Origin of the sequence: Tepidibacter thalassicus DSM 15285 (assembly GCF_900129915.1) — a bacterium.
Classification (GTDB): domain Bacteria; phylum Bacillota; class Clostridia; order Peptostreptococcales; family Peptostreptococcaceae; genus Tepidibacter; species Tepidibacter thalassicus.
Genome location: NZ_FQXH01000008.1, coordinates 1 through 115,343, shown reverse-complemented (window position 1 = coordinate 115,343; position 115,343 = coordinate 1). Strand labels below are relative to the sequence as shown.

The window sequence follows — 115,343 nt, the reverse complement described above, 5'->3', positions numbered from 1 at the left end:
ATATAGATGCATTTTATGTGTTTTTTTTTGCATTTCATGTAAAATATAATTTATTTATTATAAGGTTTAATTATAATTTTAAGTAATATAGTAATTAAAAGTGAAGGAGGTAACGATATGATAACGTTTATTTCAGCTATTATAATTTTAATATTAGGTTATTTTATATATGGTAAGTTTGTTGAAAGTGTATTTGGAATTGATGATTCTAAACCAACACCAGCAGTTGAAATGGAAGATGGCGTTGATTATATACCAATGAGTTGGCCGAGAATTTTTTTGATTCAGTTTTTAAATATCGCAGGACTTGGACCTATATTTGGGGCTGTAGCAGGTGCTTTATGGGGACCAGCTGCATTTTTATGGATTGTGTTTGGGTGTATTTTTGCAGGAGCGACACATGATTTTTTATCAGGATATTTGTCAATGAAGCATAAAGGTACTAGTGCATCTGAAATAGTCGGTATTTATTTAGGAGATTCTATAAAGAAAGTAATGAGAGTATTTACTGTTGTATTATTAATATTAGTTGGGGTTGTATTTGTTACAGGACCAGCGGGATTATTAGCTAATTTAACTAAACCAGATAAAAGTTTTTGGGTTGTAGCAATTATAGTATATTATATATTAGCAACTATATTACCTGTGGATAAACTAATAGGAAAAATATATCCTTTATTTGGAGCGTCATTACTTATAATGGCATTTGGTATAGCTGGAGGATTAGTTGTAAAAGGATATAATATTCCAGAAATTACTTTAAGTAATTTGAATCCAAAAGGAACACCTATATTTCCATTTTTATTTATAACTATTGCATGTGGTGCTATATCAGGGTTTCATGCTACTCAATCACCACTTATGGCAAGATGTGTTAGAAAAGAAAGTGAAGCTAGAAGAATATTTTATGGCTCAATGATTGCAGAAGGCATAATAGCTTTAATATGGGCAGCTGCTGCTATGAGTTTCTTTGGAGGAACAGAAGGACTAGCTACAGAACTTGCTAAAGGTGGACCTGCAGTAGTAGTTAATACTATATCAAGTTCATTACTTGGAAAAGTAGGAGGTTTTTTAGCACTTCTTGGAGTTGTTGCATGTCCTATAACATCAGGAGATACTGCGTTTAGAAGTGCAAGACTTACAATTGCAGATTCTATAAATTATAGACAAGATACTTTGATGAAGAGATTTTCTATAGCAATACCTTTATTTGCAGTAGGTATAGCTCTTACATTTATAAATTTCACTGTAATTTGGAGATATTTTTCTTGGGCTAATCAGACATTGGCAATGATGGTTCTTTGGGCAGGTGCAAGTTATTTAGCTAAGGAAGGAAAATTACATTGGATAGCAACAATACCAGCTACATTTATGACTGTGGTTACAACAGCTTATATATTGCAAGCAAAAGAAGGACTTAAATTAGCTTCTAGTATTTCAAATGTAGTAGGGATAGTAGTTGGTATAGCTATATTAGGGTTGTTTTTGTTTAAAGTAAATAAGAATAATAAGAATAAAATAGCTGCTTAGTTAAATTGATAAAAAGCCTATGCAGATGCTGCATAGGCTTTTTGTTGTAAAAATGAATATTAATACAAAATATATGTATATGTTATATATTACAAATTGAATAAAAATATAATTATTTACTTTAAAAAATATATATGTTATAATTCAATTGAGTGCTTTTATGATTTTTTCCTTTCTGTTAAAATCTTGCTCATTCTCAAAAAAACACATTCTAAGTTCAATATTCACAATGATAAATTAAAAATAATAATATATAATTGGTTAATAAACTAAATTTTTATTTTTTACTTAAATCATAAATCGATAGTAATTTTGTTAAAAATATAAATTGAAAATTCTGAACAAAATACAATATATAAAATACAACAAGGAGGTAATATATGGAAAATAAGAAAAAGCAGATTTCTTTACAAAGAGCGAAAGAGTTAAAAAGTAGAATTGAGGATTATATTGAAGCTAGAAAGCACATACCTAAGGGTTTAGAAAAAAAATCTGAATTAGAAGAAAGAAAAAAGAAAATTTTAAGTATATTAGGTGGAACTGAAGAAGATTGGAAAGACTATAAGTGGCAATTAAAAAATAGAGTTACTGATGTAGAAACTTTATCTAAGATAATAAATTTAAGTCAAAAGGAAATAGAACAAATTAAAGAAGTAGGAGAAAAGTTTAGATGGGCTGTATCTCCTTACTATTTAAGTTTAATAGATCCTGATGATAAGTTTGATCCAATAAAGCTTATGTCTATTCCTGCATATGTAGAACTAAAAGATTCGGTAGATGATTTAGATCCTATGGGAGAAGAGTATACTAATCCAGCTGGTAGTATAACTAGAAGATATCCTGATAGACTTATAATAAATGTTACGAATGAATGTGCTATGTATTGTAGACATTGTCAAAGAAGAAGAAATATAGGACAATGTGATGAGGCAAAACCTAGAGCAGTTATTCAAGAGTCTATAGATTATGTAAGAGATAATGAAGAAATAAGAGATGTTTTAATAACAGGTGGAGATCCATTAACTTTACCAGATGATTATTTAGAGTGGATTATAAGTGAGTTGAGAAAAATTCCTCATGTTGACTACATTAGAATAGGTAGTAGAACGTTAGTTACAATGCCTCAGAGAATAACAGATAAACTTTGTAATATGCTTAAGAAATATCATCCTATATTTATAAATACTCATTTTAATCATCCTATGGAGATTACAGAAGAATCAAAAGAAGCTTGTGAAAGACTTGCAAATGCAGGTATACCATTAGGAAATCAAGCTGTTCTTTTAAATGGTATAAATAATGATAAATTTGTTATGAGATGTTTAAATCATGAGCTTTTAAAATGTAGAGTAAGACCTTATTATATTTTCCATGCTAAACATGTTAAAGGAACTACTCATTTTAATACTTCTATTGATGATGGAATTGAAATTATGGAGTATTTAAGAGGCTATACATCAGGGCTTGCTATTCCAACGTATATAGTTAATGCACCTAAAGGAAAAGGAAAGACTCCTATACTTCCGCAGTATTTAATTTCAAGAGGAAAAGATTTTGTAATGATAAGAACTTGGGAAGGTGAAGTTATAAAATATGAAAATCATCCTTCTGTAGATATTAAAAAACTTATAGATGATGAAAGTTGTTTTTAGTAAAATATTTACACTTTGACAAGACTAATATTTTATGATATTATAAAGTTCGTTATTGATACAACTAAATAACGAGTAAGTCGGATAGTCGCGGATACCTTTTTAGGTAGACGAGGAAAGTCCGAGCTCCGTAGAGCAGGGTGCTGGGTAATACCCAGTGGAGGCGACTCCAAGGAAAGTGCAACAGAGATATACCGCCACAATTTATTTGTGGTAAGGGTGGAAAGGTGAGGTAAGAGCTCACCAGCAACTAGGCGACTAGTTGGCTATGTAAACCCCACCTGGAGCAAGACCAAGTAGGGACGTGAAAAGGGGGTTGCTCGCTCCCGTCCCGTTGGTAGGTCGCTTGAGCCTACTGGCAACAGTAGGCCTAGATAGATGACTATCTAAGACAGAACTCGGCTTACAGACTTGCTCGTTTAAACCTGATAAACACTAGCTTAAAGGCTGGTGTTTTTCTAGTTATAGACTGTTTTTGCAATATCTATAGCCGAGTTTATCAATTTCACATGTACTTTGGACAAGCATATTTAATTATAATTTAATGATACTACAAAATATATTTATAGGTCAATGAAAAAAGGACATGATATTCATGCCCTTTAATTAATATTCTACATTGCAGCTAGTAAATCAGAAAGGTGAGAAGTATTCATTTTTGAATAGATAGATAAGGTATCAGCACTTTTATGACCAGTAAACTCCATAATTTTCTGTGATGCAATATTTTTCTTTGCTGCAATAGTACAGAAGGTATGTCTAAAGGTTCTAGCAGTAATTTTAAAATCCTTATTTATACTTGCAAGATTTACATATTTATTAATTACGCTATTAAAGGCAGTCTTCGATAATTGGTTTCCTTGTCTAGATATAAATACATATTCTTTTGTTTTATCAAATGTAGCATTATATAGCTGTAATAATGCATCTACTAATTTAGGATGCATAGGGAGCATGGAATAAGTATTTGTTTTTTCCCTATATATTTTTATCTGTTGGGTTGTAAAATGGATATCACTCCATTTTAGATTTGTAACTTCTGTTCTTCTTGCTCCTAAGTAGCGTAAACATGCAAAAATAGCTATGTCTCTGTATTTATTTCTATCATTTGTGTTTTCAATTACCTTAAATAAATGGTCAAGTTCATGCTCTTCTAAATAATTTGGAACAGATTTATTTTGAGATTTTTTATATTTTAGTTTGCTTGCTGGATTATAGTCAAGAAGTCTATCGTCGTATAAGAAGGAGTAAAAGGAGCGAAGAGAAAACACTCTTCTATCCATTGTGGCAGCTTGTATTTCCTTATGCTCAACTTGCTTTCTCAAGTGAGCTAAATATTGATTCAGGTCGCTTAGACGAAGTTGTTGAATGTATCTTACTCCAGTAAAATTTGATTTTACAAAATTTTTAAATATATTTAAATCAGTTGTATAGCAAACAATAGTTTGTTTTGAATTATTGTTTGCGTATAGATAATTCATAAAGAAGTTAATAGCTTGATTTATAGTAGTTTTTATATTAATGTTATTATTTATCACGATAATTCCTCCAATCTGTTAATAATGTCTTTTATTTTATTTGTTTTTATGGTATAATTTTGTTAATATATTATTATTTGATATTTTTAAAATTACATATTTTGTATATAAGTAAGATATTTACTGGCCAGCCCCTTACAATTTTAGTATAACACCTAAAATTTCATGTAGTGGAGAGTGGGTCTTTTTTTATACAAAAATTGATGAAAACCTTGATTTTATGGGAATAAAAATTTTTATAATTTTCTACTTGACTTTCAATAGTGTAAATATATATATTTGTCTTTTTTTCAATTCATTGATGATTTTATATTATTTATAATTTCTCCAACATTTTGGCATATAGCTTTAGTGAAATTTCTAGAGCTATATGCTTTTTTATTTTAAATACTTGAAGTCAATATAGATAAATTTATATAAAAAGAGTATGTAAATATAATTTATTAATTGACTATGTTAACCATAGTATTAGGGAGGTATTTTATATGGTTTTTATATCAGGCATGAAGATAGTGGCAGCATTTTTGATTATACATTGTGTAGTTTCCCTATTACCACAATATCAAGATAAACATTTAAAAGTGGCCAGAAGAATTTACTATTTAATTTGGATAGGGACTTATATTACTCAAGTTTTTGAATTGTGGGGATATCATGATTCTGTAATGAAAAATATAATAATGTATATTATTATTGCAGTAATCTTTTTTATAATAGCAATAATAATAGATTTCTTTGCAGTAAGAGCTAAGAATATTTGGGATATAATAGATAAAATTAGTGGGATAAAAAGAAAATAAACTTGACATTAACTAGAAAGATTGATTTTAATAATGAAGGATAAATTGGTTTCATAACTTTAAAAATGGTATCTAAAATTTTTATAAACTCATAGTAATTCTCCTTAAAGGCACTCACTAATAAAGTGAGTGTTTTTTTCAAAAAAGACTTGAAATAAAAATAAATAATTCTGTTTAATGTTAGTACCTTAAAGGAACTTAGAAATTAAAGATTATAGAGGGAGGTAGTTGCAATGGAAACAACAATAATTAGCATTGACCATGGTAACAAACAAATCAAAAGTGAATATGGTATTAAATATGACACAGGTTATACAGTTATGGAAAAAGAACCTGTTACAAATAAGAATGTTCTTAAATATAACGGAGAATATTATGTGATAGGAGAAGGTAGGTTTTCAGTGATGAACGATAAGACGATAGATGATAAATTCTTTATACTATCATTGAAGGCGATAGCACTAAATTTGAAAAAATGGAATAAGCAACATGCAGATATTATTTTAAGTGTTGGTTTACCACTAATACATTATGGAGAATTAAAAGAAAAGTACAAAAAATATTTTATGAGGAAAGATATAGAATTTGAATATGAAAATGTGCATTATAAAATAGATATTACAGATGTTTTTGTATGGGCTCAAGGATATGCAGCGATGATATCAAAATTTCACGATTATAAGAATACTCAACTGACAATTATAGATTTAGGGGGATATACAACTGACCTATGCAGAACAACAAGTAAAGGATTGCTGATAAATTCATCATGTAACTCAATTCCATTTGGCATTATTCATCTAATCAATGATATAAAGAAAGAATTTTTTCAAAAAGGAATAAATTTAACAGAAGAACAAATAGAAGAAATAATCAAAGGGGAAGCAGATACATTATTTATTAGTAAAGAACTTTATGCTTTAGTTAATAAAAAGGTGGATACTTTTGTTGTTAACTTATTATCTAAAGTTAATGAATTAGGATATGTTACAACAATAAATCCTGTCCTTTTTGTTGGTGGGGGAAGTCAACTGCTAAAAAAACACATTGAGCAGAAAACAGATAATATTGGATATGCAGAATTCATGGACGAATTTTCAAATATATATGGATATTCTATTCTAGGAAGACAAGCACTACGAAGGGTGATTTAAATGAGTATACAAAGGATAAATTTAGCTTTCAATTTAGATGATAAAGACTCTGAAAAAGCATATAAAATAATAAAGGCTAACAAAGGAAATATGACTAATTTCGTTGTAAATATAGTACTTGCCGAAGATACTAGATTAAATGAAAAGAGAATAATTAAAGAAGCAGTTAGAGAGGTTTTGGAAGAGGTTAATTGGCAAATTAAAAGTGATAACAGTATAGAAGAAAACTTAGAAGAAAGCAACCTGCCTGACGATGTTCTTGATATTTTTAATAATTTATAAAATTTAGGAGTAGTGAGGTAAATCACTGCTCCTTTATATTTTTTAGAAATTATTGTTTTCCCCTATACACTAAAATAATCATGGTAACATTTTGACGCTTAAAAAATGTCCTGAATCACATAAAATAAAGGGATTTAGAGATTTGACTAATATACATATTATATATTAACACATACTTAAACATTATGTAGATGCAGATAGGATTTTTTAGCTATTAAAAAAGATAGCCAATATGGCCATCTTAACTTAAATTATTTCAGGATTATTCATATATATTTGCCTTTTGATAAGTGTGTAGAGGTATTGTAAGCATAAATTGTGCTCTTTTTGAAGTTTCAGCCAAGTGGCTTCTCTGGAAATTCTTAGCAATGATTGCGTTAAGATAAATAATAATTGTTCTTGTTTGTCAGGAATATTTTGTGATTTTGTTATAATTGCCTTTGTTTTATTATATATAAGTTGGTCCAGCTTATGAAGTACTGGTGTGCAGTTAAGGCAATTCTCTATTGTTATTATATTAAATAATTGTAAATCTATTTTTAGTTTCTCCATATGCAACACATCCTTTCTTTTGTTATTGAGGCATTATAGAAATTCATTAAAAATAAAGTCAAGTAAAAAACTAATAAAGTTCCTATTATGAACCTAATGTTTTTGTTAGGAACGTTATATGAACGTTAAATAAGGTTACAAATGATTTTAAACGAAAAATATATGGAAAAGTGATTTTAGAAATGGTTTCCTTATATAGAAAAGGGGGAATGGAATAATTCTAAAATCACTTTTTGATTTTAGAATTGAAAATAGAAGAAAATTATATATCATAAAAAATTTTATTTAGCCATTGTTTATATAGTGATTTTATGCTAATATTTAAGCTTTATAGATTGTGTGTTATAATCTTAGGTGTTAAAATAATTGGGAACAAAACACATGATATAGATATATTAATTTAGGGGGATAAAATTGAATTATACAGAATATCATACAAAATATTATGCAAATGAATTAATTAGAAAGAACTCATGTAACACCATAGAGAAATTATCAATGTCATTGTTTGATGCTACCGTTGACTTAAATCCACATCAAGTTGAAGCAGCTTTATTTGCTTTTCGCTCTCCTATATCCAAGGGAGTAATATTGGCAGATGAAGTTGGTTTAGGAAAAACCATTGAGGCAGGACTTGTGATGTGTCAATATTGGGCTGAAAGAAAAAGAAAAATATTAGTAATTTGTCCGTCTTCTTTGCGTAAACAGTGGAGTATTGAATTAAAAGAAAAATTTAATTTGCCTAGTACTATATTAGAAACAAAAACATATAACGAGAAAAAGAAAAATGGTATTATTAATCCTTTTGAACAAAATGAAGTAATAATAGTATCAACACATTTTGCTAATAGAAAAAAAGAGGATATAAGACTTGTAAACTGGGATTTAGTAGTGATAGATGAAGCACACAAGCTAAGAAATGTTTATAAAAAGAATAATAAGATGGGAAATGGAATTAGGTGGGCTGTTGAAGATAAGAAAAAAATTCTTTTAACGGCTACCCCATTACAAAATTCATTGTTGGAATTATATGGGTTATCTATATTGATTGACGAACATATTTTTGGTGATATAAAATCATTTCGTTCACAATTTATAAATCAGGGTGAAATAGCAGAGTTAAAAGAAAGATTAAAAACATTTACTCATAGAACTTTAAGAAAAGATGTTCTTGAATACATAAAATATACAGAGAGGCATCTACTTACACAAAAATTCAGCGCAACAGATGAGGAATATGAATTATATGAAAAAATATCGGAGTTTTTACAAAGAGAAGATACATATGCCATACCCAAAAGTCAAAGAACATTAACAACTTTGATTCTTAGGAAATTGTTAGCTTCTTCAACTGAAGCTATTATTGGTACATTAAAGACTATAAAAGATAGGCTTATTAAAATTAAAGATGGATTTGAGACAGAGAGTAACTTATTTGAAGATTATATAGATGATGTAGATATTTTATGTCAAGTACATGAGGATAATGAAGATATTGAAGATGATGATAATATTGGTTTACAACAAAAGGTAATAAATATAGAAAAAATAGAAAATGAAATCAAAGAAATTGAAAAGTTTATTAGTTTAGCAAGAAAGATAAAAATAGATACAAAATCAAATGCATTGCTTAAAGCTATTGAAATAGGTTTTAATAAACTTGATTATATTGAATGGCTTGAAAATAATAAAAATACAGGAAAAATTAGTGGCTCAAAATCGGCTGATAAAAGGGCATCTTTGATTGAATATTTTAGAGATAAAGCCGAAATCATGATAGCTACAGAATCAGCAGCTGAAGGGGTTAACTTACAGTTTTGTTCACTAATCATCAACTATGATTTACCTTGGAATCCACAACGAATAGAACAGAGAATAGGAAGATGTCATAGATATGGACAAAAACATGATGTCGTCGTAGTTAATTTTTTGAATGAAAGAAATGCTGCTGATAGAAGAGTTTATGAGCTTTTAGAGAATAAATTTAACTTATTTAAAGGTGTGCTTGGTTCATCAGATGAGGTTCTTGGTAGTTTAGAATCAGGAGTAGATTTTGAAAGAAGAATTTTAAATATATATCAAAACTGTCGAAATCCAGAAGATATAGAGAGAGAATTTAACATATTACAAAAAGAAATGGAACAAACAATTAATTCAAAAATGGAAGAAACTAAGAAAAATCTACTTGATAATTTTGATGAAGATGTTCATTTAAGATTAAAAGTGCAGCTAGATAAAGCAAAATTGTTTCTAGATAGATATGAAAAATTATTTTGGAGATTAACAAAATATGAATTAAAAAACTTTGCGGAATTTGAAGATGAAAAATTAACTTTTAATCTTTACAAGAACATTAATGGAGCATTTGTAAAAGGTAATTATAAATTAATTTCTAAAGATAAAAATAAGAAAAATATTGATGGTAATTACTTATATAGAATATCTCATCCAATTGGAGAATATGTAATCAATAATGCATTAAAAAGAGACTTAAAAAAATCAAAATTAATATTTGATATTACAAATCATAGAACAAAAATATTGGTTATTGAACAGCTAAAAGGTAAAAGTGGTTCTTTAATTTTAAGTAAATTTACTATAGATTCTTTTGAAAGAGAAGAATATTTATTATTTAATGGATATTTAACTTCAGGAGAAATACTTCCCCCTGAAGTATGTAAAAAGTTGTTTGAATGTGGCGCAAGTGTTGATAAATCAAATTTTACAAATAGTTATGAAGAGAGATTGTTAAATGATTTTAAGCAACATGCAAGAGCAATATTAAATGAAGTTATGGAGTGTTGGAAAGACAAGCTAGAAGAGCTATATCATTAGAAGAACAAAATGATTTAAATAAAAAGATAAAAGAACTAGAAAGGTTAAAACGAAAGCAGAGAAGAGATATTTTTGATATTGAAGATGAAGTTAAACAAAAAAGAGAAGAATTAATTGAAGCTCTTGAAAAAAGAATGGAACATAAGACCAATTTAGAAACATTATTTATTATAGATTTTGAAGTAAAATAGAAAGTGAGGAATACTTATGAGTGATAAACTAAATAAGTTTAAAGAATTGCTTAGAACAATATTTGAAATGGATAAGGCTGATTTAGATTTTGGTATTTATAGAATTATGAATCAGAAAAGAGATGAGATTAACAAATTCTTAGATGAAGACTTATTACCCCAAGTAAAAGATGAGTTGTCTAAGTTGGGAAGTAAAGATGTAGAAGATAAAAAGAAAGAATTAGAAAAATTAAAAATAACTTTAGAAGATGCGGGGGTAATTGCAGAAGAAACTCCAAAATATCAAACGCTTAAAAATGAAATAGAAAGTAGTATTGATATAGCTTCTTTAGAAAATGAAATATTCTCTAGTTTAACTAATTTCTTTAGCAGATACTATAAAGAAGGAGATTTTATATCAAAAAGAAGATATAAAGAAGGAGTTTATGCTATTCCTTATGAAGGTGAGGAAGTTAAACTTCATTGGGCTAATGCTGACCAATACTATGTTAAATCTAGTGAAAATTTTAGGGATTATGCATTCAAATTAGATGATGGTAAAATTGTACATTTTAAAGTGGTAGAAGCATCTACTGAAAAAGATAATAACAAAACTCAAGATGGTGAAAGAAGATTTGTTCTAAATGAAGAAAAGTTTATTGATATTATTAACGGTGAATTAGTAATTTATTTTAATTTTGTAATAAGACCTAAAGGTGAGAAGAGAGAAAAAATTAATGAACAAACATTGAAAAAATTATTAGAAAGCATAACAGCTAATTCACCATATAAAGAATTTATTGGTTTATTTGTTAATAGACCTACTGAAAAAAATAAAAAAAGAACTTTACTTGAAAAACATTTAAATGATTATACAGCTAAAAATACTTTTGATTATTTTATTCATAAAGATTTAGGTGGATTTTTAAGAAGAGAATTAGATTTTTATATCAAAAATGAAGTAATGTTTATTGATGATATAGAAGAAGATGAACAGAAGGTAATAAAATCTATATCAAAAGTGAAAGTAATAAAGAAAATAGGGAATAAAATAATTAAATTTTTAGAGCAATTAGAAAACTTTGAGAAAAAGTTATGGGAAAAGAAAAAGTTTGTTATAGAGACTAATTATTGTATTACATTGGATAAGATTGATGAAAAACTTTATCCTGAAATTATTAATAATAAAGAGCAGATAAAAGAATGGAAAGAGCTATTTGCAATTGATGAGTTAGATGGATATAGTGAAGAATTAAATATTGATTTTCTTAAAAAGAATCCATATCTAGTTTTAGATACAAAATTTTTTGATGGAGGTTTTAATGAAAAACTATTATGTGATTTTGAAAATTTAGATGAAGAGATTGATGGTTTACTAATCCATAGTGATAACTTTCATGCATTAAATCTGTTAAAAGAAAAGTACGAGCAACAAGTGAAGTGTGTTTATATTGACCCACCATATAATACTAATGCGAGTAAAATAGCTTACAAAAATGGATATGAACATTCAAGTTGGATATCTTTAATGGAAAGCAGATTAAATTTAGCTAAGGAATTCATGGCTCAAAATGGAATAATTCAGGTTGCAATTGATGATTATGAATTTAGATATTTAAATTTGTTAATGGAATCTGTTTTTGGTCGCAATAATATGATTTCTAATATTGGGATTTTTACAAATCCTAAAGGACGTGACCAAGAATTCATTGCTCAAGCTCATGATTATACTATTATGTATGGTAAAGACAAGAGATATTCAGAGACATACAACTTTGAACTTTCAGAAGAAGAGATGAAGGCTAAATACTCTAAAGGAGAAGGTCAAGAATCCTATAGAGAATTACCTTTGAAACGAACTGGTAGTGGGAAATGGCGTGAAGATAGACCATATATGTTTTTTCCATTTCTTTATGATGAAAAAAAAGATGTAACATTAATTATTCCAAAAGAAGAATATGATAAGATTTATGACAAAGATACAGACTCTTTTGATGATGTTTTTCTAATGGAATTAAAGAATAAATATGAAATGAAAGGTTTTATATTTATATTACCAACGGACTCAAATGGTTCATATTTGAGATGGAGATGGGGATATGAGAGTTGCGTTAAAGGTATTGAAAATGGCTCTTTATTTACGAAAAAGACAAATGCTGGAAAGTATAATATTTATGAAAAAAATATGGGAGATGCTTATTATACGCCTAAGTCATTATGGATAGGTGAAAAATATGATGCATCAAGTAAAGGAACAAATTTATTAAATTCAATAATACCTAATAATCCATTTGATTATCCTAAGAGTTTATATACAGTTGAAGATAATTTAATAATAGGAAGTAATGATAATTCATTAGTTCTAGATTTCTTTGCAGGTTCTGGAACTACAGGGCATGCTGTAATTAATTTAAATCGTGAAGGTAAAGGGAAAAGAAAATATATTCTAGTGGAAATGGGAGAATATTTCAATACTGTTACAAAACCTAGAATACAAAAAGTAATATATTCAAAAGACTGGAAAAATGGAAAACCTGTTTCGAGGGAAGGTTCTTCTCATATATTCAAATATATAAAATTAGAATCTTATGAAGATACATTAAATAACTTACTTTTAAGAAATGATATAGATAGATTATTGTTAGAATCAAATAAAGATTTTAAAGAAGATTATATGCTTTCATATATGCTTGATGTAGAAACAAAAGGAAGTAACTCTCTTCTTAATGTTGATAAATTTAATAATCCGTTTAGATATACATTAAATATAGAAAGAAATCTTGAAACAAAGAAAGTGAATGTGGATTTAGTTGAAACATTTAATTATTTGATTGGACTTAAAGTAAATAGAATAGAAAAAACTCAAAAGTTTAATGCTATATCAAGTAATGAAGGTGAGGGAGCAAATAGCGTAAAGTTAGAGCAAAGTAAAGAAGGGAATTATCTATTCAAAGAGGTGGAAGGATATTTGCCATCAGGTGAAAAAGCATTAATAATTTGGAGAACATTAACAGGAGATTCTGTTAAAGATAATGCAGCACTAGATGCATATTTCTTAAAGAAAAGATACAGTACATTAGATATGGAGTTTGATTATATTTATGTAAACGGAGATAATAATTTACCTAATTTAAAAGTAAATGAAGACAAGTGGAAGGTTATTTTAATAGAAGATGAATTCCATAAAAGAATGTTTGAAGAAAAAGGACTTTAGGGGGTGAGCATCTTGTTAGAAGTAAAGTTTTATAATCAGTTAGTTCTCTATAAATATTTTTTAAAACTCTTTAATGTAGATGATTTTTCAAAATTAAAAGATGCTCTTAAAGCCCCTTCATTAGAAGAATTAGATGAAAATAATATAAGTGAGATTTACAGTCAAATAATATTTAAAAAATTATTTAGTTCTGAATTAAATAAGGATATATTGCTACAATATGACCAAAATATTGTAAAACATACTTTTAGAATAAGTAGAAAAAGAGAAGAGAAAATTAAGTGGAAATATTTTCAATACTTATCATTACTTTTTACAGAGATTTATTTAGATAGATATTTTAGTGATAAGTCTGCATTATTAAAGAGTTTAAATGAATTTGTAGATGAATTTAATAATGATTTGCCTAAAAAACAACATATAGAGAAATACACTGAACAAGATTTATCAAAATTAGCATTTTGGAATGCAACAGGGTCAGGAAAAACATTATTGATGCATATTAACATATTGCAATTTATGCATTATGCACGTAAATATGGTAAGTCAAAAGATATAAATAAAATAATATTATTAACTCCAAATGAAGGATTATCAAATCAGCATAAAAATGAATTTGAACTATCAGATTTAAAAGCCGAATTATTCAGTCAAGATTTATTTGGTTTTAGTATAAAGGAAGAAATTGATAAAATTCAAATTATTGATATTCATAAGATAAAAGATGAAAAAGGTGTAAAAACTTTTTCTGTTGAAGCATTTGAAGGGAATAATCTAGTCCTTGTAGATGAAGGTCATAGAGGTTCAAGTGGAGACGATTGGAAAGAAAAGAGAGATAAACTATGCGAAGAAGGTTTCTCATTTGAATATTCCGCAACCTTTGGTCAGGCAATAGGTGCAGCAACAGGCAAGAAAAAAGAAATTCTTAGACAAGAGTATGCAAAATGTATTTTATTTGATTACTCATATAAGTTCTTTTATGAAGATGGTTATGGAAAAGATTACAAAATATTTAATATGCAAGATGATAATATAGAAGAGCAGCGAAATTTATATCTTACAGCATGTGTATTGTCATATTATCAACAATTAAAATTGTTTAAAGACAAAAGACAGGAGTTTATTTCATACCGTATAGAAAAGCCACTATGTATTTTTGTAGGAGGCAAAGTTAAAGCAGTTAGGACAGAACGAGGAAAAAAAGTATCGGATGTAGTAGATGTGTTATTGTTCTTGTCAGAGTTTATTAAAGAAAAAAGAAGAAGTATAGAGTATATTGAGCGATTATTAAATGGTAGGTCAGGTTTATTAAGTAGCGATAAGAAAGATTTGTTTGAAAATAATTTTGATTATTTAATTAACAAAGAAGTGACTGCTCAAAAGACCTATGACGAGATTTTAAAGGAAGTATTCCTTACCACAAGTGCAGATGTTAATCTTCATATAGATAATTTAAAAGGTGCAGATGGTGAAATTGGGCTTCGTGCAGGTGATAATGATTATTTTGGAGTAATAAATGTTGGTGATGTAAATAATCTGCTTAAATTATGTGAAGAAAATGAATTATCTACAGATACTAGGGACTTTTCTGATTCGTTATTTAAAAATATTAATGATAAAGATTCTAAGATTAACATATTGATAGGCTCTAAAAAATTCTCTGAAGGATGGAGTAGTTGGAGAGTTAGCACAATGGGGCTTATGAATATTGGTAAAAAGGAAGGTTCTGAAATAATACAATTATTTGGTAGAGGGGTTAGATTAAAAGGTTATAAATTTAGTTTAAAGAGAAGTAGCGAGATTGATGAAATAAAAGGGAAAAGGCCAAAGTTTATAGATTATATAGAAACTCTAAATATTTTTGGGATACGTTCTGATTATATGGCGCAATTTAAAGAATATTTAGATGATGAGGGGGTACCTACAGAAGAACCTGTTAAAATTGTAATACCTACAATATCTACTTTTGATAAAAATAAAAAATTGAAAACTTTACAAGTGAAAAAAGGATTGAATTTCAAGAAGAATGGACCAAAGCCTGTTTTAGATATGCCTACTGCGTATATGCAAAATAACAAAGTTGTTCTTGACTGGTATCCACGAATACAAGCTATACAGAGTAGACAATTAAAACAACAATCTATTGCTAATATGGAGATGTATTATTTAGAGGATAAGAACTTAGCGTTTTTAGATTATGATAAAATATATTTTGAGATACAGAATTTTAAGAATGAACGTTCATGGTACAATCTTATTATTCATAAGGACAAAATAAAAGAAATATTAAAAGATAAGTCATGGTATAAACTTTTTATACCAAAAGAAGAACTTGAATTTTCAAGTAGAGGATTTAAAGATGTAGAAAAATGGCAAGAGATTGCAACTATATTAATGAAAAAGTATATAGATAAATTTTACAAAACTAAGAAAAAGGAATGGGAATTACCACATCTTGAATATGTTGAAGTAAATGAAAGTGATAAGAAATTGATTGAGGATGAATATAGGTTCGAAATTAATAGAGATGAGACAGCTTTAATTACTAAAATAAATCAATTAAAAGAAGCTATAGAACAAGGTAAGTTAAAAGACTTAGATTTTAAGAATTTCAATCAAGGAAGGTTTTATCCTTTTGCTTTTGAGAAACATTTATTTAATCCTTTAATCCATATAACTAAAGGAACTACAACTATTAAAGTAAAGCCAGTGCATTTAAATGAAGGTGAAAGAGATATAGTTTTACTATTAAAAGATTATTTTGAGAAAAATAATGACTTCTTCAAAGATAAAGAATTGTATCTTTTAAGGAACAAAGCTGGAAAAGATGGTGTAGGTTTCTTTGAAGCAGATAATTTTTATTCTGACTTTATTTTATGGATACTTCATGATAAGAGACAATATGTAACATTTATTGACCCAAAAGGACTAAGAAATCTAAAAGGTGAGACAGATGTAAAGATTGAATTTAATAAAACTATTAAAGATATACAAGAAAGATTAAAAGACCAAGATTCAAATATTACTTTAAATTCATTTATTATGTCTGTAACACCATATGAAGATATTAGTTGGTGGGGAAAGGGTATGACCAAAGCTGATTTTGCGAAGAAGAACGTATTATTCATAGCTGATAAAGAGAAGGCTATAGAGCAAATGCTAAGAAAAATAATTTCATAATTATACAATCTGCTAGAGAAATATCTTTAGCAGATTTTTCATTTTTTGGACCTGACAAGTTATAAAATGTGCGCTATTATTTATAATGTAAAGAATAATAAAGAAGGTGGTTTGTTGAATCAAGGAAAATTTATATCAAAATTTAAAATAGATTTAGAGAAAGAATTTGATGCTGTAAAAATAAAGGATAACAATATCTTTTTAAAGATAAAGAATACAGAGGTATGTTGCAGTTTGCAAGATGTATATAGGGATTATATTATATCGGGTGATTATAATAATGTAAAAGATTGGTATATAGAACTAATATGGGATGTAATATCTAAACAACATTATAAAATAAACCTAGATGTAATTTTTCCAGTTTTACGTCCTTGTACATTTGGTGGAGATAATGCTGAAAAATTTTACAGAGAGAAATTTGTAGAAGATATAATGGTATATTTTGTAGAAGATAAAGATGAATTATGGAAGTATTTAACTTTGAAAGAAATAGAGGATGGTGGATATAGCGTTGAGGAGATAAAAAATAAAGCGTTTCAAAATATAAATAAGATTACCAATTCATTAAATGTCTTAGATGAAAATATTAGAATTTATTCGTTAGCATTTGATAATCAATGGGGTTCATCTATTATATTATCAGAAAAGTTTAGGAAACAATTAGATAAAATCGGTAAAGATTTGCTAGTTGCCATTCCAGCACAGGATGTTCTTTTGGTCAGCAAATATAATCATGAAAATCGTTATATAATGAAAAATCTAGTGAAAGTTGAAATTGAAGAGACGTATAGGATATCAAATAAATTATATAGATATAAAAATAATAAAATAATGTTAGTTAAGGATAAAAATGTTAATTTACAATTGGTCAAATAATAATATATTACATTTATGCTGCAATTACATAAAATATGCTTACAATGCTTGTGTAAAGCGATATTATATAAATAAAAGAAGAGGTGATTTCAAATGAAATATACATTAAAAAATAAAATGATGGATATTGTTTTAACCCTTGTAACTGGGGTGATTACGTTTTGGGTTCTTGTGCATATATCTTCCAGCTACATACCAGAGATTAGCGCATACTGGAAACCTGCAGCTATGGTAGTTACTATATTTGGATTAAAAGAAGTTATTGAAATTTTAAGAGAAAAAGATATTTCCTTAGAAGCATAGTCACAGCTAAACTGTGGCTATTTTAAAAATAAGGAGAGTTTTTAGTACATGAGTGAACAAATCTATTTAATAAATGCAATGCTATCTATAGTATTGATTGTAACTTGTGCAATAATAGATAATAAATACATTAGTTCAAGAAATAGTAAAGATGCTAAAATTCAATTAGAAATTGATTTATCAAATCCATTCCAGTTACTATTACTGATTATAAGTTTGATGATAATTTTGTATATTAAGTATTTAACTATTATAATTACGTTTCTGTACGCAGGATGGATAATAATACAAATAATAAAATTCAAAAACCAAAACTAATAGCTTGAAACTAGATAATTAAAATAACTATAATCCATATATCACAGAATATGGAGGGATATTATGAATTATACTAAAGATTATAAAGAAGAAGTTACTTTATCTATTGGAATGGTGAAGTTTTTAAATAAGCTCATTAAATATCATATAAATATTTTGAAACAAGTATATAATATAACAAAAGAAGATTATTGTATAAATCAAATTGAAATATGTGAAATATTATTACTAAAGTTATTTTTATATACACTAAATCATAAAAAAGAAATCTCATTAACACTAAATGCTAAGGAAGCAAAACTTTTAAATGATATTTGTTTTAATTATTTTCAAATTAATTACACAATAGTTAAAACTGATGAAGTTATGTTGGACGAATTAAGAAAATTTTATAAAGTTATAATCAATTAAGTGGAGGAGCTTAGATGCTTCTCCTTTTATATTTTAAGAACAAAGATTATGTGAACATATTATACAAATAATAACTATGTACGTCTTATATGTAAGTATATAAATATCTATAATGCTTATTCAGTTCATTTATGTACATTATATAAAATTATTGATTATTAGCAGAGGCTCTGATGAAAATTCAGAGTTTTTTATTTTACAAAAAAAGACAACGTAATAATTGGAAAATGAAAATGAAAGTTCTTATAATGCATGCACTTTACCAAAAAGGGGTGTATGCATATGTTAGAGTTTTTAAATTTAATAAAATATAAAAAAATACAAGATTTATTTCCAGGAAATATAAATGAAAATTCAGAATTCAAATGCCAAATATGTGGTAAGGAAATGAGCACATTTCATTCTAATCATCTAAAAACACATAATATAACAAAAAATGATTATATAAAGAAATATGGATTTCCAAATAGATATCATGAGCAAAAATATATACTAGATATGATAATATATAAAATTTATTCACTATATATATCCAATACAAAAAAATGGATATATTTAGATAGTATGAGTCGTAGTTATATTACTGTTCAAGAAAGAAAATTTCACAAAGGAGATGTTTTTAGGCATTTAAAAGGAGATAATACATTGGGGATATTTCCTTTTGAAAAGTATGTTAAATGGATGATATTTGATATAGATGCGTATTATTCTATATTAGATGCACAAGAAGTAGCATTTAGTATAAAACATTTTTTACAAGGATATATTCCACCAGAACAAATTCATATAACTTATTCTGGAAATAAAGGATATCATATAGAATTATTTTTTAATAAATTTGTTGCAATATCTGATTTGATAGAGGTATTTTCAATAGTTCTAAATGAAATATGTATAGAGCAATTTGAAGGGGTAAATGTAGAGTTAAGACCAGAAGAAAAAGGTGTTAATGGAAAGGGTATAAAACTACCATGTGGCATCAATCATGCAAATGAAGATGAATCGAAAAATTATTGTGCTTTTATGAACGGTTTATTTGAAGAAGTAGAAAATGAAGTGGAGTATATATTAAATATTGAAAAAACGGACCATAAAATAATTGACCAAATCATTGAGGATTATAAGTTCATTGATAAAATTCAGTATGGAGATAAATATTTATACAATACAAAAAAAGTAAAGCATAAAGATAATAATGGAGATGGAAATACTTCTTTAAAATCTGAAGAAATGTTTATAAACAAAGATATTTGTGTTGAAAATTATAATCATATTACCATTCAAAAATATTTAAAAGAAGGTCTTTCACAACTAGGAACAAGGCATGATATTAGTTTTTTAATTGCTATATATCTTAAAGATAAAGGGTATTCTAGAGAAGAAAATGAAAAGAAATTATTGGAATGGAGTATTAAACAAGTAGAAAAAGGTATGTCTAAATCTTCTAATGTAGAGATAATGAGAGAAATAAAAAACATATCTAATTATGTATATAATCCTAAGAATAATTGTCATTTATCAAGATTAAAAAAAGACGTTTGCATAACAAAATCTGATTTATTGCTGTTTGAACAGTTAAATAAAAATTCTTTGGGAACAGGAAAGCGTGTAATTAATCATCAAAAAATATTATATGCACTTATTGTTCATAGTAAACGATATAAAGAAGATAATGGACAGTTTTATATGACATACACTCAAATACAGGAGTCAACGGGTATAGGGAGTAGAAATACTATTTGCAAATGCATTACAGATTTACATGAATGGGGATATATTACAATTATCTCACGAAATAAAAAAAGTAGTGAAAATACTAAAAGAAATAAAGCAAATGTCTACTGCATTAATCAAAAGAATGTTGAATTAGATAGCAATATTTTTAAGTTATGCAATAATAAAGATTTATGTGATAATTGTTTTCTATGTATGCTAAAGAAATGTTATAATACAGAGGATTTAAATAAAGTTGTTACAAGGCGTATAAAGGATAAAATAAAAAAACTTAATGATGATAATTGTATTCTTAATAATGAAAGTATAGATTAGTATAACATATATTAATGCTTATTCAGTTCACTTATGTACATTTTTTTTAGAGTAGATTGAAAGAACATTAAATTTCATACCTAATATAATAAGAGGAACTACATAACATAGTTCCTTTTGTATTTAGAGATTTTCTAAAGAGTTTATAGCTGCAATTATATCTTCTTTTTCTGTACTTAAATATTTTTGAGTAGTTGTAATACTGCTATGACCAAGTAAGTTTTGGGCAACATTAATAGGATTAGATTTTACAATTTGTGTAGCAAAAAAACTTCTGAATCGATGAGGATGGATTTTTATACATGTTAAGTATTGGTATTTCAAAAATCTTTTATATAGACCAGACCTTGTAAATTGCTTTGCTCGTTCACTTATAAGTAAATATGGTGAGTTTTTGAATTTGTGTTTATTTCTCCATGGTAGATAAGATTCTAATGCTTTTCTAATATCTAGGTGTAAAGGAATGAGGCGTTCTTTTCTATTTTTACCAATTACTCTTAAATTTGAACCTCCTATACGCTCTGTGATAGTTAAATCAGAAACTTTTATATTTATAGCTTCTGTAATTCTGACACCTGATTTGGAAAAAAGTTCAAAAATAAAAATATCTAGCACATTTCCTTCCTTATATATAGCTCTTTTTATTCTTTTAAATTCCTTTAATGTGAATGTCTTTTTCTGAATTGAATTATTAAGTTTTATTTTCTTTAAAGCTACAGCAGGATTTGTTTTAATAATGTTTTTGTTCTGTAAAAAAGTAAAATATTCCTTTATTGCAGCAATGCGATTGTTTATAGTATTTGCTTTTAATCCCCTAGTTACCATGTAAGTTCGCCAGTCTTGCAAATCCATAAGAATAATATTGCTAGCAATGAATTCTTCATCAAATGTCTCCTTATAATAATTAATAAAATTCATAACATTAAGGTTGTAAGTTTTTAATGTACCATTTGATTTATCGTGGGCCTTTAAATATTCCATAAAATCATTCATATAAAATCCCTTTTCATTCATAAAAAGTCCTCCTTCAAATAATTATAAAGAATTTTATCGAATTTATAGAGGGATTTTCAAGTAGTATTGGAGTATATGTTATTAGTGCAATATTCATAAAAAATAGCATTAAAATATTTTGTTCCGAATTTTTTTGTACTTAATTTAAATTTCAGAGGTTTCTAGAGCTGATAGTTTCGTTTCTAAAAAATATTAATTCGGAGACAAACATCTATTTGTTACTAAGGTTTTGTGGAGAGTTTTAAGAAAAAGTATTATAATGAGTATATGGAAAAAAATACATTTCAATAATGGAGGTAGAAAATGTATATTTATAAAATTAAAATAAGAAACTTTAGAAATTTAAAAAAGTTTGATTGGAAGCCTAATAAGGGAAAAAATATAATTTTAGGTCCAAATGGTTCAGGTAAGTCAACATTGGCAATAGCATTAAATTATTTATTAAACCCGTATATACAATGGTATAATAAAACACTATCAGAAATGGATTATTATGATAGAAATGTTAATAATCAAGTTCTAATTGAAGTTTGGTTCAAAGGGGTAGATAATTTTATTGATGATGATGGTGAATTGTTTTTAGAGCATGTAGATGAGAATGATATAATTAGTGAAAAAGGCAAAGAACTTGTTCTAATTACAAGATTTAAAGCAGATTCAGATAGAAAAGTGTCACATAGTATTTTTACAAATGGTAAAGAAATTCCGTTTAGACAATCTCACAAAGGTATAATTAATTATAAATATATTGAAGCTAATAGAGACCCTTTAAAAGAATTATCTTTTGTAAGTAATTCTACTCTTTCTAAGATTATTCAAGGAGAGGAATTAAGTGATTTAATGCAGAATATTATTGACGAATTCAATAATACATCTAGTGCTTCCTTATTAAGCAATAATTATTTTAAAAGCACTTTAAATAAATTAGGAAGTAATTTTGCTGAATTTAATTTAATAGCAAATGATGAATTTGCTATAGGTATTGAAGCTACTGAATTAACTGAAAGAAAAACTTTACAGGCATTTAGTTTAGTATGTAAGGACAAAGTTACATCTAATTATATTCCGTTAAAATATCAATCTAGAGGTATAAAGAACTTGATGCTATTATTAGTATTACAAGAGACATTAAAAGATAATGGAATATTATTTCTTGAAGAACCTGAACAAAATCTTGAACCTTTTATGCAAAGAAAAATTATTAAAAAATTAAGTTCAGAAAATAATGGACAAGTATTTTTCACTACTCACTCAATAGAAGTTGCAAAATTATATGATTTCAATAATATTTTTCTAATGAGAAATGGAAGAATTAAAAGTTTACCACAAGCTAAAGAAGTTGATGATAAGTTCGAAAGTAGAATAGAAAAATTTGCAAAAAGAGAATTATTATCAGGTTTATTCTCTAAAGGGATTCTTTTAGTGGAAGGTGATTCAGAACTATCAGGATTTCCTTTATTTTCACAGGCAATCCCTAATGGACTAGAGGACAGTGGTGTTGAAATAATTAAGGGTGATGGAAAAGATGGAGTTTATAAATATGCACTGTTTTATAATATGTGTGATATTCCGTGTATTTCTTTAGTGGATAATGATACAGATATTGATGGATTATTAAATAAATTTAAGAAAAAAGATATTAAATGCTTAGTATTAAATCAGCCAAAAGATTATGAATGTTCATTAATTAGCATGCAAATTTTTCAACAATTCTGGAAGGAATTATTTGAAGAAATATATCCATTTAGTAGATATAAGGACAATTACTTAAAACCTTTTGTTTCTAAGTATTCTAAAAGTGACGTTTTAAAGAGAAAATATGAAAAGAATGAAGATAGTATTAGGAAAGTAAAAGCACTTAGTGAATTAATAGAATTTTTAGATGAAGATGAAATAAAAGATTACCAGAAGGAGTTTTTGCATATAAATCTTGCAGGTATTGTTAATTCAAAATACGTAGCATCATATTTGATTGAAAAAGCATTGGATACTCAAGTGAGTGATTTTTTACCAGTTTCCTTTATGAATATTTTCAGAATTATAAGTGCATATATGAAAAATAATGTAGTGTGTCAGGCGATTGATAGATGTATTGTTAATAAGGTCATAGATGAGTCATTTGAATGTGAATGTATGTGTGAAAAATGTGCAAGTCTAAAATCAGGATATACAAATGTTTTACAGATTAAGGGTGAATAATATATGGAAGCAAATAAAGAACAGCAATCAATAATTGAATATTATACTAAAAATCATTCTGAAAAGAGAATATTGTTAGTTGAAGCTCCGCCGGGAACGGGAAAAACATTTACTGCTGTTGCTACTGCAATAGAATATACAAAAAAACAATTAGAAATAAACACTAAATATAATAAAAAAGTACTAATACTTACATTTTCAAAAAATGCTAGAGCTCAAATTGAAAAGCAGTTAGAGCAATTTAGTGATAACAACATAAATTTCCAAAAATTTATTGAAATAAGTAATTTTCATTCTTTTTTTCAAAAGTATGTATGGGCGTATAGCAAATATCTAGGATTGAAGGAGGATTTAAATATATTGTCACCTAAGCAAAGAAAATTTATGTTAAGCAATGAATTTATAAAAATACAAGCGTATGATGGTGATGATAAGCAGTATGAATGGGCTGAATCTTTGTTAGAAGGAGAATTTTACCCGCTAACATATAAAGGGAATATTAAACCTTCCATTAAAAAATTAATTCCTTATAAAGAAGAATTAAAAGATATTATAAAAAATATTAATAAGGATGGTTATATTGGGTTTTCAGATATAGGTTATTATATGAATGAACTATTGAATAAATCAGAGTTGTTATTAAAAACTATTCAAAATAAATATAACTTAATAATATTAGATGAATATCAAGATGCTTCTGATTTGCAAGATAAGATTGTCAAGAAATTAATAGGGAAACAAAATAAAGCAATATTTTTTGCTGATTCTAAGCAAATGATATACGGATGGAGAGGAGCTGATTCTAATAGACTTTTAGATTTACTGAAGTATTATGACTTAGAAATTGAACAGAAATCTTTAAAAAAATCTATGAGATTTAAGAATCATAAAGATATTGAAAATGTTCTTAATCTTGCAAGAGAAGGGAAATATAATATATATGATTTTAATTCATCTTCTAACATTAAATATATAAAGGTTGAAGTAAATGATAAAAATTTATATTCTAGGCAGAGTAAAAATCAAATGTATGCTGCTTTGAAGTATAAAATTAAAAATGCGTTACCCAAATATGAGGATATACAGGGAAAATCAGTAGGTATACTATGTAGAAGTAATGAATTAGTAAGGTATATTAAGAAAAGTTTAAGAGAAGAATTTAAGATAACTACATATGAACTTAATAACAATGAAGAAGAACATAATATAATGGGTGACTTAGTAAAGTTTTTTTCAAAGACTGATTTAAATATAGATGAATTAACTAGAGAAATGTTGAAGTATATATTTGCTGTTATATACGATGAAAAGATTGGAAGTATCAAGAAGAATAAATTGAATACTATTATGTATAATAATTTGAAAAGAGCAAGAACACCTATATTAAAGGAATTTGCAAATTTGATAGAGCAAGCTGAAAATACAAAAGAATATAAAGAGACTCTTATTAAATGTATAGAAATAGTAAAAGATAATGATTTAAAAGTTAATTATGATATGTATAGTTTATTAAAAAGAGTTTTGCTTTGTAGTAGTAATAAAGCAGATAATATAAATAATTTATTTTTGCAACATCAATATTTAAAAGCATATAAAGAGTTAAAAGGAATATATGTTTTGAATGTACACCAGTCAAAAGGGCGTGAATTTGACTATACATATGTAATTGATAGAGAAAATATTATCAAAGAAGATAATTTACTATATGTTGCATTAAGTAGAGTAAAAGATAAATTGGTAATTTTTGATTGGATAATGAAAAAATAACTGAAATACTTTGTAAAAATTTTTTTTACAAAGTATCATTTTTTGCAATTGTGGTATATAATAATAGTAAGAAAATAGATTTGTTTCAATGAAAGGAAGTGAAACTGATGAATATAGTAAAGAAATATAACATGGAGCTGCTTTTTCAAAAGAGAGATAAAGTAGGTGAAAATATACTAAATTTTATTAAAGATAATGGTTATACCAAATCTGGTTTTGCTAAAATTACAAATATTTCAAGACCTACACTAGATAAATTAATTAATGGTGAAATAGACAGTATAACAACATTTACTACTCATATACAAAAAATTACAGATAGCCAAAATATCAGTGAAATGGACTTATTAGAAGATAAACCTAAATCTGATAATACTCCTATAAATGCATTTTCTGATAATTCTCCTGAAAATCATAAAAGAAAGCCAGAAGCAAAAGAAATGTTCATGATACTAGACGATATAATAAGTCTTTATGAAATGTACTATAATAAGTAGGTGAATAATATGTCAGATATTATAACAAGTAAAAATTTGGATGATATTATAGAAAGCAATAAAAAAATAAGAGATGATGTTATTCGTTTGGTAAATGAAACTAAGGTCAGATTTAATACTTCAGTAGTAACCAGTGCAGATAGATTTGCATTTAAGATTTTAAAAGAAAATAATTTGATTCAAATGCCTGTTGAAGATAAATATTTTGGTGGAGCAATTATAGTAAAAGGTAATTTAAGAATTCCTATAATAAATACAGCACAACCAAGAGTTTATCAATATTTTGTAGCTTGGCATGAAATATACCATTTATTTTATGATAATAATATACAAAATGAAACTCATGAAGTAAAAATAGATATGGAAATAAATGAAAGAATGGCTGATTATTTTGCTGCTAACATGATATTAGGAAATGTATACGATTATTATTATTCTTTAGAAGATGAAAATTTTATTGATAGAATAATAAAATGTATGGATGTTTATAAGGCTCCATATAAAGCTGTTCTTATTCAATTATACGAAGATGCACTTTTAAAATATAATGACAGTAATTTGAAAAAGAGCATATTGAATAATTTTGATAATCAACCAGAAAACTTAATAGGAAAATTTGAAGAACTAGGATTAGATTCTGAATTAGTTAAGCCATCTTATCTTTTCGATACAGGGGATTTAGAAAAGAGGATAGTCAAAAATATAAAAGGAAATCCTGAAGTTACTTATCATGAAGATAATTATAAGCACTTTCTAAATATAAAGAGAACTGTAAAGAAGTTAGTGGAGGACTTGTCCTATGACAATAGATAGTATCAGTAATTTAAAAGAATTATTAATGGGCAAGTCTCTTAAAATTTGTATATTGGATAATAATTCTTTAGAGTTTTTAAATAGAATAAAAGAGTATGTAAGTGCTAAAGATGTTTTTGGTGGTTATGATTTGATTTTGGTGCCAGAATGGATAAGGACAGAAATTGAAGATAGTGAGTATAGAAAAGCATATGTAAACAGACTATTAGAAATAGATAATATTTATTTTTATTATGTTGATGAATTAGAATATTTAGAGCTAATAAATTATAAAGATGCAGATTTGTTTAATTTATTTTTATATTCTTGTGGTAGTGTTAAGCCCCTTGAAAGTTTTATAAAAAGATATATATTGAAAAATAAGCCCCTTGAAGAGCTAGATGATTACGAAACTTGGCTTAATATTTTATATATAGATGGTTTCAAAGGTGAAATCCTTTCAAGGGGAAGAGAACGAAAGAAAAATGCAGGAGAAATATCAATATGTGTTCTTTCATTGATTTTAGCATATTTTTATATAGATAGCGTAGAGAATATTACTATATTTACAAATGATAGAGATGCTTATGATTTCAATAAGTATGCAGTAAATAAGCTGCATAGTCATAAAGATTATAAAAATATAGAACATAAACCAATTACATTTAAATCAAATGACTTTTTAATTTATGAATTATTTAATAAAGGATTATTGACCATAGAATATGAAGAGGACATGAGTAAATTTAGGAACGAAAGATGGATAAATTATGCAAGGAAAAAACATGATAATTCTATAGAAGAAGGGTATAAACTAGTTAAAAATGCAGAGTTTATGGAAATGATAAAAGATAATACGTTATACATAGTTTTTTAATACATAATAAATTAGGTTGGCTTTTGAGTCAACCTAATTTATTATGAAAGTTATTTTGATGCAAATGGTAGTTTCTGCACCTCTGTTCTAAGGTGATTTGTGTTCACATGAGCATAAACTTGGGAACTATTTAAATCAGAGTGACCTAGTAGCTTTTGAATACTTAATATAGAAACTCCATTTAAAGCAAGGTGAGAGGCATAAGTGTGCCTAAGGGTATGTATGGTATATCCTTTCTTATCCAATCCCAAATACTTCATATAACGTCTAATAGTTTGAGATAGAGGGGTTGCACTTAAACGATTACCATATTGTGATATAAATACTGCATGATTTGTAATAGGAAGCCTAGTTTGTAAGTATTTCCAAAGTTCAGATAATAGCGGCTCTGTAATAGGTATTACTCGTTGTTTTTTTCCTTTAGCGTGTTTAACTGTAATCATTTTTTCACCAAAATCAATATCTTCCCAATCTAAAGCTAAAAGCTCCTGACGGCGCATGCCAGTCATAAGGAACATCATAAGAATAACTCGATTCCTAAGTGCATTTTCTGGTGAAAGTTTTTCAGGCATTTTAAGTAATTGCTCTATTTCGGTTTCAGATAGAAATTTGGGTATTACATCAGGTGCTTTAGGTGCATGAATAGGTAACATAGGATTTTGAGTGAGATATCCTTGTTCTATTAAAAATTTATAGTAAGAAGATAGAGAATGAATTCTACGTCTTATAGTATATGTGGCATAGTTCTTTTCTGTTTTTAGATGGGCAACGTATCTACGTAAAATTGGTGTAGTTACAGTATGCAAGCTAGGTTTTATACCTTTTGCTTTTAAAAAAGAAACAAATTGTTTAAAATCAGTACTGTAATTTTTTATGGTATGCTTTGATACATCTTTTTCTCCTTTTAAGTAGTCTAAAAATTCATCATAGTAATAGGTTATATCCATATGTACTCCTCCTTCTAAAATGATATCATTAAATTAACTATATATTTTTAGTGGATACAAGCAGTACATAACTAGGTTATAGTACTACTATTTTCAGCCCTGTTTTTGTAATGAGGCTTGAAAGTCAGTAACCACGCCAAATAGTACATATGGCAATTGAAGGGATGTTACCTCGGCTTACAGACTTACTCGTATATGAAAAGAAAAACACTGCCTTTTAAGGTGGTGTTTTTTAGTTTATATAATTATTTGTATTAATATAATTTGAAAATTATATAAAATAAAATTTTTTCATATAAAAAAAGGAATTTTAATAATATTTGTTTAATATTAATATATTAAAGATTTGGTTGATAATAAATTTGTCTAAGGGAGTTTTTAAAATTGACAGTTAAGAAGGGATGACCTATGGTGAGTCTGAGAGAAGATGTTAAACAAAAATTGTCAAGAGAATTGTTTTTAGAAATTGAATTTGATTGTACAATTAAAGATGTAACTTCTAATTGTTATAATATTTTAGGATATACTAAAGAAGAGATGATTGGACAAAATATTAAAGAGATTTTTAAAAATAGTGAGCTTAATAAACTATTAAATAAAAATGATAATTCAAAAATTGCAGAGATAATTATTAAAGATAAAAATAATGATGATATATATATGAGTGTAAAAAAAGGTTTTGTTAAAGAAGATAATAAAAACATTATGTTTTTATCTATGATTGATATAACTAAATATAAAGAGAAACTTAATATGGCAAAAAGGTTAATGAGAATATTTGAGAAGTCTAATGATATAATTTTTTCTGCAAGAATTAAACCTGAAATAAAATTTGAATATTTAAGTCCTGCTGTGTATACTAATTTAGGTGTAACTGTAGAAGAATGTAAAAAAAATCCTTTAATACCTTTAGAAATAGTTCATCCAGATGAATATGAAGAGCATAAAAAGAAGTTTGATGGTATCATAGAAGATTATTCCAATAAATTTTATACTAGGTTTATGAATAAAGAAGGAGAATATATTTGGTTTGAAGAATATATAGTGCCAGTATATGATGACAATGGGGATGTAGTGATAGTAGAAGGAATTTCAAGAAATATTCATGAAAGAAAACAATTAGAAGAAAAATTAAGGTATTTAAGTTATCATGATGCTTTAACTGGTCTTTATAATAGGGCATATTTTGATAAGGAAAAGGAAAGATTGGACAAAGAAATTAATACTTCAATAGGTATTATTATTTGTGATCTTGATAATTTGAAAAGCATTAATGATAATCTAGGACATGGAGAAGGAGATGAATTAATAAAATTAGCATCAAAATTAATTAAGAAAAATGTTAATGAAAATGCTGTTGTAGCAAGAATTGGTGGGGATGAATTTGCTATTTTGTTAAAGGGTGTTGACTATAAAGAGGTTGAAAATATAGTAACAAAGTTAAAGAAAACAATTAAAATTTATAATTCAGTTAATCCGGAGATATTGATAGAATTGTCTATTGGATTTGCGTATAGTAAAAATTCTATTGGTTGTGTTAAAGAATTATTTAGAAATGCTGATAAAAATATGTATATAGATAAAAGAAAGAATAAATTTGCTGATATTTAATAAGTTTGGGATTTAGTTAAATGATGTTGAATAAAAGCCATTTAAAACCGAATAGGTTTTAGATGGCTTTTACTTTTATCAATAATATGTTTATATGCATAGTATATATTAAAATTATTGTTAAAAATCGGGGGAGATATTATGACAAAGTATAGGATTATGACATTTGATGGAGGGGGAGTTAGAGGGGCTTTGAGTGCAACTTTATTGAAAAGATTAGATGAACAATTACCTGATTTAATAAAAAAAACAGATCTTTTTGCAGGGACATCTACGGGTTCTTTTATTGCATTAGGACTAGCTTTTGGATTGACACCTAAGGAACTTGTAGAATTATATTCTGTTCGCAATTGTAGATTTATTTTTAATTCTAAGTATCCTGAGTTGTTTAGACCTAGATATAATAATAAAAATTTAAAAAGAGTACTATCAAAAATATTTCCTAAAAATCTTAAATTAAAAGATTTAAAGCGTAAAGTGGTAATACCGTCATTTCAGTTGGTAGGAGATAATGGGGAGGAGTGGGGGCCTAAATTTTATAGTAATTTTTTAGATTCTGATACTAAAAATGCTTATGTTATAGATGTGGCTCTTTGTAGTAGTGCTGCACCTATATATTTTCCTTCTTATAAAAATCATATTGATGGAGGTATTATAGCTAATAATCCTAGTCTTGCGGCAATAGCTATTGCTAGAGATAAAAAGGGAGCAAATCAAAAACTTGATAATATTTATATGTTATCTATTGGAACAGGATTTAATTCATCGAAAATAATGTCAGATACTACTACGTGGGGAGTTTTTGAATGGACTTTGCAACAAGATCCTCCTTATCCATTATTAAATATATTTTTTGATGGAAATATGGAAACTGATAGTTATTATAGTTATCAGCTTTTAAGGAATAAATATTTTAGATTGAATCCTAAAATTTCAAAAATAGTTGATTTAGATGATTGGAGTAAAATACCATATCTTACATCTTTGGCAGAAGAATATAATATTATAAGTGTAGTTGATTGGGTTAAAAAGAATTGGAAATGATAAACTGATGGCGAGATTGCCATTAGTTTATTTTTGGTTATAATTGCGAATTTTGCAAAATATGAAAAATAAATAGAAAGAAATTTGTGAAAATATTGACATCTAATGTATTTAAAGTATATAATAAACTTGTAATATATAAAATAAAAATTATATTAGGGGGATCGGGAATGGAACAAAAAGAATTAAAACGTATTAAATGGAATAGTTGGATGTTTATAGTAAGTTATGCTTTCATGGGAATTTTAAGTGGAGTTGCTTTTGATGTACTTGTAACATTTTTACAAGAAGTATCTCCATCTACTGCGACTTCTTTTTCTACTTGGATGGGGTTAAGTACATTTATTGGTGCAGGGATGCTTTTAATTGCACCTAAATTAGGTTACAAAAAGACTATATTTATAGCACCAATTATATGTATAGTTTCATTATTTGGAATATCTTATAGTAATGTAGATTTAATATTTCCAATTGCTACTCTTGCATTTATAACAGGTTTTGGTTTTTATGATGTAATGCTTGCACCTATGTTAAATGCTTATACAACTAAAGAGAATAGACATAAAACTTTTTCAAGGGCATTATATATTAATGTTTCTGGTATGGTTATTGCGAGTTGGGCTGGAGGACCTTTTATAGTTTACAGATTTGCTTCGAAAATAGGAAAAACTTATGAGAAAGCTAAAGAATTGACTGCTACATTTGAAACTTTAAAAGCTTCAAGTAGTTTGTATAATGCTTATATAGCTGCTCATAGAGATGTATTTTTAGTATCTATTATTCTTTGTATACTTTCTTTAATACCATTATTATTTATAAAAGAACTTCCTATAGATTATAGAGAAGAAAATAAAGATACTGAAAAGAAAAAATTTGATTGGAGTATTTTTAAAAACAAGTATGTTGTTTCATTTGTAATTTATTATGCATTAATAAGATTTGGAGCTTCGCTTATTGTACCATACTTCTCAGTTTATTTAACTAAGTTTATAGGAATAGATAGAGCTACTACATCAACTTTAGTAGGTGCTACTAATTTAGCCATGGTAATATTTATGGTTGTTTCTCCTTGGTTTGTTAAAAAATTTGGTCAAGTTGTTGCTCTTGGAGGTTTATCTTTAGTTTCAATACCATTTATGATGATTATAGCTAATGGGAAAATATTTGGAAGTTCAGCTGTTATAGTAGTTGGTTTAGCATTGTTTTTAAGATCTGGATTTATGAATGCTGCAAATCCAATAATGATGTCGTTACCTATGGAATTTGTTTCAAAAGAATTAAGACCAGCATACAATTCTGTGATATTTGCTGCTGGAGGTATTACAAGTATTTTAGCAGGGCAATTTACTAGAAATATTTTATTTAAGACTCAATCTGGATATGCAACTGCTTATTACATAACTGCTGTAATTTATACTGTGGCATCAGTACTTCTTCTTGTATCTTGTACTAAAAAATACAATCGTTCACATGAAGTGGGCAAAGAGGAGAAAGGTGCTTAAAAATTAAAAGTAGTTAAAGGTAAAAGTCCTAATATTGTAAATGATATTAGGACTTTTGTAGTATTTTTTGTATAATGTAATTATTATAGTATAAGGAGTTGTTTATGAAAGAAAAATCGGTATTTGAAATAAGAAAAATACATAAAAAGCTTATAAATTTATATATGAAAATTTTGAATGAAAAATATAAAAATGATGTAGAATTTAAAAAATTTATAGATAATCAATATAAAGATAATGGTGTGAATTTGTATTCTTGTAAGCAAGCACATATATTTATAAATAAAGTAATAATTCTTAGAATATTTGAAAATAAAGGGATTATATTTGATATAGAGAAAAAATATGAAAATAGAATTGAATTATTTTTATATTTTATAAAAAATTATACATTAGAAAAATTACTAAATTTTTGTTTTGAACACAGTGAAATAATTAAAAGATTTAATATGTATTATGAAGAGTTGGAGATTAATGAAATAAATGATGAAAAAATTTATTTAGAGATTGTTAATATTATAGAAGATATAATACATAAAATAGATTTTTTAATTTTGAGTAGTGATACTATTTTAGGGGATATATATGAAGAATTCATGGACGAAGAAAGACGAAAGACATTAGGTCAGTTTTATACTCCGGATTTTATTATAGAATATATATTACATAAAACCATTGAAAAAGAAGATATAGTTGAGAATCCTTTTGTAAAAATTTTGGATCCAGCTTGTGGAAGTGGACATTTTCTTGTAAAAGCTTATGATATATTAAGAAAAAAATTTGAAGATAATTTAAATGCTTTAAATGAAAAATATTGTGATTGTGAATATGAAGTAAAAAAGAACAATAATATTATAAAAATAAAGGGAAAAGATTATTGGAGAAAAGAAAATATTCATTATCATTTGTTAAAGCACTGTATTTATGGATGTGATATAGATAAATTTGGAATTGGTATTACTATTATAAATTTAATTTTAAAAGATATTAATAATTTTACAGATGAGTTGAATATTGTTAATTGCGATAGTTTAGTACAATGGGAAAAGAGATTTGATTATAGTGTGTTTTTTAAATTTTGGTCGAATAGATATGATTACGTAATTGGAAATCCGCCGTATGTAGGGCATAAACAACTTGATATTGAGTATAAAAAATGGTTATTAAAAGAGTATGATGATGTTTTTAAAGATAAATCTGATTTGTATTATTGTTTTTATAAGAGAATAATTGATGTACTTAAATATAGTGGAAAAGCAAGTGTTATAAGTCCTAGATATTTTATGGAAAGTCCTAGTGGAATGAGTTTGAGATCTTATTTGAAAAATAATTCTAAAATATTAGAAATTGTTGATTTTTATGGAAGTGAAATTTTTAAAGGTGTAGGGATTGCTAGTGCTATATTTACTTTTAAAAAAGAAAATTGTATTGATAATAAAATAGAAGTATATAAACTTAATAATGATGATTTTAAATTTAATAATAGGTGTAAGCTTTGTGAAGTTTTAAATAATAGAAGTGATTTTGAAAAGTTTGCTTTGCATCAAAGTGAATTAAATGATGAAAGGTGGATTTTGATATCAGAAATAAAATACAATATATATAAAAAAATAGAAAGCAATGCTAAATTTAAATTGAAAGAAGTGGTTTGTAGTTTTCAGGGAATAATAACAGGATGTGATAAAGCTTTTGTTTTAAGTTGTGATGATGTTAATAAGTATAGAATAGAAAAAAATATATTGAAAAAATGGATAAAAAATAAAAATATAAATAAATATGTAGTTGATGATACTGATTTAATGCTTATATATTCTAATATAATAGAAGACGAATTAGAATATAAGAATAGTTTGAATTACATAGGGAGATTTAGAGATAGGCTTGAAAATAGAAGGGAATATAAAAAAGGAATAAGAAAATGGTATGAGTTGCAATGGGGAAGGGATAAGAAATTGTTTGAAAATCCTAAAATTGTGTATCCGTATAAAGCTTCAAGTAATAAATTTGCTATTGATAAAAATGGATATTTTTGTAGTGCTGATGTATATTCATTTTGTATAAAAGAGGAATTTATGAATGTGTTTTCATTAGAATATTTGGTTGCAGTATTAAATTCTAAGATATATGAATTTTATTTTAAAATGTTTGCAAAAAAAATGGGAAAAGGAATATACGATTACTATCCTAATTCTATAATGGATTTGAAAATATTAAAAAATTTAGAATATGAAAATATAGAATATATAGGTAAAAAAATATTAAAATTATATGAAAGTGTAAGAGAAATAGAAAAAGAAGATGTCTATAATAAAGAAGATATTTTAATGAGCTTTTATAATAAGAAAGTTGAAATATTAAATATAAAAAAAGATATATACAAATTAGAGAGAGAAGTAGATAAATTAATTGCAAAGTCTTTTAAACTTAGTAATGTAGAAGTAGAATTTATATATAAAAATTTAAATATAAAAACAGTAGAGCAATTAGAAGAAAATATTACAAAAGATGATTTTTTGAATATGCATATCAAACAAAATAAATCAATAGAATATATTGCAAATTTGTATAAATGTGATGAAATTTTTATAGAGATTTTAAGAGAAAAGTATTCTAAAGATTATAGTAAAGATGAGCCATGGCTTTTTTATAATTTATCTGAATTGTATGATGGAATATATTTATTTATAAAGAATGAAGTAGTAAAAATGTTTAAAGAAAATAAGAGAATTATGAATGTAGAAGAAATTAAAGATGTATTGAGTAGAAAACACAAAAATTTTGAAAATATTATAAATACAATAAAAAATAAATCTAGTAAAAGTGATTTGATGGTATTGAAAAAAGTATTAAATAAATATTCTAATAAATTAAATTCTAAAAATTATAAAAAAGAATTGATAAAATACGATAATGATTATTATGGACTTGCTATATGGGAAAAATAATAGTAAACTATAAACTTTTCCTTCATAAATATATAAAGAAGATATAAAAAAGGGAGGAGTTTATATGGTGAAAATGAAAATTAATGAAGAAAAAAATGTGTGTTTAATAGATATAGGTGGATTTGTTACTAAGGAGAATATAAATAAATTTTTAAAAGAGTATAAAGAAAATATAAAGAAAATCAAGCCGACTAAATATAAATTAATAATACATCCAAAAGAATTTAAAACAGATGAAGAAGATGTAATTAAAACTTCTTTTAGAAAATTTTTAAAAACAGGATTTAAAAAAATATTTATAGTGGATGCATTGGGGCTGACAGATAATATTAAATTAAATAAATTAGAAAGAAAATTTTTTTTCAGTAGAGTTAAAATAGTAAACTCTATTGAAGAAGCATTACAAGATTAGTTAAGCCATCACTTTAGTGGTGGCTTATTTATTTCCGTGTATATCTTTTATTTTTTCTTTATCAATAACTATTTCTGTACCGTAGGCAGTTTTAGAAAATATTTTTTCAGCTTCTTCAAGAAGCATCCCTTTTATTTGCATATTTTCGGGTTTTGCTTCTCCGATACCTTCGTTATATGCTCTGTATAAATACTGTACAGCTTGAGGCAAAAATCCAAGCATTCTAGCGCCTATAGTGTCACATGCAACTGGGTCAGTGCCGGCGATTATTAATCCTTTAACATTTATTGATTTTCCATCACTTGGACCACTTCCAATCATTGCTTTATCTGCACTTATTATAGTTAAGTCTATTGGAATTTTTTTAGCCATGGCGACAATAAAACCGTGTAAATCTTCATGTATACCTAAATTTTTTTTAGGAAATCCATGAATTTCTCCTGGAGGCCAGGCTAGAGCAATATTTTTTATGCCAGCACTCATTGTAGCTTCTTCGTGGTGTTTAAGTTGCGTAAATGAAATTAAAACGTCTACTTCATCTATTAATTTATTTATTTTTGTATTAGGTATTATGTTGTGATCGAGTTCTATTGTAGTATATGGGCCGTAATTTAAATCTATAAATTCTACATTTTCTGCTTCAATTATTTTATCATACCCTACATATTTCATTACATCGGGAGTTTGATTACCACCTGAACCAGTTGCTATGTATATTTTAGAAGGATTTTTGGTTTTTATATATTTAATTAATGCTTGTAGCGTATTAGGACCTACAACTGTTGCAGTAGATGGATATTTAGATTTAACCCAGTTTGGAGTAATAACTACTACATCATTACTTTTTATTATTTCATTCATAGGTAGTAAATCCAGAGCATTTTTTAAAGAATCAATTTCATTTTGAGCTTGAGTTATAGCTATTATAGGTTTGGCGATTTTTCTATTAGTTCTCATAAAAAAACCTCCTTTGTATTAGAATTTCCATTAATAACATAAATGATACTAAAAGATATATGATAATGTAGAATAAAAGATTATAGGAAGGTGATATTTTGATAGATACAAGATTGATTACATTTTTGACTGTGGCAAAAACTAAAAACTATACTAAAGCTGGACAAATACTTAATTTAACACAACCGGCTGTATCTCAACAAATTAAGTTTTTAGAGGAATATTATAATGTTAAATTGATAAAAAAGAGAGGTAAGCAAATAGATTTAACTCAAGAAGGAGAAATTTTATTTAAATATGCTAAAGAATTAGAAATATTATCGAGAAATTTAGAATCAAAATTAAAAAATAAATCGAGCATAGTAAAAAAGTACAATATTGGTGCTACTATGACAATAGGAGAGTATGTACTTCCGTATATATTAGGAGAATATAGAAATATATATAAAAATATAGATATTATTTTGAATGTGAATAATACAAAAATTATTATTGAAAAGCTTTTAAATAGAGAGATAGATTTAGCGTTGATAGAAGGATGTTTTGATAAAAGTAAATTTAATTATAAAAAGATGAAAGATGATGAACTTGTTTTAGCGGTTTCTAATAAGCACTATTTTTCAAAAAAGAAAGAAGTAGAATTAGATGAGGTATTAAGTGGAAATTTAATATTAAGAGAGAAAGGTTCTGGAACTAGAGAAATATTTGAAAATAAATTAGTTGAATTGGGATATAACTTAGAAAAAATTAATGTTTATATGGAAATAGGAAGCATAAATGCTATCAAATCTCTTGTGGAATCTAATTTAGGTTATACGGTAATTTCTAAAGAAGCGATAAAAAGAGAAGTAAATCTTGGTGTTATAAATATAGTGCCTATAAAAGATGTAAAAATTATAAGGGAGTTTAATTTTGTATATTTGAATGATGGATTTATGGATTTTATAGATGATTTTATTAACTTCTGTTATACACGTACATAATAAGTATAAATTTTTGTTATGATTTCATAACAAATCATAATTTTTATTTATATATATCCTCTGATATAATTTTATTATAAAGGGGTGATTTAGTATGAAGAATATACCGGGTGTTATATTTGTTTATCTTATTGCTATGGTTTCTATATTTATAAATGATTTTATAAAAAATATTATAAATTTAGAAGCTTTGACAATAGGCATAATAATAGGTATTTTATATAATAACTTATTAAAGACTAGAGACATATTAAAGCCTGGAATAAAATTTTCTTTAAAAACATTATTAAAATTGGGTATTATTTTGTTGGGATTTAAGCTTAATTTTAAATCGCTATTAAATCTTGGCGCAAAATCTCTTTTAATGATAATTGTGTTTGTTCCGAGTGTTTTGTTATTTTCTTATTTATTAGGAAAAGTATTTAAAATAAATAATAGAATTCCTATTTTGCTTGGGGTAGGGTCTAGTATATGTGGAGCTTCAGCTGTTGTTGCCATGGCACCTTGTATAAATGCTGATAAAGATGATTCGGTAGTTGCAGTATCTATTATTAATTTTTTAGGAGCAGTGGGTGTTTTAATATATTCACTTATTGCTGTAACTTCAAATATGAGTAATATAGATTATGGTATTTGGTCAGGTATATCACTTCAAGGAGTTGCACATGCTATTGCAGCTGCTTTTGCTAGAGGGAATGAAGCAGGAGAGATTGGGACATTAGTGAAAATGGGTAGAGTTGTAATGTTAATACCTATGGCTTTGGTTTTAACATATTTATTTAATAGAGAAAAAAGCGATTCGAAAGTAAAATTTCCGATGTACGTACTTTATTTTATAATAGCAGGGATAATAAGTTCACTAGGTGTAATTCCAAAAGAGGTTATACAAATATTAGCAAAGTTAAGTTCTATATTTATACTTATGGCCATGGTTGGTATGGGCTTATCAGTAGATTTAAAAAGTATTAGAGATAAAGGAGCAAAACCTTTTTTATTAGGATGTATTTTATTTACTGTTATATCTATAACTACACATTTTATAGTAATCAACTTTATATAGATAATATAATAAAAGGCATAGGTTATTGATAATCTATGCCTTTTATATTTGGGATTGATAAAATATTGACAAATCAAAACAACAAATGTAGCATTGGTAATAGAGATAAAATTAAAGAAGGGGGAAAGGGAATGTATCTTGATGATATAAAAATAATTTTTATGCAATCATGTGTTGCTGACAGTAAAAAAATAAGATTTAAAGCTAAGTTTTCAAGGGATATATCTGAGGTTTTACCTTATATTAATTCAGTTTTAAAAGATGCAATATACAATAAAAATGCTATGAGTTTAACAATTCGAAAAGAATTTAGAATAATAACACTACACAGTGATATGTTAGCTGTTTCTAAAGCTGTAAATGAAACAGATGCTTATGAAATTATAGATTCTGTAAAAGACTTAATTAACAATACATATGAAAATAAAGAAAAAATAAAACCTTTATATGAAATGAGATCAAAGCCAAGTGCTATAGATGTTTATAATCATCTTCCGAAACTTAATTGTAGAAAATGTGGAGAATATACTTGCCTTGCTTTTGCAACTAAACTTTTAAGTGGAGAGCAGAATATAAAAAGATGTGTACATATATATGATGTTCACAATAGAGAGAATTTGGAGTGGATAGAAGATTTTTTACAAGTATTTGGATATTAAAATTTAAAAAAAGGGAAATGCTAAAATTAGAATTTAAAATTATATTATTAGATTAAAAAGTGAAAATATTTAGACAATATATTTGTTTTTTTGATATAATATTATAGGATAAAAAAATAAAATATTGAAAGTCGTGTCTTGACAAAAAAAATATTATTTTGTAAAATTATATAGGAAAATGGACAACATTTTCCTTCTTGGAGGCTATGATGAGGAAATATGTAGTAAAAAAAATATTGAGTAATAATGCTATTCTTGTCAGTGAAAATGAAAAAGAATACATTTTATTAGGAAAAGGTGTGGGTTTTTCTAAAAAAAGAGGAATGGTTTTAGAAAACATTGAAAATGTCGAAAATACTTTTGTATCTTTGACTGGTGAGGACAAAGATCAATATGAGAGTTTATTGTCTAAAGTTGACAAAGAAGTACTTTCATTAGTTGAAGAAATAATATATATGGCTTCTAGAGAATTAAATGAAGAATTAAATCCTCATATACATATTGGTCTTGTCGATCATATAAACTTTGCAATTAAAAGGCTTAAAGAAGGAATAGAAATAGTAAATCCTTTTTTGATGGAAACAAAACTTATGTATCCTGAAGAGTATTCCATAGCAGAAAAGGCAGTAAATATTTTAAAACAAAAATTGGGAATACAAATACCAGATGCAGAAATTGGATTTATAGCTTTTCATATTCACGGAGGAAGAGTTAATAAAAGCAGAAGTGGGGCACTTAAAAATGCAAAATTAATAAATTTAATAGTTAAATATATTGAAGATAAGTTAAAAATAAATTTAAGAAAAGATTCTTTGGATTATCATAGGTTTGTAACTCATTTAATGGGAGTTTTAGATAGAGTAAAAAATAAAAAATATTTAAAAAATGTGTTATTGCCAAAATTAAAAGAGGAATTTATTGTTGAGTATAAAATCGCTTATGATATTTCAAAAATAATTCAAAATGAGTTAAAACTAAAAGTGCCTGAAGATGAAATAGGATATATGACTCTTCACATATATAAATTAAATAATTCAAATAAAAAAATCTAAGTTGGCGTGTTACTGATATATCAGGCATGAGCCAAAGGTTTTAATGGGGAGTTTGCTAATTTTTGTATAGCAATATTACTATAACCTTTGGTTCATGCTTTTTGATTAATTAATATAAAAAAATAAAAGGAGAGGGTTATAAAATGGAGAAAAAAGTAATAATAAAAAATGAAAGTGGAATACATGCTAGACCAGCAGGAGTATTTGTTAAAAAAGCTTCTGAATTCAAATCTCAAGTAGAAATAGTGTTTAATGGAAAAAAAGTAAATGCTAAGTCTATAATGGGATTAATGAGTTTAGGACTTTCTAAAGGAGATGAAATAACTATAGTAGCTAATGGAGAAGATGCACAAAATGCAGTAAACGAATTAGCAGCTCTTGTTGAAAGTGGATTTGGTGAAATATAAATAAAACTTACATGAAATTTAAGCTTCGGGTGTATTACTCGAAGCATTTATAATTGAATTTTAAAAAACGTTTCGAGAATAATTGGTTTTGAGGAAAGGAGAAATTAATATGTTAAAAGGAACGAATGCATCCCCAGGTATTGCGATAGGTAAAGCATTAGTATTAGAGCATGGTGAAATTAATATAGAGAAGAAAAGTATAGATAATATTGATTCGGAAGAAAAAAAATTTTTAGATGCAGTACAAAAATCAAAAGAAGAATTAATAAAAGTTAAAGAAAAAGCATTAAAGGAAATTGGAGAAGATAAGGCTCAGATATTTGAATCTCATATAATGGTACTTGATGATCCAGAACTTATAGATTCTACGTTGAATAAAATAAAAGAAGAAAAAGTAAATGCAGAATATGCTTTTAGTCAAATTAGAGATATGTTTATTGGAATATTTGAGGCCATGGATAATGAATACATGAGAGAAAGAGCTGCTGATATAAAAGATGTATCAAATAGAGTTTTGAGAAATATTTTAGGTATGAAATTTATTGATTTGGCTTCTCTTGAAGAAGAAGTAATATTAGTAGCTCATGATTTAACTCCATCAGATACAGCTACTATGAATAAAGAAAAAGTTTTGGGATTTTTAACTGATATAGGTGGAAGAACATCTCATACTGCAATAATGGCTAGAACATTAGAAATACCAGCGGTAGTTGGACTTAAAAATATAACAGAGAAAGTTAAAGATGGAGATTTTATAATATTTAATGGAGAAACTGGAGATGTTATATTAAATCCAGATGAGAGTACTATAGAAAAATACAAAAATTTAAAAGAAAATTTTGAAAAAGAAAGAAAAGAATTAGAAGCTTTAAAAGGAAAAGAAAGTAAAACTCTAGATGGAAAGCATGTAGAACTTGCAGGGAATATTGGAACTCCAAAAGATATAGAAGGTCTTATAAAAAATGATGCTGAAGGTGTTGGACTTTATAGAACAGAGTTTTTATATATGCATAGAAATGATTTTCCGAGTGAAGAAGAACAATTTGAAGCATATAAAGCGGTACTTGAGGCTATGAATCCAAAACCTATAGTAATAAGAACTTTAGATATAGGAGGAGATAAAGAACTTTCATATCTACAAATGGATAAAGAGATGAATCCATTTTTAGGATATAGAGCAATAAGACTATGTCTTGACAGAAAAGATATATTTAAAACACAACTTAGAGCGCTTTTAAGAGCTAGTGTGTATGGAAATTTAAGAATAATGTTCCCTATGATATCTTCTCTTGAAGAATTACTTGCAGCTAAAGAAGTGCTTGAAGAAGTTAAAAGAGAACTTGATGAAGAAAATATTTCTTATTCAAAAAATATAGAAGTTGGTATGATGATAGAAGTACCGTCAGCAGCAATTATATCAGATGTTCTTGCTAAACATGTAGATTTCTTTAGTATAGGAACAAATGATTTAATACAATATACTACGGCAGTAGATAGAATGAATGAAAAAATACATTATTTATATAATCAATTTAATCCTGCTGTTCTTAGACTTATAAAAATGGTTATAGATAATGGTCATAAAGAAGGAAAATGGGTAGGAATGTGTGGAGAAGCTGCTGGAGATAAGAGAATGATTCCAATACTTCTTGGAATGGGTCTTGATGAATTTAGTATGAGTCCAATATCTATACTTCCAGCTAGAAAACTTATAAGTTCGTTAAAATATGAAGATATGAAAAAATTGGCTGATGATATTTTAAAATTAGGAACCGCTAAAGAAATAGAAGAATATATTAAAAAAACTTTTGCTTAAAATTAAATAAAATGCAAAAAATCCCATGTTGTTTCATGTAAAAACAATATGGGATTTTTTATGTGATATAATAGATTTTAAGATGAAAGTTTAGTGGTGGTGATTAAATGAAAAATTTTTTATATATTGGTTGTTCTAATAGTGGAAAAACTAATATATTAAAAGAAAAATATGAAAATATTTTGAAAGAAGGAGTAAAAGAAAATCAAATATTAGTATTTATAAATAGTAAATCTCAAAATTATATATGGGATGATATTGAAACTAATACTTTTTATAAAATAATTAGAAATCATATTATTTTATTTTGGCCTATAATTGAAGAAAAATTAAAAACAGGAAAAATTATTCCGAAATTTTTAGATATAGAAATTAGCGAGTATTTATTGAATAAATTAGTAGATAAATATAGGGAGAATGGGAGATTTTTAGATGTAAATATACCTAATTCTGTATTATCATCAGATATATTAAACAATATATCTAAGCTATCTTTGAATTGTATAGAATTTGATGAAGTTGATATGTATTTAAATAAATTTTTACAAAATGAGGATTTATTAGTTAAAGACAATATTTTGGCAATTAAAGATATTATAAGAGTGTTTGTAAAAAAAAATATAAATGAAGGAGTGCTTAATTTTAGTTTAGCTTGTTATTTGTTTAGTAAGTATATATTGAATCATTCATTGTATGAAGAGTATTTAAAAAATAATATAAAATATTTAATTGTAGATGATATTCAGGAAAAATCTTTTTTAGAAATAAAATTTATAGAAAAATTATTAAATATAGTTGATCAAGCTTATTTGGCATATAATACTGATGGTTCTGTAACTAAAATACTAGGAGCAGATGAAAATTCAGTTAGAGAAATTATATTTCCAAAATGTAATTTGGTAAAACTTAATTCGAAAGAATTAATAAAAAAAGATAAAATAATTATAAAAAATAGTATTTTAAGAAGTGAGATGATAGTTAATATAGTTCAAGAAATAAAAAATCTTATTAAAAGTGGATATAAATCAGATGATATAGATATTATAGGTTCTTTTGTAGATAGTATTTTAGAGAACAGACTAAAAAAAGAATTATCTAAAATAGGTTTAAAACTTAGAACTATGACCAGGAGGGGTGCTATTACTGATAATCCGTTTATAGATAGTTTGATAACTATAAGTCTTTTAGTCAATAATTCTTGGAATATAATGCCTAATAAAGATTCTATTTCTAAGACATTCTCATTGATTTTAGGTATAGATATGATAAGATCGAGATATTTGACTTCTCAAATAACTAAAAGAGAACCTTATGAACTTCCTGCTGTTGAAGAAATTTCTAGTGAAATTATAGGGGAAGATTATTTGCAAAAATATAAAAATTTAAGAAATTGGATTTATAAAAATAGAGAAAATGAATTAGATATTGATGTATTTTTAAAAAAATTATTTTTAGATATATTACTTCCGCTAGAAACTTCTCAAGAAAATTTAACAGCTTGTAATTATTTAATCAATCTTGCTAAAGAGTTTTTGGAATATGCAAATGATAATGATAAATTTAAAAAAGATAAAAATAAAATGTTTGTAGATATGGTATTAAAAGGAATTAGAGTTTCTGATATTAAAGATGACGAAGGAGAAGGTATAAAACTTTGGACTTCATATTCGTATTTACTCAGTTCTAAAAAAAGCAAAATTCAAATTTTAACAGATGGAAGTTCAAGTGTTTGGCATCAAATAGGAATAAAAAAATATTATAATCCATTTATATTTTTAAAAGAAAATAGAGCTAAAATTTGGAATTATGAATGTGAAAATAAGTATAAAACGTTACAAACTCTTAGCATAATAAAGAGTATTTTAAGAAAATCTTCTCATAGTACATATATATTTAAAAGTGAATATAATTCTAATGGGTATGAGCAAAAAGGAGAATTTTTAGAATATGTAATTGAGGTCTTAGAAGGAGAAAATTAATATGAAGTGGAGAGAAGGACAGATTGATGTGATGAATTATGAAAAAGGGATTTTAGCAGTACCTTCAGTTCCAGGAGCTGGGAAAACTACTGTGATTACTTCAAAAACTGTAGATTTAATTGTAAAAGGGTTAAATAAAAATGGAAAGATATTAATAGTTACTTTTACTAATAGTGCAGTATCTAATTTTAAAAGTAAATTAAAAAAATTGCTTGAAGAAAAAGGAATGGATAGTAATTGCGGATGGGAATGTAAAACTCTTCATTCTTTAGCGAATTCTATAATAAGAGAAAGTCCTAAAGATGCTTATTTAGATGATGATTTTGAAATTATAGATGATATTGAAGCTACGGATATTATAAGGAATTTTTCTTTTGAATTTTTTAAAATGTATGAAAATATATTTTTAAGATATTTAAATATTCAAAAAAGCAATAGCCAAGACTATATAGAAAAAGTACGAAAAAAATGGAGTGATAAATTTGTATCTATAACTAAAAATATAATAAGTTATTTAAAATCTAAGGGTATAAGGTATGTACAAGCTCAAGAAATATTAAAGAATTATAATCAAATAGATGAACTTTTGAAAATAATTTTTAATATATATATTCTTTACGAAAAAGAACTTATAAAAAAGGGCAAAGTAGATTATGATGATATAATAATTCGAGCTGCAAATCTTCTTGAAAGTAGAAATGATATACTCAAAAGACTTCAAGATAGATATGTATATATATTTGAAGATGAAGCTCAAGATTCATCTTTGATGCAAGAAAAAATACTGTTTTTATTATCTCAAAAACATAAAAATTTAGTTAGAGTAGGAGACCCCAATCAAGCTATAATGTCTACTTTTACAAATTCAGATCATAAACTTTTTAGAAAATTTTGTGAAAGGGATGATGTAAAAAAAATAGTAATACCTGTTTCGAGTAGAAATACTAAAAGTATATTGAGTTTGGCAAATTATTTAGTTAAGTGGAGTAATAGTAATGGAATTAATTTAAGTAAAGAGGAAGTTTTGGTAGAGCAGTATATAAAGCCTGTTGATAAAGATGATCCGTATCAAAATCCGATAGTTGACGATGTAGGCATATATATAAAAACTTATGAAAATGAAGATGTAGAAATGAAAAATGTAATAGTTAATATTAAACAAGCTATAAAAAAATATCCTAATAAAACTATGGCGCTTTTACTTAGATATAATTTTAAAATAGATAAATATATAAATTTGCTTGAAAGAGAAAATATACCGTATCAAGTAATAGATAGGTATAGAGGAGAGTCTGCGCAAATAATAGAAAAAATAGGGAGAATAGTAGAATTCATATCAACGCCTGATAAAACTAAATTAATAGGGCTATTAAATTTAGTTTATGATAATCAAATAGAAGAAAATGAAAAAAAAGAATTAGATAAATACAATATAGAAGAAATATTTTTTCCTCAGAATTGTAGTGGGATTGAAAATTTGAAAATAAATGAAAATTTAAAAGAAATACTTGTCAATATAAAAAATTTATTTGAATATTCAACTCAAAAAATAGATAAATTTTTATTACAAATAGGTGAAGAATTTAAATTTAATTTAGAAGAACTTACTATTTTAGATTATATATCTACTGTTTCTAATAAAATGTTCTTTGAAAATCCTTATTTTACATTGGAAAATTTAGCTTATGAGCTTTTGAAAAATAAAAATTCTTTTAATTATTTTGCATCTATTGTTTTTGAAAATAAAGGGTATGAACCTAAAAAAGGATATGTTACTATTACTACTTGTCATAAAGCAAAAGGGCTTGAATGGGATGTAGTATTTATACCACATATGACTTATTTGGATTATCCAGGAAGGTTTCAAGATAAATTTAGAGGAGAGCTATATTATTTAAAAGACGAATATAAAAATATAGAAACTTTATATAAATCTACAATAGATTATTTGATGGAAAATAAAAAAATAGAAAATAGCACCAATAAAATGAAAAGAGAAATATTGTCAGAAACATTAAAACTTGTATATGTGGCATTTACGAGAGCTAAAGAAAGGTTATTTATATCTACTAATGGAAAAGAATATAATAAATCTATTTATTATAAAGTAGTTGAGGATTTTTTAAGGGGAGTTAATTGATATGGAAAAGTTAAAAAATATATATTTTAGTCAGTCTTGTATAGATACTTATGATACTTGTAAGCTTAAATTTAAGAAAATATATATAGATAATATAAATTGGTCGGGAGATAATAAAAATTTTGGAAGTAAATTTCATCTTTTAGCTCAGAGATATTATGTGGGAATTGATACAAATTTAGATAAAACTAAAGAAGAATATGTTTTTTTTGAAAATTTAAAGAAATTTTTGAGAAGAGATAAAAATATGTATCCGGAGTACACGATAAGATATAAAAGAGGAGACTTAAAACTTTTAGCTAAAATAGATTTGTTAAAAATAGAAGAAAATAAAATTACAATATATGATTGGAAAACAAATAAATCTAAATTGGATAGATATCAACTTGAAAATTCTTATCAAACTAAAATTTACTTGCATAATGTAACTGAAAATTTTAAAGTGCTTCCTAAAAATGTTACTTTGATTTACTATAATCCTAGATTTAATGAATTTTTAGAAGTTTATTATAGTGATGAAAAACATTTAAAATACAAGCTAGAGTTAAAAAATAAGATAATAGAAATAGTAAATCAAAAAGTATTTGATGAAAAGCTGGGAAAACATTGTAAATTTTGTCAGTTTAATGCTATATGTAATGAACAGTGGACTAATATAGACTTTCTACTAGATTATTAGTAGAGAGTTTCATATATAGGTCCTTTTTTTGTAAGTGTACTTTTTATTAAATTTATTTCGTTGATTTTAAAATTTAAGCCTTTCATTTGTATATTATTTATTATTCTAAGACTTAAATTATCTAGTTTTACTTTTCTAGCAATAGTTATATGTGGTTTGAATTTTTTCGTTTCTTTTTGAAAACCTAATTTCAACAAATCGTCGTTTAAATTAATTACATTAGTTGTTAATTTTTCTATATCTCCAGAAAGTCCTATCCATAAAATAGCTTGATTATTTCTTTTAAAATACGATATTTTATCAATTTTTAGATGAATATTTAGTTTTTTATAATTATTTAATATTTTTTTTATATCTGATAGTTTGTATTCTTCTGTTTCTCCTAAAAACTTTAGTGTAAGATGTATATTTTCTTTTTTAGTATAGTTTCCTATTATACCTTTTGATATAAGATATTCTTCGATATTATATATATATTCTATTATTTCTTTTGGAGGATAAATCCCTATAAACAATCTCATTAAAACCTCTCCTTTTTTATTTTTATCATAAAAATTTTTTCAAATGGTTATTTTATTCTTTTTCATATATTATAATTGTTTATATAAACAATTATAATATATGAAAAAGGATGATTTTTTATGAAAAAATTAAAATATGCTTTTTCGTTTTTTAAAAGAATAAATGTATTGTCTAGATTTATAATAGATAGTAATGTGTCAAACTTTAAAAAAATAAAAGTAGTAGTATCTTTATTGTTTGGTTTTTTATATTTTTTATCTCCAATAGATATAATTCCAGAAGTAGTTCTAGGATTAGGGCTTATAGACGATGGAGTTATACTTTTATATTTGCTTACTATAATAAATGAAGAATTAGATGAATATGAAAAAAATATTGGTCAAAAATATAATATCATATTAGAAGATGTAGATTATAAAATAAAAGATGAAAGCTAGGAGAAAATTTTCTCTTGGCTTTTTGTATTTGAAAAATGTCGATTTTGAATATACGAATATTTTTTTTGTCTAACAAAAAAACATTCACACATACACCTCGGTATGATATAATTTTTATGAATAAAATAAGTAGAGGTGGGAATTATGCATAAAATTACTGAAATTTTGATAAAGGAAGAAGATATAAAAAAGAAAGTTTATGAATTAGCTAAAATAATAGAAAAAGATTATAATGGTGAAGAAATTTTACTCGTAGGAGTTTTAAAAGGTGCTTGCGTATTTATATCTGATCTTATGAGAAATATAAATTTAGATGTGGCTTTAGATTTTATGGCAGTTTCAAGTTATGGAATGTCGACTAAAAGTTCAGGGGTAGTGAAAATTTTAAAGGATTTAGATAGTGAAATAGAAAATAAAAATGTGTTAATTGTAGAGGATATAATAGATACAGGTCTTACATTAAAGTATTTGTGTGAAAATTTAAAGTCGAGAAAACCTAAGTCATTAAAAATATGTACATTATTAGATAAACCTGAGAGAAGAAAATGTGATATAAAAGTGGATTATGTAGGATTTTCAATACCTGATAAATTTATAGCTGGATATGGAATTGATTGTGCTGAAAAATTTAGAAATTTACCTTATATAGGAATAGTAGGATAATAATTTTCCTGCTATTTTTTTTATTAATTTTTTTTATAGTTAAATTTGTTGTATAGATATTTTTTATATTTAGAGGTTTTTTGAAAAAAATATCAAAATGTGTAAAATGTGTATTAATTTAAAAATAAATTTAGGAGGAAAATTTATGGCAGATTATAGAGAAATGTGGAAAGAGTTGGATATGGATTTGGAAAAACACGATGGACTTTGTGAAGTATTACCGATGTTTTATGATGAAGTGTATCTTTCGCAGGAGAATAGACCAGAAAATATGAATTATTATAATTTTGTAATATCTGAAGTTCATGGCCTTAGAATAAAGGAACTGCAAGATTCAAAACAAGAAGGTAAAAAAGTAATAGGCTCTTTTTGTGTATATGTTCCAGATGAAATAACATTGGCTCTTAATTGTATACCTGTTGGAATTTGTTCAGGATCACAATTTTGGGTTCCAGATGGAGAAAAATTACTTCCTAGAAATACATGTCCACTTATTAAAGCGTCTATAGGGGCAAAATTGAGCAAAACATGTCCGTATTTTCAATCTTGTGATGTTGTAGTTGGAGAAACTACTTGTGATGGAAAGAAAAAAGCATGGGAAATATTAAAGGATTATATGGATGTATATGTAATGGATTTGCCTCAAATGAAAAGAGAAAAAGATAAAATTCATTGGATAGATGAAATAAAAATGTATAAAGATTTATTAGAGGAAAAAACGGGAATAAAGCTTTCTTTTGAAAATTTAAAAGAAAAAATAGAGTTAGTTAATAAAAAAAGAAGAACTTTAAAAAGATTATATAATTTTAGAAAATATGATCCAGTTCCTATAAGTGGAAAAGATGCATTGCTTGTATCTCAGATTGCTTTTTATGATGATATAAATAGATTTATAGAAATGACAAATAAATTATGCGATGAATTAGATGAGAGAGTAAAAAATGGGGAAGGAGTATTTGAAAAAAACACACCGAGAATTATGATTACAGGAACTCCTATGTCTATACCAAATTGGAAAATACATCATATAGTTGAAACTAGTGGGGGGGTAGTAGTTTGTGAAGAAACTTGTACTGGAACTAGATATTTTGAAAATGAAGTAGATGAAAATGCGAATACTATTGAGGAGCAGTTTGAAAATTTAGCTAATAGATATTTAGGAATTAATTGTGCTTGTTTTACTCCAAATAAAGGAAGAGTAGAAGATATATTAAATTATGTAGAAGAATATAAAGTTGATGCAGTTATTTATAATTCTCTTCAATTTTGTTCTACATATTCTATAGAATACAAAAGCGTAGAAAAGGCTTTAAAGGAAAAGGGAATACCAGTTATAATGATAGAAACAGATTATAGTGAAGAAGATACTGGACAAATAAAAACGAGAGTTGAAGCATTAATTGAAATGATAAAAGAAAAGAAGGGCGTAACAGCATGATAAGATATTATGTATTATTTGCTTCTCATAATGATGGGCTTTGTTTTGAAAAAGTTTTAAAGGATAATAGTTTAAAATATACAATAGTTCCAACTCCTAGAATTTTAAGTAAGTGTTGTGGTATATCTATAATGTTAAAAGAAGAAGTATTAGAGAAAGTTAAATATTTGATAAATAATAATAAGCTAAAAAACGAAGGATTATATAGAGTAAATAAAGAGACAAAAGAATATGAAAGAGTATGTTAAGAATGAGGAGTGTTTTAATTGTATAATATAGGTATAGATATAGGCTCTGTTGCAACTAAGATAGTAATTATGAAAAATAAAGAAATATTTGACTGTAAAGTATCTCCTAGTGGGTGGAATCCAAAAGAGACTTGTCAAATGCTAATAGATGAGATTATTGATAAAAACAATTTGAACAAAAATAAAATAAAAACCATAGTCGCAACAGGATATGGAAGAGTTGCACTTGATTTTGTTGATAAAAAAGTTACAGAGATTACGTGCCATGGCAAAGGGGCTAAATTTTTGAATAGTAATACAAAGTCTATTATAGATATTGGAGGTCAAGATAGTAAAGTTATTATTTTAGATGAAGAAGGAAGAGTTTTGGATTTTATAATGAATGATAAATGTGCTGCAGGAACAGGAAGATTTTTAGAAGTTATATGTACAGCCATGGGTATAGATGTAAAAGAATTATCGGATATTGCTTACAATGGAGAACCTATAAAAATAAATAGTATGTGTACAGTTTTTGCTGAATCAGAAATTATAAGTTTAAAATCAAGAGGAACTAATAAAGAAGATATAGCGGCAGGACTTGTTCATTCTGTTGTAGATAAAGTAGTATCTCTTGCTTCGAAAATGAGATTAGAAGAAGAAATATTTTTTTCTGGTGGATTGTGTTCAAATGAATATTTAAAGAGTGTGCTCGAAAAAAAACTTAATAAAAAAATTATTACAAGTAAATATGCACAATTTGCAGGAGCAATTGGTGCAGCGCTTTTAGGATAAGAACAAGTTTGAACTTGTTCTTATTTCATTTTTCAGTTATTATTTTAAAGTATAATTAAAAAATAATACTAAACCTAAGGAGGTAAAATTATTGTCAGATAAAAAAGTAGTTGTTATTGGCGGTGGTGCTGCGGGAATGCTTGCGGCAGCAACTGCTGGAAGTAAAGGAAAAGATGTTATTTTAATTGAGAAAAATGATATATTAGGGAAAAAACTTTTAATAACAGGTAAAGGAAGATGCAATATTACAAATGATTGTGATATAGAAGAACTTATAGAGAATGTTCCTGTTAATGGCAAATTTTTATATAGTGCATTTTATACTTTTACTAATGCAGATGTTGTAAATTTATTTAATAAATTAGGAGTTAAAACTAAAGTTGAAAGAGGAAAAAGAGTATTTCCAGTGTCGGATAAATCAAGAGATGTGGTAAAGGCACTCGAAAGATATATGAGGCAGAATAATGTAAAAATAATAAAAGGTGAAGTTAGTAAAGTTATATCAAAAGAAAATAAAATTTCACAAGTTGTACTTAATAATGGAAAAATTATAAAGTGTGATAGCGTAATAATTGCTACAGGAGGACTTTCATATCCACAAACGGGTTCTACTGGAGATGGATATAAATTTGCTAGAGAAAATGGACATACAGTAACTAAAATAAAGCCGTCTTTAGTTCCTCTCGAAGTTAAAGAGGAGTGGGTAAAAAAAATCAATGGGCTTACTCTTAAGAATGTTTCAATTTATGTTTTAAATAAAAAAAATAAAAAGATATATGATGATTTTGGAGAGATGAATTTTACAAATTATGGAGTATCAGGGCCTGTAATATTATCTGCAAGTTCGTATATGGGAGATATTGAAAAAGAAAAATACAAAATTATTATAGATTTAAAACCTGCACTTTCTGAAGAAAAATTAGATAAAAGGATACAGAGAGATTTTGAAAAGTATTCTACTAAGCATTTTTCAAATTCATTAAATGATTTATTGCCTAAGAAAATAATTCCTGTTATTATTGAATTATCGAAAATTCCAGCAAATAAGGTTGTAAATCAAATTTCAAAACAAGAACGTAAAAATTTAGTGAAATTACTTAAAAATATTACTTTAGAAGTAAAGAAATATAGACCTATAAAAGAAGCTATAATTACTTCTGGAGGAATTAAAATAGATGAGATAAATCCTAGTACTATGGAATCTAAAATAATAAAAGGACTTTTCTTTGCGGGAGAAGTTATAGATGTAGATGCATATACAGGAGGTTTCAATCTTCAAATAGCATTTTCAACAGGTTATTTAGCAGGAATAAATTGTTAGAGTAGTTTAAAAGGGGTGATAAGAGTGAATGCTGAAATATTATGTGTTGGAACAGAGTTATTGTTAGGGGATATTGTAAATACAAATGCTCAGTTTATTGCTAAAGAGTTAGCTGATTTAGGTATTTTTGTGTATTATCAATCAGTTGTAGGGGATAATCCGAAAAGAATAAAAAATTCATTTGAAATTGCTTTTTCAAGGGCGGATTTAGTAATTGTAACAGGAGGATTAGGACCTACTAAAGATGATATTACAAAGGAAGTTGCAGCTGAGTATTTTAATGAAAAATTAGTTTTAGATGAAAGTTCATTTAATAAAATAAAGGAATATTTTGAGTCTCAAAATAGAAAGATGGTAGAAGGAAATAAAAAGCAAGCATATTTCCCGAAAGATTCAATTATTTTACCGAATGATTATGGAACAGCTCCTGGATGTATTATAGAGAAAGACAAAAAAATATTAATTTTATTACCAGGTCCTCCAAAAGAGATGATTAATATGTTTAAATCGTATGTAATACCTTATTTAAATAAATATCAGGATAAGGTATTAGTATCTAAGGTACTTAGACTATGTGGAATTGGAGAAAGTCATATGGAGGATGTAATCAGTGATATTATGAGGAATCAAACGAATCCGACTATTGCTCCATATGCAAAACAAGGAGAGGTTATTATTAGGATTACGGCAAGGGCAAATTCAAGAAAAGAAGCAGAAAGCCTTATAATTCCGATTAAGAATGAAATTTATTTAAGACTTTCAGAATATATTTATGGAGAAGGAGATACTTCTCTTGAAGCAGAAGTTGCAAAATTACTTATAAATAAAAAACTTACAATAGCAACAGCTGAATCTTGCACAGGAGGTCTTATAGCGTCAAAACTTATAAACTATCCTGGTGTTTCATCTGTATTTATAGAAGGTATGGTTACTTATAGTAATGAATCTAAAATGAAAAGGCTTAATGTAAAAAAAGAAACTCTTCAAAAATATGGTGCTGTTAGTGAACAAACAGCAATAGAGATGGCTGTAGGAATTGCAAAAGAAGCAGGAACGAATATAGGATTAGCGGTTACGGGAATTGCAGGTCCTGGTGGAGGAAGTGAAGAAAAACCTGTTGGATTAGTTTTTATAGGGCTTTATATTAATGGAAATGTAAAAATTAAAAAGTTAAATCTAAAAGGAAGTAGAGAAAAAATAAGAAATATTACGTCTATAAAGGCATTAGATTTTTTAAGAAAAGAAATTCTATAAAATACCATACATTAAATTAAAAATTCTTCACACAATAATAACAAGCAACAAATAAAATACAAAGTGAGGGATTTATATGACTAATAATAATAAAAAAGTAGTTCCTGAAGCTAGAGCTGCATTAAATCAAATGAAACTTGAAACTGCTAATGAATTAGGATTATCTAATTATCAAAATATGGATAAAGGAAATTTAACAGCTAGACAAAATGGCTATGTAGGTGGATACATGACTAAAAAATTAGTTGAAATAGCTCAAAAACAAATGTCAGGACAACAACAACAATAAAAATAATAGGTGGATTCTTTGGAATTCGCCTATTATTTTTATTTAAAATAGTGAATATTTTTTGAAATTTAGTCAACAATAGATTTGAAAAATACTTTAAGGAGTGATTAGGTATGGAACAAAATCCTAATTTTGAAATGATAAAAGAAAGATTTAAAAATGCTTCATTAGACGAAAAAATAGAAATATATACAACTACATCAGGATTGACAGTGGAGCAGTTTAAGGAATTGCTTAAATATTTTCCTATACAACATTTAGATAAATTAGAAAAAGCCATGGCTTAAATAAAGTACGAAAGGAGTAAGATGAAAAAAGCTATATATTATTTATTTGGCTTTTTATTGTTTTTGACAATATTTTTAAATGTAATTCAATTTTACTCATTTAATAATTCTTTCTATTTTTTTGAATACAACAAAAATAATATTTATAAAAATGTAAAATACAATAAAGAAGATATAAAAAATATAACATATAATTTGACAAATTACTTAAAAAGTTATGAGCGAAATTTAGATTATAAAGAAGTTTTTGGAAGTAAAGAAATGAAACATATGAAAGATGTAAAAAAATTATTCGATATAGGATTAACAGTTAAAACTATAGTAACAGCAATTACTAGTGCGATTATTATTGTGAGTTTAAAGGATTATAAAAATTTAATTTACTTTACAAACAAAAGTCTTATAGTAATAAACATCTTTTTTTTATTTATTTGTTCGTTGATTTCACTAAATTATTACAATTCATTTACATTGTTTCATAAAATATTTTTTGATAATGATTTATGGCTTTTAAATCCAAAAGAGAGCATAATAATAAATTTATTGCCATTGGAATTTTTCAAAGATATTAGTATGTATATATTTATAACAAATTTGATTATCAATTTAATAGTTATAATTACGTTTACTTACATTAGTAAAAAAATTAAAAAAGTTAAGGTGTAATACCTTAACTTTTTTAATGATTTGGTTTTATATAATTATAGACTCGTTCATGGCCTAGTGGAATAGAGCCAGTATTTAAGTATTCAAGCATATAATTTATTTCTTTTTCAGTTAGATATTTTGAAGGAATAGTTAAAGTATAACCTTTTTGATTTAATAATTTTTTCAATTTTGTTTGTTGTCTGATATTTGCTTTTTTGTATCTAGATTTAGAAATTCCAATTTTATCTTGTATTTTATAAAGCATTTCTAATTCTTTATATTTAAGAACTATTTTTTTTATATATTCTTCATATGAATTTTTAAATTCCTTATCGTTTTTTAAGTTTGGATTTTCTTTTAACCACTTTGGAGGATTTTTAGATAAAAATATATTTTCGACGAATATGTTTATTGGTAATTTGCCTGTTCTTAATCCATTTTGGTATTTTCTTAATATTTTTTTTGTAAAGTTGTGAATTTCGGTTCTAGTTTTAATATCTAGATTTTTTATGTGCATAAAACCACCTCCTTTATTGTAGTATTTCCAAGTATAAAAAGGATTATAATGGGAAAAATTAAGTATATATACTTTTTAATAAAGGAGGGATTTTATGCTGAATGATTTTTTGAATTTAATATATAAAGAATTTATAAAAAGTAGAGTGAAAAATTTAAAAAATACAAATTCGTATAGTTTAAAACAAAAATGTAGTATTGAGTTGATTGCAAAATTAGATGATATTTTATGTAATATATTTAAGTTTATACTATGTATGTTTATTTTTATTGTACTTTTTAAGTTAAATGTTTATTTAGGTATTTTAATTTTGGGAGGATTTATACTTTACAAAAAAATTGTAAATGAAGAATTTGAAGAAGAATTTAAAAATAAAAGTTTAAATTTTAAATATATATTAAATGAAATTTTAAAAGATAATACAAAATTAAAAATGAAATCGATACTGGTTATAGTTATTTTGCTTAATTTTTCAACATATACAAAATTTTATTTAACTATACTTATAACTCTTTTAATATTTACTATAAAAGATATATATAGTAACATAAAGAATATACCTACAAAATTTTTTAATGAAAAATTTTCGAAATAAATTTATTGTGTTGGGGGAAGCATTGTGAAAAATAAAAATGTAATAAATAGTATTGTTGAAATATCTAAATTAGTTACTTCATCAACTAATTTTTTTGAAATAAAAGATAAAATTGTTGAAAGAATGCTCGATGTAATACATCCTACAAAGGCATGTGTAAATTTGTTTTTTAAAAATAATTATAAATATTCATATTTAGTGTGTTCGGCGACATTGGATTATATACCGAAATTATTTTCTAAAAGTGATGAAGATGTTATAAAAATAGATTTTGACAAGTATCCAGAATATATTCATGAAGCGGTTTTTGAAAAAAAGATAGTTTGGGTTAAAAATGTATTCGAAGATAAAAGGGCAGAAATAGAAAGATCTCTTGCGAGAGAAGAAGGATATATAGGTAGAATAGTATTTCCTCTTGTAGCTAATAACAATGTTGTAGGTTTTATTACTTGTTATCTTAAAAAAGATGATATTCTTACAACAGAAGATATAAATTTTGTATCTTCTGTTTCTTCTTTAATAAGTCTTTCGATTGAAATAACTAAAGAGAATAACAAAGTTGATACTTTGGTAAAAAAACTAAGAGGAGCAATAAATTATATAAGTAAGGCTACACAGCAGTTGTATACTAATAAAACTATAGATAGTTTTCTTTCGTTAGTGAGTAAACAAATGTGTAAACTTACATTAAGTGAAAGTGCTATAGTGTTGTTAAATGATGTAGAATATAAAACACAGAGGTTTAATCAATGTGGAAATGAAAATGTAAATTTACATAAGATATTAGAATTTATTTTAAAAAATGAAATAAAGCAAAATGGTATATATTATAATTCAGACTCTATCAAAGAAGATATGAAAAAGCAAAATATTAAATCTTTAATTTATTATAAGTTGAAAAAAGGAAATGATATTATTGGATGTATTGCTGCTGTAAATAGTAAAAAATATACTGATGATGATATTAAAATTTTAAGTATATTTTCATCTCAAATAGTAGTGGCATTGCAAATGTATATAAATTCTAAAAGGGCATTTGAGCATAAACTTTTGGAAAAAGAATTAGAACTTGTTTCTAATCAGCAAAAACTTATAATGAGTGAAAGTAAAATAAAATTTTCTGATTCTAAAGAAATTTCTTTTTTTCATAAGCCATCTAAATATATAGGTGGAGATTTTTGTGAAATAATAAAAATGGATGAAGATAGAGTATGTATATTTATAGCTGATGTAATGGGGCATGGAATATTATCTAATTATTTTGTTGCGATGATAAAAGGTGTACTTCAAACATTAGTATATGAGAATCAGTCTCCAGGTAGTATTCTTACTAAAATGAATCGTATATTATACAAGGATTTTGATAAAGTAAATATATTTGCAACTGCTAGAGTAGGAATATTTAATTCTAAAAGTGGAAAAGGAATAGTTTCAAATGCAGGTCATTACTATTCTTTAGGAATTAAAAAGTTAGATGGTGATTTTATTGTAGAGGAGTTAGATTTTGATAAAGGTATGCCTATAGGTGTATTAGAAGATATGAAATATGAAGAATATGAGTATAATGTGAATGAATATGAATTTATATGTATGTTTACTGATGGAATAATAGAAGCTTCAAATGAAAGGGGAGAAGAGTATAGTGTAGAAAGATTAAAAAAATTTATATATAATAATTATAATTTGAACAGTAGTGATATCTTTGAAAATTTAAAAAAGGAATTACATGACTTTACAGGAAAAGATACTTTTGATGATGATTTGCTTATTTTATTTATAAAAAACAAATAAAGGGGAAATACATATGGCATTTTTAATAATTAATGCTAGTCCTAGAAAAGGGAAAAATTGTTACTGTGTATTAGAAAATGTTAAAAATATTTTAGATGATAACAATTTAAAATACAGAGTAATTGATATATACGATTTAAATATAGATTATTGTAATGCGTGTGGGTATTGTGAAAAAACAGGACATTGTCGTATAAATGATGATATGAAAAGTTTGTATAGGGAATTTAATGATTCTATTGGAACAGTAGTAGTATCTCCTGTATACTTTGATTCTGTTCCAGCGAAATTAAAAACATTAATAGATAGAACTCAAGCTTTTTATGCTAGCAAATATATATTAAAAAAACCTTCCATAGATAGAAATAAGAATAGGGTAGGAATGTTTATTTCTATAGGAGGAAGTAGAGCTTATAAAACTCAATTTTTAGGAGGAGAAATAGTTATAGATTTTTTCTTTAAAAGCATAAATACAAAGTTGATTCATAAGTATTATTTAGCTAATACCGATGAAATAGAGGTAAAATCTAATTTAGATGCTTTAGAAGATATTAAAAATTTGACTTTAGATTTAATTGATAGGGCTAGTAAAAACTAGCCCTTATTTTGAGAAAGGGGAGATTATCTTGTTAAGATATTTAACTTCAGGAGAATCGCATGGGAAATCTTTAATTGCGATTTTAGAAGGAATGCCATCTAATTTATATATAAATGTAGAAAATATAAATAGAGAGTTATTTAGAAGGCAACAGGGATATGGAAGAGGAGATAGGATGAAGATAGAAAAAGACAATGTTAATATTTTATCTGGATTAAGAGGAAATATAACTATTGGAAGTCCTATAGCAATTGAAATAAGAAACAAAGATTATGAAAATTGGAAAGAATACATGAAAACTATTGGAGAAATAGATCTACAAAGCAAGAAGGTTACAAAGGCAAGACCTGGACATGCTGATTTAGTAGGAACTTTAAAATATGATTTTGAAGATGTAAGAAATGTTTTAGAGCGAGCAAGTGCACGAGAAACAGCTATAAGAGTAGCAATAGGAGCTATTTGTAAAGAGTTTTTATCAAATTTCAATATAGATTTTACATCTCATGTTGTACAAATAGGGAAACAAAAAATAAAAAATAATTTTTCTTTTAATTATATAAAGGAGAAATCTGAAATTTCTCAGGTTAGATGTGTAGATGAAAATTTTGAAAAATTATTTATAGATGAGATAAAAAGAGGAAAATATGAGGGAGATAGTTTAGGTGGAGTATTTGAAATAAGAATAAAAAATGTTCCGTTAGGGCTTGGTTCTTATGTTCATTATGATAAAAAATTAGATTCTGTTTTGAGTGCTCATCTTATGTCTATTCAAGGAATAAAAGGAGTTGAATTTGGTCTTGGATTTGAAATAGCTTTTTTAAGGGGATCACTTGTTCAAGATGAAATATATTATTCTAACGAGAAAGGTATTTATAGAAATACTAATAATTTAGGAGGAATAGAAGGAGGAGTAAGTACGGGAGAAGAAATAATTATAAGATGTGTGATGAAGCCAATACCGACATTATATAAACCTCTTAATAGTATAGATGTTAATACACTTGAAAATTATAAAGCATCTATAGAAAGATCTGATAATTGTGCTGTACCAGCTGCATCTGTAGTTGCTGAAAATGTCTGTGCATTTGTAATAGCTAAATTTTTTATTGATAAATTTTCGGGTGATAATATGAATGATATAATTAAAAATTATAAAAGTTATATGGAAAGGTTGGAAGGTAGAGGATGGAAAAAGGGGATATAGTTTATATAGAAAAAGATTTTGAAAATTTTAGTTTGAAAAAATATTACGATAAGATTTTAATTATAACTGATAAAAATGTGAAAAAATTGTATATAGATGATTTTGTTAAAAATATAAAATACGATAATGTTTTAGTATATGATATAGAGCCAGGGGAAAAATCTAAATGTTTAAATGTTTATGAAGATATTTTGAAATTTTGTATAATGAATGGATTAAGCAGAAAGTCTCTTATTATATCTTTAGGGGGAGGGGTTGTAGGAGATTTAAGTGGATTTGTTGCATCTACATATATGAGAGGTGTAGATTTAATTCATTGTCCTACTACGTTGTTAGCTCAAGTAGATAGTTCAATAGGTGGAAAAACAGGTATAAATTTAGGAATTTATAAAAATGTCATAGGTACTTTTTATCAACCGGAATTTATATATGTTAATATAAATACATTGAAGACACTGCAAAAAGATGAATTTTTAAGTGGATTATCAGAAGTTATAAAATATGGTCTTATATATGATTGTTATTTTTTAGATTATTTGATGAGTAATAAGAAAAATATATTAGATTTAGATGAAAGCAGTTTGATTTACATTGTAAATAAATCTTTGAATATAAAGATTGATATAGTAAAAAAAGATGAAAAGGAGTCTAATTTAAGAAAAATATTAAATTTAGGACATAGCTTTGGGCATGGTATAGAAAAGATAGGGAAATTGAGCCATGGCTATGCAATCTCCATAGGGACACATATGGCTTTTAGGTTGGCGTTAAAGAAAAAGTTTATAGATAAAGATTACTATGATAAAGTTGTTAATATTTATAAAGAGTACAATCTGCCTATAACTTTTAAAGGTATAGATTCTAAATATATATTAGACATTATGAAAAAAGATAAAAAAAATAGCTATTTAAAATTTAGTCTAGTATTACCGGTTGGATACGGAAAAGTAGATATTTTTGAAGATATAAAAGAATATGAAATACTTTCTGTAATTGAGGAGGTAAAAAATGAATTTTAATAGTGTTTTACGATTAAATGGTGAAATAATTCTTCCAGGGGATAAGTCTATTTCTCATAGAGCAGTAATGTTTTCGGCTATTTCTAATGGTAAAAATTATATTAAAAATTTTTTGATGGGACAAGATTGTTTAAGTACTATAGATTGTTTTAGAAAAATGGGAGTTAATATAGAAATAGATAATGGAAATATTATAGTATATGGGGGAGGGTTGAGAGGTTTAAAAAAACCAGATGATGTTTTAAATGTAGGGAATTCAGGAACTACAATAAGGCTTATAATGGGAATACTTGCTGGTCAAAATTTTAAGTCTACTTTGATAGGAGATGAATCTATAAGTAAGAGACCTATGAAAAGAGTTACAGATCCTCTTAAAGAAATGGGTGCTAAAGTAGATGGAATTGAAAATGGAAATTTTACTCCTATAACTATTGAAGGTGGAAATTTGAATGGAATAAATTATAAAATGAGTATAGCATCAGCTCAAGTAAAGTCAGCGATTATTTTAGCTTCTTTATTTGCTAATTCACCTTCTAAAATAATAGAAAAATCTAAAAGTAGAAATCATACGGAAATAATGTTAAAGGCATTTGGGGCTGATATAAATGTAGATGGTCTTGAGATTGATGTAAATCCCGTTGATTGTTTATATCCACAAGAAATACATGTACCTGGAGACATTTCTTCAGCTGCATTTTTTATTGCTGGTGCGAGTATAATAAAGGGTTCTGAAGTTTTGATAAAAAATGTAGGACTTAACCCAACAAGAACTGGTATTTTGGATGTTTTAATAAAAATGGGTGGAAATTTTGAAATATTAAATAAAAAAATTATATGTGGAGAAGAAATTGGAGATATATTAGTTAAATATTCTAATTTGAATGGAGTTATTATAGATGGGGATTTAATACCAAGACTTATAGATGAAGTACCTATAATTGCTATTATGGCAACTCAAGCAGAGGGGCAGACTATTATAAAAGATGCAAAAGAACTCAAAGTTAAAGAATCAAATAGGATTAAAAGTGTTGTTGAAAATCTAAAAAAAATGGGAGCAGATATTCAAGAGTTAGAAGATGGAATGATAATTAATGGACCTACTAAACTTAAAGGAGCAAATATAGAAAGCTTTAATGACCATAGGATAGCCATGGCGTTTTCTATAGCTTCATTAATAGCATATGGAAATACATATATACATAATTTTAAGTGTGTAGATGTATCTTTTCCGAGTTTTTGTGATATTCTAAAAAGGATAAGTTATTAAAAATTTGATTTTTAAATAAAAAAAAAGTATAATTAGTTTTGTTGAAAAAATTAAAGAGGGGGTAGCTATAATGAAATTACCTATAGCGTTATCAAACAGACATATTCATTTAAGTAAAAAGGATATTGAAGCTCTATTTGGGGAAGGATATGAATTAACTCATTTTAAAGATCTTTCTCAGCCAGGACAGTTTGCTTGCGAAGAAAAAGTAGACGTAGTAGGACCAAAAGGGACAATTAAAGGTGTTAGAATACTTGGACCTGCAAGAGGAGAAACACAAATAGAGATTTCTCTATCTGATGGATTTGCTTTAGGAGTTAAAGCACCACTTAGAGATTCTGGACAACTTGAAGGAACTCCAGGAGTTAAACTTGTAGGACCAAAAGGAGAAGTAGAACTTGAAAGAGGAGTTATAGTTGCTGCAAGACATATACATATGCATACAGAAGATGCTGAAAAATTTGGTGTTGTAGATAATCAAAGAGTTAAAGTTAGAACTTTTGGAGAAAGAGCAGTAGTATTTGAGAATGTTTTAGTTAGAGTAAGTCCAAAGTATGCTTTAGAGATGCATGTAGACATAGAAGAAGGAAATGCAGCCGGAGTAAGAAATGGAGATATGGTAGAATTAATAGTTGAATAAATAATAACAAATTACCGACTAAAGTCCTATGTTGTAATTGACATAGGGCTTTAGTTGTATTTTGGTTATATAAAATTTGTTTTTGTATAAAAATAAAAATACATAAAGTAAAAAAGCATTGTTTATCCATTATTTATACACATTAAATGTATAAATATACTAAAAGTTAAAAAAATAAAATTTATTCTTAATTTTTCCTTATACTGTCTTGATTTTAAAAATTTTTTAAATTATTATAAAAAGAAAGGGATATAAAAACATATAAAGAATATTTAATTAATGGAGTTTTAGTCAAAAAAATGTCAAATTGAAAACGATTGACATTTTGTATATTGTATACTATACTCAAATCAATAATAAAAATTTATGTAAGGAGGCTTTATGATGGCAAAGCAAATGAAAACAATGGATGGTAATACTGCTGCTGCATATGTTTCATATGCATTTACAGATGTTGCAGCTATATACCCAATTACACCATCATCACCTATGGCAGAACATACTGATGAATGGGCAGCAAATGGAAAAAAGAACATATTTGGACAAGAAGTACAAGTTGTAGAACTTCAATCTGAAGGAGGAGCTTCAGGAGCTGTTCATGGATCACTTGCAGCAGGAGCTTTAACTACAACTTATACTGCATCTCAAGGGCTTCTTTTGATGATACCGAATATGTATAAAATAGCTGGAGAACTTCTTCCAGGAGTATTTCATGTAAGTGCTCGTGCAGTTGCAAGTCATGCACTTTCTATATTTGGGGATCATTCTGATGTAATGGCAGCAAGACAAACTGGTTTTGCGTTTTTAGCATCAGGTTCGGTTCAAGAAGTTATAGATCTTGGGGGTGTTGCTCACCTTTCTGCTATTAAAGGTAGAGTACCTTTTGTACACTTCTTTGATGGATTTAGAACTTCTCATGAAATTCAAAAAGTTGAACTTATAGATTATGAGGATTTTGCAAAACTTGTAGATTATGATGCTGTAAAAGCTTTTAGAGATAGAGCTTTAAATCCAGAGCATCCTGTAACTAGGGGTACAGCTCAAAATCCAGATATATTCTTCCAAGCGAGAGAAGCATCAAATACGTATTACGAAAGAATACCTGAAATTGTAGCTGACTATATGAAAGAAATAAGCAAAATTACAGGTAGAGAATACAAGCCGTTTAATTATTATGGAGCAGAAGATGCTGAATACATAATAGTTGCTATGGGTTCTGTTACTGATACTATAGAAGAAACTATAGATTATTTATTAGCAAAAGGAGAAAAAGTAGGTTTAATAAAAGTTCGTTTATATAGACCTTTTTCAGCTAAATATTTCTTTGATGTTCTTCCTAAAACTGTTAAGAAAATCGCAGTGCTTGATAGAACAAAAGAGCCAGGAGCACTTGGAGAACCTTTATATCAAGATGTTCGTACTTTATTCTATGATAAGGAAAATGCTCCTGTGATAGTTGGAGGACGTTATGGACTTGGATCAAAGGACACTACACCTTCTCAAATAAAAGCAGTATATGATAATTTAAAACAAGATAATCCTAAGAATAATTTTACTATAGGTATAGTTGATGATGTGACAAATACATCACTTGAAATAAAAGAAGAAATAGTTACAGAGCCAGAAGGAACTATAAGATGTAAGTTCTGGGGACTTGGTTCTGATGGTACTGTTGGGGCAAACAAGAGTGCTATTAAAATTATTGGAGATAATACAGATCTTTATGCACAAGGATATTTCTCTTATGATTCTAAAAAATCAGGTGGAGTTACTATTTCTCACTTAAGATTTGGTAAAAAGCCAATTAAATCAACTTATTTAATAGATGAAGCTGATTATATTGCATGTCATAATCAGTCTTATGTAGATAAATACGATTTATTAAAGGGACTTAAAAAAGGAGGTACATTTGTACTTAACTGTAAATGGAGTCCAGATGAAATTGGTGAAAAATTACCTGCTTCAATGAAAAAATATATAGCAGATAATGATATAAACTTTTATGTTATAAATGCTACAGATATAGCAGCAGAAATAGGACTTGGAAACAGAATAAATATGGTTATGCAATCAGCTTTCTTTAAACTTGCAAAAGTTATTGATTTAGATGATGCTGTTAAGTATTTAAAAGATGCTATTGTTAAGTCTTATGGTAAAAAAGGTGAAAAAGTAGTAAAAATGAATTATGAGGCTGTAGATAGAGGAATGGATGCTCTTATTAAAGTTGATGTTCCTAAGTCTTGGTCAAATGCTACAGAAGTTAAATCAGATGCAACTAAAGATGTTCCAGAATTTATAGAAAAAGTTTTAATTCCAATGAATAAACAAGAAGGAGATTCACTTCCAGTAAGTACTTTTGTAGGTATGGAAGATGGAACATTCCCTAATGGAACTGCAGCTTATGAAAAACGTGGTATAGCTGTAAATGTACCAGAGTGGCAAATAGATAAATGTATTCAATGTAATCAGTGTTCATTTGTTTGTCCACATGCAGCGATTAGACCTGTTTTATTAAATGAAGAAGAAATGAAAAATGCGCCGGAAGCTTTTGAAACTAAGAAAGCAATTGGAAAAGGGCTTGAAGGCTTACAATATCGTATGCAAGTAAGTCCTCTAGACTGTACTGGTTGTGGAAACTGTGCAGATATTTGTCCAGCTAAGGAAACAGCACTAATTATGAAGCCTATTGAAACACAAATAGAAAAAGAAGCTTTAAATTGGGATTTTGCTATGACAGTAAAACCAAAAGAAGACTTAGTAAGTCCTAATAATGTTAAAGGTAGTCAATTTAAACAGCCACTTCTTGAGTTCTCAGGAGCATGTGCAGGATGTGGAGAAACTCCATATGCTAAAGTGATAACTCAATTATTTGGAGATAGAATGATTATAGCTAATGCTACAGGATGTTCTTCAATTTGGGGAGGTTCAGCGCCATCAACTCCATATTGTAAGAATCAAGAAGGAAAAGGACCTGCATGGGCTAACTCATTATTTGAAGATAATGCTGAATATGGATATGGTATGGCAGTAGCTGTAAAACAATTGAGAAATAGATTAACTGATTTAATGAAAGAATTAGTAGGGCTTGATATAGATGATGAGTATAAGAAAGTATTTACTGAATGGCTTGAAGGAAAAGAAGATGCAGATGCTTCTAAAGCAGCTACAGCTAAGATACTTAATGTGTTAGAAAATAATAATATAAAAGATGCTAGAGCTAAAGAGATATTAGGTGAAATTGCCGAAAAGAAAGATTATTTAGTTAAAAAATCAGTTTGGATAATCGGTGGAGATGGTTGGGCTTATGACATTGGTTATGGCGGACTTGATCATGTTTTAGCTTCAGGAGAAAATGTAAATGTACTTGTATTTGATACAGAAGTTTATTCAAATACAGGAGGACAGTCTTCAAAAGCTACTCCAACAGCAGCAGTTGCTAAATTTGCAGCTTCTGGTAAAAAAGTTAAGAAGAAAGACCTTGGTATGATTGCTACAACTTATGGTTATGTTTATGTAGCTCAAGTAGCCATGGGAGCAGATAAGAATCAATTTATGAAAGCGTTAATTGAAGCTGAAAAATATGATGGACCATCTTTGATAATAGCTTATGCTCCATGTATAAACCATGGATTAAAAGAAGGTATGGGACGTACTCAAGCTAATCAAAAACAAGCTGTTGAATCTGGATATTGGCATTTATATAGATATAATCCAGAATTAAAAGCTCAAGGAAAGAATCCGTTTATATTAGATTCTAAAGAGCCAACAGCAAGCTTTAGAGATTTTATAATGGGACAAGTAAGATATACATCACTTCAAAAGGCTTTCCCAGAAATAGCAGAAGATTTATTTACTAAAGCTGAAGAAGATGCAAAAGAAAGATATGAAAATTACAAAAAGATGGCTGAAAGAGATTAATAAAAAAGAGAAGCAATTTTTGCTTCTCTTTTTTATACGTTAAATCTAAATAGTATTACATCTCCATCTTTAACTTCATAATCTTTTCCTTCAAGTCTGACAAGTCCTTTTTCTCTAGCTGCATTCATAGTTCCAACATTTATTAAATCTTCATAAGCTATAGTTTCTGCTCTTATAAATCCTCTTTCAATATCAGAGTGAATTTTTCCTCCCGCTTGAGGAGCTTTGGTTCCTCTTTTAATAGTCCAAGCTCTAACTTCTTTTTGACCTGCAGTTAAGAAACTTATAAGTCCAAGTAGAGAATAAGAGGCTTTGATTAATTTATCAAGTCCAGATTCAGCAAGTCCTAAATCAGCTAAGAATTCTTTCTTTTCATCTTCTTCAAGCTCAGCTATTTCTGCTTCAATTTGAGCACATATGACAACTACTTGAGCATTTTCAGAATCTGCGAATTCTCTGACTTTTTTAACTAAAGTATTATTAGCAGCATCATCTGCAAGGTCATTTTCAGAAACATTAGCAACATAAATTACAGGTTTTGATGTTAAGAGATTTAATTGTTTTACAAAAGATTGTTCTTCTTCTGTAAATTCCATTGTTCTAACACATTTATTATTTTCTAAAGTTTCTTTTATTTTGTTTAATAAGTCTAGTTGAGAAAAAAGAGATTTATCGGCTTTAGCTGCTTTTTGAGTTTTTTGAATTCTTCTTTCTAAAACTTCAAGGTCTGAAAATATTAATTCAAGATTTATTGTCTCTATATCTCTTAAAGGATCAACAGATCCATCTACGTGAACTACATTTGGGTCTTCAAAACAGCGAACAACGTGAATAATAGCTTCTACTTCTCTTATATGAGATAAAAATTTATTTCCAAGACCTTCTCCTTTGCTTGCTCCTCTGACAAGTCCTGCGATATCGCAAAATTCTATAGCAGTAGGAACTATTTTTTCTGAATTATATATTTCTTTTAGTTTATGCAACCTTTCATCTGGAACTGCAACTACACCTACGTTGGGTTCTATGGTACAAAATGGATAATTTGCTGATTCTGCACCAGCTTGAGTTATAGCATTGAATAGTGTACTTTTTCCAACGTTAGGTAGACCTACTATACCTAATTTCATTTAAATCTTCCTTTCGTTTTTTATTTATATAATAAGTTTTTTCAAAATTGTTTAAAGCATACAGAAAAATTATAACCTATATATTAAATACATGCAATAAAAGTATTGTTCTTTATTTTTTTTTAGTTTCATATTTTTATAACGAACAAAAAATTATATTGGAGGCTTGAGATGTGTAAAAAAATAATATTGGGAATTTGTTTTTTTAGTATATTTATATTTGATAATTTTTTGGAAAACATACTTATAATTATCTGTACCATAGGAGTGTATGAGTTATTTTTAAATAAAGATTTTAAAAATATATTTATAAGTTTTATTATAGCTTATTTTACATTGAATCTTTTAATTATAGTATTTTTGCAAGAAAAAATAGAATTTAAAGAGATAGAATATAGAGATAAAAAACAAGATAAAAAAGCAGTTGTATTGATTTATGATGGAGAAGATAAAAAATATAATTTAAAACAAAGATCGAGAGAAATCTATCAAATGAATGGGATTTTTTCATTGTTTAATATGAGTTATAAATTATATAGATATAAAAATATGTATGAAGATTTAGGGGCAAGTCAATTTAAAAGTAAAACTTATAATATAAGGAATATTTTAAGTAAAAAGCTTAATAAAGATTATATAGTAGTAAATGCTAATTTATATACTACTCCTTATTTAGAAAAAACATTGACAGATTTAATAGATAATGGGTATAAAAATATAATATTATGTCCTATTTTTTTTACCGAGGGAAAAGATTATGATTTATTAAAAAAGAGGATAAATAACATGGGAATATTAAAATATGAGATTAATATTAAAATTACAGATTTATTTTGGAGTTCTGAAGTTTTAGCGAAAGCTTATAAAAATAAAATATTAGATTCTATAGGCAATAATCATAAAACAATAGGAGTATTGTTAGTAGGACTTGAGGATAAAAATAATCTAGAACAAGATGTAATTTTTAGAGAAAAGGTAAAAAAATATTTAATGGATGAAAAAAGTTATGATATGAAAATAAAATTACCTCTTTTAGAAAATCACAAAAAGGATATAATAAGAATAGGGGATGAGTTGTTAGAATATGGCATGGATTCTCTTTATTTAGTAATACCAACATCTTTGTTTGAAACTGTTTATATAAGAACATTAGCAGAATATATATTTAAAAAGTTGGATGTACCAAATGAAACTAAATTTTATTATATAGGACCATTTGATGAAGATGATGTGTTTATAGATGAATTATATAAGAAAATAAAATTAATTGAAAATTGAGGAGGTAATTTGATTGGATAAGGTAGAAAGAATAAATTTAGGTAATGGACTTAATTTAACACTTATAAATACTGATAAATTTAAAACCAATTTGGTAAGTGTATATATTCAGAGGGTTTTAGACAGGAAAGAAGTTACTAAAAATGCTTTAATTCCAAATGTTTTGAAAAATGGAAGTCGAAATTATAAAACTCAAAGAGAAATATCGACGAAATTAGACGATTTATATGGAGCTAGTGTTTTTGTAGATATAATTAAAAAAGGAGAAAAACAAATTTTAAGTTTTAAATTATCAATAACTAATGATTTATATTTGGATGAAGATATATTTGAAGAAGGGTTAAATTTTTTAAATGATATAGTAAATAACCCTTTAGTAGAAGGTGATAGTTTCAAAACAGAATATGTGGAAATAGAAAAAAATAATTTAAAGGATAAAATAAAATCTAAAATAAATGATAAAAGCAGATATTCTTTACATAGATGTATAGAAGAAATGTGTAAAAATGAAAAGTTTAGTATATATGAATATGGTTATGAAGAAGATTTAAAATCAATAGATGGAAAAAATCTCTATGAACATTATAAGAGAATAATAAAAACTTCGCCAATAGATATAGTTGTTGCGGGAAATTTTGATAAAGAAGCGGTTATTAAACATATAAAAAATATATTTAAATTTGAAAGGGAAAATATAATAAATATACCTAGAGAAGATATATATATTAATCCTAATGGTGTTAAAAATATAGTAGATAAAATGGATGTAACTCAAGGAAAGATAGCTTTAGGATTTAGAACAAATATAGACTTTAAAGATGAAAAGTATTATCCGTTGATGGTTTATTCAAGTGTATTAGGAGGAGGGCCTCATTCAAAATTATTTATAAATGTAAGAGAAAAAGAAAGTTTATGTTATTATGTATATTCTATGATTGAAAAGTATAAATCAATAATGCTTATATCTTCGGGAATAGAAATTGAAAATTACGATAAGGCTTTAGAGTTGATTGAACAAGAATTGGAAAAAATGAAAAAAGGAGAAATTTCACAAGAGGAAATTGAAAATAGTAAAAATTCTATAATAAATTCTATAAGATCTGTTAGTGATAGTTTAAATGGTCTTTCTGATTTTTATTATAGTCAGGGAATGAGTGAATCAAGTGAAACACTAGATTCGATTATGGAAAAAATAAAAAAAGTTACAAAAGATGAGATTGTAGGCGTTTCAAATAATATAAAATTAGATACTGTTTATTTTTTAAGAAACTAAAGGAGGCATATTATGGAAAAAATAGTTAATGATATATTAAAAGAAGAAATTTATTATGAAAAATTAAAGAATGGTTTAGATTTGTTTTATATGCCCAAAAAGGGATTTACTAAAAAATATGCTGTATTTGCGACAAAATATGGTTCTAATGAACTTGAATTTATTCCTATAGGAGAAAAGGATAGAATTAGAGTTAATGAAGGTGTAGCTCACTTTTTAGAGCATAAGATGTTTGAGCAACCTAATGGAGGAAATGCTTTTGATCGTTTTTCAGAACTCGGTGCAAGTGCTAATGCGTATACTAACTTTACAATGACAGCGTATCTTTTTTGGGCGACAGATAATTTCTATGAATCTTTAGAACATTTAATAAATTATGTTCAAACTCCTTATTTTACAGATGAAAATGTAGAAAAAGAAAAGGGAATTATAGAACAGGAAATAAAAATGTACGATGATAATGCGGATTGGAAAGTATATTTTAATGCATTAAAAGCAATGTATGTAAACCATCCTACTAGGGTAGATATAGCAGGAACAGTAGAAAGTATATATAAGATTACAAAAGAAGAACTTTATAAGTGTTATAATACTTTTTATAATCCATCTAATATGGTTTTGTTTATAGTAGGAGATTTAGAATATGAAAAAATTATGGAAACAGTAAATAAAACTATTAAAACAGATGTTGAAATTTTAGGAGACATAAAAAGATTTTACCCAGATGAACCTAACAATGTAAATCAAAAGGAAATAGTAGAGAATTTATCTGTATCTATTCCTATGTTTAATATAGGGTTTAAGGATATAGATGTAAACTTAGTAGGAAGAGAACTATTAAAAAAAGAGATATCTACAGAGATAATATTGGATTTAATATTTAAGAAAGGAAGTTTATTACATGAAGAACTTTATTTAAAAGGATTGATAAATGAAAATTTTGGTTGTAATCATGTATCTCAAATAGATCATGGATATACAATTATTGGTGGAGAGTCTAAAGATCCATATAAAGTGAAAGATATTGTTTTTAAATATATAGATAAATATAAAAAAGAAGGATTAATAAAAGAGGATTTTGAAAGAATTAAGAAAAAGAAAATAGGGATGTTTTTAAAGTATTTTGATTCGGTAGAGTTTATAGCTAATAATTTTATATCATATAAATTTAGAGATATAAATTTAATAGATTATTTAGAAGTTTTAAGAGAAATAAAGTTTGAAGAAGTAAATAAAAGGTTTAAGGATCATTTTAAGGAAGAATATTCTGTTATATCTATAGTTAATCCTAAATAAATAACTTTAATAATAAATATTATGATATAATAAAAGCTAGGTTATACCTAGTTTTTATTTATTCTATGGAGGGAATTGATATGAATCCTGTTGCTTTTACTATTTTTGGAATAGACATTAGGTGGTATGGAATACTTATATCTACAGGAATGATGCTTGGTATATTTTTAGCTCTTAAAGAGGCTAAAAGAATTGGAATTGATGAGGAAAAATTGTTGGATTTATTTTTAATAGTTATTCCATGTTCAATAATAGGAGCTAGAACTTATTATGTTATATTTAAATGGAATGATTATAAAGGTGACATATTAAAAATTATAAACATAAGAGGAGGAGGACTTGCAATCCATGGCGGAATAATAGGGGCAGTTCTTGTCGGGTATTTGTATTGCAAATTTAAAAAAATGGATTTTCGTAAAATACTAGATTTAACTGCTCCTAGTATAGCTTTAGGACAAGCTATTGGAAGATGGGGTAATTTTATAAATCAAGAAGCTTATGGAAGACCTACAAATTTACCTTGGGCAATTACTGTAGATGGAGTAAAAGTTCACCCTACTTTTCTATATGAATCTATTTGGGATTTTAGTTTGTTTTTATTTTTGATGTGGCTTAGAAAAAATAAAAAATATGATGGGCATGTGTTTATATATTACGCTATTATATATTCAATTGGAAGATTTTTTGTTGAAGGATTTAGAACTGATAGTTTGATGTTAGGGTCATTGAGAATGGCTCAAGTTATTAGTGTTACGTTTATAGTATTTGGTATTTTAGTACATATGCATTTAAAAAATAAACATGGTAAGTAATTTTTTACCCATAGATTTTTTAGTCTATGGGTAAACTTGAGTATATTTTAATAAGGAGGATAATTTATGAATTTTAATCATGTATCTGTACTTTTAAATGAATGTATAGAAAATTTAAATATAAAGTCTAATGGAGTATATGTAGATGGAACATTAGGTGGAGCAGGACATTCTTTGCAGATAGTAAAGAAGTTAGATGAAGATGGACTTTTGATAGCTTTTGATCAAGATATAAATGCAATAAATGTTGCTAAAAAAAGACTTGAAGATTATTTAGATAGAGTAATATTTATACATACAAATTTTGTTAATTTAAAAGAAGAACTTTTAAAAAGAGGAATAGATAAAATTGATGGTATATTACTGGATTTAGGTGTATCTTCTCATCAATTAGATGAAAAAGAAAGAGGGTTTTCTTATATGCAGGATGCGCCTCTTGATATGAGAATGGATGTGAGAAATTCTCTTACAGCTGAGTATATAGTAAATAATTATAGTGAGGATGAAATTGAAAAAATTATAAGGCTTTATGGAGAAGAGAAGTGGGCTAGAAGAATTGCAAAATTTATAGTAGATGAAAGAGCAAAAAAGAGGATAGAGACAACTGGAGAATTAGTGGAAATTATAAAAAAAGCTATACCTAAAAAGGCTAGAATAGATGGACCGCATCCTGCTAAAAGAACATTTCAGGCATTGAGAATAGAAGTGAATAACGAGCTTGATATAATTGATAAGACTATAATTGACGCTGCAAATATGATGAACAGCGAAGGGAGAATATGTGTTATAACTTTTCATTCTTTAGAAGATAGAATAGTTAAGAATGTGTTTAAAGAGTTGGCGACGAGTTGTGTTTGTCCTAAAGAATTTCCTGTTTGTAAATGTGATAAGGAGCAAATTGTAAAAGTAATAACTAGAAAACCTATATTTCCAAGCAAAAAAGAGATAGAAATAAATCCTAGATCGAGAAGTGCAAAACTTAGAGTTGCTGAAAAAATTTAATTTTTTCTATTCAAGGGGGTTGAATATGAGAAAAAATAATAAGGTAAGGAGTTTAGAAGAATATAGAAAGAAAAAAGGAAGTTCTAGTAATAGTAGTAAAAATAATTACAGAAAAAAGAAAAAAAGCAAAAAGGTAAATATGTTGAGTATTTTTACTTTATTTATACTTGGTATTATAATAATTTTTATGTATAGATATTCTGTTGTTTCTAGTTTGAAATATGAAGTTCAATCTTTAAATAAAGAGTTAGAAAATAAAAAAAATAAGAAAAAGCAGTTGTATTTAGAACTTGATAATTTAAGTAAAAGTGGTTTTATAGAAAAAGAGGCTAGAGAAAGGCTTAATATGAATTATCCAACAGATGATCAAATTATCTATATAAAAGTGGATTAATTGTAAGGGGGTAGGTTAATATTAAGAGCAAAAAAAGATTAATTTTTGTTCTGCTTTTAGTGTGTTTTTTGTTTTTAGGATTAATAATAAGAATAGGATATTTGCAAATAGTAAAAGGAGATTGGTTGAGAGATAAAGCATTATCTCAGCAAACAAGAGATATTTTTGTTGAAGCTAAAAGGGGAACTATTTACGATAGAAAAGGCAAGGAGCTTGCTGTTAGTATTATGAAATATACAGTTTGGGCAAAGCTTTCTGAAATAAAAAATAAAAAAGAAACTGCTAAGGTAATTGCGCAGGTATTGGATGAGGATGAAGATGAAATATACAAAAAGTTAAGTAAAAACACATCATTAGTTAGAATTAAAAGATGGATAGATGATGATAAAGCAGATCAAATAAGAAAATCTAAACTTAAAGGAGTTTGGGTTGCAAAAGATAATAAAAGATATTATCCTTATGGAAACTTTGCATCTTATATATTGGGACATGTTTCAGCTGATAATTCTGGAAGTTCAGGTATTGAGCTTGAATATGATAAATATCTAAGAGGTCTTCCGGGAAGAAATATAATAAGTACTGATACTTCAGGTAGGGAAATTCCATATGGAGATGAAAAATATAATAAAGCGAAAGATGGGATTGGTATTGTACTTACTATAGATGAAGTTATTCAGCATTATGCTGAAAAAGCAGCAAGTAAAGCTCTGGAAGTAAATAATGCAAAAAAAGTACATGTAATAGTTATGGATCCAAAAACGGGAGATATTCTAGCTATGGTATCAAAACCAGATTATGATCCTAATAATCCTAGAACCCCTATACATCCTAGATTTGAAGAAGAATTTGCAAAGTATAATGGAGATAATATAGCAAAAGCTTGGTTTAAAATGTGGAGAAATCCAATAGTAAATGATGTATATGAGCCAGGATCTACATTTAAATTAATTGTTGCAGCAGCAGGACTTGAAGAAGGTGTTGTAACACCAAATGAAGTGTTTTATGATAAAGGATATATAGATGTTGCAGGAAAAAGGATAAAAGATGCTATTTACCCTAGAAGTCACGGAAAAGAAACATTTGCTCAGGCTATTCAAAATTCGTGTAACCCGGTATTTGTAGAAGTTGGACAGAGATTAGGGATAGATAAGTTGTATGATTATGTAGATGCATTTGGAATTAAAGATATTACAGGGATTGATTTGCCGGGAGAAGGAAAGTCTATAGTTTATGCTAAAAAAGATGTAGGCCCTGTAGAACTTGCAACGATATCTTTTGGGCAGGGAATTTCTGTTACACCTATTCAGCTTATTACTGCTGTAAGTGCTATAGCTAATGATGGAAAACTTATGAAACCAAGAGTTGTTAAAGAATTTGTAAATTCTAAAGGTGAGGTAGTGCAAAAGTTTGATCCTGAGGAGGTAAGACAGGTTATTTCGGAAAAAACATCTAGAATATTGAGAAAAATAATGAAAGATGAAGTTGTAGAAGGTGGAGGTAAAAAAGCTTATATTCCAGGTTATCGTGTAGGTGGTAAAACTGGTACAGCTCAAAAGGTTATTAATGGAAAATATGCAAAGGGATATTATATATCATCTTTTGTAGGAATAGCTCCAGCAGAGGATCCAAAGATAGCTGTTTTAGCAATAGTAGATGAACCAAATGGAGAAAGTTATTATGGAGGAACAACAGCAGCTCCTATAGTAAAAGAGATTATGTATGATACATTAAGATACTTAGATGTTAAACCTATTTATACAGAAGAAGAAAAACAATATTTAGTTAAAGAAGAAACTATAGTACCGGAAGTTAGAAACTTAAAACTCCAAGAAGCAGGAAAAATTTTATTAAAAGATAAATTGAATTTTACAGTTGAACCAAATATTCAAGTGAGTGGAAATGAACGTATTATAGATATGTTTCCAAAGCCTGGAGTTAAAGTTCCGTTAGATTCTAATATAATACTTTATATACAAAAATCTCAAGATAAGAGTAAAACATCAAAAGTTGTTATTCCGGATTTAACTGGCAAAACTATAAAAGAAGTTTCAAATATACTACAAGGTTTAGGTTTAAAATTAAAGCCTATAGGAAATGGGAAAGCAGTAAATCAAAATCCACTGCCGAATTCAGAGGTGGATATAAATTCTATAGTTACTGTTGAATTTAAATAAGATGTGTTTATAAAAGACAATGTAGCATTACATTGTCTTTTATAATGAAAAAATAGTAGAGTGGGGATTTAAAAGGAATATACATACAAAAAACTGAATAATAATTATAATGATAAAAACAGTTTTATATTTTATAGAAAAAAACTATTGAGTAATGTAAAAGGGATTAATTTCAAAGGGGGCAAAGTTTTTGTCTAAATTTAGTATTACAGCTAAAAAAAGGTTGGTTGTTGTTTTGTTGTTTGTATGTGCTGTATTTTTGGGTTTAATATTAAGAGTTGGATATTTACAGTTAGTAAAAGGAGATTGGTTAAGAGAAAAGGCATTATCTCAGCAAACAAGAGATATACCTGTTGAAGCTAAAAGAGGTACTATTTATGATAGAAAAGGGAAGGAACTTGCAGTTAGTATTACTAAAAATACTATTTGGGCAAAGCCTTCTGAAGTAAAAGATAAAAAAGAGACTGCTAAGATAATTGCACAAATATTAGATGAAGATGAAAATAAAATATATAAAAAGTTAAGTAAAAATATGGCATTAGTTAGGATAAAGAGATGGGTAGATGATGATAAAGCAAGACGAATAAGAAAGTATAAACTTAAGGGGATTTGGATTGCTGAGGATAATAAAAGGTATTATCCTTATGGAAATTTTGCAGCTCATGTATTGGGGCATGTTTCTGCTTATAATGAAGGTGTTTCGGGACTTGAGCTTAAATATGATAAAGATTTAAGAGGTATTGCTGGAAGATTGGTAATAAGTACAGATGCTTCGGGTAGAGAAATTCCTCATGGAAATGAAAAATATCATAAACCAAAAGACGGTTTAGGTGTTGTACTTACTATAGATGAAGTCATTCAGCATTATGCTGAAAAAGCAGTAAGTAAAGCTTTAGAGATAAATAAAGCAAAGAGGGTACATGCAATAGTAATGGATCCAAAAACAGGAGATATTTTGGCCATGGCATCAAAACCAGATTATGATCCTAATAATCCAACAACTCCAATATATCCTAGTTTTGAAGAAGAATTATCAAAATACGATGAAAAAGATAAAATAAAAGGTTGGTTTAAAATGTGGAGAAATCCAATAGTAAATGATACATATGAGCCTGGTTCTACATTTAAGTTGATTACTTCTGCAGCTGGACTTGAAGAGGGAGTTGTAACACCAGATGAGGAATTTTATGATAAAGGATATATAATGGTTGCAGATAGAAAAATAAAATGTTGGAGATATTATAGACCTCATGGTCAAGAAACTTTTACTCAAGCTGTTCAAAATTCTTGTAATCCAGTATTTGTAGAAGTTGGGCAGAGATTAGGGGTGGATAAATTTTATGATTATATAAATGCTTTTGGACTTACAAAGGTTACGGGAATAGATTTACCTGGAGAAGAAAATGGTCTTATATATAATAAGAAAAATGTAGGACCTGTAGAACTTGCAACAATGTCTTTTGGTCAAAGTATTTCTGTTACTCCTATTCAGTTGATTACTGCTATAAGTGCTATAGCTAATGATGGAAAGCTTATGAAACCGAGAATTGTTAAAGAATTTGTAGATTCTAAAGGAAATATAGTTAAAAAGTTTGAACCTAAAATGGTAAGGCAGGTAATTTCCCAGGAAACATCTAAAACACTTAGAAAAATAATGGAATCAGTAGTGGCTGAAGGATCAGGAAACAAAGCTTATATACCAGGTTATCATGTTGGAGGTAAAACTGGAACTGCTCAGAAAGTTATAGATGGAAGATATGCAAAAGGTCGTTATATTACTTCGTTTGTAGGAATAGCTCCTGCAAATGATCCTAAGATAGTTGTTTTGGCAATAGTTGATGAACCAAATGGAGAAAGTCAATTTGGAAGTACAACGGCAGGACCTATAGTAAAAGAAATTATATATGATACGTTAAAATATTTAGATGTTAAGCCTGTTTATACAGAAGAAGAAAAGAAAGATCTTGTTAAAGAAGAAACTACAGTACCAGAAGTGAGAAATCTAAAGCTTGAAGAAGCGGGAAAAGTATTGTTGGAAAATAAATTAAAATTTATAGTTGAGCCAAATATATATAGTAGTGGAAATGAACTTGTTGTAGATATGTTTCCAAAACCAGGAGCTAATGTGCCTATAGAGTCTAATATAATACTTTATGTTAAAGGGGCTAAAAATGGAAAAAATAAAGTGTCGAAAGTTATTATTCCAGATTTGACTGGCAAAACTGTAAAGGAAGTTGCAGATATATTAAAAGAATTGGGATTAAAATTAAAGCCGATGGGAAATGGAAATGCAGTAAATCAGGATCCACTGCCAAATTCAGAGGTAGATATAAATTCAGTGGTTATTGTTGAATTTAAATAATCTATCAAAAAAAGATAAAGTATTATATAATTAAAAAGGCAATGTTAATATGCATTGCCTTTTATAGCGATAGAGTTTGTTATGGAAGGAGAAAAATTATGAAATTAAAAGATATAATAAAAGGTTTAGATATTTTAAATATAAAAGGAGATATTGATTTAAACATAGAAGATATACATTATGATTCTAGAAAAGTAAGTGAAAATAGCTTATTTATATGTGTAAAAGGATTTAATTTAGATGGTCATAAATTTATACAAGATGCTTTAGACAAAGGAAGTAAGGCTTTTATTGTAGAAGATGATGTATACATAGATGGATATACTTTTGTAAAGGTTAAAAATACTAGAAAAGCCATGGCGAAAATATCTTCGAATTTTTTTGCTAACCCAACAAAACACCTAAATTTAATAGGGGTTACAGGTACAAATGGAAAAACTACTATAACTTATTTGTTAAAAGATGTACTTGAATACAATAATGAAAAAGTAGGGCTTATTGGAACTATAAAAAACATAATAGGAAAAAGAGAAATAATATCATCTAGAACTACACCTGAGAGTATAGAACTTCAAAAATACTTCAGAGAAATGTTGGAAAATGGCAACAACTATTGTGTGATGGAAGTTTCTTCTCATTCTCTTGAATTGAATAGAGTAGATAATTGTGAGTTTAAGATAGGTATATTTACTAATTTAACTGAAGAGCATTTGGATTTCCATAAAAATTTAGATGAGTATAGAATGGCAAAAGAAAAATTGTTTTACAAAACTACTGTAGGTAATTTAATAAATATTGATGATATATATGGTAAAAAAATATACAATTCTATTAAAAATTTAGAAGTTCCTGTTTTAACTTATGGGATAGAAGGAGATGCTGATATTAAAGCTGAAAATGTAAAAATATATTCTACGGGTGTTGAGTATAAACTAATAACTCCAAAATATGAGTTAGATGTATATGTTCCTATTTCAGGAAGATTTACTGTGTATAATTCATTAGCTGTAATAGGTGCTTGTTATTTAATGGATATTCCTAAAGAAGCAATTTTAGAAGGGCTTAAAAACACAAAAGGAGTTCCTGGGAGATTTGAAAGTGTAAATAGTAGCAAAGGATTTAGTGTAATTATTGATTATGCACATACTCCAGATGCTATTGAAAATATTTTAAAAACAGCTAGGGAATTTGTAAAAGGAAAGATAATAACAGTATTTGGATGTGGAGGAGATAGAGATAAAACTAAAAGACCTTTGATGGGAAGTATTAGTCAAAAATATTCTGATTTAACTATTGTAACATCGGATAATCCTAGAACAGAGGATCCAGTAAAAATAATAGAAGATATTTTAAGGGGAATAGATGATAGCAAGCAAGATTATGAAGTTATTATAGATAGAAGGGAAGCTATAAATAATGCTATAAATAGAGCTGAAAGTGGAGATATTGTTATTATAGCGGGAAAAGGACACGAAAATTATCAAATTATAGGACGCGAAAAGATACATTTTGATGATAAAGAAGTAGTGATAGAAATTTTAGGGGAGGAATAAAAATGAATTCTATTAAAATAGAAGAAATATTAGATTGTACTGATGGGAAGTTGATTAAAGGAAATAGAGAATATTTAGTTTCAAATATATGTATTGATAGCAGAAAGGCTTTAGAAGGAGGTTTATTTATACCGTTAATTGGAGAAAAATTTGATGGGCATAGTTTTATATTAAATGCTTATAAAAAAGGAATTAAGAGTTTTTTAAAAGATGAAAATCATAATATAGATTTGAATTTTGATGATATAAATGTAATAGAAGTTAAAGATACAACAAAGGCGTTAGGGGATATAGCTAAGTTTTATAAAAGTAAATTTCCTATAAATTATGTAGGGGTTACGGGAAGCACAGGTAAAACTACGACAAAAGATATAATACATAGTGTTTTATCTAGCAAATATAAAACTTTGAAAAATGAAGGTAATTTTAATAATCATATAGGATTGCCTCTTACAGTATTTAATTTAAACAATGAATATGAATGTGCTGTACTTGAAATGGGAATGTCTTCTTTTGGAGAAATAGAGTATTTGGCAAATATTGTGGAGCCTAAAATTGCTGTTATTTCAAATATTGGATTTTCTCATATAGAGAATTTAGGTTCTCGAGAAGGAATATTAAAAGCAAAACTCGAAATAACTTCTAATTTTAAAGAAAATAGTATATTAATTGTAAATGGAGATGATGAATATTTAAGAAAATTGAAAAATAAAAATTTAAATTACAAATTAAAATCTTTTGGATTTGAAAAATATAATGATTTATATTGTATAAGATATAAAATGGATGAAAAAGGGATATATTTTAATTGTGCAGTTTATAACAATGAAGAAGAATTTTTTATTCCAGCGAGAGGAAAGCACAATATATATAATGCCATGGCTGCAATTTTAGTGGGAATTGAATTGAATTTAAACATAGATGAAATAAAAAATGGGCTCTTAAATTTTAAATCTAGTAAGATGAGATTAGACATACTAAAAAATAGTTTATTAACAGTAATAAATGATGCATACAATGCAAGTCCTGATTCTATGAAAGCAGCTCTTGAAGTATTAGGAGAATATAAAAACAATAGAAAAATATCAGTACTTGGAGATATGCTTGAAATGGGCGATTATGCACAAAAAGGACATAGGATGGTTGGAAAATATGCAAAAAATAATAGTGATATTATTTTAACAGTAGGAAAAAACTCAGAGTATATAGGTATTCAGGCATTAGATGAAGGATTTGATGAAAAAAATATAAAGCATTTTAAAAGTAATTTAGAAGTTATAAATTATTTGAAAAAAATATTAAAAGCAAATGATGTTGTATTAGTTAAAGGATCTAGGGGAATGATGATGGAAGAGATAGTTGAATTTTTAAATAATAATAACACTATTTAAATATGCGGATAAAAGCAAAAGCTTATTAAAAGCTTTTGCTAGAAGAGAGGAGATTGGTAAAATGATTAATCTAAAAGAAATAGTATTTACAATAATGATTTCTTTTGTAATAACATTAATACTGGGACCTATATTTATACCTATGCTTAAAAGATTAAAATTTGGCCAAACAGTTAGAGATGAAGGGCCTAAAAGTCATTTATCTAAAAATGGTACCCCTACTATGGGTGGAATTATAATGGTGATTGCAATATTTATTACATGCCTTACAAGAACTAAAGTGAATAAAGATATGATATTTGCATTAGTTGCTATATTTGGATTTGGGCTTATAGGATTTATAGATGATTACATAAAAGTAGTATTAAAAAGATCATTGGGACTTAGAGCGTATCAAAAAATAATAGGACAGTTAATTTTGGCTACAATTTTGGCTATTTATCAATCGAAAACATCAATACTTGGAACGAAAGTTATAGTTCCTTTTTTAAAAACAAACATAGATTTAGGGATATTTTACATACCGTTTATTATATTTGTTACAATAGCTACAGTTAATAGTGTTAATTTAACTGATGGACTTGATGGATTAGCATCTGGAGTTACTCTTATAGTAGGTTCATTTTTTGCTATGATTGCAATGCGTTTGGGAAATGACAGTATAGCTATAGTTTCAGCTGCTTTAATCGGAGCATGTCTTGGATTCTTAAAGTTTAATGCTCATCCAGCTCAGGTTTTTATGGGAGATACGGGTTCTATGGCGTTAGGTGGAGCTATTGCTGCAGCTGCTATACTTATGAATATATCTTTGATAATTCCGATAGTTGGAGGTATATATTTTGCAGAATCTTTGTCAGTAATTATACAAGTTACGTCATTTAAACTTACAGGAAAGAGAGTTTTTAAAATGAGTCCTCTACATCATCATTTTGAACTTGAGGGATGGCATGAAACTAAAGTAGTAATAGTATTTTGGATAATAAGTGTAATTTTAAGTTTTGTTGGATTTTTTGCATTATTATAGAGAATAAAGGGGGATTTGATTATGAATTTAAAAAATAAAAAAGTTTTATTGGTAGGGCTTGCTAAAACAGGGATATCAACAGTTAAAAAATTAATTAGTATGGGAGCAGATGTCATTGTAAATGATATTAAAAATGAAGAACAATTAAAAGATATAATAATTAATTTAAAAGGATATAATGTTAAATATGTACTGGGAAAACATATAGAAAATATAAATGATATAGACTTAACTATAGTATCCCCTGGAGTTCCTTTAGACCTTTTATTTATAAAAAAATTGAAGGAAAATAATATAGAGGTTATAGGAGAAGTAGAGTTTTCTTATAGATTATGTAAAGGTACTTTTATAGGGATTACAGGTACAAATGGGAAGACAACAACAACTACACTTGTTGGGGAAATATTTAAAGCAGTTAATAAAAATACGTATGTAGTTGGCAATATAGGTAATCCTGTAATAGATGTAGTTGATAAATCCAATGAAAATTCAATACTTATTACAGAACTCAGTAGTTTTCAACTTGAGAGCATAAAATATTTTAGACCAAAAGTAAGTGCTATACTTAATATAACTGAGGATCATTTAGATAGACATAAGACAATGGAAAATTATATAAATGCAAAAGCGAGAATATTTGAAAATCAAAATGAAGAAGATTTTACAATATTAAATTATGATTGTCCTATAGTTAGGTCAATGGCTTCTAAATGTAGAAGTAAAGTGATATTTTTTAGTAGAAGAGAAATACTTGATGAAGGAGTATTTGTTAAAGAAGATAATATTGTAATAAAATTTAAAGACATAAATACTATATTAATGAATAAAAATGAAATTAGTATACCAGGAGATCATAATTTAGAAAATTCATTAGCCGCAATTTGTATAGGGGTAGTATTAAATTTAGATTTAAATTTAATAAAAAATACATTGAAGACATTTGATGGTGTAGAGCATAGGTTAGAATTTGTGAGAAAAATAAATGATATTAAATTTATCAATGATTCTAAAGGAACAAATCCAGATGCATCTATTAAAGCTATAAAGTCTTATAAAGATCCTATTGTATTAATTGCAGGGGGAATGGACAAAAAAAGTGATTTTAAAGAATTTGTAAAGTATTTTAATGGAAGAGTTAAAGAATTAGTTCTTATGGGGGAAACTGCAGATATAATAGAAAAAACAGCTAATAAAGAGGGATTTTTTAATTGTCATAAGGTGAAAAATATGAAAGAAGCAGTAAAAAAATCTTATGAATTAGCGAAATCTGGAGATGTAGTATTGCTTTCTCCCGCTTGTGCTAGTTGGGATATGTATGAAAGCTATGAAGTTAGAGGGAAAGATTTTAAAAATGAAGTGTTTAGCCTGTGAATTTTAAGGAGGTTTTTAAATGGCTAAAAAAAGAGAAAAATATTTTGATCCATATATTTTTTATACAACTATAACACTAGTAGTAATAGGTATAATAATGGTGTTTAGTTCTAGTTATGTTCAAGCTAAATTTAAAATGAATGATGCGTATTATTTTTTAAAGAGAAATGTAATTTATGCATTTATGGGTTTTTTTACAATGATGTTTGTATCAAAAATTAATTATAGGAGATTAGAAAAGTTTATTCCACTAATAGGAGGGATTACTGTATTACTATTAGTTGCAGTACTAACTCCTTTAGGCGTATCATTTAATGGTGCAAAAAGATGGCTTGGTATTGGTGGACTTACAATAATGCCATCTGAAATAGCAAAATTTGCTTCTATAATAATAGTGTCAAAAGTAATAGAGAATAAAAAAGATAAAATAGGTAGTTTAGTTCAAGGAATTTTGCCTCCACTTTTAGTTTCGACTATATTTTTTGCACTTATAGTTTTACAACCTGATCTTTCAACAGCTGGTACTATTATAATGACTACTTTTGTAATGCTATTTGTAGCTGGTATGGATTTTAAATATGTTTATTCAATGATAGGAGCGGGAGTTGGACTGCTTGGAATTATGATTGCTATTGCACCTTATAGATTAAAAAGACTTACATCTTTTTTGGATCCGTTTAAAGATCCTCTAGGGGATGGTTATCAAGTTATTCAATCGTTGTATGCTTTAGGATCAGGGGGATTATTTGGGTTAGGTCTTGGAAGAAGTAGGCAAAAATTTTTTTATATACCAGAACCTCAAAATGATTTTATATTTGCTATAATAGGAGAGGAATTAGGATATATAGGATGTATATTTTTGCTGTTATTGTTTTTATTTTTGATATACAGATGTATAAGAGTTGCTATTAATTGTCCAGATACTTTTTCTTGTATGTTAGTTACGGGGATTACATCTCAAATAGGAATACAGGTTATGATTAATATAGCTGTTGCAACTTCATCTATGCCTGTTACTGGAATGCCACTTCCTTTTATAAGTTATGGAGGAAGTTCACTTATAATATTTATGGCAGCTATTGGAATAGTATTAAATATATCAAGATATGTTAAGTTAGACAGGAGTTGATAAAATGAAAGTTTTAATTTCTGGCGGAGGAACTGGAGGGCATGTTTATCCGGCAATAGCTATAGCTAATAAGTTGAAAGAAGAAATAAAAGAAGTTGAAATATTATTTGTAGGGACTAAAAATGGTATTGAAAATGAAATTGTTCCAAAATCAGGTTATGAATTAAGAACTATTACTGTACAAGGATTTAGAAGGAAAATAAGTATTGATAATATTAAGAGGGTATTTAAATTACTTAAGGGATTAGAGCAGTCTAGGAGAATAATAAAAAATTTTAAACCTGATATAGTTATTGGGACTGGCGGATATGTATGTGGACCAGTTGTATTTAATGCAGCTATTAATAAAATACCTACTGTAATACATGAACAGAATGCTTTTCCGGGAATAACAAATAAGATACTTTCTAAAGTAGTAGATAAAATTTTAATAAGTTTTGAAGATGCAAAAAAATATTTTAAAGATAGAGATAATGTTGTGCTTACTGGTAATCCTGTTAGGAAAGAAATTTTGCATTCTAATAAATTGAATTCAAGGAGAAAACTGGGGATTGCTGAAGATAAAAAAATGGTTTTATCTGTTGGAGGAAGTGGAGGATCTAAGAAGTTAAATGATTCTATGATTTCTATTATTCGTAATTTTATTAAAGAAGATATACAATTTATACATGTTACAGGTAAAAATCACTATGAGGATTTTATAAATTCAATAGGAGATGTAAATTTAAAGGGGTTTCAAAAAATAGTTCCTTATTTAGATGATATGGCGAATGCATTGGCAGCTTGTGATTTAGTTATATGTAGTGCAGGGGCTATAACTCTTGCAGAGGTTACAGCGCTTGGAAAGCCATCTATTGTAATTCCAAAAGCATATACTGCTGAAAATCATCAAGAATTCAATGCAAAGAGTATTGAAAAAAAAGGTGCTGGAATAGCTATTTTAGAAAAACATCTGACACCTTATAAATTAAATGAAACCATATTTAAAATTTTAGGAGATAGAGAAAAATTGAAAAATATGGAAAATAATAGCAAGTTAATTGGTAATCCTGATTCTATAAATATAATTTATAAAGAAATTATAGAGATGATAAAGTAACATAAACCCCTACTGATACATAAAATTATATATTATAAAGGAGTTTTACTGGGTAAGACTCAAATGCAATAAGATGTAAAATAAAGTCTTTTTTATATTTAGTAGGGGGTGGCCCTTTTGGCAAAATATATAGTTTATGGTGGAAATAAGTTAGAAGGAGAGATAACTTTAAAAGGTGCAAAAAATTCAGTATTACCTGTTATAGCTGCAACGATATTAAATGAGGGAGAAAGTATAATACACAATGTCCCTAATATATCTGATGTAAAAGTAATGATTGATATATTAACTCATATAGGTTGTTATGTTAAAATGGAAGATGGAACCTTGATTATAAACACTAAAAATGTTAATTCATCTGAGATACCAGAAAAATTTGTAAGAAAAATGAGATCCTCTATTGTTTTACTTGGGGCGATGGTTGGGAGGTTTGGATATACTAAAATTAGTTATCCTGGAGGATGTGAGATAGGACCAAGGCCGATAGATCTTCATTTGAAATCATTATCACAAATGGGGGTCAAAGTAGAGGAAATACATGGATTTATTAATTGTACAAGAGAAAATCTTAGAGCTTGTGATATACATTTAGATTTTCCTAGTGTTGGAGCGACAGAAAATATAATGTTTGCAGCTGTAAAAGCAAAGGGTATTACAAAAATTTATAATGCAGCTAAGGAACCTGAAATAGTTGATCTTGCTAATTTTTTAAATGCTATGGGAGCTAAAATAAAAGGAGCAGGGAGTAGTTGTATAGAAATAATAGGTGTTAAAAAACTTTATAATGTTGAATATAGAATAATACCTGATAGAATAGTTATAGGAACTTATTTAGTAGCAGGAGCTATAACTAAAGGAAAAATTATTATTAATGATGTTATACCTGAGCATATCAGCAGTATAGTGTCAAAGCTTAAAGAATCTGGATGTGAAATTGAATATATAGGGAATAAGGTAAAATTAGTTGCTCCAAAAACTATAAAGTCTATTGAGATTATAAAAACACATCCATATCCAGGATTTCCTACAGATATGCAAGCTCAAATGATGGCCTTAATGACGTTAGGAAGTGGAACTTGTATAGTTAGTGAAAATATATTTGAAAATAGATTTAAGCATTGTGATGAGTTAATTAGAATGGGAGCAAATATAAATGTAAATGGAAAATTTGCTATTATTAAAGGCGTAGAAAGATTGATGGGAACAAAGGTTAGATCTTCTGATTTAAGAGGTGGAGCAGCATTGGTTTTAGCAGGGCTTGCTGCTAGTGGATGTACAGAAGTAGAAAATATACATCACATAGATAGAGGATATGAAGCCATGGAGAAGGTTCTAAATAGTCTAGGTGCTAATGTTATTAGGGCTTAGGCTTAAGCCTTCTTTTCATTTATTTTAGAGGGGGTGATAAAAAATATGAAAAAAATACATAAGATATTGCTATTGTTATTAGTTTTGATAGTATCTATATTTGGATATATATTTATGAAGACGGATTTTTTATGTTTGAAAGAATTGGAAATAATTGGACAAGTTAAATTGAATAAGGAAGATATACTTAATAGTGGTAAAATAGAAATGAATAAAAATATATATATGTATAATTTAAAAGATATAAAAAACAATTTATTAAAAAATCCGTATATAAAAGATGTAAATATAAAAATTAAATTTCCAAATAAAATGATTATAGATTTGGCGGAAAGAGTGGATATGTGTGCTATACCATATATGGGATCGTATGTACTTATAAGCGAAGAAGGAACGGTTTTAAAAGTAGAAGAAGATATTAAAAATGTTGATAAAGCATTACTTACAGGAATAAATTTTAAAAATTTAAAAGTAGGAGAAAAAATAAAATTAGATGATAGTGATTTTTTGGCAAAAATATTAGATTTGATAAATTCTTGTAATAATGCTAATATTTTAAGTAATATATCTGAAATAAATGTAGATAAAAATAAAAACATTAGGTTATATACAATACAAGGAATAGAAGTTTTACTTGGAAAAGGTGAAGATGTACAGTATAAAATGCTTGCGCTAAATAAAATTTTGATAGATTTATATACAAGAAATATATCAAAAGGAATAGTTGATATGAGATATAAAGGATATCCTGTATATAGACCTGAATAGGTGGTGGTGTGTTTTGAAAAAAAATAGTTTATCATTATTAATACTGAGCTTTTTTTTGGGGATGTTGCTTATTATTGAATTTAAAACTGTGGATAAAACGACAGGAGGATTAGTATCATCTCAAAAGGCAAATCAATTAGCTATAGAGCTTAAAAGTTTAAGAGATAGAAAAGAGGCGTTAGCAAAAGAATTAAAGTGTTTAGAAGATAGAATTGATGAGTACAAAGATTCTGAAGCTAAAAAAAGTGTAATTGTAAAAAATTTAAAAAACGATATGAAAAAATATGAAATTTTAGCTGGGTATACTGATGTTAAAGGACCTGGAGTTCTAATAAAATTAGAAGAAGCAAAGGGAAGTCAAGATAGAAATATATTATTGTATAATTACGATAATTTATTAAGAATAATAAATAAATTAAAAGCGGCAGGAGCAGAGGCTATATCTATAAATAATGAAAGGATTGTTTCAAATACAGAAATTTTCTTGTTAGGAGAGAAGTTGATGGTAAATGGAGATCCAATTTTTCCTCCTTTTGAGATAAAATGTATAGGAAATCCAGATACATTGGAAGCAACTTTGAATTTAAGATTTGGTGTAATATGGCAGTTAAGAACTGATTGGGATTTAGATATAACTATACAGAAAAAAGAAAATATTGAAATACCTAGATACAGTAAAAAAGTAAAATTTAAATATGCAAAACCGGTAGATAATAAAATGTAGGTGAAATTATATGAGCAAAAAAATAAAACAAAAATCTATAATTTGTTTGATGTTTCTTTTGGGAATTATAATATCGATTCATATGAAAAGTTTAAATCCCAATAATACTTTTGTTACATTGAAAAGTATAAAGGAGATGGAAAATCAAATTAATTTAGAGAGAGTAGAATTAGAAAATATAAAAAAGTTAGTTTTCGAAAAAAAATCTGATGTAGCTAAGTATGAATTGGAGTTAGATGAAAGTGGTTCTATAAGTAGTATATTAGAAAACGAATTAAAAGATATTAAAATTATTACTGGTTTTGAAGATGTAAAAGGAGAAGGGGTAATTGTAGAATTAAAGGATAGTGAAAAGCCTTTAGAAGAACCTTTAGAAGAAGGAGAAACGCTTAATAATTACTTAGTACACGATATAGATGTTTTAATGATAGTAAATGATTTAAAAGTGGCAGGTGCAGAAGCTATATCTATAAATGGAGAAAGAGTGATATCTTTATCAGAAATTAAATGTTCAGGCCCTACAATAACGGTAAATGGTTCAACTTATGGACCACCATTTGTTATTAAGGCTATAGGAAATAAAAAACTTTTGCAGGCAGCTATGCAAGCGCCTAATTCTTATGCAGTTTTGTTAAAATATATTTCCAAAATAGATGTAAATTTAAAGGTTATGGATGAAATTATAATACCTAAATATGATAAGAAAATAAATTTTACATATATAAAAGAAGGTGATTAATTTGATTTTATCTTTGATAGGACTTGCACTTGGGATAATTATTGGATATTATATACCTGTAACTTATCCTGATAGTTATTCTTTGTACATATCTGTTGGTTTATTAGCAGCCATGGATTCTGTATTTGGTGCAATAAGGGCAACTTTAGAAGGAAAATATGATAATATTATATTTATAACTGGTTTTTTTGGAAATGCAATTTTAGCGGGGTTATTGGCTTATATAGGTGATAGATTGGGAGTACCACTTTATTATGCTTGTATATTTGTGTTTGGAGGAAGGTTGTTCCAAAATTTTGCTATAATTAGAAGGTGTGTTTTTAATAAATTACTGAACAAAAAAAGAGGAGATTAATATTTTATGTTGAATACCTTAAATATTAATAAAAGTTTTGAGAAGCAATGTAATAAATATAGCATAAATTTAAAATGAATTATTATATAGTAAGGAGGTTCCTACATGCTACAATTTGATGTTGATATGGATCAATTTGCACAGATAAAAGTAATAGGAGTAGGCGGCGGAGGAAATAATGCTGTTAATAGAATGATAGAAGCTCAGCTAAAGGGAGTTGAGTTTATAGCTATAAATACGGATAAGCAAGCTCTTTTTACCTCTAAAGCTGAACAAAAAATACAAATTGGAGAAAAATTAACGAGAGGTTTAGGAGCAGGAGCAAACCCGGAAATAGGTAGAAAAGCTGCAGAAGAAAGTAGAGATGCTATAATGCAAGCTCTTCAAGGAGCGGATATGGTTTTTGTTACTGCTGGTATGGGAGGTGGAACAGGAACGGGTGCAGCGCCAATAGTAGCTCAAGTTGCTAAAGAATTAGGTATACTTACAGTAGGTGTTGTTACAAAACCATTTACATTTGAAGGAAGAAGAAGAATGCTTCATGCAGAACAGGGAATAAAAGAATTTAAATCTAATGTAGATACTTTAATAACAATACCTAATGATAGATTACTTCAAGTAGTTGAAAAGAAAACTTCTATGCTTGAAGCTTTTAGGATAGCTGATGATGTTTTAAAACAAGGTGTTCAGGGTATATCAGATTTAATTGCAGTTCCTGGTCTTGTAAATCTAGATTTTGCTGATGTTCAAACTATAATGAGGGAGCAAGGGCTTGCTCATATGGGTATAGGAAGTGCTAAAGGAGAAAATAGAGCTATTGAAGCAGCAAAACAAGCTATTCAAAGTCCATTGCTTGAAACTTCTATAAGAGGAGCAAAAGGAGTATTACTTAATATAACTGGAGGATCAGATTTAGGTTTATTTGAGATAAATGAAGCTGCAAGTTTAGTTCAAGAAGCTTCAGATCCAGAAGCGAATATAATATTTGGTGCAGTTATAAATGAAGATTTGGGAGATGAACTTAAAATCACTGTTATAGCAACAGGATTTCAAGAAGGTCAAGATAATGCTTTAGATATATCGAATTATAAAGAGAAGGAAAAAAACAATGAAATAAATAATGAAGTAAGAGAAGAAAGAAAATCAAGAGAAGAAAAACAAAATAATTTTGATCATGATTTGGACATACCTACATTTTTAAGGAGAAGAAGATAAAGAAGTCTTCTTCTTTTTTTGTGTTTAATAAAATTTTGTTATAAATTGAAGAAATAATTTTAAATTCGACTACGTATTATGACATAAAAATAATAAGTGATTTAGTATAATTTATTTATGGATAATTTAAAAATTTTAATAGGTGATTTTAATGATAGTTTATGCAGAGTATTATTTTTTTGAAAATTTATTATTAGATTATATTATGATAAAAACTACTTCTAAAATACTTAATTTATATTTAGTTAGGTATAAAGCATTAATTGGTGCATTAATTGGAGCTGTATATTCTATGTTTTATTTTATTCCAAAATTTTATTTTTTATACACTATTATATTTAAAATTATATTTAGTAGTTTAATAGTATTAGTTGCTTTTGAGTATAAAAATATAAAACAGTTTTTAAGAACTTTATTTACATTTTATTTAGTGAGTATATTTTTAGGTGGAAGTGTTTTTTTTATAGAGTATTTTATAGGTATAAATAATATTACAATTTCTTTAATAATTACAATAGTTTTTATTAGTTATAAGATATTGAGTTGTTTTTATAATGATTTAAAAAGTTTGAATATATTTAAAGATATTCAAAAAGAAGTATGTGTTAAAATTGAAGATAATATTTTAACATTTAAAGCCTTATTAGATACAGGTAATTTATTAAAAGACCCTATAACAAAAGATCCTGTCATGATAGTAGATGTAAAGGAGTTAGAAAAGATTTTGCCTGAGGAATTAGTTTATATAGATTATTCTATTATGGATTTTAAAAAAGTAAATTATTTATTAAGTAAGTTGAGTATTGATATTTCAAATAGATTTAGGATAATACCGTATAAAATTGTTGGAAATGAGAGAGGTTTAATACTTGGAATTAAAGCTGATTATGTAGAAGTGGATGGAAATAAAAAGGGAAATATTATTTTAGGATTATCAAATTTTGCTCAAAATGATGAGTATAATGCAATAATTAATCCAAATTTTATTTAAAATATAAAATTTTTATTTTATGAGGGGGGGTATTTATGTTAAAGTTTTTTAATTTATTAAAGAGTAAAATTTTGTATTTAATCAACAGAATGTTAATTAAGTTTGGATTTATGAATTATGATGAAATGTATTATTTAGGTGGTAATGATATACTTCCACCGCCTTTGAATCCAGAAGAAGAAGCAGAACTTTTGAAAAATATTGATAAAGATGAAAATGTAAAAAGTATATTGATTGAAAGAAATTTAAGATTAGTTGTTTATATATCTAGAAAATTTGAAAATACAGGATTAGATATAGAAGATTTAATTTCTATAGGAACTATTGGACTTATAAAAGCTGTAAATACATTTAAACTTGATAAAAATATAAAACTTGCAACATATGCTTCAAGATGTATAGAAAATGAAATACTTATGTATTTGAGGAAAAATAGTAAAAAGAAGGTTGAAGTTTCATTTGACGAGCCATTAAATGTTGATTTAGATGGAAATGAACTTCTGCTTTCAGATGTTCTTGGAACAGAAAATGATGAAATATATAAATTGATAGAAGAAGAAATAGACAAAGAACTTCTTCAGATAGCTTTAGATAAATTATCTAATAGAGAAAAGCAAATTATGGAGTTGAGATTTGGGCTTCAAAATGGAAATGAAAAAACTCAAAAAGAAGTAGCGAATATTTTAGGGATATCGCAATCGTACATATCAAGATTGGAGAAAAAAATAATATTCAGATTAAAAAAAGAAATGAAAAAATTTGTATAATTTCCTAATATTTATAGCTCCTCAAAAGTATAAAAAATTTATTTATGTAAATAATTGAAAAAGAAATATTTTGAGGAGAGGACTGGTATTGATGCAAATTAATAAAGTAGAAATATGTGGAGTAAATACATCTGAATTACCAGTATTAAGTAATAAACAAATGCTCGAACTTTTACCAAAAATAAAAGATGGAGATGAAAATGCTAGACAAGAATTTATACAGGGAAACTTGAGATTAGTACTAAGTGTAATACAAAAATTTAATAATAGAGGAGAAAATATTGATGATTTATTTCAAATTGGATGTATAGGGCTTATAAAAGCAATAGATAATTTTGATTTAAGTCAAAATGTAAGGTTTTCAACTTATGCAGTTCCTATGATTATAGGAGAAATAAGAAGGTATTTAAGAGATAATAATCCTATAAGGGTGAGTAGATCGTTAAAAGATATAGCTTACAAAGCTCTCCAAGTAAGAGAAAGACTTACTAGAGAAAATGCTAAAGAACCTACTATATCAGATATATCCAAGGAACTTAATATAGATAGAGAGGATATAGTATTGGCTCTTGATGCTATACAAGATCCTATTTCATTATTTGATCCTATATATCAGGATAATGGAGATGCTATATATGTGATGGATCAAGTTCAAGATAAAAAAGGGAATGACGAGGTGTGGATAGAAGAAATTGCATTAAGAGAGGCTATAAAAAAATTAAATAGTAGAGAAAAACTTGTACTTGATTTAAGATTTTATAAAGGGAAAACACAAATAGAAGTAGCTGAGGAGATAGGTATATCACAAGCTCAAGTTTCGAGAATAGAAAAAAATGCTTTGAAAAATATGAGAAAATATATTTGACCTTAAATTTGAGGTCATTTTTTTTGTTTAGTATTTTTGTATTTGTTATAAAATAATTTTTAAATTCATATTTATTATTTATAAGGAGGGGGATTTTGTATGTTTAAGATATCAGATATTATGGAAAAAGAGGTTGTAAATATAAATAATGGGAAAAAATTAGGATTTATAAATGATATAGAATTGGATATGAATGAGGGGAAAATAAGATCTTTAATTATTTTTAATGAAAATTCAAAGATGTATTTATTGGGAAGAGGAGAGTGTTATTCTATTTTGTGGAATGAGATAGTAAAAATAGGGTGTGACACAATTTTAGTAAATATTGATCAGAGGGTAGAACTTAATAGCATGGACATATAGTTTATTAATGTATATAATTAACTTAAGATGAAAATTGGAGGGATTTATTTTATGAAGTGTCCATATTGCAATTTTTCTCAATCAAAAGTAATTGATTCTCGACCGACTGATGAAGGAAGTTCTATAAGAAGAAGAAGAGAATGTGAAAGTTGTAAAAAAAGATTTACTACTTATGAGAGGATAGAAGATATAACATTGATGGTAATAAAAAAAGATGGAAATAGAGAAAGTTTTGATAGAAGCAAAATAATAAATGGAATTATAAAAGCTTGTGAAAAAAGACCAGTGTCTATTGATGTTATAGAAAAGATGGTTAAAGATATAGAGAGTATTATAAATAGAAGTATGGTTAAAGAAATAGATAGTAAAAAAATTGGAGAATTAGTTATGGAAAAATTGAAAGAAATAGATGAAGTAGCTTATGTTAGATTTGCATCTGTGTATAGACATTTTAAAGATATAAATACTTTTTTACAAGAACTTGAAAAAATACTAAATGAGAAAAGGTGATTTTGTGAAATATATATTTTTTGATGAGGTAAAAAAATATCCTTTTGTTAAAGTTGCTTTTACAACTAAGGATATAGATGTTTCTAAAGAAAGTGATAGAGAAAAAGTTTGTGATGATTTGGGGTTTAATTTTAAAAATTTAACATTTAATAAACAAGTTCATGGAGATAATGTAATATTGATAGATGATATTGAAAAGACAGGTATAGTTAATAATGGCGATGGACTTATAACTAAATTGTCTAAAGTTCCAATAATGGTATTTGTAGCAGATTGTGTATCTATAGGGTTTATAGATATAAGGAATAATATTATAGGATGTGTTCATGCTGGTTGGAAAGGGACTTTCGAAGAAATATCTTCAAATTTAATAATAAAAATGAAGGAAAAGTTTAATTCTAAGAGTGAAGATATAGTTTGTGTTATAGGGCCATCAATAGGTCCTTGTTGTTATGAAGTGGGAATAGATTTGATTGAGAAATTTAACAATAAATTTACAAACTTGAGTGATAATTTTTATATAATTAAAGAGAAAAAATATTTTTTAGATCTTTGGAAAATAAATGAACATATATTAATTAAGAATGGAATAAAAAGAGAAAATATAGTTAATTTGAATTTATGTACAAATTGTAATGAACATTTATTTTATTCTTATAGGAGGGACAATAAAACATCTAAAAGAATGGGACTTATAATTGAGTTAGTATAAGTGGGAGGTTAGATATGAGTAGGAAAATACTTGTTATAGATGATGAAGAAAATATAGTGGAACTTTTAAAATTTAATTTAGAAGTAAAAGGTTTTGAAGTTGAAGTAGCTTATGATGGATTAGATGGTTTTATTAAAGCTAGGGAAATGCATTCAGATTTAATTCTTTTAGATAGAATGCTTCCTAGTATGGATGGAATTGAAGTTTTAAAAAGAATAAGAAAAGATGAAAATATCAAAAATATACCCGTAATAATGCTTACTGCAAAAACTATGGAAAAAGATAAAATAGAAGGGCTTGAAGTAGGGGCAGATGATTATATAATAAAACCTTTTAGTGTAGAGGAAGTAGTAGCTAGGGTAAATGCTGTACTTAGAAGATATAATTCGACTAAAGGAGATACTAGAGATATTATTAATTTGGGGGAAATAAAAATAGATCTTCAAAATTATGAGGTTACAAAAAATGGGGAAAGAATAGATCTGACATTAAAAGAATTTGAGCTTTTGAAATTATTAATTCAAAATAGGGGCAAAGTTTTATCAAGAAATTTTTTATTAGATAAAATATGGGGATATGAGTATTTTGGAGAAACTAGAACGGTAGATGTTCACATAAGACATTTAAGAAAAAAAATAGAAGAAGATGATAAAAGACCTAAATATATAGAAACTATAAGAGGAGTTGGATATAAGATAAAATAGAGAGAGGTGGTTTAAATAAATTATAATGATGTATATGTATTAGTTTTATTACTTGTTATAATATCGATTTTGATATATAGGTATTTAAGTATATTGAGAAAGTATTTAAAAGAAATTATACTCGTATCTAATAAAGTGAGTAATGGAGATTTTTCTGTTAAGTTGAAAAATCAATATAGTGGTGATTTGGGAAGATTATCTAATAATTTTAATTTTATGATAGCTAAAATTAATAATAATATAGAAGAACTTGAGGATAAAAATATTAAATTAAAGTCTATATTAAAGAGTATATCTAATGGGATAGTAGCTATAGATAATGATGAAACTATACTTTTAATTAATGATGTGGCAAAAGAATTTTTTGATTATAAGGGGGATAAATTTGAAGGAGAAAAAATTGATAAAGTTATAAAAAATGATGTTTTATTGAACTCTATAAAAAAATTAATTCCTCTTAGAAAGAGTACTAAGATGCAAGTAGAAGATGAAAAAGATAAGTTTTATAAAATAAAAGTAGACCCTATATTATTGAAAAATTCAGAAAATGTTATAATAGGATCTATTATTAACATTGAAGATGTAACGGAAACTGTAATGGCTGAAAAGATAAGATCTGATTTTGTAGCTAATGTTACCCATGAACTTAAAACTCCATTAACTTCTATAAATGGTTTTATAGAGACATTAAAAAATAACAATGAAATTGATATAGAAACTAGAAATAAATTTTTGGATATAATTAATGCAGAATCAAATAGACTTAGAAGGCTTATTGATGATATATTGCTTTTATCTTTTATTGAAAATAATAGAAATGATAAATATGAAGAAGTGAATTTATTTTTGGCATTTAAGGAGGTATTTGATCTTACTTTTAATTTAGCGAGAAATAAAAATATAGAGTATACTTATAGTTTTTCGAATAAAGATATATATTTAAACACGAATAAAGATTATATTAAACAGATTTTTTTGAATTTAATAGACAATGCTATTAAATATACACCTGAAAATGGAAGTGTAAGAGTTTTAGTAGATGATGATAATAAGAATATAAAAATATCTGTTAAAGATACTGGAATTGGAATACCTAATGAAGAAATATCGAGAATATTTGAAAGATTTTATAGAGTGGATAAAGCTAGAAGTAGAAAAATAGGAGGAACAGGTCTTGGACTTGCTATTGTAAAACATATAGTTATATCTTTAAATGGAAATATAGAAGTAAAAAGCAAATTGAATGAAGGAACAGAATTTATAGTTTTTATTCCAAAATAAATATTTCCTTATTTTACAAGGAAATTTTTATTTTTTTTTTGAAAAAATAAAAACTATAAGGAGTGATAGCGTGAATAATTATATATATTTAATTACATGTTCATTTATAATGGGAATAGTAGCTAGACTTTATATGATGAGACTTGATTATAGACAATATCCTACTTATCCTCAGGGTTTTGTATCTCATATAACATTAGGAATAATTGCATCTGCTTTGGGTGCTGTAGCTGTTCCAGCGTTAGCAGAAAAAGAATTTTCAGCAGTTACTTTTTTAGCGTTGGCTGCACAGCAGTTTAGAGATGTTAGAAATATGGAGAGGCAAAGTTTAGATAATATAGAAAGTACAGAGCTTGTTCAAAGGGGAACTGCATATATTGAAGATATTGCAAAGGCTTTTGAAGCAAGAAATTATATGGCAATTCTTACTGCTTTATCTACGGGAATAGTGTTTTACATTTGTTCAAATATTTTTAATTTAAACAATTTAGTAGCTGTTGTTGCATCTGTTTTAGTTGGAATTATGGTAGCTAATTTTCTTAAGGCTGTATTGACACGAGATAAAATTGGGGAAATAGCTGATGTAATACCAGCTAAAATAAGTTTTGATGGACCATTGCTTACAGTAAATGGTGTTGTTATTATGAATGTTGGGTTATCTTCTTCAAGGGAAAGGTATTTAAAAGAGGGTCTTGCAGTTGAAATAATTCCAAAAGATCCTAATAATATAGGAATTTTGTTTAATTTAGGACAGAGACAAGCTATTGCACATAATGTTTGTGTACAGCTTGGAATAAAAAAGGATGTTGATGAGCCAGATTTTACGCCTATTGTCAGAAGAAATCCTAAAAATGAAAGTATAGTTATGCCTATAATACCTATTAAAAAGGATGAAAGTTTACTTGTACAAATAATAAAAAATACTCCCGTTATAGAATCTGCAAAAGGAAAAACGAGTTTTTTGAAAGGTAGGGAATAGTTATGGATGTAGGTATAAATGAGTGTATACTTGCTATAGTTACTGTGGATAAAAAAATGGTATCTAATACAGTTCCTATATTTTATGTCGATAATAGAGATGAATTAGAAAGAAGATCTTTAATAATATCTAAATGTATGAGAGGTATGGTTCATGATGTAGAAAATGATACTTTTATAATAGTTAAGCACTAGGGTACCTTAAAAGGTACCTTTTCTTATCTTGACTATTTAATGTATTACATGATAATATAACTTGACATATTATTTTGAGAGTGGTGATGACTTTGGAGATAAAATATACTGAAATGAGAAATGTAATAAGCAACATTCAAAAAAATAGTATAGCTGAGGAAATTGGTATAGAAAAAGGAGATATACTTTTAAGTATAAATAATCAAAAAATACAAGATATTATTGAATATAAATTTTTAATTTCAGATGAGTATTTGGAAGTAGAAATACAAAAAAGAAATGGAGAAATTTACATATATGAAATAGAAAAAGAATATGATGAAGACTTAGGGATAGAATTTATAAATCCCATCATAGATAAAGCTAGGAGTTGTAGGAATAAGTGTATATTTTGTTTTATAGATCAACTTCCAAAAGGTATGAGAAAGACACTTTATTTTAAAGACGATGATTCTAGACTTTCTTTTTTACAGGGGAATTTTATAACTCTTACAAACATGAGTGAAGATGATATACAAAAAATGATAAAATATAGGATAAGTCCTGTAAATATATCTGTACATACTACTGATCCAAATTTAAGAGTTAAAATGTTAAATAATAAAAATGCGGGTAAAATATATGATATAATGAAAAAGCTAGCAGAGGCATCAATTGATATGAATTGTCAAATAGTACTTTGTCCTGGGGTAAATGATAAAGAAAATTTGGATAGAACTCTTTTAGATTTATCTAAATTATATCCTCATGTGAAAAGTGTTGCAATTGTTCCGGTAGGGCTTACTAAGTTTAGAGAAGGACTTTATAATTTAAAAGAGTTTGACAAGGAAAGTTCTAAATATGTAATTGATAAAATAACTAAATTTCAAAAAAAATTTTTAGAGACATTAGGAACTAGGTTTGTGTTTTTATCTGATGAATTTTATATAATGGCAAAGGAAAAAATGCCTGATTATGAAAGTTATGAAGGTTTTCCTCAAATAGAAAATGGTGTAGGGTTAATTTCTAAATTTGAAAGAGATGTGGACAATTATTTGAAAAAGACATTTATTAAATTAAATAAAGAAAAGGTAGTTTCTATTGCTACAGGAGAATCTGCATTTGAATTTATAAAAAGTATTTCGTGTAAAGTTATGAAAAATATACAAGGATTGAAGATAAATGTTTATAAGATAAAAAATGAATATTTTGGAGAAAGTATAACAGTTTCTGGGCTTATTACTGCAACAGATTTGATTAAGCAGTTAAAGGGAAAGGATTTAGGCAGTAGGCTTATTATTCCAAAATCAATGCTTAAATCAGATGAAGATATTTTTCTCGATAATATGACTTTAGATGAACTTGAAATGAAATTAAATATAAAAGTATTTCCTGCTAAAAATGAAGGAAAAGATTTTGTAAAAAAAATGATAGGGTAAAAGAAAGGAGAGATTTATAATGAGTAGACCTATAGTAGCTATAGTTGGGAGACCTAATGTTGGGAAATCCACTTTGTTTAATAAATTAGCTGGAAAAAGAATTGCGATAGTAGAAGATACACCTGGAGTAACTAGAGATAGAATATATACAGAGGTTGAGTGGTTAAATAAGTATTTTACATTAATTGATACAGGAGGTATAGAGCCTGAAAGTGATGATATAATACTTTCTCAAATGAGAACTCAAGCTGAACTTGCCATGGATATGGCTCATGTAATATTGTTTATTGTTGATGGTAAGCATGGACTTACTAATGATGATAGAGAAATAGCTCAAATGCTTAGAAAAACAAACAAACCAGTTTTATTAGTTTTAAACAAGGTAGATAGTAAAGAACAATCTGAACATTATTACGATTTTTATGAGTTAGGATTAGGTGATCCAATAGAGATATCTGCTTCAATTGGATTAGGAATAGGAGATTTATTAGATGAAGTTATTAAGAATTTTCCAGAAGGATTAGATACTGAGTATGACGAAGATATTATAAAGGTAGCAATAGTTGGAAAGCCTAATGCAGGAAAATCTTCTATATTGAATAATATATTAGGTGAAGAAAGGGTAATAGTAAGTCCTATAGCTGGAACTACAAGAGATGCGATAGATACTTATTTTGAAGATGGAGAAGATAAATATTTATTAATAGATACAGCTGGTATAAGAAGAAAGAGTAAAGTAAGTGAAAATATTGAAAAGTACAGTGTGTTAAGATCTATTACAGCAGTAGAAAGAGCTGATGTTGCTCTTATAGTAATTGATGCAACACAGGGAGTAACAGAGCAGGATACTAAGGTAGCTGGTATAGCGCATGATGAAGGAAAATCTAGTATAATTGTAATTAATAAATGGGATTTAGTAGAAAAAGATGATAAAACAATGAATATGTTTGTAAAACAGATAAGAGAAAAACTTCCTTTTATGATGTATGCACCGATATTATTTGTTTCTGCAAAAACTAATCAAAGAATGCATAAAATATTACCAAAGATAAAATATGTATCTAATGAGCATTCAAAAAGAGTACATACTGGGGCTTTAAATGATGTTATAGGGGAAGCAGTGCTTTTAAATCAGCCACCTTCTGATAAAGGCAAGCGCTTAAAAATTTATTATGCTACACAGACTTCTATAAAACCTCCTAACTTTACGTTGTTTATAAATGATAAAAAACTTACTCATTTTTCTTATCAAAGATATTTAGAAAATAAAATAAGGGAGAATTTTGGATTTGAAGGAACGCCTATAAGATTTAATTACAAAGAAAAAGAAAGGAAGAGATAAGTTGTATGAATAATTATTTGTTATCCGCTTTGATTTCTTATTTCTTGGGAAATTTTTCAACATCTTATGTAATAGGTAAAACCATGGCAAAAATAGATATAAGACAATATGGTTCAGGAAATGCTGGTACTACAAATGTACTTAGGACATTGGGAAAAAAAGCAGCGTTATTGACTTTTTTAGGTGATGGTTTAAAGGGAGCATTAGCAGTACTTATAGGATTTAAAATAGGAGGAAATAATGCAGCTTTAATTTCTGCTTTATTTGTGGTTTTGGGGCATAATTGGCCTATTGTTTTAAAATTTAAAGGGGGAAAAGGTGTAGCAACAACACTTGGTTCAATGGTAGCAATATATCCGTTACAGGCTATTTTTTCTATATTATTAGGTATAATTATTATATATAAGAGCAGATATGTATCTCTTGGATCAATTTTAGGGATATGTTCTTTTCCATTTTTTATGTTTTTTAAGGGGAAAAATGAATTTATTTTATCTTTAGCTTTGATGTTTTTAATATTATTTACACATAGAGCTAATATAAAAAGGCTTATAAATAAGACGGAAAGAAAGATAGGGCAAAAAGTTGAAATAAGATAAATTAGGAAGGTGTTTTTATGGAAAAGATTTGTGTGTTAGGTGCTGGTAGTTGGGGTAGTGCGCTTGCAATTTTATTATCTAAAAAAGGTTATGAAGTTAGTCTTTGGATGAGAAATGAAAAACAATATGAAAGTATGATAAAGACTAGAGAAAATTTAAAGTATCTTCCAGGAGTTTTATTGCCTAACAATGTAAATTTAACATTAGATATAAAAGAAGCTGTAACAAATTCTAAAATAATAGTATTAGCAGTGGCATCGCAAGGTGTTAGAAAAATTTTAAAATCTATAAAAGATTTTACTAATAAAGATCAAATTATAGTAAATGTAGCAAAAGGATTTGAAAAAGGTACTAATTTAAGAATATCACAGGTTGTTAAAGAGGAACTTCCATACAATAATTATGTTATACTATCAGGACCTTCTCATGCTGAGGAGGTTTCTAAAGACATGCCAACTACGGTTGTAGTGGCATCAGAAGATATAAAAATAGCTGAATATGTGCAAGATACTTTTATAAATCCAAAATTTAGAGTATATACAAATCCAGATGTAATTGGAGTAGAGCTTGGTGGGGCACTTAAAAATATAATAGCATTTGGTGCAGGCATGTGTGATGGGCTTGGATATGGAGATAATACAAAAGCCGCTTTAATGACAAGGGGAATTAGAGAAATAGGAAGATTAGGAGTTGCCATGGGGGCTCATGCAAGTACTTTTTCAGGACTTTCGGGAATAGGAGATTTAATAGTTACATGTACTAGTATGCATAGTAGAAATAGGCGAGCGGGTATACTAATAGGACAAGGGAAGACATTAGAAGAAACGTTGAAAGAAATAAAAATGGTTGTAGAAGGAATAACAGCTACAGAAGTAGCGTATAATTTATCTATAAAATATGGTGTAGATATGCCTATAACTAAGGAGATATATGAAGTTTTATATGAAAATAAAGATGTAAAGGAATCTGTTATAAATTTAATGCTTAGAAGCAAAAAACATGAAATGGAAGAAGTTGTAATTGATGAAAAGTTTAATTTTTAAATATTATTTTCAAAACCGCGTTGTTTTTAGATGAAAAACAATGCGGTTTTTTATTTTTTAAATTTTTAGCATAAAGACTTTTTTATTTAGAGTAATATTAATACTCTTAAAGTAATATATATTTATTAAGAATTTAAAGCGGGAGGGGTAATTATGAACAATAATATATATGAAGATATTTTGAAAAGGACTCAAGGAGATATTTATATAGGGGTGGTAGGTCCTGTAAGAACAGGAAAGTCTACATTTATAAAAAAGTTTATGGAATTGTTAGTTATACCTAATATTGAAAATGAATATAAAAGAGAAAGAACAAGAGATGAACTTCCTCAAAGTGGTACAGGAAAGACGATAATGACTGTAGAGCCAAAATTTGTTCCAGCTGATGGAATTGAAATAAAGCTTAAAGAAAAACTTAGAATGAAAATAAGAATGGTTGACTGTGTAGGTTATTTAGTAGATGGAGCGTTAGGACATGAGGAAGATGGAAAAGAGAGAATGGTATCTACTCCTTGGATGGAAAAGCAAATTCCTTTTGAAATGGCGGCAGAAATAGGAACTAAAAAAGTTATAAAAGAACATTCAACTATAGGAGTTGTAGTGTTAACAGATGGAAGTATAACAGGAATAGATAGAAAAAATTATATTCCATCTGAAGAACGAGTTATAAATGAATTAAAAGAATTAAATAAGCCATTTACTATAATATTGAATACAATTCATCCTGATGATGAAAGTACTTTAAATTTAAAAAGAGAATTAGAAGAAAAATATAAAATGTCCGTAATACCTGTTGATATATTGAATATGGATTTAGAAAATATAGAATATATAATGGAAAGTATATTATTTGATTTTCCTTTGAGAGAAATAAATATAAATTTACCAAAATGGGTAGAAGGTCTTGAAAAAAATCATTGGATTAAAAGCAATATAATTAAAGTGATAAAAGATAGTTTAGAAGATATAAATAAAATAAGAGATGTTCAAAATATCGTCAATAAATTCAAAAGTATGGAATTTTTAGAGGGGTGTTGTTTAGACGATGTGGGTTTAGGTGAAGGAGTAGTAAATGTAAAATTAGAAACTAGACAAGACTTATTTTATAACATACTTGAAGAAAAGACTGGGTTTAAAATAGAAGGAGAGCATCAGTTGCTTAATTTAATTACTAAATTATCTAAAATTAAAGCAGAGTATGATAAAGTAGAAACTGCATTAAATGATGTTAGAACTAAAGGATATGGACTGGTTCCTCCGTCACTTGATGAATTAACCCTTGATATTCCTGAAAAAGTTAGAAAAGGAAATCAATATGGAGTAAGACTTAGAGCAAAAGCTCCATCAATTCATTTAATTAGAGCGGATATTACTACAGAAGTTTCACCTGTAGTTGGAACGGAAAAACAAGGTGAGGAATTAGTAAAATACTTATTAGAAGGATTTGAAGAAAATCCAGAAGAAATATGGAAATCTAATATGTTTGGAAAATCACTTCATGATTTAGTAAAAGAACAGCTTCAAAATAAGTTGTTTATGATGCCTGAAGATGTAAGAGTTAAAATGCAAAAAACACTTCAAAAAATAATAAATGAGGGAAGTGCTAATTTAATAACTATAATATTGTAGATAGGAGCTTATTTTTAAGTTCCTTTTTTCTTGACTTTTAATAAAATGTTGATATAATTTTATTAGTTAAAAGGGTTTAGAGTAGATATCTCTGTTCTAAACCCTTTTTTTTCTAAATGTATATTTTTATTAAATATAAAATTATAAGAGGATAAATAAAACTTTTGAAGAATTATTAATTTATATGAGGTGATTTTTTTGACTAAAGTGAAGGCAAAAAAAAAGAAAAAAAGAAAAATTAGATTTAATTATGTTATAATTTTAGGTGTTTTTATATATATTTTTTTAAAACTTATCAATAACATATTTAATTCTGTAATACCAATAGCTACAGTAGAGTATGGAAATTTAGCAGAATCTATAGAAAAGTCAGGAGTAATAATAAGAAATGAGAAACTTATTTTTTCAAAAGCATCGGGACAAATAAGTTATTTTGTAAATGAAGGAAAAAGAATACCTAAAAATGAAAAAATTGCAGAAATAGAGATAAAAAAAATAAATCCTAAACTTAAAGAAAAGCTTGACACATTAAATCGGAGAATTGAAGGAATAAAAATAAATAGAGATGAAGAAATTTTAAAAAAAGATATGGAGAAAATAAATAGAAGTATACATATGTTAAGATCAGAAATAAAAAATAAAATAATAAATAAGGATATAAAAAACATACAAAACTTAAAGGAAGATCTTCTCTATGTTATAGACAAAAAAAGTTTAATTTGGGGAGAAAAAAGTATTGTTGGAAAAAATTTAAAAACTTTAGAAGAAGAAAAAGTTATTCTTGAAAATAAAATTAATAATTCAATAAATCTCGTTTTAGCTGATGAAGCAGGAGTTGTTTCTTTTAATGCAGATGGACTTGAAGAAATACTTAAAGTTTCTTCTTTAGATAAATTAGATTCAGAGTATTTGTTAAATATTAAAAATAATAAAAATAAGATAGTTAAAGATAATCAAACTGTAGAAGTTGGAAATCCTATTGCAAAAATAGTAAACAATCATATGTGGTATATAGCTGTTGTTTTGGATAAAAATGAAAAAGATAAATTTAAAGTGAATAAAAAGGTTAAAATTGAAAAAGGTAAGCAAACTTTTTCTGGAATAGTTAAATATTTATATAAAGATAAATTGGGAAAATACATAGCGGTGTTTGAAATAAATGAGGATAAAATAGATTTTTATAGTCAGCGGGTTAGTGATTTTAAAATAACATACAAACGAATAAGTGGCATAAAAATCCCTAAAAATGCAATTACAACTAAAAAAGGTAAAAAGGGAGTGTATGTAATTTCAGAGACGGGAAATGCTGTTTTTAAAGAATTGAAAAGTATTTTAGGGGAAAATAATGAATATGTTGTCTTGAATTATACAGATATTAAAAAAAATAGAATAGATACTGTAGATTTATATGATGAATTAATTTTAAATCCTAAAAATATTAAAGAAGGTCAAAAAGTAAGGTAGGTGTTAAAACTTTGAGTTACATAAAGGAAAATTTAAATGATGTGTTAAAGGATATTGAAAATGCTTGTATTAAAGCAAATAGGAATAAAGAAGATATTGTTTTAATAGGTGTTACAAAAACTGTAGATATACCTATAATGGAAGAAGCGATAAAAAATGGAATAAAACATGTAGGTGAAAATAAGGTTCAAGAATTAGTTAAAAAATATGAAATAATAGGAAATAAAGTGAAATGGCATCTTATAGGAACTTTACAGACTAATAAAGTAAAATATATAATTGATAAAGTAGATATGATACATTCATTAGATAGATTATCTTTATGTAAGGAGATAGATAAGAGAGCTAAGTCTATAAACAAGGTAGTTGATTGTTTAGTTCAAGTAAATATTTCAAAAGAAGAAAGTAAGCATGGTATTTATAAAGAGGATGCTGTTGAATTTATAAAAAATATATCAAATAATTTTAAGAATATAAAAATAAAAGGACTTATGACCATGGCACCATATGTTGATAATCCAGAAGATGCTAGAATATATTTTAGAGAGTTGAAAGATTTATCGAATGAAATAAAAAAATTAAATTTAGAGAATGTATACATGGATTATTTATCTATGGGAATGAGTAATGATTTTAAGATTGCAATAGAAGAAGGGTCTAATATGGTTAGAATAGGAACTTCTATATTTGGAAAGAGAAATTATATGAAATAGGGAGGTTATAAATATGTCGGATAAATTTGTAGATAAAGTTAAGAGATTTATGGGATTTGAAGAATACGAGGAAGAAGAAGAATATGAAGAAGAACAAGAAGATGAAGTTTTATCTTTTAATCAAAGAACGAGTTCTAAATTAAATAATAAAATAGTTAATATACATGCTACTACTCAAATGAAAGTAATGATACACGAACCACAAGAATACGATGAAGCAGCTTCCATAGTAGATAATTTAAAAAATAGAAAAGCTGTTATTGTCAATCTTGAAAATATAGAAGATGTAGAACTTGTTAAGAATATATTTCACTTTATAAGTGGTGCAGTGTATGCTTTAGATGGAAGTATTCAAAAAGTATCTAAGGGTATATTCATATTAGCTCCTAGTAATATAGATATAGATGGAAATATAAAAAAGGAGCTTGAAAATAAGGGATTATTTCCATGGCAAAAATAAAAGCTAAAAGGAGAATAATTTATGTGGATTATAATTAGAGCATTAGGTTATTTTGTGGAATTTTTAGAACTTATGATTTTAATCAGAGTAATTATGTCTTGGATTCCAAATGCTAGATATTCTAGATTTTATGATACTATTTACTCTATAACAGAACCAATACTTGAACCGATTAGAGAGTTGATGTTTAGATATTTTAATACAGGACCAATAGATATTTCACCAATAATTGCATATTTTTTAATAAAAATTGTATATCTAATATTAGTTAGAATATTAATAGGAGTAGTTTTTTAGATGGTAGATAAAGAAAGAATTACAAATCACATAAAAGACTTAGAGCTTAAAAATACTTTGTATAAAGTAATAGACAAAGCTATAGGAGTGTTAAAAAATCATGATTATAGGTGTACTGATTTTTTAAATCCTTATGAAATAAAAAATGCAATATCTATACTAAATGCTGTAGATGATATAAAATATTCTATATATGGAGGATATGAAAAATCAGAAAGGAAAGTAATATATATATATCCGTATTATATATTTGAGCAAGATTTGGACATACCTATAAAGGTTTTGGAGATAACAGGCAATTTTAAATTTAAAGAAATATCTCATAGAGATTATTTAGGAGCTATATTAGGTCTTGGTATTAAAAGAGAAAAAATTGGAGATATAATAATACATAAAGATTTTTGTCAAGTAATAGTTAAAAAAGATATATGTGATTTTTTGTTATTGAACTTAAATAAAGTAGGAAACAATAGTGTGAAAATAAAGGAAATAGACATTTCAGATATAAAGTATTCTGAACCAGAATATAAAGAAGTGAGTTTTACAGTTTCTTCTCAAAGATTAGATTGTATAATATCAGGTATATATAACTTATCAAGACAAGAGAGCAGTAAAATTGTATTATCTCAAAAAGTTTATATTGATTTTGAACTTGTAAATACGACTTCTAAAGCTGTTAAAGAGGGATCTTTAATATCTGTAAAGGGAAGAGGAAGAGCTATAATATCAGAAATAGGAAATTATACTAAAAAAGGACGAGTAAAAGTCAAGGCAAAAATAATACTATAGGAGGTTTGGGTATGATAACTCCATTAGACATAGAAAATAAGGAATTTAAAAGAAGTTTAAGAGGATATAAAGAAGAGGAAGTAGATGAATTTTTAGATGAAGTTAAAGAAGATTTTGAAAAGTTATATAAAGAAAATATAGAATTAAAAGATAAATTAAATATGCTTAGTGAACAAGTTAATAAATATAAAAATATTGAAGAGACATTAAAAAATACTCTTATAATTGCTCAGAATACAGCTGAAGAAGTAAATTCTAATGCTTCTAAAAAAGCACAGTTAATAATAGAAGAAGCAGAACTTAAGGCTAGAAAAATAATAGAAGAGGCAAATAATCAAGTTATAGAAATTAGAAAGGAATATGAAGAAACTAGAAAGGCATTTAAACTGTTTAGAGGAAAATTTAAATCGCTTCTTGAAAGTGAAATAAAAACTATAGATCAAACATTTGACGATATAGATTAATAAAAAATATTGACTAAAGTAAAAATTTATTATAAAATGCTAATAAATATTTTAAATATTAATTGAATATTTTAAAAGCTGTGAAGGGGAAGAGTATATTTTAGATGATTTTACAGAGAGCTGACGGTTGCTGAGAAGTCAGTAAATCTATAAAATAGAAAATCACCCCAGAGCTGCAGGCTGAAAGTAATAATGAGTAAGCTGAGCCGGTAAAGCCGTTAAATTAAATGAGATGCCATGTTAAGATTTTATATTTGTTAGATATAGCCTAAGCGTGAGCAAGTGGGAGAGAGTTCACTATGGCAATTAGGGTGGTAACACGGGGAATTACCTCGTCCCTTTTCGGGACGAGGTTTTTTGTGATTTTTGTATAATTTAAAATAAAAAATAATGGAATAATAAATATATAAGAAAGGGTGAAATATATGAAGAAATTTGAGTCATTAGTAAATTCAGTTGTAGAAAGCGAAAAACAAATATCTGAATTTTGGAAAAAAGTAAATATATTAGAAAAAACACTAGAATACGGAAAGGATAAGCCTTCTTTTGTATTTTTCGAAGGACCACCAACTGCAAATGGAAAACCTGGAATTCATCATGTCATGGCTAGAACATTAAAAGATTCTGTTTGTAGATATAAAACTATGACTGGTTATCAGGTAAAAAGAAAAGCGGGATGGGATACGCATGGTCTTCCTGTTGAAATAGAAGTTGAAAAGCAGTTAAATCTTAAAGATAAACAGGCGATTGAAGATTATGGTATAGATAAATTCAACGAAAAATGTAGAGAATCAGTTTTTTCATATGAAAAGCTATGGAGAGAAATGACAGAGCGTATGGCTTATGAAATAGACCTTGATAATCCGTATATAACTCTTGATAATAATTATATAGAAAGTGTTTGGTGGATTCTTGATAAATTTAATAAAGAAGGATATATATATGAGGGACATAAAATACTTCCGTATTGTTCAAGATGTGGAACTGGACTTGCATCTCATGAAGTTGCTCAAGGGTATAAAGAAGTAAAGACAAATACAGTTATAGTTAAATTTAAGAGAAAAGATGTAGATGAATATTTCCTTGTTTGGACAACTACACCTTGGACATTACCATCAAATGTTGCACTTACTGTTAATCCTAATGAAACTTACTTAAAAGTTAAATATAATGATGAAGTATACTATATAGAGAAAAATTTATCTTCAAAGGTAATTGACGGAGAATTTGAAGTTTTAGAAGAATTTAAAGGTAAAGAGTTAGAAGGAATAGAATATGAACAAATTATGCCTTTTGTAAAGACTGATAAAAAAGCTTTTTTTGTAACATTAGGAGATTATGTAACTACAGAAGATGGTACAGGTATAGTACACACTGCTCCTGCTTTTGGTGAAGATGACTATAATTTAGGTAGAAAATATGATTTACCTGTGCTTCAGCCTGTTGATGAAACTGGAAAATTTACAACTACTCCATGGAAAGGTAAATTTGTAATGGAAGAAGGAGTAGATGTGGAAATCATAAAATGGCTTCATGCTGAAGGGAAACTTTTCAAAAAAGAAAAAATAGCTCATAACTATCCGCATTGCTGGAGATGTTCAACTCCATTGTTATATTATGCTAAGCCTAGTTGGTATATAGAGATGACAAAGCTTAAAGATAAACTTATAGAAAATAATAATACAGTTGAATGGTATCCTTCATTTGTAGGAGAAAAGCGTTTTGGAAATTGGCTTGAAAATTTAAATGACTGGGCTATATCTAGAAGTAGATATTGGGGAACTCCTCTTAACATTTGGACATGTGAATGTGGACATAAAGAATCTATAGGTTCGAGAAAAGAACTAGTAGAAAAGGCTATAGAAGATATAGATGAAAGTATAGAACTTCATAGACCTTATATAGATAATGTTCATATAAAATGTAGTAAGTGCGGAAAAACTATGTCTAGAGTTAAAGATGTAATAGATTGTTGGTTTGACAGTGGAGCAATGCCGTATGCTCAACACCATTATCCTTTTGAAAATAAAGAAAATTTTGATGAGTTATTCCCTGCTGATTTTATATGTGAAGGAATTGACCAAACTAGAGGTTGGTTCTATTCATTACTTGCGATATCGACTTTTGTAAAAGGAGTAGCTCCTTATAAGAGGGTATTAGTTACTGATTTAATACTTGATAAAGATGGCAAAAAGATGTCTAAATCTAGAGGAAATACTATTAATCCATTTGAATTATTTGATAAATACGGTGCAGATGTTTTAAGATGGTATTTACTTTATGTATCACCGCCATGGACACCAACAAGATTTGATGTAGAAGGACTTAAAGAAGTTCAAAGCAAATTCTTTGGAACTATTAAAAATGTATATAATTTCTTTACGTTATATGCAAATACAGATGAAATAAATCCTAATGATTTCTTTGTAGAATACAAGGATAGACCTGAACTTGATAGATGGATTTTATCTAAATTTAATAATTTAAAAGTAAGAGTAGAGGAGTATTTAAATGTATTTGATTTAACAAAAGCAGTTAGAGATATTCAAGAATTTGTAAATGAAGACCTTTCAAATTGGTATATAAGACGTTCTCGTAGACGTTTTTGGACTACTGAGCTTACTGAAGATAAAAAGGCTGTTTATAATACAACTTATGAAATATTAGTTCAATTATCACAAATGGTAGCTCCATTTGCTCCATATATTTCAGAAGAAATGTATAAAAAACTTACTGGTGAATTTTCAGTTCATTTAAGTGAATATCCAAGAGTTAATAGAGAACTTATAGACTTAAAAGTGGAAGAAAAAATGGATTTAGTTAAAAATTTAGTTACTCTTGGTAGAGCATCAAGAGAAAATGTTAGAATAAAAGTGCGTCAGCCAATACAAAAAGTTTTAATAGATGGTAAGTATGAAGAATTAATAGATGATCTTGTAGAACTCATTAAAGAAGAATTAAATGTTAAAGAAGTAGTGTTTGCTAAAAATTTAAATGAATACATGAATTTTAGTTTAAAACCAAATTTTAAGGTTTTAGGACCTGTACTTGGATCAAAGCTTAAAGTATTTAGTAAAGCTTTATCACAGCTTGATGCATCAGTTGTAGTTCCTAAATTAGAAAATGGAGAAAGTGTATCTTTAGATATTGAAGGAGAAAAATTTGAAGTTACAAAAGATCATGTTTTAGTAAATATTTCTGCAAAAGAAGGATTTAATGTTTCAATGGAAAATAATTTATTTGTAATTTTAGATACTACTTTAACAGATGAACTTATAAATGAAGGATATGCAAGAGAGTTTATATCTAAAGTACAGCAAATGAGAAAAAATAATAATTATGAAATGATGGATAATATTAAAATTTATTTTAGTGGAGATAAAGATATATCTAAAGCTGTTGAAATTCATAGAGATTATATAATGAGTGAAACTTTAGCAGTGAGTATAGAAGAAACATCTGATGATAATTTTGAAAAGTACAATTTGAATGATCATGAAACTGGAATAAAAATAGAAAAAGTAAATTAATAAAGGTGCTCCTTTTATGGAGCGCTTTTATCTTAAAATAAAAGTATTGCAAATAGGAGGAATAAAAATGAATAGGATTGGTATAATAGGAGCCATGGATGAAGAAGTAGATATACTTAAAGAATTGATGAATATAGAAGAAACAATAGAAAAAGCTTCTTTGAAATTTTATGTAGGAAAATTAGAAGATAAAAGTGTAATTTTAGTGAGATGTGGAATAGGTAAAGTAAATGCTGCGCTTTGTACTCAAATACTTATAAGTGAATTTAATGTTGGAGCTGTTATAAATACAGGAGTTGCAGGAGCACTTCACGATGAACTTGATGTATTTGATATAGTAATATCTACAGATACTCTTCATCATGATTTTGATGTAACAGCATTTGGACATGAATTAGGTATAATTCCTAGAATGGAAACTTCTGTATTTAAAGCTGATGATAGATTAGTTAAAATAGCTTATGATTCAAGTGTGGAAATTGTCAAAGGTCATAAAGTTTTAAAGGGAAGAGTAGTTTCGGGTGATATATTTGTGAGCAATAAAGAGATAAAGGAAAAACTAGTTAATCAACTTAATGGATATTGTACAGAAATGGAAGGTGCTGCTATTGGACATACTTGTTATTTGAATAATGTACCTTTTGTAATAATAAGAGCTATGTCTGATAAAGCTGATGGTAGTGCAGATGTGAATTTTAATGAGTTTGTAAATAAAGCGGCACATAATTCAAAAGATATTGTGCTTAACATGATTAAAAAGATATAATAAAAGATTGAGAGGAGGTTGCTTGATGAGTGGAAAAAAAGTAATATTAAGTGGAGTTCAGCCATCGGGAAAATTGACTCTTGGTAATTATATAGGAGCCATTAACAATTGGGTATCTCTTCAGGATGAATATGACTGTTATTATTTTATAGCGGATTTACATGCGATTACTGTACCTCAAGAGGCTGCTAAGTTGAGAAGAAATTCATTAGAAGCTATTGCTCAGTATATAGCAAGTGGATTAGATCCTGAAAAAAATACTATATTTATTCAATCGCATGTGAGTGCACATGTTGAGTTAGCTTGGATATTAAATTCCATTACTTATATGGGAGAACTTAATAGAATGACTCAGTTTAAAGATAAATCTAAGAAAAGTGAAGCGAATTTAAATTCTGCATTATTTACATATCCAACATTAATGGCAGCTGATATTTTACTTTATCAAGCAGATTTTGTTCCGGTAGGAGATGATCAAAAGCAACATTTAGAACTCGCTAGAAATTTAGCTCAAAGATTTAATAATAGATATAGTGAAACATTTAAAATTCCAGAGCCGTATATATCTAAAGTAGGAGCAAGAATAATGAGTCTTCAAGAACCTACAAAGAAAATGTCAAAATCAGATGAGAATGAAAATGCGTATATAGGAATGGTAGACGATCCTGATTCAATATTTAGAAAAGTAAAAAGAGCAGTAACAGATTCAATTGGAGTAGTAAGGTATTCTGATGAGCAACCAGGAATAAAAAATTTAATAGATATTTATTCTAAACTTTCTAAAAAAACTGTTCAAGAAATAGAAACTATGTATGAGGGAAAAGGATACGGAGAATTTAAAAATGATTTAGCTGAAGTCATAATAGAAAGCTTAAGACCTGTAAGGGAAAAATACAATGATTTATTGAAAAATAAAGATTATTTAGAGAATATTTATGCTCAGGGTGCTAATAAAGCGGAAGCAGTTGCTAGAAAAACTCTAAGAAAAGTTTATAAAAAGGTAGGATTTATACCGAGAAAGTTTATATAGTGAAATAAAAGATTGTTGTAATTAACAGGTTCTTTGTCAAATAGTGTTGGTAAAGAGAATCACAAAGTTAATTGTTGGCCGTTTAAAACCGAATAGGTTTTAGACGGCTTTTAACTTTAGTAAATTTTGACTTATAAGTATTCTATTCTTGAAATGAAAAAAGCTTTTGTAGCCAAATGCAATCCTTTTTATTACTTTAATTTTATTATTAATTCCTTCAATTAATCCGTTTGTATAATCACATTCAAATGTATTTTTTATATAGTCTTTATACTTTTTAATAGATTTAATAGATGTTTTCATGTAATCAGATATATCTGAATGATTATTGTTAAGAATACTC

General features: G+C 26.9%; 105 protein-coding genes, 1 other RNA gene and 1 other annotated feature (1 of these 107 running past the window's edge). Of the genes, 97 read left to right on the top strand and 9 right to left on the bottom strand.

Translation table 11 applies throughout. The features are described from left to right. From BUA19_RS04625 to rnpB, 4 genes are all read left to right on the top strand, one after another. A protein-coding gene (locus BUA19_RS04625; protein WP_072724176.1) for a LytR/AlgR family response regulator transcription factor crosses the window boundary here: on the top strand, nucleotides 1-6 show its 3' end. The gene continues 705 nt to the left of window position 1, outside the view; 6 of the gene's 711 nt are visible here — the last part of the coding sequence; its start codon lies beyond the left edge, outside the window; the stop codon is at nucleotides 4-6. A gap of 111 nt (nucleotides 7-117) precedes the next feature. Beyond that, the gene (locus BUA19_RS04620) at nucleotides 118-1,530 is read left to right on the top strand and encodes a carbon starvation CstA family protein (RefSeq protein WP_072724174.1); all 1,413 of its coding nucleotides are present in this window, start codon (nucleotides 118-120) and stop codon (nucleotides 1,528-1,530) included. 380 nt (nucleotides 1,531-1,910) lie between these two features. After that, a complete protein-coding gene (gene eam / locus BUA19_RS04615) occupies nucleotides 1,911-3,182 on the top strand; it encodes a glutamate 2,3-aminomutase (RefSeq protein ID WP_072724172.1) in 1,272 nt (423 codons plus the stop codon). A gap of 72 nt (nucleotides 3,183-3,254) precedes the next feature. Further along, nucleotides 3,255-3,604, top strand: an RNA gene (gene rnpB, locus BUA19_RS04610) — RNase P RNA component class A. A 192-nt stretch (nucleotides 3,605-3,796) separates the two neighbouring features. Here the strand turns inward: rnpB and BUA19_RS04605 are convergent. Continuing rightward, complete coding sequence (locus BUA19_RS04605; RefSeq protein ID WP_072724170.1) at nucleotides 3,797-4,720, bottom strand: tyrosine-type recombinase/integrase; 924 nt, start codon at nucleotides 4,718-4,720, stop codon at nucleotides 3,797-3,799. A gap of 485 nt (nucleotides 4,721-5,205) precedes the next feature. Between BUA19_RS04605 and BUA19_RS04600 the strand changes: the two genes are divergently transcribed. The 3 genes from BUA19_RS04600 (at nucleotide 5,206) to BUA19_RS04590 (ending at nucleotide 6,956) form a co-directional block, all read left to right on the top strand. Next, nucleotides 5,206-5,520 (top strand): hypothetical protein, encoded by a 315-nt coding sequence (locus BUA19_RS04600; RefSeq protein ID WP_072724169.1) that lies wholly within the window; start codon nucleotides 5,206-5,208, stop codon nucleotides 5,518-5,520. Nucleotides 5,521-5,753: 233 nt separating this feature from the next. Then, on the top strand, nucleotides 5,754-6,674 hold the full coding sequence (locus tag BUA19_RS04595; RefSeq protein ID WP_072724167.1) for a ParM/StbA family protein: 921 nt from the start codon (nucleotides 5,754-5,756) through the stop codon (nucleotides 6,672-6,674). Continuing rightward, nucleotides 6,675-6,956, top strand: a complete 282-nt coding sequence (locus tag BUA19_RS04590; protein WP_072724165.1) for a hypothetical protein — start codon at nucleotides 6,675-6,677, stop codon at nucleotides 6,954-6,956. Between the two features lie 246 nt (nucleotides 6,957-7,202). Here BUA19_RS04590 and BUA19_RS04585 read toward each other — a convergent pair whose 3' ends face one another. Then, a complete protein-coding gene (locus tag BUA19_RS04585) occupies nucleotides 7,203-7,508 on the bottom strand; it encodes a hypothetical protein (protein WP_072724163.1) in 306 nt (101 codons plus the stop codon). Between the two features lie 414 nt (nucleotides 7,509-7,922). On the opposite strand from BUA19_RS04585, the gene BUA19_RS04580 reads away from it, so the two are divergent. The 9 genes from BUA19_RS04580 to BUA19_RS04545 all read left to right on the top strand — a co-directional run bounded on the left by BUA19_RS04580 (nucleotide 7,923) and on the right by BUA19_RS04545 (nucleotide 20,867). Further along, nucleotides 7,923-10,343, top strand: a complete 2,421-nt coding sequence (locus BUA19_RS04580) for an SNF2-related protein (protein ID WP_242939239.1) — start codon at nucleotides 7,923-7,925, stop codon at nucleotides 10,341-10,343. Then, nucleotides 10,310-10,534, top strand: a complete 225-nt coding sequence (locus BUA19_RS11900) for a hypothetical protein (protein WP_242939238.1) — start codon at nucleotides 10,310-10,312, stop codon at nucleotides 10,532-10,534. The genes BUA19_RS04580 and BUA19_RS11900 overlap by 34 nt, the downstream gene beginning before the upstream one ends. A gap of 16 nt (nucleotides 10,535-10,550) precedes the next feature. Next, a complete protein-coding gene (locus tag BUA19_RS04575) occupies nucleotides 10,551-13,727 on the top strand; it encodes a site-specific DNA-methyltransferase (protein ID WP_072724161.1) in 3,177 nt (1,058 codons plus the stop codon). Between the two features lie 12 nt (nucleotides 13,728-13,739). Beyond that, nucleotides 13,740-16,907, top strand: coding sequence for a DEAD/DEAH box helicase family protein (locus BUA19_RS04570; protein ID WP_242939237.1), 3,168 nt, complete (start codon nucleotides 13,740-13,742; stop codon nucleotides 16,905-16,907). Between the two features lie 114 nt (nucleotides 16,908-17,021). Next, entirely contained in the window at nucleotides 17,022-17,786 is a 765-nt protein-coding gene (locus BUA19_RS04565) for a DUF1444 family protein (RefSeq protein WP_072724157.1), read from the top strand. A gap of 93 nt (nucleotides 17,787-17,879) precedes the next feature. Further along, entirely contained in the window at nucleotides 17,880-18,089 is a 210-nt protein-coding gene (locus BUA19_RS04560; protein WP_072724155.1) for a hypothetical protein, read from the top strand. A 48-nt stretch (nucleotides 18,090-18,137) separates the two neighbouring features. After that, on the top strand, nucleotides 18,138-18,407 hold the full coding sequence (locus BUA19_RS04555; protein WP_072724153.1) for a hypothetical protein: 270 nt from the start codon (nucleotides 18,138-18,140) through the stop codon (nucleotides 18,405-18,407). Nucleotides 18,408-18,470: 63 nt separating this feature from the next. Further along, the gene (locus BUA19_RS04550; RefSeq protein WP_072724152.1) at nucleotides 18,471-18,818 is read left to right on the top strand and encodes a hypothetical protein; all 348 of its coding nucleotides are present in this window, start codon (nucleotides 18,471-18,473) and stop codon (nucleotides 18,816-18,818) included. Nucleotides 18,819-19,100: 282 nt separating this feature from the next. Continuing rightward, nucleotides 19,101-20,867, top strand: coding sequence for a TOTE conflict system archaeo-eukaryotic primase domain-containing protein (locus BUA19_RS04545; protein ID WP_072724151.1), 1,767 nt, complete (start codon nucleotides 19,101-19,103; stop codon nucleotides 20,865-20,867). Between the two features lie 123 nt (nucleotides 20,868-20,990). Here the strand turns inward: BUA19_RS04545 and BUA19_RS04540 are convergent, their stop codons facing one another. Next, a complete protein-coding gene (locus tag BUA19_RS04540; RefSeq protein ID WP_072724149.1) occupies nucleotides 20,991-21,881 on the bottom strand; it encodes a tyrosine-type recombinase/integrase in 891 nt (296 codons plus the stop codon). Nucleotides 21,882-22,184: 303 nt separating this feature from the next. Between BUA19_RS04540 and BUA19_RS04535 the strand changes: the two genes are divergently transcribed. The 5 genes from BUA19_RS04535 to BUA19_RS04515 all read left to right on the top strand — a co-directional run bounded on the left by BUA19_RS04535 (nucleotide 22,185) and on the right by BUA19_RS04515 (nucleotide 28,013). Next, nucleotides 22,185-24,080 carry an ATP-dependent nuclease gene (locus BUA19_RS04535; protein WP_072724147.1) on the top strand — a complete coding sequence of 632 codons (1,896 nt, stop codon included), beginning with the start codon at nucleotides 22,185-22,187 and terminating at the stop codon, nucleotides 24,078-24,080. A gap of 3 nt (nucleotides 24,081-24,083) precedes the next feature. Then, a complete protein-coding gene (locus BUA19_RS04530; RefSeq protein ID WP_072724145.1) occupies nucleotides 24,084-25,847 on the top strand; it encodes a UvrD-helicase domain-containing protein in 1,764 nt (587 codons plus the stop codon). Nucleotides 25,848-25,954: 107 nt separating this feature from the next. Further along, nucleotides 25,955-26,344 (top strand): helix-turn-helix domain-containing protein, encoded by a 390-nt coding sequence (locus tag BUA19_RS04525; protein WP_207645972.1) that lies wholly within the window; start codon nucleotides 25,955-25,957, stop codon nucleotides 26,342-26,344. A gap of 9 nt (nucleotides 26,345-26,353) precedes the next feature. Next, nucleotides 26,354-27,157 carry an ImmA/IrrE family metallo-endopeptidase gene (locus BUA19_RS04520; RefSeq protein WP_072724144.1) on the top strand — a complete coding sequence of 268 codons (804 nt, stop codon included), beginning with the start codon at nucleotides 26,354-26,356 and terminating at the stop codon, nucleotides 27,155-27,157. Beyond that, the gene (locus BUA19_RS04515; protein ID WP_072724142.1) at nucleotides 27,144-28,013 is read left to right on the top strand and encodes a hypothetical protein; all 870 of its coding nucleotides are present in this window, start codon (nucleotides 27,144-27,146) and stop codon (nucleotides 28,011-28,013) included. The genes BUA19_RS04520 and BUA19_RS04515 overlap by 14 nt, the downstream gene beginning before the upstream one ends. 50 nt (nucleotides 28,014-28,063) lie before the next feature. Here BUA19_RS04515 and BUA19_RS04510 read toward each other — a convergent pair whose 3' ends face one another. Then, on the bottom strand, nucleotides 28,064-28,960 hold the full coding sequence (locus BUA19_RS04510) for a tyrosine-type recombinase/integrase (protein ID WP_072724141.1): 897 nt from the start codon (nucleotides 28,958-28,960) through the stop codon (nucleotides 28,064-28,066). A 408-nt stretch (nucleotides 28,961-29,368) separates the two neighbouring features. On the opposite strand from BUA19_RS04510, the gene BUA19_RS04505 reads away from it, so the two are divergent. From BUA19_RS04505 to BUA19_RS04485, 5 genes are all read left to right on the top strand, one after another. Next, nucleotides 29,369-30,571, top strand: a complete 1,203-nt coding sequence (locus BUA19_RS04505) for a sensor domain-containing diguanylate cyclase (RefSeq protein WP_072724139.1) — start codon at nucleotides 29,369-29,371, stop codon at nucleotides 30,569-30,571. Nucleotides 30,572-30,712: 141 nt separating this feature from the next. After that, nucleotides 30,713-31,615, top strand: coding sequence for a patatin-like phospholipase family protein (locus tag BUA19_RS04500; RefSeq protein WP_072724137.1), 903 nt, complete (start codon nucleotides 30,713-30,715; stop codon nucleotides 31,613-31,615). Nucleotides 31,616-31,785: 170 nt separating this feature from the next. After that, complete coding sequence (locus BUA19_RS04495; protein WP_072724136.1) at nucleotides 31,786-33,117, top strand: MFS transporter; 1,332 nt, start codon at nucleotides 31,786-31,788, stop codon at nucleotides 33,115-33,117. 104 nt (nucleotides 33,118-33,221) lie between these two features. Beyond that, nucleotides 33,222-36,062, top strand: a complete 2,841-nt coding sequence (locus BUA19_RS04490; RefSeq protein ID WP_072724134.1) for an Eco57I restriction-modification methylase domain-containing protein — start codon at nucleotides 33,222-33,224, stop codon at nucleotides 36,060-36,062. 64 nt (nucleotides 36,063-36,126) lie between these two features. Then, the gene (locus BUA19_RS04485; protein ID WP_072724132.1) at nucleotides 36,127-36,474 is read left to right on the top strand and encodes a hypothetical protein; all 348 of its coding nucleotides are present in this window, start codon (nucleotides 36,127-36,129) and stop codon (nucleotides 36,472-36,474) included. Nucleotides 36,475-36,498: 24 nt separating this feature from the next. Here BUA19_RS04485 and BUA19_RS04480 read toward each other — a convergent pair whose 3' ends face one another. Then, nucleotides 36,499-37,431 (bottom strand): DUF362 domain-containing protein, encoded by a 933-nt coding sequence (locus BUA19_RS04480; RefSeq protein ID WP_072724130.1) that lies wholly within the window; start codon nucleotides 37,429-37,431, stop codon nucleotides 36,499-36,501. A 98-nt stretch (nucleotides 37,432-37,529) separates the two neighbouring features. On the opposite strand from BUA19_RS04480, the gene BUA19_RS04475 reads away from it, so the two are divergent. The 9 genes from BUA19_RS04475 (at nucleotide 37,530) to BUA19_RS04435 (ending at nucleotide 48,206) form a co-directional block, all read left to right on the top strand. Beyond that, entirely contained in the window at nucleotides 37,530-38,414 is an 885-nt protein-coding gene (locus BUA19_RS04475) for a LysR family transcriptional regulator (protein WP_072724128.1), read from the top strand. Between the two features lie 94 nt (nucleotides 38,415-38,508). After that, nucleotides 38,509-39,474: a YeiH family protein gene (locus BUA19_RS04470; RefSeq protein WP_072724126.1), complete on the top strand. Its 966-nt coding sequence runs from the start codon at nucleotides 38,509-38,511 to the stop codon at nucleotides 39,472-39,474. Between the two features lie 131 nt (nucleotides 39,475-39,605). Continuing rightward, nucleotides 39,606-40,133 (top strand): (Fe-S)-binding protein, encoded by a 528-nt coding sequence (locus tag BUA19_RS04465; protein ID WP_072724328.1) that lies wholly within the window; start codon nucleotides 39,606-39,608, stop codon nucleotides 40,131-40,133. A 209-nt stretch (nucleotides 40,134-40,342) separates the two neighbouring features. Continuing rightward, nucleotides 40,343-41,185 carry a BglG family transcription antiterminator gene (locus BUA19_RS04460; protein WP_072724123.1) on the top strand — a complete coding sequence of 281 codons (843 nt, stop codon included), beginning with the start codon at nucleotides 40,343-40,345 and terminating at the stop codon, nucleotides 41,183-41,185. Between the two features lie 143 nt (nucleotides 41,186-41,328). Next, a complete protein-coding gene (locus BUA19_RS04455; protein WP_072724122.1) occupies nucleotides 41,329-41,592 on the top strand; it encodes an HPr family phosphocarrier protein in 264 nt (87 codons plus the stop codon). Nucleotides 41,593-41,701: 109 nt separating this feature from the next. Further along, complete coding sequence (ptsP, locus tag BUA19_RS04450) at nucleotides 41,702-43,408, top strand: phosphoenolpyruvate--protein phosphotransferase (protein ID WP_072724120.1); 1,707 nt, start codon at nucleotides 41,702-41,704, stop codon at nucleotides 43,406-43,408. Nucleotides 43,409-43,515: 107 nt separating this feature from the next. Further along, nucleotides 43,516-45,387 carry a hypothetical protein gene (locus BUA19_RS04445; protein WP_072724118.1) on the top strand — a complete coding sequence of 624 codons (1,872 nt, stop codon included), beginning with the start codon at nucleotides 43,516-43,518 and terminating at the stop codon, nucleotides 45,385-45,387. A 1-nt stretch (nucleotide 45,388) separates the two neighbouring features. Continuing rightward, entirely contained in the window at nucleotides 45,389-47,527 is a 2,139-nt protein-coding gene (locus BUA19_RS04440) for a UvrD-helicase domain-containing protein (RefSeq protein WP_072724116.1), read from the top strand. Nucleotide 47,528: 1 nt separating this feature from the next. Continuing rightward, nucleotides 47,529-48,206 (top strand): PD-(D/E)XK nuclease family protein, encoded by a 678-nt coding sequence (locus BUA19_RS04435; protein ID WP_072724114.1) that lies wholly within the window; start codon nucleotides 47,529-47,531, stop codon nucleotides 48,204-48,206. Here BUA19_RS04435 and thpR read toward each other — a convergent pair. Continuing rightward, nucleotides 48,203-48,727 (bottom strand): RNA 2',3'-cyclic phosphodiesterase, encoded by a 525-nt coding sequence (thpR, locus tag BUA19_RS04430; RefSeq protein WP_072724112.1) that lies wholly within the window; start codon nucleotides 48,725-48,727, stop codon nucleotides 48,203-48,205. The two genes, BUA19_RS04435 and thpR, sit on opposite strands and share 4 nt — an antisense overlap. 120 nt (nucleotides 48,728-48,847) lie before the next feature. Here thpR and BUA19_RS04425 point away from each other — a divergent pair, with 120 nt between their 5' ends. The 10 genes from BUA19_RS04425 to BUA19_RS04385 all read left to right on the top strand — a co-directional run bounded on the left by BUA19_RS04425 (nucleotide 48,848) and on the right by BUA19_RS04385 (nucleotide 56,105). Continuing rightward, a complete protein-coding gene (locus BUA19_RS04425; protein WP_072724110.1) occupies nucleotides 48,848-49,165 on the top strand; it encodes a YkvA family protein in 318 nt (105 codons plus the stop codon). Between the two features lie 144 nt (nucleotides 49,166-49,309). Next, nucleotides 49,310-49,828: a hypoxanthine phosphoribosyltransferase gene (gene hpt / locus BUA19_RS04420; protein ID WP_072724109.1), complete on the top strand. Its 519-nt coding sequence runs from the start codon at nucleotides 49,310-49,312 to the stop codon at nucleotides 49,826-49,828. A 145-nt stretch (nucleotides 49,829-49,973) separates the two neighbouring features. Further along, nucleotides 49,974-51,266 (top strand): double-cubane-cluster-containing anaerobic reductase, encoded by a 1,293-nt coding sequence (locus BUA19_RS04415; RefSeq protein WP_072724107.1) that lies wholly within the window; start codon nucleotides 49,974-49,976, stop codon nucleotides 51,264-51,266. After that, a complete protein-coding gene (locus BUA19_RS04410) occupies nucleotides 51,263-51,514 on the top strand; it encodes a DUF3343 domain-containing protein (RefSeq protein ID WP_072724105.1) in 252 nt (83 codons plus the stop codon). Before BUA19_RS04415 ends, BUA19_RS04410 begins: the two co-directional genes overlap by 4 nt. 18 nt (nucleotides 51,515-51,532) lie before the next feature. Then, nucleotides 51,533-52,288, top strand: coding sequence for an acyl-CoA dehydratase activase (locus BUA19_RS04405; RefSeq protein WP_072724104.1), 756 nt, complete (start codon nucleotides 51,533-51,535; stop codon nucleotides 52,286-52,288). Between the two features lie 136 nt (nucleotides 52,289-52,424). Next, entirely contained in the window at nucleotides 52,425-53,609 is a 1,185-nt protein-coding gene (locus BUA19_RS04400; RefSeq protein ID WP_242939248.1) for a BaiN/RdsA family NAD(P)/FAD-dependent oxidoreductase, read from the top strand. Between the two features lie 24 nt (nucleotides 53,610-53,633). Beyond that, entirely contained in the window at nucleotides 53,634-54,863 is a 1,230-nt protein-coding gene (locus BUA19_RS04395) for a competence/damage-inducible protein A (RefSeq protein ID WP_072724100.1), read from the top strand. 76 nt (nucleotides 54,864-54,939) lie between these two features. Then, complete coding sequence (locus BUA19_RS04390) at nucleotides 54,940-55,152, top strand: alpha/beta-type small acid-soluble spore protein (protein WP_072724098.1); 213 nt, start codon at nucleotides 54,940-54,942, stop codon at nucleotides 55,150-55,152. A gap of 113 nt (nucleotides 55,153-55,265) precedes the next feature. Then, nucleotides 55,266-55,439, top strand: coding sequence for a hypothetical protein (locus BUA19_RS11700; protein ID WP_178137453.1), 174 nt, complete (start codon nucleotides 55,266-55,268; stop codon nucleotides 55,437-55,439). 21 nt (nucleotides 55,440-55,460) lie between these two features. Continuing rightward, nucleotides 55,461-56,105 (top strand): TIGR01906 family membrane protein, encoded by a 645-nt coding sequence (locus tag BUA19_RS04385; protein WP_072724096.1) that lies wholly within the window; start codon nucleotides 55,461-55,463, stop codon nucleotides 56,103-56,105. Nucleotides 56,106-56,118: 13 nt separating this feature from the next. Here the strand turns inward: BUA19_RS04385 and BUA19_RS04380 are convergent, their stop codons facing one another. After that, a complete protein-coding gene (locus tag BUA19_RS04380) occupies nucleotides 56,119-56,604 on the bottom strand; it encodes a hypothetical protein (protein WP_072724094.1) in 486 nt (161 codons plus the stop codon). A gap of 94 nt (nucleotides 56,605-56,698) precedes the next feature. On the opposite strand from BUA19_RS04380, the gene BUA19_RS04375 reads away from it, so the two are divergent. The 8 genes from BUA19_RS04375 (at nucleotide 56,699) to nifJ (ending at nucleotide 67,636) form a co-directional block, all read left to right on the top strand. Next, nucleotides 56,699-57,199, top strand: coding sequence for a hypothetical protein (locus tag BUA19_RS04375; protein WP_072724091.1), 501 nt, complete (start codon nucleotides 56,699-56,701; stop codon nucleotides 57,197-57,199). Between the two features lie 24 nt (nucleotides 57,200-57,223). After that, nucleotides 57,224-58,990, top strand: coding sequence for a GAF domain-containing SpoIIE family protein phosphatase (locus tag BUA19_RS04370; protein ID WP_242939236.1), 1,767 nt, complete (start codon nucleotides 57,224-57,226; stop codon nucleotides 58,988-58,990). Nucleotides 58,991-59,003: 13 nt separating this feature from the next. After that, complete coding sequence (locus BUA19_RS04365; protein WP_072724087.1) at nucleotides 59,004-59,588, top strand: flavodoxin family protein; 585 nt, start codon at nucleotides 59,004-59,006, stop codon at nucleotides 59,586-59,588. A gap of 28 nt (nucleotides 59,589-59,616) precedes the next feature. Then, nucleotides 59,617-60,792 (top strand): chorismate synthase, encoded by a 1,176-nt coding sequence (gene aroC, locus BUA19_RS04360; RefSeq protein WP_072724085.1) that lies wholly within the window; start codon nucleotides 59,617-59,619, stop codon nucleotides 60,790-60,792. After that, nucleotides 60,774-61,811 (top strand): 3-dehydroquinate synthase, encoded by a 1,038-nt coding sequence (aroB, locus tag BUA19_RS04355; protein WP_072724083.1) that lies wholly within the window; start codon nucleotides 60,774-60,776, stop codon nucleotides 61,809-61,811. Before aroC ends, aroB begins: the two co-directional genes overlap by 19 nt. After that, nucleotides 61,801-63,078, top strand: a complete 1,278-nt coding sequence (gene aroA, locus BUA19_RS04350; RefSeq protein ID WP_072724081.1) for a 3-phosphoshikimate 1-carboxyvinyltransferase — start codon at nucleotides 61,801-61,803, stop codon at nucleotides 63,076-63,078. The genes aroB and aroA overlap by 11 nt, the downstream gene beginning before the upstream one ends. Before the next feature lie 70 nt (nucleotides 63,079-63,148). Next, nucleotides 63,149-63,718: a phosphate propanoyltransferase gene (gene pduL / locus BUA19_RS04345; RefSeq protein ID WP_072724079.1), complete on the top strand. Its 570-nt coding sequence runs from the start codon at nucleotides 63,149-63,151 to the stop codon at nucleotides 63,716-63,718. Nucleotides 63,719-64,102: 384 nt separating this feature from the next. After that, complete coding sequence (nifJ, locus tag BUA19_RS04340; protein ID WP_072724077.1) at nucleotides 64,103-67,636, top strand: pyruvate:ferredoxin (flavodoxin) oxidoreductase; 3,534 nt, start codon at nucleotides 64,103-64,105, stop codon at nucleotides 67,634-67,636. Between the two features lie 32 nt (nucleotides 67,637-67,668). Here nifJ and ychF read toward each other — a convergent pair whose 3' ends face one another. Continuing rightward, a complete protein-coding gene (gene ychF / locus BUA19_RS04335) occupies nucleotides 67,669-68,763 on the bottom strand; it encodes a redox-regulated ATPase YchF (protein ID WP_072724075.1) in 1,095 nt (364 codons plus the stop codon). 171 nt (nucleotides 68,764-68,934) lie between these two features. Here ychF and BUA19_RS04330 point away from each other — a divergent pair, with 171 nt between their 5' ends. From BUA19_RS04330 to trpS, 44 genes are all read left to right on the top strand, one after another. Next, entirely contained in the window at nucleotides 68,935-70,041 is a 1,107-nt protein-coding gene (locus BUA19_RS04330; protein ID WP_072724073.1) for a hypothetical protein, read from the top strand. 13 nt (nucleotides 70,042-70,054) lie between these two features. Next, nucleotides 70,055-71,314, top strand: a complete 1,260-nt coding sequence (yfmF, locus tag BUA19_RS04325) for an EF-P 5-aminopentanol modification-associated protein YfmF (RefSeq protein ID WP_072724071.1) — start codon at nucleotides 70,055-70,057, stop codon at nucleotides 71,312-71,314. 12 nt (nucleotides 71,315-71,326) lie between these two features. Beyond that, a complete protein-coding gene (yfmH, locus tag BUA19_RS04320; protein ID WP_072724069.1) occupies nucleotides 71,327-72,610 on the top strand; it encodes an EF-P 5-aminopentanol modification-associated protein YfmH in 1,284 nt (427 codons plus the stop codon). 80 nt (nucleotides 72,611-72,690) lie between these two features. After that, on the top strand, nucleotides 72,691-73,422 hold the full coding sequence (gene lgt / locus BUA19_RS04315; protein ID WP_072724067.1) for a prolipoprotein diacylglyceryl transferase: 732 nt from the start codon (nucleotides 72,691-72,693) through the stop codon (nucleotides 73,420-73,422). A gap of 66 nt (nucleotides 73,423-73,488) precedes the next feature. Beyond that, nucleotides 73,489-74,424, top strand: coding sequence for a 16S rRNA (cytosine(1402)-N(4))-methyltransferase RsmH (gene rsmH, locus BUA19_RS04310; RefSeq protein WP_072724064.1), 936 nt, complete (start codon nucleotides 73,489-73,491; stop codon nucleotides 74,422-74,424). A gap of 25 nt (nucleotides 74,425-74,449) precedes the next feature. Further along, nucleotides 74,450-74,818 carry a septum formation initiator family protein gene (locus tag BUA19_RS04305; RefSeq protein WP_072724062.1) on the top strand — a complete coding sequence of 123 codons (369 nt, stop codon included), beginning with the start codon at nucleotides 74,450-74,452 and terminating at the stop codon, nucleotides 74,816-74,818. 20 nt (nucleotides 74,819-74,838) lie between these two features. Next, the gene (locus BUA19_RS04300; protein WP_084601942.1) at nucleotides 74,839-76,992 is read left to right on the top strand and encodes a stage V sporulation protein D; all 2,154 of its coding nucleotides are present in this window, start codon (nucleotides 74,839-74,841) and stop codon (nucleotides 76,990-76,992) included. A gap of 190 nt (nucleotides 76,993-77,182) precedes the next feature. After that, on the top strand, nucleotides 77,183-79,354 hold the full coding sequence (locus BUA19_RS04295; RefSeq protein ID WP_072724058.1) for a stage V sporulation protein D: 2,172 nt from the start codon (nucleotides 77,183-77,185) through the stop codon (nucleotides 79,352-79,354). A 98-nt stretch (nucleotides 79,355-79,452) separates the two neighbouring features. Next, entirely contained in the window at nucleotides 79,453-80,907 is a 1,455-nt protein-coding gene (locus BUA19_RS04290; protein WP_072724056.1) for a UDP-N-acetylmuramoyl-L-alanyl-D-glutamate--2,6-diaminopimelate ligase, read from the top strand. A 2-nt stretch (nucleotides 80,908-80,909) separates the two neighbouring features. Then, nucleotides 80,910-82,298, top strand: a complete 1,389-nt coding sequence (locus tag BUA19_RS04285) for a UDP-N-acetylmuramoyl-tripeptide--D-alanyl-D-alanine ligase (protein WP_072724054.1) — start codon at nucleotides 80,910-80,912, stop codon at nucleotides 82,296-82,298. Nucleotides 82,299-82,359: 61 nt separating this feature from the next. After that, a complete protein-coding gene (gene mraY / locus BUA19_RS11425) occupies nucleotides 82,360-83,322 on the top strand; it encodes a phospho-N-acetylmuramoyl-pentapeptide-transferase (protein WP_084601941.1) in 963 nt (320 codons plus the stop codon). A gap of 21 nt (nucleotides 83,323-83,343) precedes the next feature. Continuing rightward, complete coding sequence (gene murD / locus BUA19_RS11420) at nucleotides 83,344-84,693, top strand: UDP-N-acetylmuramoyl-L-alanine--D-glutamate ligase (RefSeq protein WP_084601940.1); 1,350 nt, start codon at nucleotides 83,344-83,346, stop codon at nucleotides 84,691-84,693. 19 nt (nucleotides 84,694-84,712) lie between these two features. Further along, complete coding sequence (gene ftsW, locus BUA19_RS04275) at nucleotides 84,713-85,822, top strand: putative lipid II flippase FtsW (protein ID WP_072724052.1); 1,110 nt, start codon at nucleotides 84,713-84,715, stop codon at nucleotides 85,820-85,822. 4 nt (nucleotides 85,823-85,826) lie between these two features. Further along, nucleotides 85,827-86,921: an undecaprenyldiphospho-muramoylpentapeptide beta-N-acetylglucosaminyltransferase gene (gene murG, locus BUA19_RS04270; protein ID WP_072724050.1), complete on the top strand. Its 1,095-nt coding sequence runs from the start codon at nucleotides 85,827-85,829 to the stop codon at nucleotides 86,919-86,921. Between the two features lie 117 nt (nucleotides 86,922-87,038). After that, a complete protein-coding gene (gene murA, locus BUA19_RS04265) occupies nucleotides 87,039-88,289 on the top strand; it encodes a UDP-N-acetylglucosamine 1-carboxyvinyltransferase (RefSeq protein WP_072724048.1) in 1,251 nt (416 codons plus the stop codon). Between the two features lie 45 nt (nucleotides 88,290-88,334). Then, the gene (locus BUA19_RS04260) at nucleotides 88,335-89,057 is read left to right on the top strand and encodes a cell division protein FtsQ/DivIB (protein ID WP_072724046.1); all 723 of its coding nucleotides are present in this window, start codon (nucleotides 88,335-88,337) and stop codon (nucleotides 89,055-89,057) included. Between the two features lie 13 nt (nucleotides 89,058-89,070). Then, the gene (locus tag BUA19_RS04255; protein ID WP_072724044.1) at nucleotides 89,071-89,781 is read left to right on the top strand and encodes a DUF881 domain-containing protein; all 711 of its coding nucleotides are present in this window, start codon (nucleotides 89,071-89,073) and stop codon (nucleotides 89,779-89,781) included. Nucleotides 89,782-89,791: 10 nt separating this feature from the next. Then, on the top strand, nucleotides 89,792-90,520 hold the full coding sequence (locus BUA19_RS04250; protein ID WP_072724042.1) for a DUF881 domain-containing protein: 729 nt from the start codon (nucleotides 89,792-89,794) through the stop codon (nucleotides 90,518-90,520). Nucleotide 90,521: 1 nt separating this feature from the next. Continuing rightward, nucleotides 90,522-90,875, top strand: a complete 354-nt coding sequence (locus BUA19_RS04245) for a small basic family protein (RefSeq protein ID WP_072724040.1) — start codon at nucleotides 90,522-90,524, stop codon at nucleotides 90,873-90,875. Nucleotides 90,876-90,980: 105 nt separating this feature from the next. After that, entirely contained in the window at nucleotides 90,981-92,090 is a 1,110-nt protein-coding gene (gene ftsZ / locus BUA19_RS04240; protein ID WP_072724038.1) for a cell division protein FtsZ, read from the top strand. A gap of 151 nt (nucleotides 92,091-92,241) precedes the next feature. Further along, on the top strand, nucleotides 92,242-93,081 hold the full coding sequence (locus BUA19_RS04235; RefSeq protein WP_072724036.1) for a sigma-E processing peptidase SpoIIGA: 840 nt from the start codon (nucleotides 92,242-92,244) through the stop codon (nucleotides 93,079-93,081). A gap of 35 nt (nucleotides 93,082-93,116) precedes the next feature. After that, the gene (gene sigE, locus BUA19_RS04230) at nucleotides 93,117-93,848 is read left to right on the top strand and encodes an RNA polymerase sporulation sigma factor SigE (protein ID WP_072724034.1); all 732 of its coding nucleotides are present in this window, start codon (nucleotides 93,117-93,119) and stop codon (nucleotides 93,846-93,848) included. Nucleotides 93,849-93,939: 91 nt separating this feature from the next. After that, on the top strand, nucleotides 93,940-94,713 hold the full coding sequence (gene sigG, locus BUA19_RS04225; protein ID WP_072724326.1) for an RNA polymerase sporulation sigma factor SigG: 774 nt from the start codon (nucleotides 93,940-93,942) through the stop codon (nucleotides 94,711-94,713). A 99-nt stretch (nucleotides 94,714-94,812) separates the two neighbouring features. After that, complete coding sequence (locus BUA19_RS04220) at nucleotides 94,813-95,076, top strand: YlmC/YmxH family sporulation protein (protein ID WP_072724032.1); 264 nt, start codon at nucleotides 94,813-94,815, stop codon at nucleotides 95,074-95,076. A 51-nt stretch (nucleotides 95,077-95,127) separates the two neighbouring features. Next, on the top strand, nucleotides 95,128-95,586 hold the full coding sequence (gene nrdR, locus BUA19_RS04215) for a transcriptional regulator NrdR (RefSeq protein WP_072724030.1): 459 nt from the start codon (nucleotides 95,128-95,130) through the stop codon (nucleotides 95,584-95,586). A 4-nt stretch (nucleotides 95,587-95,590) separates the two neighbouring features. Beyond that, nucleotides 95,591-96,298, top strand: coding sequence for a peptidoglycan editing factor PgeF (pgeF, locus tag BUA19_RS04210; RefSeq protein ID WP_242939234.1), 708 nt, complete (start codon nucleotides 95,591-95,593; stop codon nucleotides 96,296-96,298). Nucleotides 96,299-96,312: 14 nt separating this feature from the next. Next, nucleotides 96,313-97,002: a response regulator transcription factor gene (locus tag BUA19_RS04205; RefSeq protein ID WP_072724022.1), complete on the top strand. Its 690-nt coding sequence runs from the start codon at nucleotides 96,313-96,315 to the stop codon at nucleotides 97,000-97,002. Nucleotides 97,003-97,095: 93 nt separating this feature from the next. After that, nucleotides 97,096-98,283: a HAMP domain-containing sensor histidine kinase gene (locus tag BUA19_RS04200; RefSeq protein ID WP_330388998.1), complete on the top strand. Its 1,188-nt coding sequence runs from the start codon at nucleotides 97,096-97,098 to the stop codon at nucleotides 98,281-98,283. Between the two features lie 70 nt (nucleotides 98,284-98,353). Further along, nucleotides 98,354-99,262, top strand: a complete 909-nt coding sequence (locus BUA19_RS04195) for a YIEGIA family protein (RefSeq protein WP_072724018.1) — start codon at nucleotides 98,354-98,356, stop codon at nucleotides 99,260-99,262. Nucleotides 99,263-99,264: 2 nt separating this feature from the next. Further along, nucleotides 99,265-99,456, top strand: a complete 192-nt coding sequence (locus BUA19_RS04190) for a capping complex subunit for YIEGIA (RefSeq protein WP_072724015.1) — start codon at nucleotides 99,265-99,267, stop codon at nucleotides 99,454-99,456. A 92-nt stretch (nucleotides 99,457-99,548) separates the two neighbouring features. Next, nucleotides 99,549-100,874, top strand: coding sequence for a DUF512 domain-containing protein (locus tag BUA19_RS04185; RefSeq protein ID WP_330388997.1), 1,326 nt, complete (start codon nucleotides 99,549-99,551; stop codon nucleotides 100,872-100,874). 19 nt (nucleotides 100,875-100,893) lie between these two features. Further along, the gene (der, locus tag BUA19_RS04180) at nucleotides 100,894-102,216 is read left to right on the top strand and encodes a ribosome biogenesis GTPase Der (RefSeq protein ID WP_143145370.1); all 1,323 of its coding nucleotides are present in this window, start codon (nucleotides 100,894-100,896) and stop codon (nucleotides 102,214-102,216) included. Between the two features lie 5 nt (nucleotides 102,217-102,221). Continuing rightward, nucleotides 102,222-102,815 carry a glycerol-3-phosphate 1-O-acyltransferase PlsY gene (plsY, locus tag BUA19_RS04175; RefSeq protein WP_072724009.1) on the top strand — a complete coding sequence of 198 codons (594 nt, stop codon included), beginning with the start codon at nucleotides 102,222-102,224 and terminating at the stop codon, nucleotides 102,813-102,815. 17 nt (nucleotides 102,816-102,832) lie between these two features. Continuing rightward, complete coding sequence (locus BUA19_RS04170) at nucleotides 102,833-103,858, top strand: NAD(P)H-dependent glycerol-3-phosphate dehydrogenase (RefSeq protein ID WP_072724007.1); 1,026 nt, start codon at nucleotides 102,833-102,835, stop codon at nucleotides 103,856-103,858. A gap of 153 nt (nucleotides 103,859-104,011) precedes the next feature. Continuing rightward, complete coding sequence (gene spoIVA, locus BUA19_RS04165) at nucleotides 104,012-105,487, top strand: stage IV sporulation protein A (RefSeq protein ID WP_072724004.1); 1,476 nt, start codon at nucleotides 104,012-104,014, stop codon at nucleotides 105,485-105,487. A gap of 207 nt (nucleotides 105,488-105,694) precedes the next feature. Continuing rightward, the gene (locus BUA19_RS04160) at nucleotides 105,695-106,951 is read left to right on the top strand and encodes an HlyD family efflux transporter periplasmic adaptor subunit (RefSeq protein ID WP_242939245.1); all 1,257 of its coding nucleotides are present in this window, start codon (nucleotides 105,695-105,697) and stop codon (nucleotides 106,949-106,951) included. Between the two features lie 11 nt (nucleotides 106,952-106,962). Beyond that, on the top strand, nucleotides 106,963-107,664 hold the full coding sequence (locus BUA19_RS04155) for a YggS family pyridoxal phosphate-dependent enzyme (protein WP_072723999.1): 702 nt from the start codon (nucleotides 106,963-106,965) through the stop codon (nucleotides 107,662-107,664). A 13-nt stretch (nucleotides 107,665-107,677) separates the two neighbouring features. Further along, nucleotides 107,678-108,124 (top strand): cell division protein SepF, encoded by a 447-nt coding sequence (locus BUA19_RS04150; RefSeq protein ID WP_072723997.1) that lies wholly within the window; start codon nucleotides 107,678-107,680, stop codon nucleotides 108,122-108,124. 21 nt (nucleotides 108,125-108,145) lie between these two features. Next, nucleotides 108,146-108,421 carry a YggT family protein gene (locus tag BUA19_RS04145; RefSeq protein WP_072723995.1) on the top strand — a complete coding sequence of 92 codons (276 nt, stop codon included), beginning with the start codon at nucleotides 108,146-108,148 and terminating at the stop codon, nucleotides 108,419-108,421. Continuing rightward, complete coding sequence (locus BUA19_RS04140) at nucleotides 108,422-109,210, top strand: YlmH family RNA-binding protein (protein ID WP_072723993.1); 789 nt, start codon at nucleotides 108,422-108,424, stop codon at nucleotides 109,208-109,210. Between the two features lie 11 nt (nucleotides 109,211-109,221). Next, on the top strand, nucleotides 109,222-109,674 hold the full coding sequence (locus tag BUA19_RS04135; protein ID WP_072723991.1) for a DivIVA domain-containing protein: 453 nt from the start codon (nucleotides 109,222-109,224) through the stop codon (nucleotides 109,672-109,674). 71 nt (nucleotides 109,675-109,745) lie between these two features. After that, nucleotides 109,746-110,017, top strand: a binding site (T-box leader). Nucleotides 110,018-110,099: 82 nt separating this feature from the next. After that, on the top strand, nucleotides 110,100-113,204 hold the full coding sequence (gene ileS / locus BUA19_RS04130; protein WP_072723989.1) for an isoleucine--tRNA ligase: 3,105 nt from the start codon (nucleotides 110,100-110,102) through the stop codon (nucleotides 113,202-113,204). Nucleotides 113,205-113,271: 67 nt separating this feature from the next. After that, nucleotides 113,272-113,970, top strand: a complete 699-nt coding sequence (locus BUA19_RS04125) for a 5'-methylthioadenosine/adenosylhomocysteine nucleosidase (RefSeq protein ID WP_072723987.1) — start codon at nucleotides 113,272-113,274, stop codon at nucleotides 113,968-113,970. Between the two features lie 25 nt (nucleotides 113,971-113,995). Further along, nucleotides 113,996-115,000, top strand: a complete 1,005-nt coding sequence (gene trpS, locus BUA19_RS04120; RefSeq protein ID WP_072723985.1) for a tryptophan--tRNA ligase — start codon at nucleotides 113,996-113,998, stop codon at nucleotides 114,998-115,000. Nucleotides 115,001-115,099: 99 nt separating this feature from the next. Here the strand turns inward: trpS and BUA19_RS04115 are convergent. After that, nucleotides 115,100-115,343 (bottom strand): transposase (locus tag BUA19_RS04115; protein WP_143145369.1); only part of this gene is annotated, 244 nt, incomplete at its 5' end.

Coding starts and splice junctions, on each gene's coding strand:
- BUA19_RS04620 (WP_072724174.1), top strand. CDS start 118: ATGATAACGTTTATTTCAGCTATTATAATTTTAATATTAGGTTATTTT.
- eam (WP_072724172.1), top strand. CDS start 1,911: ATGGAAAATAAGAAAAAGCAGATTTCTTTACAAAGAGCGAAAGAGTTA.
- BUA19_RS04600 (WP_072724169.1), top strand. CDS start 5,206: ATGGTTTTTATATCAGGCATGAAGATAGTGGCAGCATTTTTGATTATA.
- BUA19_RS04595 (WP_072724167.1), top strand. CDS start 5,754: ATGGAAACAACAATAATTAGCATTGACCATGGTAACAAACAAATCAAA.
- BUA19_RS04590 (WP_072724165.1), top strand. CDS start 6,675: ATGAGTATACAAAGGATAAATTTAGCTTTCAATTTAGATGATAAAGAC.
- BUA19_RS04585 (WP_072724163.1), bottom strand. CDS start 7,508: ATGGAGAAACTAAAAATAGATTTACAATTATTTAATATAATAACAATA.
- BUA19_RS04575 (WP_072724161.1), top strand. CDS start 10,551: ATGAGTGATAAACTAAATAAGTTTAAAGAATTGCTTAGAACAATATTT.
- BUA19_RS04560 (WP_072724155.1), top strand. CDS start 17,880: ATGAAATATACATTAAAAAATAAAATGATGGATATTGTTTTAACCCTT.
- BUA19_RS04555 (WP_072724153.1), top strand. CDS start 18,138: ATGAGTGAACAAATCTATTTAATAAATGCAATGCTATCTATAGTATTG.
- BUA19_RS04550 (WP_072724152.1), top strand. CDS start 18,471: ATGAATTATACTAAAGATTATAAAGAAGAAGTTACTTTATCTATTGGA.
- BUA19_RS04545 (WP_072724151.1), top strand. CDS start 19,101: ATGTTAGAGTTTTTAAATTTAATAAAATATAAAAAAATACAAGATTTA.
- BUA19_RS04540 (WP_072724149.1), bottom strand. CDS start 21,881: ATGAATGAAAAGGGATTTTATATGAATGATTTTATGGAATATTTAAAG.
- BUA19_RS04535 (WP_072724147.1), top strand. CDS start 22,185: ATGTATATTTATAAAATTAAAATAAGAAACTTTAGAAATTTAAAAAAG.
- BUA19_RS04530 (WP_072724145.1), top strand. CDS start 24,084: ATGGAAGCAAATAAAGAACAGCAATCAATAATTGAATATTATACTAAA.
- BUA19_RS04525 (WP_207645972.1), top strand. CDS start 25,955: ATGAATATAGTAAAGAAATATAACATGGAGCTGCTTTTTCAAAAGAGA.
- BUA19_RS04520 (WP_072724144.1), top strand. CDS start 26,354: ATGTCAGATATTATAACAAGTAAAAATTTGGATGATATTATAGAAAGC.
- BUA19_RS04515 (WP_072724142.1), top strand. CDS start 27,144: ATGACAATAGATAGTATCAGTAATTTAAAAGAATTATTAATGGGCAAG.
- BUA19_RS04510 (WP_072724141.1), bottom strand. CDS start 28,960: ATGGATATAACCTATTACTATGATGAATTTTTAGACTACTTAAAAGGA.
- BUA19_RS04505 (WP_072724139.1), top strand. CDS start 29,369: ATGGTGAGTCTGAGAGAAGATGTTAAACAAAAATTGTCAAGAGAATTG.
- BUA19_RS04500 (WP_072724137.1), top strand. CDS start 30,713: ATGACAAAGTATAGGATTATGACATTTGATGGAGGGGGAGTTAGAGGG.
- BUA19_RS04495 (WP_072724136.1), top strand. CDS start 31,786: ATGGAACAAAAAGAATTAAAACGTATTAAATGGAATAGTTGGATGTTT.
- BUA19_RS04490 (WP_072724134.1), top strand. CDS start 33,222: ATGAAAGAAAAATCGGTATTTGAAATAAGAAAAATACATAAAAAGCTT.
- BUA19_RS04485 (WP_072724132.1), top strand. CDS start 36,127: ATGGTGAAAATGAAAATTAATGAAGAAAAAAATGTGTGTTTAATAGAT.
- BUA19_RS04480 (WP_072724130.1), bottom strand. CDS start 37,431: ATGAGAACTAATAGAAAAATCGCCAAACCTATAATAGCTATAACTCAA.
- BUA19_RS04470 (WP_072724126.1), top strand. CDS start 38,509: ATGAAGAATATACCGGGTGTTATATTTGTTTATCTTATTGCTATGGTT.
- BUA19_RS04465 (WP_072724328.1), top strand. CDS start 39,606: ATGTATCTTGATGATATAAAAATAATTTTTATGCAATCATGTGTTGCT.
- BUA19_RS04460 (WP_072724123.1), top strand. CDS start 40,343: ATGAGGAAATATGTAGTAAAAAAAATATTGAGTAATAATGCTATTCTT.
- BUA19_RS04455 (WP_072724122.1), top strand. CDS start 41,329: ATGGAGAAAAAAGTAATAATAAAAAATGAAAGTGGAATACATGCTAGA.
- ptsP (WP_072724120.1), top strand. CDS start 41,702: ATGTTAAAAGGAACGAATGCATCCCCAGGTATTGCGATAGGTAAAGCA.
- BUA19_RS04445 (WP_072724118.1), top strand. CDS start 43,516: ATGAAAAATTTTTTATATATTGGTTGTTCTAATAGTGGAAAAACTAAT.
- BUA19_RS04440 (WP_072724116.1), top strand. CDS start 45,389: ATGAAGTGGAGAGAAGGACAGATTGATGTGATGAATTATGAAAAAGGG.
- BUA19_RS04435 (WP_072724114.1), top strand. CDS start 47,529: ATGGAAAAGTTAAAAAATATATATTTTAGTCAGTCTTGTATAGATACT.
- thpR (WP_072724112.1), bottom strand. CDS start 48,727: ATGAGATTGTTTATAGGGATTTATCCTCCAAAAGAAATAATAGAATAT.
- BUA19_RS04425 (WP_072724110.1), top strand. CDS start 48,848: ATGAAAAAATTAAAATATGCTTTTTCGTTTTTTAAAAGAATAAATGTA.
- hpt (WP_072724109.1), top strand. CDS start 49,310: ATGCATAAAATTACTGAAATTTTGATAAAGGAAGAAGATATAAAAAAG.
- BUA19_RS04415 (WP_072724107.1), top strand. CDS start 49,974: ATGGCAGATTATAGAGAAATGTGGAAAGAGTTGGATATGGATTTGGAA.
- BUA19_RS04410 (WP_072724105.1), top strand. CDS start 51,263: ATGATAAGATATTATGTATTATTTGCTTCTCATAATGATGGGCTTTGT.
- BUA19_RS04400 (WP_242939248.1), top strand. CDS start 52,425: ATGCTTGCGGCAGCAACTGCTGGAAGTAAAGGAAAAGATGTTATTTTA.
- BUA19_RS04390 (WP_072724098.1), top strand. CDS start 54,940: ATGACTAATAATAATAAAAAAGTAGTTCCTGAAGCTAGAGCTGCATTA.
- BUA19_RS11700 (WP_178137453.1), top strand. CDS start 55,266: ATGGAACAAAATCCTAATTTTGAAATGATAAAAGAAAGATTTAAAAAT.
- BUA19_RS04385 (WP_072724096.1), top strand. CDS start 55,461: ATGAAAAAAGCTATATATTATTTATTTGGCTTTTTATTGTTTTTGACA.
- BUA19_RS04380 (WP_072724094.1), bottom strand. CDS start 56,604: ATGCACATAAAAAATCTAGATATTAAAACTAGAACCGAAATTCACAAC.
- BUA19_RS04375 (WP_072724091.1), top strand. CDS start 56,699: ATGCTGAATGATTTTTTGAATTTAATATATAAAGAATTTATAAAAAGT.
- BUA19_RS04365 (WP_072724087.1), top strand. CDS start 59,004: ATGGCATTTTTAATAATTAATGCTAGTCCTAGAAAAGGGAAAAATTGT.
- aroB (WP_072724083.1), top strand. CDS start 60,774: ATGGAAAAAGGGGATATAGTTTATATAGAAAAAGATTTTGAAAATTTT.
- aroA (WP_072724081.1), top strand. CDS start 61,801: ATGAATTTTAATAGTGTTTTACGATTAAATGGTGAAATAATTCTTCCA.
- pduL (WP_072724079.1), top strand. CDS start 63,149: ATGAAATTACCTATAGCGTTATCAAACAGACATATTCATTTAAGTAAA.
- nifJ (WP_072724077.1), top strand. CDS start 64,103: ATGGCAAAGCAAATGAAAACAATGGATGGTAATACTGCTGCTGCATAT.
- ychF (WP_072724075.1), bottom strand. CDS start 68,763: ATGAAATTAGGTATAGTAGGTCTACCTAACGTTGGAAAAAGTACACTA.
- BUA19_RS04330 (WP_072724073.1), top strand. CDS start 68,935: ATGTGTAAAAAAATAATATTGGGAATTTGTTTTTTTAGTATATTTATA.
- yfmH (WP_072724069.1), top strand. CDS start 71,327: ATGGAAAAAATAGTTAATGATATATTAAAAGAAGAAATTTATTATGAA.
- lgt (WP_072724067.1), top strand. CDS start 72,691: ATGAATCCTGTTGCTTTTACTATTTTTGGAATAGACATTAGGTGGTAT.
- rsmH (WP_072724064.1), top strand. CDS start 73,489: ATGAATTTTAATCATGTATCTGTACTTTTAAATGAATGTATAGAAAAT.
- BUA19_RS04305 (WP_072724062.1), top strand. CDS start 74,450: ATGAGAAAAAATAATAAGGTAAGGAGTTTAGAAGAATATAGAAAGAAA.
- BUA19_RS04290 (WP_072724056.1), top strand. CDS start 79,453: ATGAAATTAAAAGATATAATAAAAGGTTTAGATATTTTAAATATAAAA.
- BUA19_RS04285 (WP_072724054.1), top strand. CDS start 80,910: ATGAATTCTATTAAAATAGAAGAAATATTAGATTGTACTGATGGGAAG.
- mraY (WP_084601941.1), top strand. CDS start 82,360: ATGATTAATCTAAAAGAAATAGTATTTACAATAATGATTTCTTTTGTA.
- murD (WP_084601940.1), top strand. CDS start 83,344: ATGAATTTAAAAAATAAAAAAGTTTTATTGGTAGGGCTTGCTAAAACA.
- ftsW (WP_072724052.1), top strand. CDS start 84,713: ATGGCTAAAAAAAGAGAAAAATATTTTGATCCATATATTTTTTATACA.
- murG (WP_072724050.1), top strand. CDS start 85,827: ATGAAAGTTTTAATTTCTGGCGGAGGAACTGGAGGGCATGTTTATCCG.
- BUA19_RS04260 (WP_072724046.1), top strand. CDS start 88,335: ATGAAAAAAATACATAAGATATTGCTATTGTTATTAGTTTTGATAGTA.
- BUA19_RS04250 (WP_072724042.1), top strand. CDS start 89,792: ATGAGCAAAAAAATAAAACAAAAATCTATAATTTGTTTGATGTTTCTT.
- ftsZ (WP_072724038.1), top strand. CDS start 90,981: ATGCTACAATTTGATGTTGATATGGATCAATTTGCACAGATAAAAGTA.
- BUA19_RS04235 (WP_072724036.1), top strand. CDS start 92,242: ATGATAGTTTATGCAGAGTATTATTTTTTTGAAAATTTATTATTAGAT.
- sigE (WP_072724034.1), top strand. CDS start 93,117: ATGTTAAAGTTTTTTAATTTATTAAAGAGTAAAATTTTGTATTTAATC.
- sigG (WP_072724326.1), top strand. CDS start 93,940: ATGCAAATTAATAAAGTAGAAATATGTGGAGTAAATACATCTGAATTA.
- BUA19_RS04220 (WP_072724032.1), top strand. CDS start 94,813: ATGTTTAAGATATCAGATATTATGGAAAAAGAGGTTGTAAATATAAAT.
- nrdR (WP_072724030.1), top strand. CDS start 95,128: ATGAAGTGTCCATATTGCAATTTTTCTCAATCAAAAGTAATTGATTCT.
- BUA19_RS04205 (WP_072724022.1), top strand. CDS start 96,313: ATGAGTAGGAAAATACTTGTTATAGATGATGAAGAAAATATAGTGGAA.
- BUA19_RS04190 (WP_072724015.1), top strand. CDS start 99,265: ATGGATGTAGGTATAAATGAGTGTATACTTGCTATAGTTACTGTGGAT.
- der (WP_143145370.1), top strand. CDS start 100,894: ATGAGTAGACCTATAGTAGCTATAGTTGGGAGACCTAATGTTGGGAAA.
- plsY (WP_072724009.1), top strand. CDS start 102,222: ATGAATAATTATTTGTTATCCGCTTTGATTTCTTATTTCTTGGGAAAT.
- BUA19_RS04170 (WP_072724007.1), top strand. CDS start 102,833: ATGGAAAAGATTTGTGTGTTAGGTGCTGGTAGTTGGGGTAGTGCGCTT.
- spoIVA (WP_072724004.1), top strand. CDS start 104,012: ATGAACAATAATATATATGAAGATATTTTGAAAAGGACTCAAGGAGAT.
- BUA19_RS04150 (WP_072723997.1), top strand. CDS start 107,678: ATGTCGGATAAATTTGTAGATAAAGTTAAGAGATTTATGGGATTTGAA.
- BUA19_RS04145 (WP_072723995.1), top strand. CDS start 108,146: ATGTGGATTATAATTAGAGCATTAGGTTATTTTGTGGAATTTTTAGAA.
- BUA19_RS04140 (WP_072723993.1), top strand. CDS start 108,422: ATGGTAGATAAAGAAAGAATTACAAATCACATAAAAGACTTAGAGCTT.
- BUA19_RS04135 (WP_072723991.1), top strand. CDS start 109,222: ATGATAACTCCATTAGACATAGAAAATAAGGAATTTAAAAGAAGTTTA.
- ileS (WP_072723989.1), top strand. CDS start 110,100: ATGAAGAAATTTGAGTCATTAGTAAATTCAGTTGTAGAAAGCGAAAAA.
- BUA19_RS04125 (WP_072723987.1), top strand. CDS start 113,272: ATGAATAGGATTGGTATAATAGGAGCCATGGATGAAGAAGTAGATATA.
- trpS (WP_072723985.1), top strand. CDS start 113,996: ATGAGTGGAAAAAAAGTAATATTAAGTGGAGTTCAGCCATCGGGAAAA.